We start from the raw sequence: 110,812 nt of genomic DNA, 5'->3' as shown, positions 1-110,812 counted from the left end.
CCCAACGACGCGGGGCAGGCGCGGAGCGAGCTGGCCCCAACGACGCGGGGCAGGCGCGGAGCGAGCTGGCCCCAACGACACTGTGTAGTTGATGGGGAACTACGATCGTTGGCGTGGTGAATCGTGTGTATGCCGGATTTTTACGCTTGGTGGATCGACTACCTCTCCCCTCGCTGAAAACGCAGAAAATCATCGCGTTCATCGTGATCCTGACGCAGGGCGGCATCGCTGTCACCGGCGCGGTGGTGCGCGTGACGGACTCGGGACTCGGTTGCCCGACGTGGCCGCAGTGCTTCCCCGGTAGCTTCGTCCCGGTCGGCCACGGACAGGTCGCGGTGATTCACCAAGCCGTCGAGTTCGGCAACCGCCTGCTGACCTTCCTGGTCGTCATCGTCGCCGCTGCGATCGTGCTTGCGGTGACTCGCGCTCGCCGACGCAAAGAGGTGCTTGTCTACGCCTGGATGATGCCGCTCGGCACTGTCGTTCAGGCAGTGATCGGCGGTATCACCGTCCTCACAGGCTTGCTGTGGTGGACGGTCGCCATTCACCTGGTTGCGTCGATGCTGATGGTCTGGGTTGCCACGGTGATGTACGCGAAGATCGCGGAACCCGACGAAGCAACAACTCTGGTCGTGATGCCGAAGCCGCTGCGCTGGCTTACCGCGCTGTCAGGTGTCGCGCTCGCCGGCGTTTTGGTCGCTGGAACTCTCGTAACGGGCGCAGGCCCGCACGCCGGCGACAAGGGGCTGGACCGGACGGTGCCTCGCCTGGAGATCGAGATCGTGACGCTAGTCCATCTGCACTCACAGCTTCTGGTCGGATATCTCGCGCTGGTCGTGGGTCTGACCTTCGGCCTGTATGCGGTCGGGACATCCGCAGCCGTGAAGATCCGTCTGAAGGTCCTGCTGGGACTGATCCTCGCGCAGTCGCTCATCGGTGTCGTGCAGTACTTCACCGATGTGCCGGAAGTTCTGGTGATCATGCACGTCGCCGGTGCGGGACTGTGCACGGCTGCGACCGCAGCAGTTTGGGCTGCGGGTAAGACCCGCCAGTACACGCCGACCAATTCGCCCATACCAGCTGTCTGACGCTTCAAGACACGTGTGGGGCGTAGGAACACCAAAAGGTGTTCCTACGCCCCACACGTCATTTCAGGATTCGTTGCGAGCTTTCGGGAACCGAGTCTGGTTGGCGACCCAACCGGCCATCTTCTTGAAATGGCCTTCCTGCGGGGTGACGATGCTCGTCAGTTCGCGCTCCCACTCGGCGACGGTGACGTTGTCGAAGGACGCGACGACCGCGTTTGCCGTGGCGAGGTCCTCGACGACCTGATCACCGAGGATGCCGTCGGCACCTACGAGGGTGATGCGAACGCCGGCCAGGCCGACCGGCTGGATGACGGCGCTGGCGGAGCCGCCGTGCTCGGCGACGAACTTGGTGATGGCGTTCACCGTGGACTTCGGCAGTTCCGGCGCGGACGGGGTGGCGTCCGACTTCTCGGTATCGGTGCTCATGACTCGACAATACTGGTCGGTAGCCCGGAAGCGACACCAGGCATGGACTGAGCGTCGGCCGCCTCGGGTGTAGAACAGAAACCATGCGAGCCATCTACGTGACCGAGACCGGCGGACCAGACGTTCTGACTCTGACCGAACAACCCGAACCGACACCCGGCCCAGGCGATCTACTCGTCAAGACCGAAGCGATCGGCATCAATTTCATCGACACGTACTTCCGAATGGGCCAGTACAAGCGTCCGCTCCCCTACATTCCCGGCGACGAGGGCAGCGGTGTTGTCGAAGCTGTCGGCTCCGACGTCAACGAATTCTCCGTGGGCGACCGGGTCGCGTGGGCCGCTGCCACTGGCAGCTATGCCGAGAAGGTGGCTGTTCCCGCCGCAGTCGCCGTGAAAGTGCCTGACGGTGTCCCTGCATCGGCCGCAGCGTCGGCGCTCCTGCAGGGGATGACGGCGCACTACCTCGCGAAGTCGACGTATCCGATCCAGAGCGGCGACACCGTGCTCGTGCACGCAGGCGCGGGCGGCGTCGGGTTGATCCTGACGCAGATAGCCGTCAGCCTCGGGGCGAAGGTCATCACGACTGTGTCATCGGATGCAAAGGAAGAACTCTCGCGCGGCGCGGGTGCCTCGGAGGTTCTGCGGTACGACGAGGACATCGCAGCGCGAGTCCGGGAGTTGACCGGCGGCGAAGGAGTAGCGGCGGCATACGACGGGGTCGGCGCGACAACTTTTGATTCGAGCTTGGCTTCCGTGCGCATCCGCGGCACGGTCGCTTTGTTCGGTGCGGCCAGTGGACCGGTTCCGCCGGTTGATCCGCAGCGGCTCAATTCGTCGGGTTCGCTGTTCCTGACGCGTCCGACGCTCGCGCATCACATTCGCACTCGAGAGGAACTGACCTGGCGTGCCGGCGATGTCTTCGACGCCATTGCGGCCGGGAAACTCGATATTCGCGTCGGCGCCGAGTATCCCCTCGCCGATGCGGCAACAGCGCATCGGGATCTGGAAGGTCGAGCAACGACCGGGTCGATCGTTCTGATCCCCTAGCGAAGTGCTGTGCGCCTTTATTACCCGCCCGCGTTTAATAATGGCGCACAGCAGAATCAGCTGAGCATGTCGCTGATCGTCTGGAGTCCGAGAACCGAGTCGACGGCGAGGCCGACGAACACGATCGCAAGATAGTTGTTGGACTGCAGGAACAAGCGTAGCGGTTTGACCTGAGCACCACCGCGAACGCTGCGGTACAGCTGATGTGCCATGAGCAGGAACCACGCACCGGCAACGATGGTGATGGCGGCGTAGATGACTCCCGATGCGGGCACGAGGACAAGCGTCGTGACGACCATTGCCCAGCTGTAGAACAGAATCTGCTTGGTGACGTGCTCTTCGGTGGCGATCACCGGAAGCATGGGAACACCGGCAGCTTTGTAGTCCTCTTTGTATCGCATCGCCAGCGCCCAGGTGTGCGGCGGCGTCCAGAAGAAGATGATCAGGAACAGCACGACGGGCTGCCAGCTCAGCGACCCGGTGACAGCGGCCCAGCCCACGAGGACGGGCATACATCCGGCTGCGCCACCCCAGATGACGTTCTGCCAGGTACGACGCTTGAGAACCATCGTGTAGATGAGGACGTAGAACGCGATCGTGATCACGACGAGGATGCCGGCTAGGAGGTTGGCTCGCCACCACAGCCAAAGGAACGACGCGAGTCCGAGAAGGAGCCCGAAGACGAGCGCGTTGCGCGTCGGCACCGCCTCGCGGGCCAGCGGACGCTTCGCCGTGCGCTTCATGACCTTGTCGATGTCGGCGTCGACGACGCAGTTGAGCGAGTTCGCACTCGCCGCGCCCATCCAGCCACCGAAGAGGGTGCTGAGGATCAGAACGATGTCGACCGTTCCGCGATCGGCCAGCAGCATTGCCGGAATGGTTGCCACCAACAGCAATTCGATCACTCGCGGCTTCGTGAGCGCGATATAAGCCAGAACCTTGCCCGTTGCGCGACCCCACACCGTATCGGTATTGGTCGCCCGCGGGGCGGCACCTGGGCTGCCGAAGCCATGTCCGCTCGGCTGTTGCCCTGTCCGCACGTTCTCTCCTTGCACCACGCGTTACCGCACTAACTCTTCACGACACACTGCTGACACTGTTCTCTACTACGAACGATGGTAGACCGCAGCCATTGAGGAACCGAATCGACCCGGACAGCCAGGACCATTAGGCTGGGTTACGCAGTGGAGGGACACCCCACCCTCGCAATCCACGTACACCATGTCAGGAGACATCTGCCAGTGTCGATCACAGACGAGATCCACGTCCTCACGCAACCCGTCCACCCCTCGGACTGGACCGACCTGGACACCAAGGCTGTCGATACCGCCCGCGTGCTCGCCGCCGACGCGGTTCAGAAGGTCGGCAACGGCCATCCCGGAACTGCAATGAGCTTGGCGCCGTTGGCATACACCCTCTTCCAGCGCGTCATGCGCCACGATCCTTCGGATGCAGAATGGGTCGGCCGTGACCGCTTCGTTCTCTCCTGTGGCCATTCATCCTTGACGCTGTACACCCAGCTCTACCTGTCGGGCTACGGCCTCGAGCTCGCTGACCTCGAAGCTCTCCGCACGTGGGGCGCACTGACCCCCGGCCACCCCGAGGTCGGCCACACCGTCGGCGTTGAGATGACCACCGGTCCGCTGGGCCAGGGCCTTGCGTCCGCAGTCGGTATGGCGATGGCTGCGCGTCGTGAGCGCGGACTGTTCGATCCGGAGACCCCGGTCGGCTCCTCCCCCTTCGACCATCACATCTACGTGATCGCGTCCGACGGTGACATCGAAGAAGGCGTCACGTCCGAGGCCTCGTCCCTCGCCGGGGTCCAGGAACTGGGCAACCTCATCGTCTTCTACGACGACAACAAGATCTCCATCGAGCACGACACCACCATCGCTCTCGGCGAAGACGTCGGAAAGCGATACGAGGCGTACGGCTGGCACGTTCAGCACGTCGAAGGTGGCGAGAACGTCTCCGGCATCCTCGACGCGGTTGCCGCGGCCAAGGCCGTCGTCGATCGTCCGTCCATCATCTTGCTCCGCACCATCATCGGTTTCCCGGCTCCGAAGAAGATGAACACCGGCGACGTCCACGGCTCCGCTCTCGGTGCCGACGAAGTTGCAGCGGTCAAGGAAGCCCTCGGCTTCGATCCGGCCAAGTCCTTCGACGTCGACGCCGACGCTCTGGCTCACGCCCGTGAGGTCGTCTCCCGCGGCGCCGACGCACGCAAGGCATGGCAGGTCGAGTTCGACGCGTGGGCTGCACGTGAGACCGAGCGCAAGGAACTCTTCGACCGCCTGTTCGCCGGTGAGTTCCCCGCCGGCTGGGCCGACGCTCTCCCGACCTACGAGGCCGACGCCAAGGGCGTTGCGACTCGCAAGGCCTCCGGTTCGGCGCTCAACGCGCTCGGACCGATCCTGCCCGAGCTGTGGGGCGGCTCCGCCGACCTCGCCGGTAGCAACAACACCACCATCAAGGGCGCAGATTCGTTCGGCCCGTTCTCCATCTCCACAAACGACTGGAATGCGCAGCCTTACGGCCGCACGCTCCACTTCGGCATCCGCGAGCACGCGATGGGCTCGATCCTCAACGGCATCGCGCTTCACGGACCCACCCGCCCGTACGGCGGAACCTTCATGGTCTTCTCCGACTACATGCGTCCGGCGGTTCGCCTGGCCGCACTGATGAAGACTGCCGTCACCTACGTCTGGACCCACGACTCCATCGGTCTCGGCGAAGACGGCCCGACCCACCAGCCGGTCGAGCACCTCGCTGCTCTTCGTGCGATCCCGAACCTCGCCGTCGTCCGCCCGGGTGACGCCAACGAGACCTCTTTCGCATGGCAGGCAGCACTCGAGAACAAGACGGGCCCGACGGCTCTGGCACTCACGCGCCAGGACATCCCGGTTCTCGAAGGCACCAAGGAGAAGGCTGCCGAGGGTGTCAAGCGCGGCGCTTACGTCCTCGTCGACGCAGCCAACGGTTCGCCGGAGGTCATCTTGCTGGCGACCGGTTCCGAACTGCATCTGGCCACCGAGGCTCGCGAAACCCTCGAAGCTCAGGGCGTCGCAACCCGCGTTGTTTCCGTGCCGTGCCTCGATTGGTTCCTCGAGCAGGATCAGGCGTACCGCGACGAGGTCATTCCGCCCGCCGTGCGCGCGCGTGTGTCCGTCGAAGCCGGCATCGCGATGCCGTGGTGGCGCATCCTCGGCGACGCCGGTCAGGCCGTCTCGCTCGAGCACTACGGCGCTTCCGCCGATTACAAGACCTTGTTCCGGGAGTTCGGCATCACTGCCGACGCGACTGTCGAAGCCGCGCAGCGCTCCCTCGCAGCTGTGAAGGGATGATCTCGATGACACAGAACGTGAATACCGAAAAGCTCTCCGCTGCAGGCGTTTCCATCTGGCTCGACGACCTCTCGCGGGATCGCATCCAGTCCGGCAACCTGCAGAACCTCATCGACACGAAGTCGATCGTGGGTGTCACGACCAACCCGTCGATCTTCCAGGCGGCACTGTCCAAGGGATCGGCGTACGACGCTCAGGTCCGTGAGCTCGCACAGCGCGGCGCCGATGTCGACGCCACCATCACCGCGGTGACCACCGACGACGTGCGTGCTGCGTGCGACATCCTGGCTCCGCAGTTCGAGGCGTCGAACGGCGTCGACGGCCGCGTGTCCATCGAAGTCGATCCTCGCCTGGCACACGACACCGACGCCACCGTCGCGCAGGCGATCGAGCTGCACAAGATCGTCGATCGCCCGAACGTCCTGATCAAGATTCCCGCGACGCTGGCAGGCATTCCCGCCATCGCCAAGGTGATCGGTGAGGGCATCAGCGTCAACGTCACCTTGATCTTCTCGGTCGAGCGCTACGAGGCAGTCATGGGCGCATACCTGGAAGGTCTGGACACCGCCAAGGCTGCCGGCCGCGACATCTCGTCCATCGAGTCGGTCGCCTCGTTCTTCGTCTCCCGCGTGGATTCCGAGATCGACAACCGCCTCACGGCAATCGGCACGCCGGAAGCCCTCGAGCTTCGTGGCAAGGCTGCACTCGCAAACGCACGTCTGGCGTACAACGCGTACCAGCAGATCTTCGAGGTGCAGCCGCGCTTCCAGGCTCTTCTGGCCGACGGCGCCAAGGCTCAGCGTCCGCTGTGGGCGTCGACCGGCGTGAAGAACCCGGATTACCCCGACACTCTCTACGTCACCGAGTTGGTTGCGCCGAACACGGTCAACACCATGCCGGAGAAGACGCTCGACGCTCTCGCCGACCATGGCGAGATCACCGGCGACACGATCTCGGGCACAGCTCAGGAGTCACAGGCGGTCTTCGATCAGCTCGCTGCAGTCGGCATCGATCTTGCGGACGTGTTCAAGGTCCTCGAGACAGAGGGCGTCGACAAGTTCGAGGTGTCCTGGAACGAGTTGCTCGACGCAACCGCCGAGCAGCTCCGCGCAGCAACCCAGAAGAGCTGAGCCTGTGAGCGATTCCGCGGCGGCATCAGATTGGGTGAATCCCCTTCGGGACAGCACCGACAAACGGCTTCCGCACATTGCGGGGCCCTGCGCCCTGGTGATTTTCGGTGTTACCGGCGACCTTGCCAGGCGCAAGCTCATGCCCGCCATCTACGACCTCGCCAACCGTGGACTGTTGCCGCCCGGATTCGCTTTGGTCGGGTTCGCCCGGCGTGACTGGACGGACGAGGACTTCACGAACGTCGTCCTCGAAGCAGTCAAGGACGGCGCTCGCACCAAGTTCCGTCAGGACGTCTGGGAGAGGCTCGCCGAAGGTATCCGGTTCGTGGAGGGCAGTTTCGACGAGGCCGAGGCCTTCCAGAACCTGTCCGACACGTTGGCCACGCTCGACAACGAACGTGGTATCGGCGGCAATCACGGTTTCTACCTTGCGATTCCGCCCAACGCGTTTCCTCAGGTGCTCGAGCAACTGTCGGCGTCGGGCCTCGCGCAGGCCGAGGACGGTCAGTGGCGACGAGTCGTCATCGAGAAGCCGTTCGGCCACGACCTCGAGAGCGCTCGCGAACTGAACGCCGTCGTCAACAAGGTGTTCCCCGAGGACACGGTCTTCCGTATCGACCACTACCTCGGTAAGGAAACCGTCCAGAACATTCTGGCTCTGCGCTTCGCGAACCAGTTGTTCGATCCGATCTGGAACGCGCACTACGTCGACCACGTTCAGATCACGATGGCCGAGGACATCGGCCTCGGTGGACGCGCGGGGTACTACGACGGCATCGGCGCGGCCCGTGACGTGATCCAGAACCACCTGCTGCAGTTGCTCGCGTTCACGGCGATGGAAGAACCCATCAGCTTCGAGCCGCTCAATCTGCAGGCGGAGAAGATCAAGGTCCTCTCGGCTACTCGCCTTGCCGAGCCCCTCGACGAGACCACCGCCCGCGGCCAGTACGCGGGCGGCTGGCAGGGTGGGCTGCCGGTGGTCGGGCTCCTCGAAGAAGACGGCTTCGCAGCGGACTCCATCACGGAGACCTTTGCCGCCATCACCCTCGAGGTCGACACCCGCCGCTGGGCGGGTGTGCCGTTCTACCTGCGCACGGGCAAACGACTCGGACGCCGTGTCACCGAGATCGCGGTGGTGTTCAAACGTGCACCGCACCTACCGTTCGACAAGACGATGACCGAAGACCTCGGCCAGAACGCTCTGGTCATCCGCGTGCAGCCCGACGAGGGCGTCACCATGCGGTTCGGCTCGAAGGTTCCCGGATCGAGCATGGAAGTCCGTGACGTCAACATGGACTTCTCGTACGGCCAGGCTTTCACCGAGTCGTCTCCGGAGGCGTACGAGCGGCTCATTCTCGACGTGTTGCTCGGCGAGCCGTCTCTGTTCCCGGTGAATGCCGAAGTCGAATTGTCTTGGGAGATCCTCGATCCCGTCCTCGAGCACTGGGCTGCCGGCGGTAAGCCGGAACCCTACGAGGCCGGAACGTGGGGACCACCGTCTGCGGACGAAATGATGCAACGCACCGGACGCGAATGGAGGCGACCCTAGTGATTCTCGATTTGCCGTCCACCACCACGGTCCAGGTCAGCAAGAAACTGGTCGAGGTACGTAAGACCGGCGGCGCTGTCACCTTGGGACGAGTGTTGACGCTCGTCGTCTGCACCAGGGACACCGGGAATGCCGAGGAAGCCATCGAGGCCGCCAACGAAGCAAGCCGCGAGCACCCTTGCCGCGTCATCGTGCTTCTGCGTGGCGACGAGCAGAGTGAGCCCAGGCTCGATGCTCAGATCCGTGTCGGCGGGGACGCCGGCGCCTCGGAGGTTGTCGTGTTGCGTCTCTACGGTCCGCTTGCGGATCACGAGAGCAGCGTCGTCATCCCGTTCCTGCTCCCCGATACACCGGTAGTCGCGTGGTGGCCCCTCGAGGCACCCGAGATTCCGGCCAAGGATCCCGTCGGGAAGCTCGCGATACGGCGCATCACCGATGCCACCGGCGCCCCCGATCCGACCGCCACCATCAAGGGGCGACTCGCGTCGTACACCGCCGGCGATACCGATCTCGCCTGGAGTCGCGTCACCTACTGGCGCGCGCTCCTCGCGTCGGCTCTCGATCAGCCGCCGCACGAGAAGATCACCTCAGCGGTGGTCTCCGGTCTCAAAACCGAACCGGCACTGGATATTCTCGCCGGTTGGTTGGCGGCCAAGATCGACGGTCCGGTCATTCGGCGTACGGGTGAGCTGACGGTCGAGTTGAAGCTCGAGACCCGCAGTATCTCCATCAGTCGTCCGCAGGAGGGCACGACCGCTACGTTGATCCGCACCGGTCAGCCTGACGCGCTGGTTTCTCTGGGTCGTCGAGAGACACGCGATTGCCTCGCCGAGGAATTGCGTCGGCTCGATCCGGACGAGATCTACGAAGAAGCTCTGGCCGGATTGGAGAAGGTGACCTATGAGTGATGTTGTCGTGGAGAAGTTCTCCGACGCCGGCCAACTTGTCGACGCTGCCGCCGCACGCCTGGTCACGACCATCGTCGATGCCCAGAAGGCTCGCGGGTTTGCGTCCATCGTGCTGACTGGCGGTGGAACCGGCATCGCACTTCTCGAGAAGTTGCGTGAAGCTACCGGCGACATCGACTGGTCGCAGATCGATCTGTACTGGGGCGACGAACGGTTCCTGCCGTCCGGCGATCCCGAGCGGAACGAAGTGCAAGCACGTGAGGCGCTTCTCGATCATGTGCCGGTCGATCCCGACAGGGTACATGCGATGGCCGCATCCGACGGTATCTACGACGGTGATCCACACGGGGCGGCGACGGCGTACGAACAACTGCTGGGCGCTCAGGCACACGGGAATCAGGTTCCGACGTTCGACGTGCACCTGCTCGGTATGGGCGGCGAAGGACACGTCAACTCGTTGTTCCCGCACACCGACGCTGTTCGCGAAGAAGCGCGTTTCGTAGTCGCGGTGACGGACTCCCCCAAGCCGCCACCGGTGCGGATCACCCTCACGTTGCCTGCTGTTCGGCGAGCCAAAGAGGTCTGGCTGCTCGTCTCGGGTGCTGCAAAGGCCGAGGCTGTTGCCAAAGCCGTCGGAGGTGCTTCGGCCGACGACTGGCCGTCCGCCGGCGCCACCGGTTTGGTTGCGACACGTTGGTTCCTCGATACGGACGCTGCCTCACAGCTTCCCTGATCTGATTTCACAGATCTGATTCACACAGGTCGGGAATCGTCTTCCGGCGATTCCCGGCTTGGTGGTACGTCGACGACTTTCTCACCGTGGCGACTTTCGACTACCCGCCGAGTCCGGATCCGATGCGAATTTCCTTTTGACGGAACGGAACTCAATCCCGAGATCCCGTTTCTCCAACCGGCACTGCGCCCCACACAACGATTCATCTCTCCCCCTGCCTCCTTCATCCGAATGATTACTACCTTGGACGCCGCGAAGTAAGGTTCGGTTCCGCAGATCGCGTTCACTCTTGAACGAAGCAATCCAGGCGAGAACAATCGAACAATGTCGTGGACACCGAATCCGGACGCACTTCGCGGGCGAGTGGCTGTAGTTGCCGGGGCGACGAGGGGCGCCGGACGCGGAATCGCCGCGGCCTTGGGCGAGGCCGGTGCAACCGTCATCTGCACTGGCCGGAGCACATCTGCCGGAATTCTTCAGTCGGACTATCCGCGCGGAGAGACCATCGAAGAGACGGCAGAGTTGGTCACCGAACTGGGCGGCGTCGGCGTGCCGATTGCCGTCGATCATCTCAAGAGCAAACAAGTGGCTGATCTCGCCGAACGCTTGCGAATCGACTATCACCATATCGACATCTTGGTCAACGATATCTGGGGCGCGGAATTACTCAAGGGTGGGCCGGCGGAGTGGAACACGCCGGTATGGGAACACGATCTGGACAAGGGGTTTCACATCTTGCGTCTGGCGATCGACACCCACATCACCACGTCGCACCACCTCCTGCCGCTCATGACCGATCGGCCAGGCGGACTGGTCGCCGAAATAACCGATGGCACTACCGAATACAACGCATCGAACTATCGAATCTCGGTGTTCTACGACTTGGCCAAGCTGTCCGTGAACAGGCTCGCATTTTCGCAAGGCCACGAACTTGCCCCGTTCGGCTGTACTGCCGTCGCCATCACTCCCGGGTTCCTGCGATCGGAGATGATGCTCGACAATTTTGGTGTCGGCGAATCGAATTGGCGTGACGCTTTGTTGCCGGAGCGGGATGGTCCGACTGCGCCCGCGGGTTTCGCACGCTCCGAGTCACCGAGATTCATCGGACGTGCGATCGCGGCCATCGCTGCCGATCCGAATCGACAGCGATGGAATCAGCGACGGTCAGTTCAGGCGAACTCGGAACGGAATACGGGTTCACCGACGCGGACGGCAGCCGCCCCGATTTCTGGCGGACCAAATGAATCCGGCTGCGATTATGATCCGCGCATGGCCGAATTCGCGACGATCGACGAATACATCGCTTCGTTTCCCACCGACGTGCAACCAGCCCTCGAGAGTATCCGCGAGACGATTCACAACACGGTTCCAGGCCTCGATGAGACCATCAGCTATCAGATGCCGACCATGACGGTGAACGGAAAGAACCTGATTCACTTCGCAGGCTGGAAAAACCACATCTCGATGTACCCGCTCCCGGCGGGTGACGCCGAGTTCGAGAAGTCCGTCGACCCTTACCGGGCTGCGAAATCAACCGTGAAGTTCCCGCTGAACAAACCGATCCCTCTCGATCTCGTGGCTCGGATCGTCGAATTGCTCGCGCAGCGCCACTAACGTCCGTTCTCGTCGGAGCCTTGTGAGAACGTATGGCCGTGCAGAGACAACCCATCCGGCGCATCAAGGCCGGGCCATCGTCGGGCGCCGACGTAGGCAGCTGGCCGATGACGGTGCCTGCAGTCGCGCAGATCGTTCAGGACGGTCTCGAGCTACCACCGGGTGTCACCATTCTGGTCGGCGAAAACGGAGCGGGAAAGTCGACCGTCATCGAAATTATTGCCGCCGTTCTCGGTCTCAACGCCGAAGGCGGGTCGACCAATACGCGGCATCAGACTCGATCGAGTGAACCGGGCGGCCTCGACCTTGTGATCGAGCGGAGTCCCGGAGCATCGAAGTGGGCGTACTACCTCCGAGACGAAACCCTGCACGGTTTGTACACGTACTTGGAGGACAACCCCAATCCCAAGCGACCTGAACCGCTTTACCATCACCTCTCCCACGGTGAGGCGCTGCTCGAGATCCTGTCGTCGAGGACCGCCGACGGCGGCTTCTATCTCGTCGACGAACCCGATGCCGCACTCTCCTTCCAGGGGACCCTGACACTGGCCGCGCTGCTCGGCGAGTTGGTGGAATCCGGCGCGCAGGCGGTGATCGCGACGCACTCGCCGATCATCGCGGCGCTGCCGAACGCCAACCTGCTCGAGATCGGCGAATGGGGAATCCGAGCCTCGAGCTGGGAGGACCTCGATCTGGTCTCGAACTGGCAGCGGTTCCTTCACGACCCGCACACGTACCTGCGCCATCTGATCTAACCTGGAACTCCACCCCAGGAGGCCTCCATGGCATACGACAAAGCGCTGGCTGAGCGTATCCGCGATGCGCTCTCGGGCGAGGACGACGTCGAGGAAGTAAAGATGTTCGGTGGGCTGAGCTTCATGGTGAACGGGAAGCTGGCCGCCAGTGCGAACTCACACGGCAACATCATGGTTCGGTGTGACCCCGATCGAGTCGACGAGCTTCTGACGCACAAGGGTGCAAGCTGGCCCGAGATGCGGGGTAAGCCGATGAGCAAGGGATGGATCGTCGTCGACCGAACCGGGACGAGTTCGAACGTCGAATTCAACGCGTGGATCAAGGAAGCTCTGGACTTCGTTCACTGACAGCTGGGGTGCGTTGCCGAAGATATCTCACGAGACTGGTGTGGCCGCGGGCTCTCGCGTCGATGAGAGACTGAACCGTGCCCGATCGACCTGAGATTGTCTGTATCTGCGGCTCTGCGCGATTCGCTGAAGAGATGCGGGAGGCGAACCGCGACCTGACGTTCGCGGGCGTGATCGTCGTCGCGCCGGTTGAAGCAGACGAGGCGGTCTCTGTCGAGCAGAAGAACCTGCTCGACGCGCTCCATCTGCGCAAGATCGACCTCGCCGATCGGGTTCTGGTCGTCAACCCTCGCGGATACATCGGTGAGTCCACGCGCCGAGAGATCGCGTACGCGCGCGCCGCCGGCAAACCAGTGTCGTTCACGACGCCGTTTGAACAGTAAGCGCCTCGTCGGTGCGGGCCGCAACGAATATTCTCACGCCGAGTTGCTCGAGCCCTAGCGCCGGTTCGATCAATTTCGCTCGATTCGGCAAAAGTGAACTGGGCGGCCCTTAGACTCCGGAAAAGCATTGGATTGGGCGGCTCGACGCCGCGGAGGAAAGGTGGTCCGTCCCGTGACGTTCACACCCAATCAGCCGGATCACCAACGCGCCTTCGGGTTTCAGACGCCGTCGACCCGCGCAATTCCCTCCCTCATGCCCGACCGTTTCGGACCTAGCCTCATCGGATCGCTCTGGGCGTGCGCCGGGATCGTCGCCGGAAGCCTCGGCCCGTGGACGTCATCCTCTGCGCTGGACCACAGTGGTGTCGACGAATGCGGAGCGATCACTCTCGTCCTCGCTCTGTGCGCGGTGACCGCGTTGATCACCCTCATGGTTCGAGACGTCACGCCCGAGATCAAGAATCACTGCACCGGCCCTTTGGTCGGAATCGCGGTATTGATCGTTGCCGTCGGAAACGCCGCGTCCATCGTGCGACGTAGTACCGAGTTCGCAGGGCACACTGCCGGACCGTCCATCGGGTGGGGACTGTGGGTGGTCATCGCGTCCGCAGTGATCCTGTGCATCACGTCGTCGACCGTCGCGCACATGATCAGGTTTCAGGCAGCAATGATCACAAGGTCTTGATCAGACCGCCGTCGATCACGAAATCCGCGCCTGTCACGTTCCCCGCACGATCGCTGGCGAGGAACAACACCAGGTCGGCAACCTCTTCGGGGAAGGTGAACCGCCCAGTCTCGGCTCCGGCCGCGGCGCTTTCGACGATGTCGTCGGCGGCTGATCCACTCGCCTTCGCCAGAGTCGAGGCCACTCCGTGCTTGCCGAGCCACAACTCCGTTTGCACCGGGCCAGGGCTGACGGTATTGACGCGGATCCCCTGCCCGCCCAGTTCTTTCGACAACGACTTCGAGAAGTTGGTCAATGCCGCTTTGGCGGCGCTGTAGTCGATCACCGTGGGGTCAGGTAAGAATGCGTTGACCGAACTGATCGTCACGATGCTCCCTCCACCTCGGCGGATCAACTCCGGCAGCGCAGCGCGAACAGTGCGTACAGCAGACAAGAACGTCAGATTGAACGACGCCGCCCACTCTTCGTCCGTGATGGCCGCGAAACCGCTGGTTCTCGGGGTGACGGCGCCGACGTTGTTGACCAGGATGTCGACGCCGCCCCTCGCTGCTGCAACCTCGAGCAGTCGGGTTGATCCTTCGACACTCGCGAGGTCGACGCCGACAAAGGTGACGGCGCCGCCGGACTGCAGCGATTCGAGTTCCGGCGAGAGCGTCCGCGAGCCCGCGACTACGTGGACTCCCTCGGCCACCAGGGCCCGAGTGATCGCCAACCCGATACCTTTTCCCGCGCCGGTAACGACGGCAGTTCGTCCGTCCAATTGCAGATCCACTGCGGTCCCCGTTCGGTCCGGTGCGCAGCGTTGGGTGTGCGTGCGACAGCTCTAGAGTCGCCGCACGCACACCCTGGTAAACCTGCAGAACCAGCCGCTGTTACCTAGCCACTGTTACGAAGCGCAGTGGCCAGGCCGTTCATCGTCAGCTGGATACCCCGACGCACCTGATCGCTCTCGTCGCCGGAACGGTACCGACGGATCAGCTCGACCTGTAGATGGTTGAGAGGTTCGAGGTACGGGAACCGGTTGTGGACCGAACGCTCGAGGCCCGAGTTGTCGGCAAAGAGGTTCTCGTTGCCCGTGATTGCCTTGTACATGCGAATTGTGCGTTCGTGCTCGTCGGTGATCATTCCGAAGACTCGATCGCGCAGTTCGGCGTCGGGCACGAGGTCCGCGTACCGGGCCGCCAAACCGAGATCCGACTTCGACATCACCATGGCCATATTCGAGAGCACGGTTCGGAAGAACGGCCACTTCTCGTACAGGGCCGTCAACGTGGCAAGCCGAGTATCGTCTCCGTCTATCCATCTTTCGAACGCGGCGCCGGTTCCGTACCAACCCGGAAGCATCACGCGAGACTGACTCCACGAGAGCACCCAGGGAATCGCTCGCAGGTCGGAGATCGCCTTGGTCTGCTTGCGCGAGGCCGGACGAGAGCCGATGTTGAGTGCCCCGATCTCGGCGACCGGTGTCGACGCTTCGAAGTACTGCACGAATCCTGGTGTGTCGTGCACCAATTCGCTGTACGCGGTGCGGGCGAGGGCCGCGAGCTCGTCCAGTACCGCGTAGGCAGCGTCGGCATCGCTGCCGAGTCCTTCGACGTCGAGCAACGTCGACTCGATAGTCGCGGCGATGAGTGTTTCGAGGTTGCGATGTGCCAGACGCGGTTCGGCGTACTTGGCCGCAATCACCTCACCCTGCTCGGTGATTCGCAGAGAACCAGCGACTGCACCGGGAGGCTGAGCCAGAATCGCTTCGTAACTCGGTCCGCCGCCACGTCCGACGGTTCCGCCGCGGCCGTGGAAGAGCCTCAACCTGATTCCGCTCTTACGCGCGGCATCGACGAGGTCGAGCTCGGCACGGTACAGCGCCCAGTTGGCTGCCAGGTACCCGCCGTCCTTGTTCGAGTCGGAGTACCCGAGCATCACTTCTTGACTGTCACCACGGGAACGGACGATCGCACGATAGATCGGGATGTCGAGCGTCGCCAGCAATGTGTCGGCGCCGCCCTGCAGATCCTCGATCGTCTCGAACAACGGCACGATGCCGATCGGGCACGAGGGCTCGCTACCGACGCCCGGATCGAGCACCCCGACCTCTTTGAGCAGCACTGCAGCCTCGAGCATGTCACTGACCGAGGTACACATGCTGATGATGTAGTTGGGTACCGCACCCGCTCCGAGAACCCGCACTGCCTTGGCACCGGCCGCCATGATGGCCAGTTCCTTGGTGGTCAATTCGCTGAACTCGGCGTCCGGCGAAGTCAGTGGTCGCCGCGTCGTCAACTCGGCCGACAGCAATTCGACTCGATCGGCTTCCGGCAAGGACGCGTAGTCCGGGTGAACTCCGGCCCACGCCAGAAGTTCTGCGACGACGCTTTCGTGTACCTCGGAGTTCTGCCGCATGTCCAGACCGGACAGGTGAAAGCCGAACACCTCCACCGCTTCTCGGAGCCGATCGAGTCGATCGTCGGCGATGGTCTCGTCACCGAAACGACGCAACGAGGTGTCGATGATTCCGAGATCCCGCTGCAACTGTGCCGGGTCGGTGTACGCCTCGAGTCCGTCGTCGGACCCGTGGGCGGGCAACTCCCCCAGTACCGTCAGTGCTGTGGCGCTCAAGCGCCCGCGGATACCGCGAATCGCGCGACGGTACGGCTCGTCGGCCCTGAAGGCAGAGTCGTCGCCGGAGGTAGACGCCAGCAGATCGAGTTCGGGCGTGACGGAAACCAGCCGCGCCGACATCGACAGTTCACGCTCGAGATGTTCGAGTTCCTCGAGGTGATGCTCGAGAGCAGTCGCCGCAGCGCGCGACGTGGCGCGCTGGACGATTTCGCCGGTCACGTACGGATTGCCGTCTCGGTCACCGCCGATCCACGAACCCGGCCTCAGGATCGGTTCCGGCAGGAGCCCGGCGTCCGGCCAACGAGTGCGCAGAGCTTTGCGAACCTCGGCGTTGATCTTCGGAATCACCTCGAACAACGCTGCGTCGTAGTAGCGCAGGCCTACCTCGATTTCATCTTGGATGCGGAGGCGGCTGAGCCGGATCAGAGCCGTCTGCCACAGGGTCAGGATCTGACGGCGCAATTGCAGATCGACATCAGCGGTTTCTGCGACGCTCAGCGCCGTGCGCTCGCGGTATCGCATCAACTCGGTGATCCGACTCTGCGTCTCGAACACCGTACGACGTCGAGTCTCCGTCGGGTGAGCGGTGATGACGGGTGAGACCAGGGCGCCCCGCAGCGCTTCTTCGACGGTGGCCGAATCGATATCGGCTGCATCAAGTTTGGTGTACGTGGCCGCGAGAGTGCTGTCGCGGGGCGGTTCCCCCGCATTGACGTGGATGGCCCGTCGACGCTCGCGATGGATGTCCTCGGCCAGGTTGGCGAGCAGTGCGAAGTGACTGAACGCCCGGATGACGGGAATGGCGTCGTCCGTACTGATTTCGGCGAACAGCGACACCAGTTCGGCGCGATCGATCTCCGAACGACGGACTCGGAACGACTCGACACGGGCTCGCTCGACCAGATCGAACACATTGTCGCCGGCTTGCTCTCGCACTATTTGTCCGAGTATTCCGCCGAGAAGCCGGATGTCTTCGCGCAGCGGCTCGGTGGCCTCTCGCGGTGTTTCTCGATGCGACGCGGTTTCAGTCATCACACAATTATCGACCGAAACAAAGAACCCCGCTCGATAGGCGGGGTTCCGTGTATGAAATTCGTGTGTGAAATACTACCGGCTGTAAGTCATGAGGCGAGAATCAGGCGAACTTGATCTCCAGGCCGATGCCGACGATCGAAATGAGCCAGATCAACGCGGTGAAGACCGTCAACCGGTCGAGGTTCTTCTCGACAACAGTCGATCCGGACAGGCTGGACTGGACACCGCCACCGAACAGACTCGACAAACCGCCGCCCTTACCGCGATGCAGGAGCACCAAGGCGATGAGGAGCAAGCTGGTGATGACCAGCAGGATATCCAGGAACAGTTTCATGTCTGTCTACGTCCACCAATCCAATAGGGACAACTACAACCGATAACACCATACAGGCGCGCACAGATAGCCTGACCACATACCCGCCTCGCACATGACTTTGCACCCGGCCAGGCACGACTCTTGGTCAGTGGCATCAATCACACTGTCGAGATACCGATTCAGTAGTTTTTCAGTTGACGCGACTCTACCTCCGAAAGGCCGGCTCCATGCTTTCCGACACTGCCCTGCCCGACACACCACGTCTGGCTTCGATTCACAACTTCCGCGACGTGGCCGGCCCCGGGTACGTCACGACCAGCGGACAGGCGATGAGCCGCGGAGTCTTCTACCGTGCAAACGTACTGACGCCCTCGCCCGAGGATCTTGCAATCGTGGAATCGCTGGGGCTGACCGCCGTCTATGACGTGCGCTCCGAAACCGAGGCGAACGAAACTCCCGACATCGTGCCGGCGCCGGCGATGTACGCCCACATTCCCATCCTGTCCGGAAACATCCACGCCGAAGCGATGGCTCTCCGAACAGCGGACGCTGCAACAGCTTTCATGCAGAACATCAATCGCAGCTTTGTCGCAGACCCCGTCACTCGGAACGGATTTTCGCAGTTGTTCGCCGCCCTGGCGACCACCGAGGGGCCGCAACTCTTCCACTGCACGGCGGGCAAGGACCGAACAGGTTGGGCGGCAGCACTACTGCAGACACTCGCTGGTGTACCGCGCGAAACGATCACGGCGGACTACCTGCTCACGAACACGTACTCGGCCGAGTACATCGAGGCAACAGTCGCGAAGATCGCCGCTGCCACAGATGCAGACAAGGGCGAGGTGATCCGGTTGCTGCTTTCCGTCGACGCGAGTTACCTGGGCGCTGCCTTCGAGCAGGTCGAGCACCACTACGGAACCGTTGAGAACTATCTGACCGCCGGGTTGGAGCTTGCTCCCGAACTCGTCGGCGCTCTGGAAACCAAACTCCTGAGCTGACTCGCGAACAAAAAACTGCGGGCGTGTGACCTAGTCGGTCACACACCCGCAGTCTTAGTCTCGAGCAGTTTCAGCTCACTACCCGATCATCACGGGAGTGGACCGCCTGCAGCGATCGCAGACAGTGTCGCGAACTCGTCAGCCTTGAGTGACGCGCCGCCGACAAGAGCGCCGTCGACGTCGGTCTGGCCGACGATCTCTCCGACGTTCTTCGAGCTGACGCTACCGCCGTACAGAACGCGAACGCCGGCCGCGACCTCGGCGTCGGCAAGTTCGGCCACTGTTGCTCGTACCGCAGCACACACTTCCTGTGCATCGGCGGCAGAAGCGACACGGCCGGTGCCGATGGCCCAGACAGGTTCGTACGCGATGACGATCTTGGAGATCTCCTCCGCGCTCAGGCCCGCCAACGAACCCTTGAGCTGGTCGACGTTGTAGGCGACATGCTCGCCCGCTTCGCGGATCTCGAGGCCTTCGCCGATGCACACGATCGGCGTGAGGCCGTTCTTGAGAGCAGCCTTCGTCTTCGCGAGGACGGTCTCGTTGGTCTCACCGTGAAGGGTGCGACGCTCGGAGTGACCGACCACGACGAAGGTGCAACCGAGCTTGGCCAGCATGGAGCCGCTGATCTCGCCCGTGAACGCACCCGAGTCATGAGCCGAGACATCTTGCGCGCCGTACGTGAGGAGGAGCTTGTCGCCCTCGATCAGCGTCTGGACGCTTCGGATGTCGGTGAACGGCGGGATGACCGTGACGTCCACTTTGTCGAAGTACTTCGCAGGCAAAGAGAAAGCGATCTTCTGCACCAGGGCGATAGCCTCGAGGTGGTTCAGATTCATCTTCCAGTTGCCGGCGATCAACGGCTTACGTGCCATGTCGGATCAGCCTTCCAGTACTGCGATGCCAGGCAGCTCTTTGCCCTCGAGGTACTCGAGGGAAGCGCCACCACCGGTGGAAATGTGCGAGAAGCCCTCGTCCGGGATACCGAGCTGACGAACGGCTGCTGCGGAGTCGCCGCCGCCGACGACGCTGAAGGCGCCCTTCTCGGTTGCCTCCACGATTGCCTCGGCGACACCGCGGGTGCCTGCCTCGAACTTCGGGAACTCGAACACGCCCATCGGGCCGTTCCAGAACACCGTCTTGGCGCCGGTCAGGATCGCGGCAAAGCGCTTGACCGACTCCGGTCCGATGTCCAGACCCATCCAGCCGTCGGGAATCTTGTCGAACGGAACGATCTTCGACTCGGCATCGGCCGAGAAGGAGTCCGCGACGACAACATCCTGAGGGATGTGGATGACGTCGGCGTACCGGTCGAGGAGATCCTTGCAGGTCTCGATCATGGACTCTTCGCACAGCGAATTGCCCACGGACACACCCTGAGCCGCGAGGAACGTGTAGAACATTCCGCCGCCGATCACCAGAGTGTCGACCTTCGGCGCCAGTGCCTCGATGACGGCCAGCTTGTCCGAGACCTTGGAGCCACCGAGCACCACCGCGTACGGACGCGCCGCGTCCTGCGTGAGCTTGGCGAGCACCTCGACCTCGGCGCCGACCAGGTATCCGGCGTAATGCGGGAGCAGCTTCGCGACGTCGAAGACCGACGCCTGCTTACGGTGAACAACACCGAATCCGTCGGAGACGAATGCGCCGTCGTCACCGACCAGCTCGACGAGAGCCTTGGCGAGCTTGACCCGCTCGGCTTCGTCCTTGCTGGTCTCGCGAGGGTCGAAACGGATGTTCTCGAGCATCAGGACGTCACCGTCGGTGAGTCCTTCGGAACGAGCCAGCGCGTCCTGTCCCACGACGTCACCGGCGAGTTGCACGTTGCGACCGAGGATTTCGGCCAACTTCGCGGCAACCGGTGCGAGGGAGAACTTGGGATCGGGCTGACCGTCGGGGCGCCCGAGGTGCGCGGTCACGATGACCTTCGCTCCACCCTCGGCAAGTGCCCGCAGGGTGGGAGCGGACGCGACGATGCGACCCGGGTCCGTGATTTCTCCGCCATCCAACGGGACGTTGAGGTCGGAACGCACCAGTACGGTGCGCCCTTCGACCCCAGCGTCCAGCAGATCCTTCAGCGTCTGAACTGCCACTGTTATCGAAACTCCGCTCAGAGAGACTTGGCGACGAGGCCGATGAGGTCGGCGAGGCGGTTGGAGTAGCCCCACTCGTTGTCGTACCAGGAGACGATCTTGACCTGGTCGTCGATGACCTTCGTCAGACCCGAGTCGAAGATCGACGAGTGCGGGTCGGTGACGATGTCCGAGGAGACGATCGGTGCGTCGGTGTACTTCAGGATGCCCTTGAGGGGTCCTTCGGCAGCAGCCTTCATCGCAGCGTTGATCTCGTCGGCGGTGGCCGACTTCTTCAGGTTCGCGGTGAGGTCGGTGACCGAGCCCGTGGGGATCGGCACGCGCAGTGCGTAGCCGTCGAGCTTGCCGAGCAGCTGCGGGAGAACCAGGCCGATTGCCTTGGCTGCACCGGTACCGGTGGGAACGATGTTGAGGGCAGCTGCGCGGGCGCGACGGAGGTCTGCGTGCGGAGCGTCCTGCAGGTTCTGATCCTGGGTGTACGCGTGGATCGTGGTCATCAGACCCTTGACGATGCCGAACTCGTCGTCGAGAACCTTGGCGATGGGGCCGAGGCAGTTGGTGGTGCACGACGCGTTGGAGATGATGTTCTGGCTGCCGTCGTACTTGTCGTCGTTGACGCCCATCACGATGGTGATGTCTTCACCCTTGGCCGGAGCCGAGATGATGACCTTCTTGGCGCCGGCTTCGAGGTGTCCCTTGGCCTTTGCGGCGTCGGTGAAGATGCCGGTGGACTCGACGACGACGTCGACGCCCAGCTCGCCCCAGGGAAGTTCGTTCAACGGGCCACGGTGTGCGAGGGCCTTGATGCGCTGATCGCCGACGACGATCGTGTCGTCACCGTCGAGCGACACGTCGTACGGCAAACGGCCGAGGATGGAGTCGTACTTCAGCAGGTGAGCGAGCGTCGCGTTGTCAGTCAGGTCGTTGACTGCCACGATCTCGATATCGGTGGTTCCGAGCGCCTTCTGCGCATCCACCGCCCTGAAGAAGTTACGTCCGATACGGCCGAAACCGTTTACGCCAACCCGGACAGTCACAATTCGCTCCTTTGACCATGATTCTGGTGTGCAACTTGACCCACGCATACTCCGAATCCGTGTGTGCACGACGCGGACGTGGGGTTCATCGGTCGATGTGACTCATACCCTAATGCGCGTGGCCCGAACGTGCGCAGCCCACCCTGACGGAGGGCAGGTCACCCCTCTTCGAGTAGCTCCACATTCACTGCGGATTCGGTGTCGGGTATGCCCGTTTCCTTGGCCTTGCGATCAGCCATGGACAGCAGGCGACGGATACGTCCGGCAACGGCGTCCTTGGTCATCGGCGGGTCGGCCAACTGGCCGAGTTCTTCGAGGGACGCCTGCCGATGCTCGACGCGCAGTGCACCCGCCGCCGCGAGGTGATCGGGCACGTCCTCACCGAGGATCTCCAACGCACGCTCGACGCGCGCAGCAGCCGCAACGGCAGCGCGAGCAGAGCGTCGCAGGTTTGCGTCGTCGAAATTGGCGAGACGATTGGCGGTGGCGCGGACCTCGCGTCGCATCCGCCTCTCCTCCCACACCAGGCGTGTGTCCTGGGCTCCCATTCGGGTCAGGAGATCGCCGATGGCCTCACCGTCGCGGATCACCACACGATCCGTTCCGCGAACCTCACGTGCCTTCGCCGAGATCCCCAGACGCCGCGCAGCTCCAACCAGAGCAAGTGCAGCTTCCGGGCCGGGGCAGCTCACTTCGAGCGCCGACGAACGGCCGGGTTCGGTCAGGGAACCGTGCGCGAGGAACGCACCGCGCCACGCTGCTTCGGCGTCGCCGACACTTCCGCCGACGACCTGCGCAGGTAAGCCGCGAACCGGGCGCCCGCGAAGATCGAGCAGTCCCGTCTGGCGCGCGAGGGCCTCACCCTCCTTCGCTACACGCACGATGTAGCGAGCGGACTTTCGAAGCCCGCCCGCACTGAGTACGTGCACGTCGGCACTGTAGGTGAACAGGTCGAATATCTCCCGGCGCAGACGTCGCGCCGTGGAGCCCAGATCCACCTCTGCTTCGACGACCACCCGGCCGCCGACGATGTGGAGCCCACCGGCAAAGCGCAGCAACGCGGAGACCTCTGCCTTGCGGCAGCTGACCTGAGTCACCACTAACCGGCTCAGTTCGTCCTTGACCTCCGCTGTCATTGCCACGAAGCGTTCTCCCTCTGTTCTTCGGATTGCTGTTCTTGCAGGGAAGACTGTGTCGAATCCCCTACTGCCGCACTGCTCGACAGTTCAGCCAGTACATCGGCCAGTTTTGCCGGATCGTGTACATGCGCTGCGCCCGGTGAGGTGTCCGCGACATCCGCGTACCTGACTTCGGCTGAAAATTGATCCGCCGCACGCTGCAGATGTTCACGTTCACGCCCGGCCGGTACCGACGCCGAGTCGACCACCACGTAGTCGACCCGGAAATCGGGCACGTGTTGGGAGAGTACGTGCAGGTGACGCTCTGCGGAGAATCCGGCGGTCTCCCCCGGCTCGGGTGCGAGATTGAGCACCAGTACCTTTCGAGCCTTCGTCGACGACAGTGATTCGACGAGTTCGGGTACCAGGACGTGTGGGATCACGCTCGAGAACCACGATCCCGGGCCGAGAACCACGAGATCGGCACGATCGATCGCAGTCACGGCATCGGGGCACGCGGGCGGATTGGACGGGAGCAGTCTCACACGCCGAACCTTGCCCGGGGTCGTCGCGACGGCAACCTGTCCACGAATGCAGCGGCTGACGCGGGGGTCCTCCTCGAGTCCCTGAACGTCGGCTTCGATCTCGAGCGCGATCGGCGACATCGGCAGCACACGACCACGGATTCGCAGCAGTCGCGCCATCTCGTCGAGCGCGGCGACCGGATCGCCGAGCACCTCGGTCAGTCCGGCCAGGATGAGATTGCCCACCGAATGCCCGGCAAGTGCGCCGACACCGCCGAAGCGATGCTGAATGGTCCGAGTCCAGTCGACTATCTCGGGTTCGTCCGACGCGAGAGCAGCCAGCGCCATCCGGAGGTCTCCAGGCGGGATGACGCCGAGTTCGGCGCGCAGCCGGCCCGACGAACCACCGTCGTCGGCGACCGTGACCACGGCGGTGACGTCGACCGTCAAGCGTCTGACGGCCTGGAGCGTGGCGAACAATCCGTGCCCGCCGCCGAGCGCGACGATGGCCGGCCCTTCGGGTGTCTCCCGCGAGCGATGTGTCGGTTCACTCATTCGCGCCCCAGATCCCGGTGCACGATGCTGACCGAGATGTCGTCCTCGGAACCCAAACGCCTCGCGAGAGCTTCGGACATGGCTACGCTTCGGTGCTTACCGCCGGTGCATCCGACCGCAATTGTCATGTAGCGCTTTCCTTCTCGTCGATATCCGGCGATCGTCAAATCCACCAGATGTCGGTAGGTGTCGAGATAGTCTTCCGCGCCCTCGCGGGACAACACGTAGTCGCGGACGTCGGCATCCTGACCGGTGTGCGGGCGAAGTTCAGGGATCCAGTGGGGATTGGGCAGGAAACGAACGTCACAGACGAGATCGGCGTCCATCGGCAGGCCGTACTTGAATCCGAACGACTGGACCGTCACCTTCATCGTGCGGTTGGCATCGTTTCCGAACGCCGTTTCGATCTTCTGACGCAGCTGATGCGCCTTCAGTGCCGACGTGTCGATGACCAGATCGGCGGCCGCCTTCACCACGGCCAACTGCCGACGCTCGGCTGCGATCCCTTCGGACAACGTGCCGTCGATGCCGTCGTTCTGCAACGGATGACTGCGGCGCACCTGTTCGAACCGTCGGATCAACACGTCGTCCGACGCTTCGAGGTACAGCACCCGAGTATGGATCGGTTCCGCCTCGAGTTCGGTGAGCACCCACCCGAGATCGCCGGTGAAGAGTCGACTCCGCACGTCGATCACGACGGCCAGACGATCGACCGGCGGATCGGAGGTCAAGCTCAGACCGACCATTCGGGAAATGAGCTCAGGTGGCAAATTGTCCGCGACATACCAGCCGAGGTCTTCGAGCACCTTGGCAGCGGTACTCAAACCTGCTCCGGACAATCCCGTCACCAGCAGGAAATCCATCGTTCGACTGTCTTTGGCGCTGTCGGTAGTCACTGTGCACTCGGCCCCGTCGTCGGCATGGACAATTCTCGCGACTCGGAGCCCTCGTCACCGCTACCGGATTCGGCGCTGGGCGCGTCAGCAGACGTAACAGACGATTCGGATTCCGTGTCCAGCTCATCATCCCCTACCGCGGCTGGCAGCGCTCGAGCTTCAGCACCCGCGTCGGCTGCAGCCGAATCCGTGCCGAGTGCGGCCAGAACTGCTGTGGCGGTGGTCTCACCGATACCGGGGACCTGCATGATCTCCTCGACCGTTGCCGTTTTCAGCTTCGCCACGGAACCGAAGTGAGCCACCAGAGCGGTTCGACGAGTTTCACCGAGCCCCTTGACCGAATCCAGAGCCGAAGCCGTCATCCGCCTCGAGCGTTTGCTGCGATGGAACGTGATCGCGAAGCGGTGGGCTTCGTCTCGGATGCGCTGCAGTAGGTACAACGACTCGCTCGTCCGAGGGAGGATGACCGGATCTTCTTCCCCCGGCACCCATACCTCTTCGAGTCTTTTGGCCAACCCGACTACCGCGACGTCAGTGACCCCCAGCTCGTCGAGGACCGCCGCTGCCGCCGTGACCTGAGGGGCGCCGCCGTCCACGACGAACAGATTGGGCGGATAGGCGAACCGCCGAGGCCGGCCCGTCGCCGGGTCGATCGCCGCTTCGGGAGCCAGGTCCCCACCGTCCGAGTCCATGGTCGACGCCGACGCCGCGAGGACGCCCAGGTCGCGGTTGTGGCGCAGGAACCGCCGACGCGTGATCTCGGCGATACTCGCGACGTCGTCGGAATGACCGTCGCCGGCAGCTTCCTTGATCGCGTAATGGCGGTAGTCCGACTTACGCGGGAGCCCGTCCTCGAACACGACCAGTGACGCCACGACGTCGGTTCCCTGGACGTGACTGATGTCGATGCATTCGATTCGTAGCGGAGCCGAGTCCAGGTCCAGTGCTTCCTGGATGCCCTGCAGCGCCGCGGAACGCGAAGTGAAATCGCCGGCGCGCTTGAGCTTGTGCTGCGCCAGAGCCTCTTTCGCGTTTCGCTGGACTGTTTCGGCGAGGTCTTTCTTGTCGCCGCGTTGCGGAACCCGCAGTTGCACTTGCGATCCCCGAAGCTTGCTCAGCCACGCCTGGATCTCGGTCGCGTTTGCCGGCAGAACCGGCACCAGAACTTCCTTGGGAACTGCGCTGATCCCGGCCTCGGAACCCGCTCCCGGGTCGAGGGCCGCCTGCTCCCCGTAGAACTGGGTGAGGAACTGCTCGACCAGGATCGGCAGGTCGGACTCGGCGTCGAGTGCGGCCCAGTCGATGGCGTCGCCTGCCTTCTCCACGACCCATCCACGCTGACCCCGCACGCGTCCGCCGCGCACGTGGAACACCTGAACGGCGGCTTCGAGATCATCGGTGGCAAAGGCGACGAGATCGGCGTCGGTGCCGTCACCGAGTACGACGGCCTGCTTCTCGAGCGCCTTGCGCAAAGCCCCGATATCGTCACGCAGACGGGCTGCGGTCTCGAAGTCGAGGTCCTCGGAAGCCTGCTGCATGCGCTTTTCGAGATCTTTGACCAACTTGTCCGTGCGGCCGGCGAGGAAGTCGCAGAAATCTTCGACGATCTGACGATGCTCCTCGGCGCTGACTCGCCCGACGCAGGGCGCCGAGCACTTGTCGATGTAGCCGAGCAGACACGGACGACCGATCTGGTTGTGCCGTTTGAAGACTCCGGACGAGCACGTTCGTGCGGGAAAGACTCGTAGCAGCAGATCGAGAGTTTCGCGGATCGCCCAGGCATGGGAGTAGGGACCGAAGTACCGGACACCCTTGCGCCGCGGACCGCGGTAGACGAACAGTCGCGGGAACTCTTCGTTGAGCGTCACCGCGAGAACCGGATACGTCTTGTCGTCGCGGTACCGGACGTTGAACCGCGGATCGAATTCCTTGATCCAGTTGTACTCGAGCTGAAGCGCTTCGACTTCGGTACTGACGACGGTCCACTCGACGCTGCCGGCGGTGGTCACCATCTGCCGAGTACGGGGATGAAGTGTCGTGACGTCCGCGAAGTACGAGTTCAAACGTGAACGGAGGCTTTTCGCCTTTCCGACGTAAATGACCCGACCATGCGGATCGCGAAATTTGTAGACGCCCGGCGCAGCCGGAATGGTTCCGGTAGCGGGGCGGTAAGTCGAGGGATCCGGCACGGTTTCAGGTTAGTCGCCGCCACCGACCGACTCGGAAACGCGCAGGATGCGGGCACCGAACCGGTCGGAAGACGTCAGTTGCTCTTGTGCGCGACCGGTGCGTAGCGGTCGGCCAGTTCGCGGAACTTACCGACCGTGTCGACGGCGTACTCGCGGTCGTTGGACTGGATCGCCATCACTGCCATGTACTCGTCGTCGGGCAACTCGATGCGTGCCCAGGCGGCACCGTCGGGGAACGAGAGTCCCTCGAACAGATCCCAGTCGACGATCTTCTCGCCCAGGATGTTTCGTACGGCGATACCCTGCTTGCCCACCTTGACCCGGGGCCGCGTCAACATCAGCACACCGAGAGCCAGAATGGTGCCGATGCCTGCCATCGCGATCTGGTCCGCGGCACGGAAGTACACGCCGGTGGACCCCTGGCGGAGCAGGAGTGCAAGTGTGACGTGAACGATCACCAGGAGGACGGCAACTCCGATCGCGTATCGCGTCGACTTACGCGGTGACGCGATCAGTTCCCAGTTCTCGTTGTCGCCGGGTGTACTCATCGAAACGAATCCTCGGTCCATGGTGCTCGGAGATGGCGCAGGGTCACTGCGGTGTCCAGTGCGGCGGCGCAGGCCTGTGCGCCCTTGTCCTCGACGCTACCCGGCAGACCCGAACGGTCAAGAGCCTGCTGCTCGGTGTCGGTGGTCAGGACACCGTTCCCCACGGGGGTGCTTTCGTCGAGCGAGACGCGTGTGAGGCCCGCGGTGACCGCGTCGCACACGTACTCGAAGTGCGGCGTACCGCCGCGGATGACAACACCGAGTGCGACGACGGCGTCGTGCGTGCGCGCCAATGCCTGCGCAACGACCGGCAGTTCGATCGCGCCGGCGACACGGACCAGTGTCACGTCCTTGATCTGTGCCTCCTGCGCGACGCGCTGCGCGCCGGCGATCAGAGCCTCGGAGATCGTCGCGTGCCACTGCCCGGCAACGATCGCCAGCTTCAGATCCTTGGCCTCGGCGATCGCGAGCTGCGGCTGACCTTCCCCGCTCACAGTGCGGTTCCCGGCTGTGCGGTGTTCTGGTTCGCCTCGTACTCGTCCAGTCCGATCAGATCGTGCCCCATCCGATCGCGCTTGGTGCGCAGGTAGGTGAGGTTCTCCGCATTCGCGCGCAACGGCATCGGAACACGATCGGTGATCTGCAGGCCGTAGCCGTCCAGACCCACACGCTTGGCCGGGTTGTTGGTCAGCAGACGCATCGACGAGATCCCCAGATCGACGAGGATCTGGGCACCGATGCCGTAGTCACGGGCGTCCGCCGGTAGGCCGAGTTCGAGATTGGCGTCGACGGTGTCGGAACCGGCGTCCTGGAGCTGGTAGGCCTGCAGCTTGTGCATGAGACCGATGCCACGACCCTCGTGCCCGCGCATGTACAGAACAACGCCGCGGCCCTCCTGGGCGACCATGTCCAGTGCGGCGTCGAGCTGCGGGCCGCAATCGCACCGCAGCGAACCGAAGACGTCGCCGGTGAGGCACTCGGAGTGAACGCGGACGAGCACGTCGCTACCGTCTCCGTCGGGGCCTGCGATGTCGCCACGCACCAGCGCAACGTGCTCGACCTCGTCGTAGATGCTCGTGTAGCCGACAGCGGTGAACTCACCGTGGCGGGTGGGGATGCGGGCCTCGGCGATGCGCAGCACGTGCTTCTCGTGCTTGCGACGCCACGCGATGAGGTCCGCGATCGAGATCAGAGCAAGGTTGTGTTCGTCGGCAAATACTCGCAGCTCGTCGGTCTGAGCCATCGCGCCTTCGTCCTTCTGGCTGACGATTTCGCAGATGACGCCGGCAGGACGCAGGTCCGCCATGCGGGCGAGGTCGACTGCAGCTTCCGTGTGGCCAGGACGACGCAGTACTCCGCCTTCCTTCGCGCGGAGCGGAACGACGTGACCGGGGCGAGTGAAATCGTTGGCACCGGATTCGGGGTTGGCGAGCAGACGCATCGTCGCAGCGCGGTCCGACGCCGAGATGCCGGTACCGATTCCCTCACGGGCGTCGACCGTGACGGTGTACGCCGTGCCGTGCTTGTCCTGGTTGGTGGCGTACATCGGGGGCAGGCCCAGCCGATCGCAATCGTCACCGTCGAGCGGCACGCACAGGTAGCCGGAGGTGTACCGGACCATGAACGCCACCAGTTCCGGGGTGGCTTTCTCGGCGGCGAAGATGAGGTCGCCCTCGTTCTCGCGATCCTCGTCGTCCACGACGACAACAGCTTTACCTGCAGCGATATCTGCTACTGCGCGCTCGATACTGTCGAACCTGGTCACGTGCTCGCACTCCAAAGTCTTGACTTTTCACATCATCGAATACAACAAGTGCATCCGACGGATGCACTGACAACCCTACGACCAATCGGACGGGTCCGATCAGCCTGGTCCTACCGACCGGCAGAGTGAAGCCGCTCGACGTACTTCGCGATCACGTCCACCTCGAGGTTGACCGGCGTACCGACCACAGCGGTTCCGAGCGTCGTCAACTCGAGCGTTGTCGGGATCAGCGAGATCTCGAAGTACTCGAACCCGCGGTCTCCGCCCAGCGCGGAGACCGTCAGCGAGACTCCGTCGACGGTGATCGAACCCTTCTCCACGACGTAACGGGAAATGGAGTCGGGCAGTGCGATCCGCACTACCTCCCAGTTCTCGGACGGCGAGCGGGAAATGACGTGGCCTGTTCCATCGACATGCCCTTGAACCAGGTGGCCGCCGAGTCGGCTGTTCAGCGCCGCGGCACGCTCGAGGTTGACGCGAGAGCCGACATCCAATTTCGCCAGGCTCGAGCGGTTCAGGGTTTCCTGCATGACATCTGCGGTGAACGAACCGTCGGCAAGCACGTCGACCACCGTCAGGCACACTCCGTTGACCGCGATCGAATCACCGTGGCCGGCGTCGGAGGTGACCAGTGGCCCGCGCACCGTGAAACGTGCAGCATCGACCAGTTCTTCCTTGGCGACGATTTCGCCGAGTTCTTCCACAATTCCTGTGAACACGCGCCCTACTCCTCGTTCCCCGGAGCAGAACTCTCCGGAACCAGACTCAACAAAATATCGGGGCCGATCGTTACCGCAGACTCCAAACGGAATCGGTGGGCGTCGGTGATGGTGTGCACTCCGGCATCGACGAGTGCGGAGGCGCCCGCGCCGAGCAGGATCGGAGCGATGTATGCCTCTATGACGTCGACATATCCGGCGGCAAGGAATGCTCCGGCCAGACGGGGCCCACCCTCGAGAAGTACGTCCGTGTACTCCCCCAACGCCTCGACTACTTCGTCGATGTTGTCGGTGTTGAGCACCAGAGTCGGTGCGGTGTCGTCGAGAATGCTTGCCGTCGAGGGTATTTCGCGCTTTCCGACGACGACGCGAACGGGTTGGTGCGCCGCGAGCTCACCGGTGGGCTGACGTGCGGTCAGCCACGGATCGTCGGCGAACACGGTGCCGGTACCGACCACGATCGCATCGATCTGCGCTCGCTGCGCATGCACGCGCGCCCTCGCCTGCGGACCGGTGATCCACTGACTCGTTCCGTCCTCGGCGGCGCTGCGTCCGTCCAGACTGGCCGCGTACTTCCACGTGATGTGCGGGCGACCGGTGCGCTGTTTGTGCAGCCAGGCCCGCAGTGGACCAGCTTCCACCTCGGGTGCTCTCAGTCCGGCCGTGACGCTGATTCCAGCGCGCATGAGCGTCGCTGCGCCGCCGGAAGCCTCGGGATTGGGATCACCGACGGCGTAGACAACCGCCGAGACTCCGGCATCGATCAATGCCTGTGAGCAAGGGCCGGTTCGCCCCTGGTGATTGCACGGTTCCAGTGTCACCACTGCCGTACCGCCACGCGCTGCATCGCCGGCCTCGTCGAGAGCCACGACCTCCGCGTGCGGTCCACCGGGCGGTTGCGTCATACCGACGCCCGCGATGGTTCCGTCGGCAGCGAGGATGACCGCGCCGACCGGTGGGTTGGGGCTGGTGAATCCGCGCGCGGAATCAGCTGCGGCCAGCGCGATCTGCATCGCGGCGTCGAGATCAGCCGTCGACGCCTGTCCACCCTTTGCCATCGAGCGGCTCAGACCGACAGCGTCAGGTGCGGCGACGCCGAGGCGGCCTGCGCGCGCAGCTTGCGCACCGCCTCACCGGGATCACTCGCTCCGTACACCGCCGAACCGGCGACGAAGCAGTCGATCCCTGCTTCAGCGGCCTGCTCGATCGTGGAAGCGTTGATGCCGCCGTCGATTTCGACAAGGAGCGTCAGCTCACCCGAGTCGACGAGCTTTCGAACTGCGCGTGCCTTGTCGAGCACCTGAGGCATGAAGGACTGACCACCGAATCCGGGTTCGACGCTCATGATCAAGAGGGTGTCGAAGTCCTTGAGGATTTCCAGGTAGTCGTCGATCGGGGTTCCAGGCTTGATGCTCAGCCCCGCCTTGGCACCAGCTGCACGAATATCGCGGGCAACCGAACGCGGATCGTCGGTGGCCTCGGCGTGAAACGTGACGTTGTACGCACCGGCCTCGGCGTACGGCGGCGCCCAGCGCTCCGGATTCTCGATCATGAGATGGCAGTCGAGCGGAATATCCGTCGCCTTCAGCAGACTCTCGACCACCGGCAGACCCAGCGTGAGATTGGGAACGAAATGCGCGTCCATCACGTCGACGTGAAGCCAGTCGGAGCCGGACACGGCAGTCGCTTCATCAGCGAGTCGAGCAAAATCTGCGGACAGAATGGACGGTGCAATCATCGGGGAAGCCACGACGCCGAGTTTAGCTGTGTCTCATTGCCGACCGTGCATGCACATCGGAGCCGGTGCAATCAGATCAGTTCTTGACGACGGTGTGGAGCTTTCGCACCTTGGCCGGTGCCTTGATCCGCCACGCGTCTTCGAGCATCTCACCCAACTGCACCTCGTCGATCAGTTCGAGGTGCACGAGGATCGAGCCGTGCCCGTGATAGTGATCGGTGGTGAAGAAAGCCGCCTCGCCACTGGCGAGTAGCGCCTCCTTCTCGTCCAGACCGCACATCACGACCAAAGCGCCCTCCGCTTCGGTGCGGAGCCGCGCAAAAGTCTTACCTGCCACCTTGAGTGCCGGGGTGTTGTACGAGGTCGACTCTTCCACGGAGGGAAGAGCCGAACCGAGTACTACAACCTGTTCCCACGTAACCATGTAGGCACCATACGACTACCGATGCCCAGAAGTCATCCGATCAGGCCAGCGGCTTGCGCAAAGCGGCCATGAACATCGCATCGGTCCCGTGTCGGTGCGGCCACAACTGAACCGACGATCCGTCGCCGACGTCTGGGACACCTGGCACCAATTCCTTGGTGTCGAGTTCCACGACGCCGTGACGTCGCACTGCATCGGCGACCACTGCCAGCGTTTCCGACAAGTGCGGCGAGCACGTGGAGTACAGCACCACTCCGCCGGGGCGAACCAGTTCGATTGCGGCAGCAAGCAATTCACGCTGCAACTTCACGAGCGGGGCCACATCGGACGGCTGCCGACGCCAACGTGCCTCTGGGCGCCGACGCAGCGCACCCAACCCGGTGCAGGGAGCGTCGACGAGGATGCGGTCGTATCCGGGTTCGAGCCCGGATTCGCGGCCGTCCGCCACGTGTACGTCCACGGGAAGCTCGCGAGTGGTCTTGCGGATCAGTTCGGCGCGATGTTCGACGGGCTCGACGGCGTCGAGTCGCCCGCCTTCGATACCGGCGAGAGCGCCGAGAAGCGCTGCCTTACCGCCCGGACCTGCGCAGAGATCGAGCCAGCGTCCGGAGTCTTCACCTTCGAGAGGAGCAATGCTGAGGGCGCGGGCCACCAGCTGACTGCCCTCGTCCTGCACGCCCGCCAAGCCTTGGCGGACCGCCTCGAGCTGTCCGGGGTCACCGCCGTCGAGATGCACGGCGTACGGCGAGTACGGCCCGATCTCGCCGCCGGTCACCAGTGCAAGCTCCTCGGCGGAGATCTCGCCGGGGCGGGCGACGAGGTGTACGGCAGGGCGGGCGTCGTCGGCGATCAGGACGTCTTCGAGTTCACCGGCAGCAGCGCCGAGCGAGTCGGCAAATACCTGCGCGATCCACAGGGGGTGAGCGTGCTCGAAGGCGAGCCGGCCGACCGGGTCCTTCGGGGCCAGCAGCTCGACCCACTCCTCCTGGGTGCGTTCGGAAACACGGCGCAGGACCGCATTGACGAATCCTGCTCGGCCCTGGCCGTTTTCGGCGCGGACCAGATCGACCGAAGTTGCGACGGCAGCGTGCGGTGCGACACGAGTGCGCAGCAATTGGTACGAGCCGAGTCGGAGAACATCGAGCAGCGTTCCGTCGATCTCTTCGATCGGCCGACCCGCTGCATGCGCGATCACCGCATCCAGCAGCCCCTGAGCACGTGCCGCGCCGTACGCCAGTTCGGTTGCCAGCGCAGCGTCGCGTGCGTCGAGTTTGCGGTCACGCAGGAGCCCTGGCAGAACCAGGTTCGCGTACGCGTCACGCTCACGGACCGCGCGCAGGACGTCACGCGCCGCCAGACGCGGTTGATCGAGCCCGGCGGTTGCCGGATCAGGCCGCTTGGCCTGCTTCGGCTTGGTGTTCTTGCCGCCGCCGCCGGTCTTGGCTCCGGGACCCTGTGTCCGCCGTGCCGGTCGTCGTGATTCGGTCACTGTGCTCGTACCTCCGCGTCGAGTCGGGCACCGCGTGCCCAGTCCCCTGCCGACATCAATTTCTTGCCCGGGGGCTGAATCTGCCCGAGTCGCACCGCGGTGGTCGCGGTACCGATGTACAGACCATCCTTGCGTACCGAGATCTCACCGACTGCCAGGGTCTCGTCCGTGACGGTGATCGGGCCGACCTTGACTCGAAGATCACCGATCATCGTCCATGCCCCGGGCGCGGGTGTGACGGCCCGGATATGCCGGTCCACTGTGGGAGCGGGCAGTTCCCACCGCACGCGGGCCGCGTCCACCGTCACCTTGGGGGCATACGAGACGCCGTCGGCAGACTGCGGAACCGCGTTGATCTCGCCGGCCTCGAGTCCGTCGAGTACCGATTCGAGCAGGGCAGCGCCGTTTTCCGCGAGACGTCCGAGCAGGTCGCCCGCCGTATCGGTGTCGCGAATCCGCTCGGTCATCACTCCGTACACGGGGCCGGTATCCATGCCGGCTTCCAAACGGAACGCGCTGGCGCCCGTCACCTCGTCGCCGGCACTGATCGCGGCCTGCACCGGCGCGGCGCCGCGCCACGCGGGAAGCAACGAGAAATGCAGATTGACCCAACCGTATTTCGGAATGTCGAGGACGTTCTGCGGCAACAGGTTTCCGTAGGCGACGACGGGTGCACAGTCCGGTTCGAGGCGGGCGAGTTCGGCCGCGAAGTCGGGATCGGACGCCTTGGCCGGCGTCAGCACCGGGATGCCGTGCTCGTCGGCAAGCAGACCGATCGGCGATCGGGTGACTTTTCGACCGCGGCCCGCCACAGCGTCCGGACGCGTGACGACGGCTACCACTTCGTGGTTGGCGGATTCGATGAGCCGACGCAGTGAAGGAACCGCGGGTTCGGGTGTTCCGGCGAACACGACGCGCATGTCAGCTCTCCCGTTTCGTTGGGCTCTTCGGACTCTGATCAGCCGATCGGCCTGTCGAACGCGGTGGACTGCAACTCACGAAAATGCTCCCGGATGTGTCGGTGGGTGGAACTGTCAGTCTAAGGACTGCGAGAGCTACGACCTACCTCGCGCCACACCGAACCACTTTCTCAGCAATTTCTTTGATCAGAACCCTGCACATTCACCGGTCCTCGGTATTGACTGTTTCTGTCGTCGCCACTCGGCGGAGGCTGATACGGGATACACCGATCACACGGAGGAACTTAGATGGCAGGCATCGACAGTAAGTTCGACAAGGCCTACGCAGGAAAGTCCGTCGAAGAATTGGCGGACGCCCCGGTCGCGGCACTCAACGGCGTAAGCGATTCGGACGCAGAACATTTGAAGGCAGCGTTCAACATCAAGACCGTCCGCGACCTCGGAACGAACAAGTTCTTCCTGTGGGCGCAGGCCACTGCCAAGCTCGCCGAGTAAACATCCCGACCCACGTGATCTCGGTGCTCACGAGTTAGCAGCTCACGAATTTGCAGCTCACGAATTTGCGTCGATGACCACTTGCGGAATATCCGTGCCGAGCGGCACCACGCTGCACGAAGCGTGCCGCTCGGCATCGGGGTCGAGGACCGTCCGGATGACGTCGATCACGTAGGGGTCGTACGGCATGCGGAAGTGGCCGGTCAGGTTAGACGGGCACAGATCCTGGAGGACGATGTTTTCTGCACCGGCACCGCGGAGCGCGATGTTCGAGGACGGCTGGATCATCTCGTCGACAGTGGACCCGATGGTCGTGTAGCGCACTCCGGGTACGGTGTCACCGCCGGCGTTGAGGGCGTTCAACATATCCGACCCCTGCATCTGCTCACGGACAGCTCGAGAAAAGACGTCTTCGACAAAGTCTTCTCCGCCGGGGATCGCACGCACAATGGGAACCAACCCGAACATCACCCCGCCGTAGGTCGGCGAAGCCAAACCGACCCAATGATCGACGTAGGCGTCGCCGCCCATCTTGTTGACGTAGTACCGCGTCACCGTCGCGCCTTGCGAATAGCCGATGACGTCGACCTTGTCCGCGCCGGTCGCGGTCAGCACCTGATCGACGAAAGAACCGAACGCGGTGGCACTACCGACTATGTCGCCGACGCCGTAGGTCTCGTGTGCGACGTCCCCGTCTTCTTCTTTGATCGCACCGCCGTAATTGAGGGCGAAGACGCAGTAGCCGTCAGCTGCCAGTGCCGGCGACATGGCCGCCCAATCCGCGTACGCCTCGGTGTCGGTTCCGTGGGCGAGTACAACCGGTCGGGGATGCGTGGCGGAAGGCTCACAGCCGAAATCGTTCGATCCGGCAGGTGCGGATCCTGGATGAGCATGAGCGAATGCGGTGGCTACCGAACGCGACACCTGGCCTGGGCCGATGACGAGGGGAACATCCATCGCGTCGGCACTCGCAGACGGGAGCGTCGGTGCTGCAGCCGATATCGCCGGCGGTGCTCCGATCAGCAGCGCCACTGCTACCGAAAATGTCAGTCCCACAGACCGTTTGACGCCAGACATTGTTCCTGCTCCTGCTCTGATCCTACGAGGGAGCTGACCGTAACACCAGAAACTTCGAGGCGCATACCCTACCGAACAGTAGGTATCCGACGTCTCAATTGCCACCTTCATCGGCGTCATCACCGGCAAGCACTCGGTAGAGCGATTTGCGCGCCTCGACAAGCACGTCGGCTGCGGCCTTGACCTGCGCTGGTGTGCCTACAGCAGCCACTTGACCGGCCGCGCCCATCAGCTGGCCGATCAGTTCTCGAAGGTCCTGCTCCGGCTCCCCTACGCTGAGACGAACGTCATCCCACGGCGCCCCGAGATCGGCGCGATGTTCCTCGACGTACGCGACGCCTTCTTCTGTCAGCTTGGCGGTTTTGCGGCCGGCAACCTTTTCGATGATCACCAGTCCTTCGTCCTCGAGTTGGGACAGCGCGGGATAAATGGAGCCCGGACTCGGCTTCCAGACGCCGCCGCTGCGCTCGACGATCTGCTGAATCAATTCGTAGCCGTGCATCGGCTCTTCCGCGATCAACAGCAGAATCGCAGCGCGCACATCTCCTCGACGACCTCGTCCGCCACGTCCTCGCCCGCGACCGAACTGAGCGCCCGGACCGAAGCCGGGGCCGGGTCCGCCGTCTGGACCGAAACGCCCCCGCCGATGGCCTCTGCGTGGCATGTCACCGAAGCCCGGCCGCTCGTGCGGTCGACCGCGTCGTCCACCGTCTCGATCGCCGGGACCATCGCCCGACGCGCCGTCGTCCGTCGGCACCCACATCACAAATGGTGGCCGTTGCTCACGGCCGAAACCGCCGAAGAAACCGCGCCGGCCGAACATCCCCTCGTTCGGGAAACTTGCATCCATCGTCGAACCTCCATCACTATCGTTGATAGTTCGACGATATATCGTCATATCGGGTAGCGCAAGGATTCCTCCGACAACTCGAAACTTAGCCGATGCGGCGTGGGTCGATCTGAATGCGGACCGGACCCGAAGACTTCCGCGCACTGCGCGCGGCCCTCGCATGTGCCAGAGCGTCCGCAAGGCCGCGACCGTCCTTGCGTGGAACGCGGACCAGCATTCGCTCCGGCGCGACACCGCTCTCGTCCTCACCGGAATACGGAAGCCTCTCCCCCGCAGGCAGTTCCACTGGTCCGAGCAGTACAGCACTTGCCGGCAGATCAGCCGAGTCCACCAACTCCGCAATTGCTGCGGATCCACCGTCGATCGCAGCCATGTGAACGGCCGGAGGAAAGCCGACCTCGTCCCGTTCCTCGAATTGAGACTGTGCGTGCCCCACTGGATCCCATCGGACCAACGCCTGCACCGTCGGGATACCTGAGTCTGCGACAACCACAACTTCACCGCCTTCGGACAGCGGAATCACCATGGCAGCAGCCGACATCCAGCGTCTGAGCGTTTCCTCGGCGGCGCGAAGATCGGGCCGGCCGAGCAGTGCCCAACCGTCGAGCAAGAGCGCGGCGCCGTAGCCGCCGGTCATCACCGGCTCCGCACCCACTGTCGAGACCACCAACGCGGGCCCGTGTGGCAGTTCCTTGACCACATCACTGCCCCCGGACAGAACAACTTTCACACCGGGAAACGCCCGCCCGAGTTCTTCGGCGGTCCGGCCGGCACCGACCACCACCGCGCGCAACGCTTTCGCCCCGCACGCGTGACATCGGTAGGCGGCATCGGCAACCCCGCACCAGCGGCACGCCGGTGTCCCGGCGCCGTCGGGACCTGCCGCAGCGGGAAGAGCCAGTGGGCCGTTGCACCGACGGCACCGTGCCGGGGCACGGCACTTTCCGCAGGCCAGGGTCGGTACGTACCCCCGCCGAGGCACCTGCACCAGGACTCCGTTGCCCTCACCCAGAGCGCGCCGGGCGGCCGCGAATGCAATAGCGGGCAAACGAGCCGCTCTGGCTCCCGGATCGCGGGCCAAGGCTTGATCGCTGTCGGCGAGCGCGGTGATCTTGGGTGCGTGGGCACGAACGACGTCCCGCGTAGCGACCAGATCGTGCGCCCATCCCGAGTCGACGAGTACCTGCGCTTCTGCCGTACGGGAGAACCCACCGATCACGACGGCGCACCCGGCGACGTAGCCACGCAGGACGGCAACTTCGCGGGCATGTGGATACGGCGACCGCGGCTCGGACAAGTTGTCGTCGCCGTCGTCCCAGACGACGACAAGACCGGTCTCGGCCGTCGGCGCAAAAACAGCACTCCGCGTGCCGACGACGATCCGGGCGGTCCCGCGCAGTGCAGCGAGCCACCTTCGGTATCGCATGGCCGGCCCCAGGCCCGCGGACAGACCTACCACCGCATCCGCTCCGGAGAGTTCGGTACAAGCGGCGACGACGCGGTCCAGGTCGCGTTGATCGGGCACAACCAGGATCGCGGATTTACCACTTGCCGCTACGGCCCCGGCCAGTTCGGCCAGGCGCAGTGGCCAGTTTTCACCAGGCAACGCCTGCCAGACCGCACGTGGGCTTTTCGACTCGCGAATGGCGGACAGGAAGGCGTCACCGAATCTGTAGAGATGCCAACCATTTTCGATCGGTTCAGGAGCGGACGGCGGCTCGGCGGGCCCCCACGGTTCCGCCTCGACCTTCGCGTGCCGCGGCGGTACCGCCAAACGGAGAACATCGGCACGGGTTCCGGCATAACGCTCCGCCACACGATCGACGACTTGCGCGATTTCGGCCGTCAAGACCCGCTCGGACGAGATGACGCGTTCGAGCCAGCCGAACTTCCCCTGATGGTCACTGGTCGCCTCGCGCGAGACGATGAAACCGTCCACCAGACGACCAGCGAAGCGGATGCGCACCCGGACTCCGGGCTGCGCATCCGCTTCGAGTTCACGAGGAACGAGGTAGTCGAATTCACGGTCGAGGTGAGCGAGCGGGAGCATCGGCAGCACCCGGGCGACCGGATCGACTTCTGCCGCTACTCTTTCCGCGCCCACCCGCGCCCCGTCTGTACGTCAGTGATCAGAGACCAGCTGCGCTACGCAGCTTGTCGGCGCGATCGGTGCTCTCCCACGGGAGGTCGATATCGGTGCGACCGAAGTGACCGTATGCCGCCGTCTGCGCGTAGATCGGGCGCAGCAGGTCGAGGTCGCGGATGATCGCTCCCGGACGCAGGTCGAAGATCTCGGTGATCGCCTTCTGGATCCGTGCCGGATCGGTCTTCTCGGTGCCGAAGGTTTCGACGAAGAGTCCGACCGGAGCTGCCTTGCCGATGGCGTAGGCGACCTGAACCTCGATGCGGTCGGCCAGACCTGCGGCAACAGCGTTCTTGGCCACCCAGCGCATGGCGTAGGCAGCGCTGCGGTCGACCTTTGACGGGTCCTTGCCGGAGAACGCGCCGCCACCGTGGCGAGCCATTCCGCCGTAGGTGTCGACGATGATCTTGCGCCCGGTCAAACCGGCGTCACCCATCGGGCCACCGAGGACGAACTTGCCCGTCGGGTTCACCAGCAGACGAACATCGGAGGTGTCGAGATCGGTGAGGTTGACGTCGGTCAGCACCGAGTGAAGCACCTTCTCACGAAGATCGGGCGTCAACAGGTTGTCGAGGTCGATGTCAGCGGCATGCTGGGTGGAGATGACCACGGTGTCGAGACGGACAGCCTTGTCACCGTCGTACTCGATGGTGACCTGGGTCTTGCCGTCCGGGCGCAGGTACGGCAGCACGCCGGACTTACGGACCTCGGTCAACCGGCGAGAGAGACGATGAGCCAGCGCGATGGGCAGCGGCATCAGTTCCGGCGTGTCGGTGGTGGCGTAGCCGAACATCAGGCCCTGGTCGCCCGCACCCTGACGGTCGATCTCGTCGTCGCTGATTCCGTCGACGCGAGCCTCGTGCGAGTGATCGACACCCTGCGCGATCTCGGGCGACTGGGCGCCGATCGCGACGTTGACGCCGCACGAATTTCCGTCGAAGCCCTTTGCGGAGCTGTCGTAGCCGATTTCGAGGACTGTGTCGCGCACGATCTTCGGAATGTCCGCGTACGCAGTGGTCGTGACCTCACCGGCTACGTGAACCTGGCCGGTGGTGACCAGTGTCTCGACGGCCACGCGGGCGCGCGGGTCCTGGGTGAGCAGCGCGTCGAGGATCGAGTCGCTGATCGCGTCACAGATCTTGTCCGGGTGCCCCTCGGTGACGGACTCGCTGGTGAATAGCCGACTGCCGGACTTGCTCACAGATCTCCCTCTCGACGACTGAGTTCTTGACTACAGCTTATTGAAGTATCCGAATCACCGTTCGGTGACCGTTTTGTCATGCTTTGTTAGCTGGGGGCTGAGCCGACGATAACGGTTGGACCGCCTGCGCAACACCCTTGTACTCACCCGATTATCGTGGGGTAACTCTCACCACCGGGCGCGTGTCGCTACTCGGGAAAGAGCTTGACCAGGGCGTCGAGTACTCGACTGGCCATCAAAGCCTTGGATCCGTGTTCGAGAGCGGACTCCGAGCCGTCGGAACCGAGCAACCAACCGTCGTTGTGATCGACCTCGAACGCCTTGCCCTCGCCGACCGCATTGACCACGAGGAGATCGCAACCTTTGCGGGCAAGCTTGGAGCGGGCATAGGTGAGAACGTCACCATGGGCGTCACCGGTCTCAGCGGCGAATCCGACGATCACCGTTCGAGCATCCAAGTCGCCGTCACGACGCGCTTCGACGAGACCGGCGAGGATGTCGGCATTTCTGGTGAGGCTGATCGAGTCGGGTTCGTTTGCGCCCTTCTTGATCTTGCTGCCTTCGACGGTGGTGGGGCGGAAGTCCGCGACAGCCGCAGCCATGACGACTCCGTCGTGTCCCGGTGCGTGCTTTTCCACTGCCAACCGGAGATCTTCGGCCGTCTTGATGTGCACGACGTCGACAGCGGCGGGGTCGGCGAGATCAGCCGTGTACCCGGCGATCAGTGTCACGTGCGCGCCGCGTTGCGCGGCAAGACGGGCGAGCGCGTAGCCCTGCTTGCCCGAGCTGCGATTACCGAGAAAGCGCACGGGATCGAGCGGCTCGCGAGTACCGCCGGCGGTGACCAGAATGCGGCGACCCTCCAGGTCGCGCGGCAACGCGTCCGAGCGCTCGAGGAGCAACGATGCCAACCCGACGATCTCGTCGGGTTCGGGAAGTCGACCGGCTCCGGTGTCTTTCCCGGTCAAACGCCCGGAGGCAGGTTCGATCACGTGGACGCCGCGCGAACGCAGTGTCGCCACGTTCGAGACCGTTGCGGGGTGCTCCCACATCTCGGTGTGCATTGCTGGGGCGAAGACGACCGGACAGCGCGCGGTCAACAAAGTGGCCGTCAACAGGTCGTCTGCGCGACCCATGACCGCTCGCGCCATCAGATCAGCGGTTGCCGGCGCGATGACGACCAGATCGGCTTCCTGTCCGAGACGGACATGCGGAACCTGCGGGACGTCGTTGAAGACGCCGGTGTGAACCGGGTTGCCGGAGAGTGCTTCGAACGTCGCGCGCCCGACGAACTCCAGAGCGGATTCAGTCGGAATCACGCGGACGTGATGACCGCTCTCGGTGAAGCTGCGGATGATCGAGCACGCCTTGTACGCGGCGATACCCCCACCGACACCGACGACAATGCGCTTACGTATCGATGTGGGCGCGTCGGACACTCCCCCGACACCCGAACGAGGTTCGGGTGCGGCAGATGTGGTGCTCACTCGCCTTCGGTGTGCTCGAGGAGATCAGCGTGGATTTCACGCAACGCGATGGACAGCGGCTTTTCCTGCAGACCGGGCTCGACCAGAGGTCCGACGTATTCGAGGATGCCGTCACCGAGCTGGTTGTAGTAGTCGTTGATCTGGCGCGCGCGCTTGGCCGAGTAGATGACCAGGGCGTACTTGGAAGAGGTGCGTTCGAGCAACTCGTCGATCGGCGGGTTGGTGATGCCGAGCGGGGTGTCGTAGGCAGGCAGAGCGCCCTGACCTGCTGCGGACGCGGCTGAAGTGCTGCTCACTCTTGTGTCTCCTGAATTAGATCTTCATTGAAGAACTAGTTTTATCGATCCGGATATCTGAGAAACGGGGTGGAAATCGGTTCCCGAAGGGTGCGGAATCAGTTCCCAACCAACAAGGATACCAACTCATCGCAAGCACGGCTTACATCCTCGTTCACGATGACCGTGTCGAACTCGTCCTGTGCGGCCAATTCCACTCGGGCCGTCTCGAGTCGGCGCGCCACGACGTCTTCCGTTTCGGTTCCACGTCCGGTCAGCCGTTGCACCAGAACGTCCCAGCTCGGTGGAGCCATGAACACCAACAGAGCCTCGGGCATCGCCTTGCGGACAGCTCGTGCTCCGGCGAGATCGACCTCGACGAGAACGGGCTTTCCAGCTTCGAGCGCTTCTTCGACCGGAGCTGCGGGGGTGCCGGAGCGCTGCAGGCCGCCGTGGATTTCCGCCCATTCGAGAAGTTCACCGGAGTCGATCATCCGTTGAAATTCTTCACGGGAGGTGAATCGGTAGTCCTTGCCGTCCACTTCACCTGGACGGGGATCGCGAGTGGTCGCCGAAACACTGAAAACGAGTTCAGGCAACCGAGTTCTCAGCTCGCGAACGACGCTGGACTTACCGACAGCCGAAGGGCCGGCCAGTACAACCAGCCGACCCCTCCGCACTGCGGTCTTACTCTCTGACACTGTTGCGTCAGCAATCATCAGACACTGCCGCGTCAGCAATCATCACTTGTCGGCTCAGGCCTCGAAGTCAAACTTGGTGAGCAGAGCCTTGCGCTGCCGATCACCGAGGCCACGAAGGCGACGGGTCGGTGCAATCTCCAGCTCGGTCATGATCTCCTGAGCCTTGACCTTGCCCACCTTGGGCAGCGCCTCGAGCAGTGCCGAAACCTTCATCTTGCCCAAGATTTCGTTGTCTTCGGCGTCCTTGAGGACCTGCTTGAGGTCGGTGCCGCCACGCTTCAGGCGCTCCTTGAGCTCAGCCCTGGCCTTGCGGGCAGCAGCTGCCTTCTCCAAAGCAGCAGCGCGCTGCTCATCAGTCAACTGGGGAAGGGCCACGGTTCCTCCGTCTCGTCGTGTGCAAATTTTGTCTATTCCGCTGATAACCAGCAGCGATAGCGACCGTACTCACGCCTGGCGCGAATTGCTAACCCACCCCCCGCGGTCCGATGCAGATCGCGGTGGGTTATGCGCGTCGAATCGATGTCACGGATCGTCACCGTTTTCGGCTGGATCGAGACGAATTCGACGCCACACGAACGTGCGTACAGTACCGAAATAGACTGTAACACAATGTATTTCGACCCATAGCGTGCGACACCCCCGTGCGAGTGTGCGAAATCGTTACCTGCGGGAATGAACGTGGTCGCCGACACATCCAAAATTTTCGAGCATTTTCGGCGCCTATGCGCGTGTCGCGGCCCGTTTTCAGGTCTGCAGCGACGATTTCGGATCGCCGGCGTCGACCGTCTCGGGTTCGATGCGACTCACGCCGGGGGCGGCCAGAGCGAGCACTACCGCGAGGCTCGCCCAGAGCAATGAATTCTCCAGCACGAAGCCGACTACCGGGATATCCATGTCCGCGCCGACTCGAGGAAGCCGAAACAGCACTACGACAGCGGTGAGACCGATCGCGATCCAGGACCACACAGGGACCGATCGAGTGCCCTCCCCCACGCCAGACTTGATCGGAACGAGGAGTACACCGACCGCCGGCACCAACCACACGAAATGGTGCGTCCAGGCAATGGGAGTCACGATTGCCGCCAGCAGAGCCACCACCGTGAAACCGGCGAGATCGCCCCGCAGGCGCTGAGCGCGCCGCGTCGCGACAATTCCGAGGACACCCAACACCGCACAGGCGACGAGCCATGCCGGACCCACCAGGCCCTCGGGAAGTAGCCGCAAGGCCATTCCACGCACGGACTGGTTACCGAACACGGACGGGTCACCGACGGCGACGCGCCCCGAGAGTGAGGCGATGTCGCCGAAGTAGTCGATCGTCTGGCGTGGGAGAACCGCAAAGCCCAGAGCCGTGGCGCCGAGGAAGCCGGCGAGGCCGCCCGCAACTGCTTTCCAGCGCCCGGTGATCACGTAGTAACCGATGTAGACGAGTGGCACCAGTTTGACCGCGCCGGCGATCCCCACCAGCACGCCCTCGGGAATCCACCGTGGTCGAGCCAGCACGTCGATCAAGCACAGGAGAGTCAGAAACAACCCGACCTGGCCGTACCCGAGGTGATCGGAGATCGGCGATGCCGCCGTCCACAGGACCAGGAAACCCACGTAGACGACGACTGGCCGCTTACGTGTGAACGGGACTTCGCGATAGCTGAGCACGATGATCGCGGCCAGCATCAGGAGGCTGACGAAACTCCATCCCCACTGGACCGCACCCCAGGAACCCAGGGCGACTGGAACGGCGACGAGCGCAGCGAAGGGCGGATACGTGAACGGCAGTCTCGCGTTGAACGACTCGTCGTACAGGTTCGAGCCGTCGAGGACGGCCTGACCCGCTGTCCGGTACACGGCGAGATCGTCGCCGTGTACGCCGGTGACGGATTGGAACCCGGTGGCCAGCAGCGCGCACGCCGCGACGAGAAGTCCGATCTGCCACCAACGATTCACCGACGGACGGTACCACCGGGTTCCACCGCTCGAACGAGCCTCGAGGTCACTCACGGATCAGTTCGCCAATGCGGCTTCGATCTCGTCTCGGTCACGCATTGCTGCCTCCCGAAGTGCCGATACCGAAGGACCATGCTTGAGCACCCCACGGGAAGTGTTCGGCAGCAGGAGCTCGGTCGATCCCGCGAAGATGTCTGCGAGATCCGCTGCCGTCGCACCCTGAGCGCCGAGTCCCGGAGCGAGAATCGGGCCGTTGAACTGCGACAGGTCCAGACCGTGGTCCCGAGTTGCACCGACCACCAGTCCGACGGTGTCACGGCCGTCGCCGTTCGCATCGACCGCAGCGTCGACGATCGACTGAGCCACGCTCACACCGTCAGTCGACGACTGTTGAAGTACGCCGCCTTCCGGATTGGAGGTTCGTGCCAGGACGAAGATCCCGCGGGCGTTCTGCCGTGCCAGTTCGAGTGTCGGAGTCAGCGCCCCGAATCCCAGGTACGGCGAAACGGTGACCGAGTCGGAGGCCAACGGCGAATCACCCAACCAGGCTTGCGCGTACGCGTCCATCGTCGAACCGATGTCACCGCGCTTGGCATCCGCGACGACCAGAGTTCCCGCATCGCGAAGAACCGAGATGGTCCGCTCCAACACGGCGAAGCCGGCGCTGCCGTAAGCCTCGAAGAACGCGACCTGAGGTTTGACCAGTCCGACCTCACCGGTGAAGGCCTCGACGCAGATCTCGGCGAAAGTCTCGAGACCTTCGGCCGTACGCGGCAGTCCCCACGCGTCGAGAAGCGCGGGATGCGGGTCGATACCGACGCACAGCCGCCCCCGGTCCGCGATCGCGGACCGGAGACGCTGCCCCCAACTGTGACTCACGACTGCTGTGCCGGCTGACGAAGACCTGCGTGCAATTCCTGCAGGGAGTGAACTCCGATGTCGCCGCGAATGGCTGCTTCGATGCCCTGCACGGCAGCCGAGGCGCCCTGCACCGTCGTGATGCACGGGATGTTCGACGCAACCGCTGCGCTTCGGATCTCGTAGCCGTCGACACGCGGGCCGTTGTTGCCGTACGGCGTGTTGATGACCATGGCGACCTCGCCGCTGCGGATCTGGTCGACGATGGTCTCGGCACCGGCCGGAACATCTTCACCCGACTGCTTGTACACCTGCTTGCACTCGATACCGTTGCGCCGCAAAACATCTGCGGTTCCTTCGGTGGCAAGAATGGTGAATCCGAGGTCTGCCAGGCGCTTGACCGGGAAGATCAGCGAACGCTTGTCCTTGTTGGCGACCGAGACGAACACCGCGCCCGTGGTGGGCAACGAACCGTAGGCGGCAGTCTGCGACTTGGCAAAAGCCGTACCGAAGTCGAAGTCGATTCCCATGACTTCACCGGTGGACTTCATTTCCGGGCTGAGCAAGGTATCCACGCCGGTACCGTCGGCGCGGCGGAAGCGGTTGAACGGCAACACAGCTTCCTTGACCGCGATCGGTGCACCGGCCGGGGTGTTTCCGCCGTCGCCCTTCGCCGGCAGAATGCCGCTCGCACGCAGTTCCGCGATGGATTCGCCGAGCATGACGCGGGCGCATGCCTTGGCCAGCTGGACGGCCGTCGCCTTGGACACGAACGGAACCGTGCGGCTGGCGCGGGGATTTGCTTCCAGCACGTAGAGGATGTCGTCCTTGAGGGCGTACTGGACGTTGAGCAGGCCCTTGACGCCGATGCCCTTCGCGAGAGCCTCGGTGGAGCGGCGGACGTTCTCGAGATCCGCCCGGCCCAGAGTGATGGGCGGGAGCGCACACGCCGAGTCACCGGAGTGAATGCCGGCTTCCTCGATGTGCTCCATGACGCCGCCGAGGTACACCTCGGTGCCGTCACACAGAGCGTCGACGTCGATCTCGACCGCGTCTTCGAGGAAGCGGTCGACCAGGACCGGACGATCGTCGGAGATCTCCGTGGCGCGCGAGATGTAGTCGGCGAGGGAAGCCTCGTCGTAGACGATCTCCATGCCGCGTCCACCGAGCACGTACGACGGACGCACCAGCACCGGGTAGCCGATGCCTGCTGCGATCTCGCGGGCGCCGTCGAACGTGGTGGCGGTACCGAACTTCGGTGCGGGCAGACCGGCTTCGGTCAGTACGCGACCGAATTCGCCGCGGTCCTCCGCCAGGTCGATGGCTGCGGGGCTGGTTCCCACGATGGGGACGCCGGCAGCTTCGAGACGCTTCGCCAGTCCGAGCGGGGTCTGGCCGCCGAGCTGGACGATGACGCCGGCAACGGTGCCCGACTGCGCCTCCGCGCGGTAGACCTCGAAGACGTCCTCGAACGTCAGCGGCTCGAAGTACAGGCGATCAGCGGTGTCGTAGTCCGTGGAGACGGTCTCGGGGTTGCAGTTGACCATGACGGTCTCGTACCCGGCCTCGGACAGCGTCTGCGCCGCGTGGACACACGAGTAGTCGAACTCGATGCCCTGACCGATGCGGTTGGGGCCGGATCCGAGGATCAGAACCTTGGGTCGCTCGGTCTGCGGAGCAACTTCGGACTCGGCCTCGGGATCGAGCTCGTAGGTCGAGTAGTGGTACGGCGTCTTGGCCTCGAACTCTGCGGCGCAGGTGTCGACGGTCTTGTAGACGGGGCGCACGCCCAGCTGATCACGCAGAGCGCGAACGGCGTCCTCACCTGCGTGCGTGTCACCACCGAGTTCGGGGCGCAGAGCCGCGATCTGGCGGTCCGAGATGCCGTGGTACTTGGCCTGACGCAGGGAAGCCTCGTCGAAAGACTCTGCAGCGCGCAGCTTTTCACCGAGCTCGTGAATCTGCTGGAACTGGTCGAGGAACCACGGATCGATCTTGGTGGCGTCGAAGAGCTGCTCGACAGTTGCGCCGAGCGCGAATGCCTTCTCGATGCCGTACATGCGGCCGTCCTGCGGAACGCTCAGATCGGCGAGCAGTGCATCCAGGCTCTCCGTCTCGATGTCGGCGCCGGTCCAGTAACCCGCACGCTTGGTCTCGAGCGAACGCATGACCTTGCCGAAAGCCTCGGTGAAGTTGCGGCCGATGCTCATGGCCTCGCCCACCGACTTCATCGTGGTGGTCAGAGTTCCGTCGGCACCGGGGAACTTCTCGAAAGCGAACCGCGGAGCCTTGACGACGACGTAGTCGAGCGTCGGCTCGAAGCAAGCCGGGGTTTCCTTGGTGATGTCGTTGACGATCTCGTCGAGCGTGTAGCCGATGGCAAGCTTGGCCGCCATCTTCGCGATCGGGTAACCGGTCGCCTTCGACGCCAGAGCCGACGAGCGGGAGACACGCGGGTTCATCTCGATGACGACCAGGCGGCCGTCCTTCGGGTCCATCGCGAACTGGATGTTGCAGCCGCCGGTGTCGACGCCCACCTCACGCAGAATGTCGATGGAAAGGTCGCGCATCGCCTGGTACTCGCGGTCGGTCAGCGTCATCGCCGGGGCGACGGTGACCGAGTCTCCGGTGTGGACACCGACCGGGTCGACGTTCTCGATGGAGCAGACGATCACGACGTTGTCGCGACTGTCGCGCATGAGCTCGAGTTCGTATTCCTTCCAGCCGAGGATGGATTCCTCGATCAGGACGTTCGCCGTCGGCGACGCGGCCAGACCGCCACCGGCGATGCGGTTGAGATCGTCGACGTCGTACGCCATGCCGGAACCGAGGCCGCCCATGGTGAAGGACGGACGCACGACAACCGGGTAGCCGAGTTCGGCGACCGTGGCGTGTACTTCGTCCATCGTGTAGCAAACTGCGGACTTCGCGGATTCGCCACCGACCTTGGCGACGATGTCCTTGAACTTCTGGCGATCCTCGCCGCGCTGGATGGCATCGAAGTCGGCGCCGATCAGTTCGACGTCGTACTTCTCGAGGATGCCCTGCTCGTGCAGCGCCACTGCGGCGTTGAGCGCAGTCTGACCGCCGAGCGTCGCGAGGACGGCGTCGATCTTGTTGCCCTGCAAGGCTTCCTTGGCGATGACCTTCTCGAGGAACTCGGCCGTGATCGGCTCGACGTACGTGGCGTCGGCGAACTCGGGGTCCGTCATGATGGTGGCCGGGTTGGAGTTGACCAGGCTGACGCGCAGGCCCTCCTCCTGGAGGACGCGGCAGGCCTGGGTGCCCGAGTAGTCGAACTCGCAGGCCTGACCGATGACGATCGGACCGGAGCCGATTACCAGGATGTGCTTGAGATCTGTACGGCGTGGCATTAGTTCTTGACTCCGGTTTCTTTCCGTGCGGAGAGCAGGCTGGTGAAGCGGTCGAAGAGGTACGCGGCGTCGTGCGGGCCGGCTGCCGCCTCGGGGTGGTACTGCACCGAGAAGGCCGAATCGTCCAGCAGGCGAACACCTTCGACGGCTCCGTCGTTGGCGCAGGTGTGGCTGACCACCGCGCGGCCGAACGGGGTGTCGAATTCCTGACCGGCTTCGCCTTCGAGCGCGAAGCCGTGGTTCTGAGCGGTGATCGCGATGCGACCGGTCTGATGCTCGATCACCGGGATGTTGATGCCGCGGTGGCCGAACTTCATCTTGTAGGTGCTCAGGCCCAGGGCGCGGCCCAGGATCTGGTTGCCGAAGCAGATACCGAACAGCGGCAAGCCCTGTCCGATGACCTCTTTCGTGAGGTGGACTGCGCCGTCGGCGGTGGCCGGGTCACCGGGACCGTTGGAGAGGAACACTCCGTCGGCCTTCAGGTCGAGGATCTGTTCGAGACTCGCGTTGGACGGCAACACGTGGACGCGGATACCGCGCTCGGCGAACATGCGCGGGGTGTTGGTCTTGATACCGAGGTCGATGGCGGCAACCGTGTACAGCGCCTCCCCGCCCTTCGGCTCGACGACGTAGCCGCTGGTGGTGCTGACCTCACCGGCAAGATCGGCGCCGAGCATGGTCGGCTGATCCTGAACCCGTCGGACCAGTTCGTCATCGGCGGCGATGGCTTCACCGGAAAAAATTCCGGCCTTCATCGAACCGCGAGTACGCAGGTGGCGAACCAGGGCACGAGTGTCGATCCCGGCGATTCCGACGATGCCCTGCTCTTCGAGCTTGGCCTGCAGCGAACCGGTTGCACGCCAGCTCGAGGTGACGCGCGAGGGGTCACGAACGACGTACCCGGCAACCCAGATCTTGGCGCCGGCACGCTCGCCGGTCGGTCCGACCGACTCGTCGTCTTCGTCGTTCCAGCCGGTGTTGCCGATCTGCGGTGCGGTGGAGACGACGATCTGGCGGTGGTAGCTGGGATCGGTGAGCGTTTCCTGGTAGCCGGTCATTCCGGTGCTGAACACCGCTTCGCCCAGGGTCTGTCCAACCGCACCGAAGGTGGTTCCGCGGAACACCCGTCCGTCTTCGAGGACCAGTACTGCGGGGCTGTTGTCAAAGCCGCTCATGCGTTCTTTCCGTTCTGCTCGATGTCGCCAGAGCTTGCGTCTTCGTTGTCATTCGTCTTGTTCGAAGCGGTCTTGTTCGAAGCAGTCACCGGCTTGACCCAGTCCGGATAAACCGTCTTGTCGTCACCGCGCACGCCCGTGTCGATCTCAGTTCCGCTCGGCAATTCCCAGCGAATCACCAGGACGCCGTCCTTGCTCATGACCTTGCCGGCAAGACCGTTCTCCGTGCGGATCGCGCGGATCGACTTCTCCGGAATCCAGATGGCCGACGCGCCGTCACGCTCGACCAGAATTCCGCCGCTGTAGCGGCTGATCTCGCAGGTGGCGCGGAAACCGAGGTCGCCGACGGCGATTCGGTCCTGCCAACTGGGTGCGATGGTGCTGCCGACGTACAGGCCGGTGGTCGGCAGGACGAGCAGTTCACCCAGGGTTGCCGGTACCGTCGGCAGTTCGCCGATCTTGTCTTTCTGGCGTCGAGCGCGTCCACGCCAGCCGACGTACATCAGGCCGATCATCGCGACCCAGAAGATCGCCAGACCGATGATCCACAGTGCTCTGTCCATGACGCGCTACTCCTCGCTACTCCGCAGCCGCACATTCCCGTCGTGTGCGGTGATGCGGCCACGTAACAGTGTGGTCGTGACCCGAGCGGGCAATGTCATCGACTCGTACGGAGTGTTATGCGCGACACTCGCCAGGTCGGGACCGTGGACCGTCCACTCGGCCGACGGATCGACCAATGTCAGGTTCGCGGGCTCCCCCACCTCGATGGGACGGCCCTGATCGTCGAGGCCCACGATTGCCGCGGGGCGCTCGCTCATGACCCGGGCAACACCGCGCCAGTCCAGCAGGCCGGGCTGGACCATCGTCTGCACGATGATCGAGAGTGCGGTCTCGAGGCCGAGCATTCCAGGGCGAGCGGCTGCGAACTCGCAGCACTTGTCCTGCTCGGCGTGCGGAGCATGGTCGGTCGCGACGCAGTCGATGATTCCCTCGGCCAGACCCTTGCGCAGCGCGGCAACATCACTGGCCTCACGTAAGGGCGGGTTGACCTTGTTGATCGCGTCGTACGTCTCGAGCCGTGAATCGTCGAGGAGCAGGTGATGCGGGGTGACCTCGGCGGTGATCGAAATCCCTTGGCTGCGAGCCCACTTCACGAGTTCGACGGTTCCGGCGGTGGAGGCGTGGCAGATGTGAACGCGGGCGCCGGCGTCACGCGCGAGCAGTGCGTCGCGGGCCACGATCGATTCTTCGGCTGCTCGCGGCCACCCGGCCAGGCCGAGACGCGCGGCCGTGGGGCCCTCGTGGGCGACCGCACCGACGGTCAAACGCGGCTCTTCCGCGTGCTGGGCGATCAGGACGCCCAGTGAGCTGGAGTATTCGAGCGCGCGACGCATGATCAGTGGGTCGTAGACGCAGTGGCCGTCGTCGGAGAACATCTTGACCTTGCCGACGCCTGCGGCCATGGTCGCCATCTCGGCGAGTTGCTTGCCTTCCAGGCCCGCTGTGACTGCGCCGACGGGGTGGACGTCGACGAGGCCGACTTCCTGCCCGCGTCGCCAGACGTGATCGGTGATGACCACCGAATCGGCGACGGGACTCGTGTTGGCCATCGCGAAGACCGCGGTGTATCCACCCAGAGCCGCTGCCGAGCTTCCGGTTTCGATGGTCTCGGTGTCTTCGCGGCCGGGCTCACGCAGATGTGTGTGCAGGTCCACGAAGCCGGGAAGCAGGATCTGCCCGCCGGCATCGATCACCTCGGATGCCGTGGCCGGATCGAGGTCCACGCCGATCTCGAGGATCGTGCCGTCGCCGACGAGTACGTCGGTGGGCTCACCTTCTCCGTAGATCAGGACTCCGCGGAGCAGGACACTCACGGGTGATTCTCCGTTCTCGTTTCTGGTCACAGCGCACCGTCCTCCGACCCGACCAGCAGTCGGAACAAGACAGCCATGCGCATGTGTACGCCGTTGGTAACCTGTTGCAGTACAGCAGTTTTGGAGGAATCGGCAACGGCGGATGCAATCTCCATGCCGCGCAGCATCGGGCCGGGGTGCAGGACCACCGCGTGATCGGCCAGCATCGCCAGCCGCTTCTCGGACAGGCCGTAGTTGATCGAGTACTCGCGCTGCGACGGGAAGAAGCCACCGTTCATGCGTTCGACCTGAACCCGCAGCATCAGCACCGCGTCGAGTCCGGGCAGTTCGGCGTCGAGCGAATGCGAGACCGTGACCGGCCACGTGTGCGCACCGACCGGCAGCAGTGTCGGCGGCGCAACAAGAACAACCTCAGCACCGAGCATCGAGAGCAGCAGTGCGTTGGAGCGGGCGACACGGCTGTGCAGGATGTCGCCGACGATGGCGATCCGCTTGCCCTCGATGTCGCCGAGACGCTGGCGAAGGGTCAAAGCGTCGAGAAGCGCCTGAGTGGGGTGCTCGTGCGTGCCGTCACCTGCGTTGATGACTGCCGGGCCACCGTCGTCGACCGCTCCGGTCCACTTTGCGATCTGGTGGGCGGCGCCCGAAGCCGGGTGGCGCACGATGAGTGCGTCGGCACCGGCCGCGCGCAGGGTCATCGCGGTATCGCGCAGGGATTCACCTTTGGACACCGAGGAACTGGATGCGCTGACATTGATGACGTCGGCACTCATCCATTTGCCTGCCACCTCGAAAGACACCCGGGTGCGCGTCGAGTTCTCGAAGAACACCGTCATGACCGTGCGTCCGCGCAGCGTCGGGAGCTTGCGTACCTCTCGTCCCAGAAGTGCCTGCTCGAACCGTTCTGCCTCGTCGAGAAGTTCTACCGCGGACTCACGATCGAGGTCCGCGATGGAAAGTAGGTGCTTCACGCGTTCTTACCCCCGGAGATGACTACCGCTTCCCTGCCGTCGTGCTCCTGGAGGAGAACCTTGACGTCCTCGGACCTCGCGGTCGGGACGTTCTTGCCGACGTAGTCGGCGCGCAGCGGGAGTTCGCGGTGACCACGATCCACGAGCACTGCGAGTTGGACCGCGCGGGGGCGGCCCAGATCGCGCAACGCGTCAAGTGCCGAGCGCACGGTGCGACCGGAGAAGAGGACGTCGTCCACGAGAACGACCAGCGCATTGTCGACGCCACCCTCGGGGACGGACGTGCGCTCGAGCGGGCGGTGCGGCTTGTTCCGGAGATCGTCGCGGTAGAGGGTGATGTCGAGAGATCCGATGGGAAGACGCACACCGGAGAATTCTTCGATCTTGGCGCGCAGTCGCGTGGCTAGGGTGGTTCCACGCGTCGGGATACCGATCAGGACCACACGAGGGGCAGTTCCCTCGGGTCCGTCGAGTGCGGTCTTCTCGATGATCTCGTGAGCGATCCGCGCGATGGTCCTGCCCACATCCTGGGCGGACAACAATTCGCGGGTTTCGCTGCCTGCCTCGGCACCGACCGGCGCCTTCGAGTTACCTGGACCTGCAAGATCGGATGGGCGAGACCCTTCGGGCACGCTCATGCAGCGACCTCCTTCTCCGCCTCACTGGACGGATCGTTAAAGGATGTCTGACGGTCCCCACCCTATCAGCCGACAGACCTGATCCCGCCGTGCGAGCAGCGACTCCGACCGGTTGTGTGCAGACACACAACGCGCTCGGTGACACTCGCACGGCGGTGGTGGAACAAAACTTGCTACTCGGTACCCGAATCCGATTCCTGCGCGCGCTGGGAGGTCGCGGCCGCAGCCGATCGAACCTGCGGCGCAACGAGAACGACCTGGCCGAGGATTCCGTTGACGAATCCCGGAGAGTCGTCCGTCGAGAGCTGCTTCGCGAGTTCGACGGCCTCGTCCACGGCGACAACCGGCGGAACGTCCGTCGCGTGGAAGAGCTCCCACACGGCGATCCGCAGAATCGCACGGTCGACGGCGGGCAGACGCTCGAGCGTCCAGTCCTGCAGATGCGAGGAGATGACCTGATCGATCCGGTCCAGATTCTCCGCAACGCCGGACACCAACGTGACGGTGTAGGCCGCGACGGGTGCTACCGCGTCGTCCTTGACGGACAGATCGGAACGCTCCGACGCCAGTGCGACCGGATCGAGGTCACGTGCCTCGGCTTCGAAGAGGAAGTCGACGGCACGCTTGCGCGCCTTGTGGCGTGCACCGAGTTTCTTATGTGTGCCGGACACTCAGGAATTCACACGCCCGAGGTAGTTGCCGTCACGAGAATCGACCTTGAGCTTGTCACCGGTGTTGATGAAGAGCGGGACGTTGATCTCGGCACCGGTCTCGAGGGTCGCAGGCTTGGTGCCGCCGGTGGAGCGGTCGCCCTGCAGGCCCGGATCGGTGTGCTTGACGACGAGCTCGACGGTGACCGGAAGCTCGACGAAGAGGGGAACGTCTTCGTGGGTCGCGACCTGGACTGCCATGTTCTCGAGCAGGAAACGCGACTGGTCGCCGACGGTGGATTCGCTGATCGACACCTGGTCGTAGGTGTCGCCGTCCATGAAGATGTAGTCGCTGCCGTCGTGGTACAGGTACGTCATGTCACGACGGTCGACCGTGGCGGTCTCGACCTTCACACCGGCGTTGAACGTCTTGTCCACTACCTTGCCCGAGAGCACGTTCTTGAGCTTGGTGCGCACGAAGGCAGGGCCCTTGCCGGGCTTGACGTGCTGGAACTCGATGATCGTCCACAGCTGGCCTTCGATCTGCAGAACCAGACCATTCTTGAAATCACTGGTGGAAGCCACTTGCTTCGCGTCTCCTAGGGGTCGGGAAACCGTCTCAGACGACGGTAAGGTCTTTTGCGGTCAGTGTGAGCAGCTCTGGCCCCTGCTCACGAACAACGAGCGTGTCCTCGATCCGTACACCTCCGCGCCCGGAGAAGTACACGCCCGGCTCGACGGTCACCGCCGCGCCGGAAAGAAGTGTACCGGTGCCGAGCTTGCCGATCCCCGGTGCTTCGTGGATTTCGAGCCCCACACCGTGGCCGAGGCCGTGCAGGAACAACTCGCCGTAGCCTGCATCGTCGATCACCGCACGGGCGACGGCGTCGACTGCCGCACATTCGACACCCGGCGCGAGCGCGTCGCAACCGGCAGCTTGCGAACGCGCGACGAGCTCGTAGATCTCCCGTTGCCAATCGGAAACGGACTCGAGCACGTAGGTCCGTGTCATGTCCGAGTGGTACCCACCGACCTGGGCGCCGAAGTCGAGTTTGACGAAGTCACCCGACGCCAGGATCGCATCGGTCGGTCGGTGATGCGGAATCGCCGAGTTGGCGCCGGCCGCCACGATCGTCTCGAAGGAAATACCGTCCGCCCCGTTGTCGAGCATCAGATTTTCCAGCTCGCGGCCGACCTCTCGTTCCGTTCGGCCAGGTCGCAGACCACCGCGAGCGATCAACTGCGCCAACGCGACATCGGCTGCGGTGCACGCGGCTCGCAACAACTCCACCTCGTACTCGTCCTTGACCATGCGCAATTGTTCGACGAGTCCGCTCACCGGTTCGAACCGGATCTTCGGCGCTGCTTCGGTCCAAGCCCGATGTTCGGCGAACGTCGCCACATGTGACTCGAACGCGAGAACGGGCGCCGTGGACTTCTCGATCAAGTGCGCAGCACTCGAACGGGCGATTTCGGCCCGAAGGTCCGGCACCTGCTCTGACACCTGCGTGACGTAGCGGCCGTCGGTGCAAATCACCGTCTCACGCTCGTCGGACGCTGAATCGGATGCACTGACGACGAGCGCCGCATTGGAACCGGTGAAACCGGTGAGGTATCTGATGTTGAGGAGATCTGTGACGAGAATCGCGTCGAGTTCGCGCTCCGAGAGGAGGCGTCTGAGGGATTCACGGCGTGTTCTGAAGTCGACCGGCATCCCTCGAACCTACCGCCCGCGCAGACCTGCCGATCAACTCGAAACTCGCGGTTACAGCAATAAGTGTGGGTTAGGCCACAAGGTGTAATGGGTTCTAGTTAGGCTGTACCCATGAATGCGTGGTTGGTACGTGGCCTCGGCATGGCCCTGATACATGTTGTGTTTCGTGCGTTGCTCGGTGCAGCGATCGCACAGTGGCCACTTCAGGGGTCCACCCTGCGCTGGCTGTCCCTGTTGATCGTCATCGTCTTCGCCGCGATCTGGGGTGGTATCGACGGCATTCGTGACCGCCGGAATTTCCCCGAACCCGAGGACGGCGCCGATCTGACCATGCTGTGGCTCAAGGCCGCATTGGTCGGCGGGTTCGTCGCAGGCGCTGCCAGCTGGGCACTCAGCCTGGTCCCCTCCCTCGAACTCACCCAGCAGGGCTTGTTCTTCGAGGTGACCTCCGGTGCGGCGTTCACGATCCTTCTCATCTTCGTCCCCGCCATGATCGCCATCACCGTCGGACGCTTCTTCGTCAGCCGTGAACAGCGCAAGAACGGAACAGCTCCGCAGACCCCGTCCCACGAGCGTCACCACGAACCGGTGCCCGTCAGCGAGGGCTACGACTCCCCCACCGAGCAGCACGCATACAGCGGAGCCGCGATGTCCGTCGAGGAATCCGACGCCGATACCGCGGTCTTCCCGGCGATCGATCTGGGCAAGCGCGAGCAGTAACGCCCACCGTCCACACAACCGAATGCGGCCCCGAGGATATTTTCCTCGGGGCCGCATTCGTGTGGCTGTTTTTTCGACTTCCCTCGTTCAGCCTCGCTCGGCGAGGAACCTGATCGCCAGCGGATACGCGGCGACGCCGAGTCCGACGATCACTCCGGTCGCAATCGGACTCAGGTAGGAGTGGTGCCGAAACTCTTCTCGCGCATGAACGTTCGAGATGTGTACCTCGACGAGACCTGCGGTCAGTTCGGCGCATGCATCTCGCAGGACCACCGACGTGTGCGTCAAGCCACCGGCATTGAGGATCACCGGTTCCCCCGCGTCCGCCGCGTCGTGGATCCAACCGAGCAGATCGCCTTCGTGATCGCTCTGACGGACGATCACCTCGACGCCGAGCTCCTTGCCTGCCGCGACGCACAATTCGATCAGATCGTCGTGTGTGGTCGCGCCGTAGACCTCGGGCTGACGCTTACCCAGACGCCCCAGATTGGGTCCGTTGACGACGTTGATCCTCACAACAGGACCGTTCCGCCGGCCGGCCGCGCATCGCGGGCAATCGCGGAGTACGCCGCAACCAGCAGACTCGGATCCGGCCCCTCGAGGCGACCCGGCTTGGCCAGTCCGTCGAGGACCACGAAACGCAGCAGCCCGGCACGGTTCTTCTTGTCGGTCTGCATTCCCTTCATCAGATCGCCGAACGCATCACCGTCGTACGACGTCGGCAGCCCGACGAGATCGAGGATCGACTTGTGACGATCCGCGGTGGCGTCGTCGAGTCGGCCCGCGAGCCGTCCGAGTTCGGCAGCGAAGACCAGGCCGACGGAGACAGCGGCACCGTGGCGCCACTTGTAGCGCTCACGACGTTCGATCGCGTGGCCGAGGGTGTGGCCGTAGTTGAGGATTTCGCGCAGATCCGACTCGCGCAGATCCGCGGCCACGACCTTGGCCTTGACCTCTACGGAGCGCCGAATCAACTCGGGCAGAACAGTTCCCGACGGATCGAGAGCTGCCTTGGGATCGGCTTCGATGAGATCCAGGATCACCGGGTCGGCGATGAATCCGGTCTTGATGACCTCGGCCATGCCTGCAACGATCTCGTTGTGCGGCACAGTCTCGAGCGTCGCGAGATCGATGAACACCGCTCCCGGTTCGTGGAACGAACCGACGAGGTTCTTGCCCGCTTCGGTGTTGATACCGGTCTTGCCGCCCACTGCTGCGTCGACCATCGCGAGCAAGGTGGTGGGGACGTGAACTACCTTGACACCGCGCATCCACGTAGCCGCGACGAAGCCGGTGAGGTCGGTCGCCGCTCCCCCGCCCAAGCTCATGATCGCGTCGCTGCGAGTCAGGCCGATCCGGCCGAGCACGTCCCAGCAGAAGCCCGCGACAGCAAGATCCTTGCCGTCCTCGGCATCGGGGATCTCGATACGGTGGGCGTCGATTCCCTTCTCCGCCAACGCAGCCCGTACGGCCTCCGCGGTCTCTGCCAGCGGCGGCTGATGGAAGATCGCGACAGTGCGCGCGCCGTCGAACTCGGCAACGAGATCACCGAGCAGGCCGCGGCCGATCACGACCGGGTAAGGACTTGCGGTCTTCACCTCTACACGTACGGGTTCGGTCACTGCTCCACTACTCCGCTCCGGTTGTTCATTTGTCTTGAAGTTTCGACACCAGTTGCCCGACGACACGCGCCGGACTTCGGCCGTCGGTCCGAATCCGAATCGTGGCCGAACGCCGGTACAGCGGACGACGACGCCTCATCAACTCCTGGTACTTGACCTTGGGATCTCCGCCGGCCAGCAGCGGGCGATGATTGTTCGCCCCCGTGCGGCGAAGCCCTTCGGCGACACTGATCTCGAGGTAGATGACCGTGTGCCCCTGGAGCAGTTCGCGCGTGCGATCGGAGAGGATCGCACCACCGCCGAGCGAGACGATTCCGTCGGTGGCCTGCAACGCTTCGCGAACCACCGATTCCTCGATTTCACGAAACCGAGGCTCTCCGTCATGGGTGAAGATCTCCGGGATCGTCCTACCCGTGGTCCGTTCGATCTCGGCGTCGGTATCGACCAATTCGAGTTCGAGTGCCTGCGCGAGACGTCGACCGATGGTCGATTTGCCGGCACCGGGCGGACCGATGAGTACAGCCTTCGGCTTCATCGATACGTGAGTCCTATCGAGGCGGTCGGGCTGCGATGCCCTCGGCGTAACGACGGTAGTTGGCAGTGGTTTCAGCAATGGAATCACCACCGAACTTTTCGAGTGCAGCCTGAGCCACGACGAGCGCGACCATCGACTCGGCGACGACGCCGGCGGCCGGAACCGCGCACACGTCGCTGCGCTGGTGGATGGCAACCGCTTCCTCGCCGCTCTCCATGTCGACCGTCGCCAGAGCGCGCGGAACCGTCGAGATCGGCTTCATCGCGGCGCGAACTCGAAGAGCCTCACCATTGGTCATGCCACCTTCGATTCCGCCTGCGCGGTTCGTGGAGCGCACGATGCCGTCCGGGCCCGGGCGGATTTCGTCGTGAGCTTCGCTGCCACGACGTCGCGCGGTCTCGAAGCCGTCACCGACCTCAACGCCCTTGATGGCCTGAATTCCCATGAGAGCAGCAGCAAGTCGTGAATCGAGACGCTCGGCGCCGCTGACGAAGGTGCCGAGTCCGACCGGCAGGCCGTGGATGACGACCTCCACGACGCCACCGAGGGTGTCGCCGTCCTTCTTCGCCGATTCGATCTCGGCGATCATCGACTCTTCTGCAGCCTTGTCGAATGCGCGGACCGGGCTCGCGTCGATCGCGTCGAGATCCTTGCCCTCCGGCACGGGTCCGACGTACGGCTCGGAAGCACCGATGGAAATAACGTGTGAAACGACCTCGGCACCGAATACCTGACGCAGGAAGGACCGTGCGACGGTTCCAGCGGCCACGCGGGCTGCGGTCTCGCGAGCGCTGGCGCGCTCGAGGACGGGACGCGCGTCGTTGAAGCCGTACTTGAGCATTCCGCTGTAATCGGCGTGTCCGGGACGCGGGCGCGTCAACGGGGCATTGCGAGCCTGATCGGCGAGCAGGTCCGGGTCGACCGGGTCGGCGGACATGATGGTTTCCCACTTGGGCCACTCGGTGTTGCCGATCTCGATGGCCACGGGGCCACCGAGCGTAAATCCGTGGCGGACACCGCCGATGATGGTGACCTTATCGGCCTCGAACTTCATCCGTGCGCCACGGCCGTAACCGAGTCGACGACGGGCAAGTTCGGACGAGATGGCCTCAGAGGTCACTTCGACCCCCGCGACCATGCCCTCGAGCATCGCGACGAGGGCGGGACCATGGGATTCTCCGGCAGTTATCCAACGCAGCACGCCGACCATCTTTCCACGTCGCAGACCTCAGTTGTCACAGTGGTCCTCCCGGTGAACACAGATGGCCCACACGCACGAGGCGTGTGGGCCATCTCAGAGGTACCTGTGGGTCTAGAACAGGCGGAATCCTCCACCGTTTGCGTTGATGTCAGCCAAACCGATGTTGATGTCCGCCGAGTTGTCGGGAGCGTGGAACGGCGGCGGAAGCGGCTCGAAGCAGTACGGCGGGTAGCCGTTGCTGATCAAGCCCACCAGGCGGTCACCGACGACGAGCGGTCCACCGGAATCACCGGGAATCGAGCACGTGTGCTCGACGATCTCACCGTAGACGGAGTCGTAGCCCCAGGTGATACCGCACGTGTTGCCGGTCGAACGGCCTTCCTTGCACACGATCGTGCCCGGTGCCGGCGGGGCGCCGATTCCGTTGATCGTCGTGCCGCCGACGGTACGCAGCGGAGCTACCTTGGCGTCGTCGAGATCGATCACGGCGATGTCCGAGACCGGGCTCGAGTAAGAGAACCGACCGATGGGTCCGGCCTCGGGCAGGTACTCGGCGAACACCCGGTCCCCGACAACTCCGCAGTGTCCGGCGGTGAGTGCCACGAGAGAACCGGCGTTGTCGTAGCCGACCGCGGTCAACGTGCATGCTGCAACTCGGTCAGGATCGGAGTGATCCACGTCCGGCAGCAGGATTCCTGAGCCCCCGCCCAGTGCCACCGATGAAGGTGCAGGCGCGGCGCCGGCGACGCCCGCTCCTGCAGCCACAGCCGCCAAACAGGCTGCCGCAGCGACGAAAAGCCTTGTGCGCATAGGTTCCCCCGATAATCGAGTGCGAAACGAGATTCGTTTTGTCCCATTTCCGAAACCTCAGTGAACGTCAGGGTGTGGACATTCGGCAAGTCCGACTCGCCGCATACTGGGACCGCGCGCTGGCAATACCCGCATGTATGAAACCGACGGTTACGTCTTTCCTGCAGTTCACCGTCCGTCGTTGAACGGTCAATAACGCCAGACTTCTCGCGGATGTTGCACTCGTCACGTCAGCCAGGCAAACGCAATCGAACCGCAGGCTGCCAGGCACATCGAGGGTCCGTGCGCAATGGGCGAATTGTGGGCTACCAGCCCTCGTCTTCGCAGTTCCAGCGCGGTGCCGAGCGTTGCGGTGAGCACCGACGCAGACACCAACGACCACAGCCAGGCGTCCGCTCCCACCAATCCGGTCACGGCGCCCAGAGGAAGCGAGAGCTTCACATCGCCGACACCCATGGAACCAGGCGACATCACGTGCGCCAGGAGGTGGATTCCGGCGAGCAGTGCCGACCCCACCACCGCCACCCACACCGTTCCCGACACCGTCGCGTAGACCATCACGACGGCGTAGCCCGGCAGCGTGAAACTGTTGGGCAGCCGACGCACAGCCAGGTCGACAGTCGAGATCGCGACGCACCACCACACCACGGCGAGACCGGAAAGTAACTGCACCACCGAGGTATTCAGCGCACCGACGACAACCCAGCCTGTTGCGACGGCGCACTGCGGCACACAACAGAAAGTCACGACTGGTCGATAACCGTGTCGCCGCAACCAATTGTCGACGATCGCCCGAGCACCGAAACCAGCGATTACCCCAGCGCCTGCCAAGACCACCAACGTCCACATGGTTTCGAGCTTGGCGTCTGGCGTTCACCAGCGGCAGACTACGAATTGTCTTGTGGACTACCTCGACACTGTGAACAGAGCTAGGCGATAGCGGCTGCCATCGCCTCTCGCGGAGCGGGCTTGCCCGTGAACTGCTCTACCTGCCCGAAGGCCTGATTGAGCAACATCTCGAGGCCACCGATCACCGTGCCACCGGCCGCCTCGACAACCAAAGCAAGTGGCGTCGGCCAGGGGTTGTAGATCGCGTCGAGGACAAATCGCGCCTTCCCCAATTGCTGGGCAAAGGGCGCTGCCGCTTCCGCGGGAACGGTACTGACCAAGACCGAGGATTCGGCACAGATCCCGCCTAGCCGTGCGTCGTCGAAGGCGACCAGATCTATGTCCAACCCGACCGCGCCGCCGCATTCGATGGCACCGGATGCGCGCCCCGGATCACGCGCGACCACGGTGACTGTCCGAACTCCCATGTCGGCCAACGCGACCAATGCCGGCCGCGCGGTGCCGCCCGCGCCGACAACTACCGCCGAAGTGCCGCTGAGATCGCCGACACCGCCGGCGATCAACGCACCGCTGACTCCGTCGACGTCCGTGCAGTCGGCACGCCAACCGCCGTCGATGCGAACCAGGGTGTTGGCCGAGCCGATGGTCACCGCTCGCGGTGTGCGTTCGGTGGCATATTCGAGTGCTGCGATCTTGCCCGGCATCGTCACCGAGAGGCCGATCCATTCGGGGCCGAGTGAGTCGACGAGGGCAGGCAACTGCTCGCCGGTGCATTCGATCCGCTCGTAGGTCCAATCGCTCAGCCCCAAAGCCGCGTACGCCGCAAGATGCAGCAACGGGGACTTCGAGTGAGCGATCGGGCTTCCGAGAACTGCCGCCTTACGGGGCGTCGCGAGCGAAGTCGCGGTACTACCGTCCACTGTCGAGAATCCCACTTTGCTGTGCCAGTTCGATGTTGGCCAAATGCTCCTCGTAGCTCTTGGTGAAGAGCGTCTGGCCTTCCTTGTTGATCGTGACGAAGTACAACCAGTCACCGGCCGCCGGCGATTCCACGGCCTTCAGCGCGTCGATGCTCGGCGAAGCGATGGGCGTTGCAGGCAGACCCGGCATTGCGTACGTGTTCCAGGGCGTGACGCGCTCACGGTCGGCATCCGTGGTTGCGACCTCGGTGGTGTCGAGTGAGTAGTTGACCGTGGAGTCGAACTGCAGAGGCTGATCGACTGCGAGTCGGTTGACGATCACCCGCGCGACCTTGGCCATGTCAGCGGGCAACGCCTCACGCTCGACCAGCGACGCTGCCACCAACAACTGGTACGGAGACATTCCGACCCCGCTGCCGGCTGTCAGAATTCCCGTGGCCTCGTACTTGGCGGCGCTACCCTCGACCAACGACCGCAGGATCTCGGTGGGCGTCGCAGTGGGATCGAAATCCCAACTGCTGGCGGCGATCAGGCCTTCGAGCTGACGGTCCTTGTCCGGCACGCTCTTGACCGACGACATCGCCCATTCGGGCACGCCGAGCGAAGCCAGATCGGAAGATGCTCCCGCAGTGTTCAATTCGTCTGTCGAGACACATTTCTGAGCGGAAACCGGGCCGACACAACTCGCCTCGGAAATGAGGTTGTAGATGCCCTTCTTGAGCGAGCCGGTCTGCGCGTCCGAACTGTCGTGCAGCTGACGCCCTTCGGCGATGACAACACTGCCGACTCGGGAGTCCGGGGCAACCAAGGTGTCGAGTGCGCTCGCGGCGCTACTCTGCACCGGCACCTGGTAGAAGCCGGGTTGCACCTTCTGGATCTCAGACGGATTGGCGATCGCCGCGTTGTAGAAAGCAGCGGAACTCGCGACGACGTTCTTCGCCTCGAGCGTCGCACCGATCTCCGATGCGGTTTCTCCACTGTTGATCTGGATGACCACGGGTGCGCCGCCGGGGCCGGCAAAATCCTCCGCGGTCTTGTTGCGATCCATGTACCAGAGAGCGCCGTATGCACCGACACCGAGGACTGCGATCACCAACACCAGCAGGGCGAGAACGCCGACCTTCTTGCCACGCTTGGCGCGCTTGTTGCGCGCTTCGCGTTGCTTGCGTGCCTCGGCTCGCGACATGTGCGGCGGATCGATGTTCTGCGGCAGTGCACGCATGACCATGGTCTCGTCGTTGTCGAAGTCGAACGAACTGGTGGGCCGGCTTCCGCCGCCCTCATCCCACCGCGCGTTCACAGATCGCCCTCCAGTGCAGCGTCCTTCGACGACTCCCCTGGTTTCACAGCTCTACTCCGCTCGTCCAGCCAGCCTTGCAGGATTTCCACCGCCGCAGCCTGATCGATCATCGGTCGCTGGCCGCGTGCCTTGACTCCACTTTCGCGGAGATTGCGCGCAGCCGTGACGGTCGTCAGTCGTTCGTCGGACAGTCTCACCGGGATCGGTTCGACGGCCCGCTGCAGTCGTTTGGCGAATGCAGTCGCGATACCGGCGGCTTTACCTTGCTCACCGCGCAGCGTCTGTGGCAGTCCGACGATAACCTCAACGGCCTCGTATTCGGACACGATGGCGATAATGCGCCGGATATCCGGCGCGTCGGGCCCACGCTCCTTCGAGCGTGGAACCGTTTCCACCGGTGTCGCGAGGATGCCGTCGGGGTCGCTGGACGCGACGCCGATGCGAACACTGCCCACGTCGATGGCGATGCGCCGCCCGCGACCAGGGTCGTCGATGCCGGGGCGATCGGGACCCTGCTGCGTAGCCACCACCGTCAGCTGCCGCCCGCCAGCTCTCCGACTCTGTCCCGGATCGCATCGAGCGCCGCCGGGATTCCGGCGGAGTCCGAACCCGAACCCTGGGCCATGTCGGGCTTTCCGCCGCCGCGGCCGCCGATCTTGGGACCGAACGACGCGACCAGCTCACCGGCCTTCACACCGAGACCTTGAGCTGCCTTGCTCGAGGCGACCACGAACGGAACCTTGCCGTCGACGTCACCGAGCAGAGCTACGACGGCAGGTTCGGAGCCGAGGCGACCCTTGATGTCCGTGACTAGGCTGCGCAGGTCGTTTCCGCCGACTCCGGCGGGAGCAGGCTCGGCGATGACGAGGACACTGCCGATGCGCTTGGCCTTGGCGACGTACTCGCCTGCCGACGCCAGCACTGCCTTGGCCTTTGTCTGTTCGAGTTCCTTCTCGGCCACCTTGAGTCGCTCGACGAGCGCCTCGACGCGGGCGGGCACCTCTTCCGAAGGAACCTTCAGCGAGGAGGAGAGTCCGGCCAGGAGCGCGCGTTCCTTGGCGAGGTAGCGGTAGGAGTCCAAACCGACGTACGCCTCGACGCGTCGGATTCCGGAGCCGACCGACTGTTCACCGAGCAGCGTTACCTGACCGATCTGTGCGGAGCTTCCGACGTGAGTGCCACCGCACAGTTCCATCGAGAACGGGCCGCCGATTTCGACGACACGAACCTCGTCGCCGTAGTTCTCACCGAAGAGTGCCATCGCACCCATCGCCTTGGCCTTGTCGAGATCCGTGACAAATGTGTTGACCGCGTAGTTCGACGCCACGGCTTCGTTGGTGAGTGCCTCGATGTCCTGCTTCTGGGAGTCGGACAGCGCGCCCTGCCAGGAGAAGTCGAAGCGGAGGTAACCCGGCTTGTTGAGCGAGCCCGCCTGAACGGCGTTGGGGCCGAGCACCTGACGCAGCGCCGCGTGCACCATGTGGGTACCGGAGTGCCCCTGGGTTGCACCCTTGCGCCACTCGGCGTCGACGTGCGCGAGCACGACGTCGCCCTCGGTGATCTCACCCTTCTGCACCGTCACCTTGTGCGTCCAGACTTTCTTGGCGATCTTCTGCACATCGTTGACCTTGGCTTCGAGGCCCGGAGCGGTGAGCGAACCGATGTCGGCGATCTGTCCACCGGACTCTGCGTAGAGAGGGCTTCGGTCGAGGATGACCTCGACGTTCTGACCGGCCTTCGCGACCGGGACACGGACGCCGTCGACGATCAGTGCGAGGACGTGAGCCTCGGAGACGAGCTCGTCGAAACCGGTGAACTCGGTGGCTCCTCGGTCGAGCAGTTCCTTGTAGACCGTGAGGTCGGCATGGGCGTGCTTGCGCGCTTGAGCGTCGTCCTTGGCGCGCTTGCGCTGCTCGGCCATGAGCGTGCGGAAGCCGTCCTCGTCCACGGTGAGACCGGCCTCGGACGCCATCTCGAGCGTGAGGTCGATCGGGAAGCCGTAGGTGTCGTGCAGTGCAAATGCCTGATCGCCGGCGATGACCGACTTTCCGGACGACTTGACCGTCTCGGCAGCATTCTCGAACAGAGCAGAACCCGAAGCCAGCGTCTTGAGGAACGCGGTCTCCTCGCCGACGGCAACGTTCTCGATGCGCGTGAAGTCGGTTTCCAGAACCGGGTACGACGGCGCCATCGTGTCGCGGACGACGATCATGAACTCGCGCATGGTGGGCTGCTCGCTGCCGAGCAGTTTGGCCGAACGCACGATGCGACGCAGCAACCGGCGCAGGACGTAGCCGCGGCCGTAGTTGCCGGGGTTCACACCGTCGGCGATCAACATCGCTGCGGTGCGTGCGTGGTCGGCGATGACGCGGAAACGGACGTCTGAAGTGTGGTCGGTCCCGTAGACACTGCCGGTCAGTTCGGCGGCCTTGTCGATGACGGGGCGGAGAAGATCTGTCTCGTAGACGTTTTCGACGCCCTGCAGGAGGAACGCAACGCGCTCGACGCCCATGCCGGTGTCGATGTTCTTCTTCGGCAACGGTCCGAGGATCGGGTAGTCGCCCTTGTTGGTGCCCTCGCCGCGCTCGTTCTGCATGAACACGAGGTTCCAGATCTCGATGTAGCGATCCTCGTCGGCTTCGGGGCCACCCTCGACGCCGTATTCGGCGCCGCGGTCGTAGAAGATCTCCGAGCAGGGGCCGCACGGCCCGGGAATGCCCATGGACCAGTAGTTGTCCTTCATGCCGCGGCGCTGGATGCGCTCTTCGGGCACTCCTACCTCGTCGCGCCAGATCGAGAACGCTTCGTCGTCGTCGAGGTAGACGGTGGCCCACAGGCGCGTGGGATCGATGCCGTATCCGCCGTCCTCGACCGAACCTGTCAGCAACTGCCAGGCGTGGGAGATGGCTTCCTTCTTGAAGTAGTCACCGAAGGAGAAGTTGCCCGCCATCTGGAAGAAGGTGTTGTGGCGGGTGGTGATGCCGACCTCTTCGATGTCCAGGGTGCGGACGCACTTCTGCACGGACGTCGCCCGTGAGTAGGACGGCGTCTGCTGCCCGAGGAAGAACGGCACGAACGGAACCATGCCCGCGTTGACGAACAGAAGGTTCGGGTCGTCGAGAATCAGCGAGGCGCTGGGCACCTCGGTGTGGCCGGCCTTGACGAAGTGGTCGAGGAATCGCCTGCGGATCTCGTGGGTTTGCACTAACCGGTCCTTACCTTCAAGAGCGTCGAGCTATGGGTGTCCAGACTAACGCGTCGGCCGGTGGAACCTGGCAGGCGTCAGCCACGAACTATTCGGCGAAGTTTGCTCACCCGATCGGCGATCTCCCGCTCGTTGCCGTGCGCGGTGGGCTGGTAATAGTCGACACCCACCAGATCGTCCGGTGGATACTGTTGCCGCAGAACACCATCACGTGTGTCGTGCGGGTACTTGTATCCGACTGCGTTGCCCAATTGCTCGGCGCCCTTGTAGTGCCCGTCACGCAGGTGCGGCGGTACCAGTCCGGATTTTCCGGCGGCCACGTCGGCCATGGCCGCGCCGAGTGCGGCGATGACCGCACCCGATTTGGGAGCCGTCGCCAGATGAATGGTGGCCTGTGCCAGCGCCAGACGAGCCTCCGGCATACCGATCAGCTGCACTGCCTGCGCCGCCGCGGTGGCAGTCTGCAGCGCCATCGGATCAGCCATGCCGATGTCTTCGCTGGCGTGAACCACCAGACGCCGTGCGATGAAGCGAGGGTCTTCGCCCGCGGTCAGCATCCGTGCGAGGTAGTGCAGGGCGGCGTCGACGTCTGATCCACGAATGCTCTTGATGAATGCACTGATGACGTCGTAGTGCTGATCTCCGGCACGGTCGTACCGAACCGCGGCCTTGTCGACACTGGCCTCGACGGTCGCGAGGTCGAGCACCACCGGGCCCGAAGCGTCACCCGCGGTGTCCAGTGCAGCCCCGGCGGCAGCCTCGAGTGCCGTCAGGGCTCGGCGGGCGTCGCCGGCCGCCAGACGAACGAGGTGTTCCATCGCGTCGTCGTCGATCGTGATCGCTCCGCCGAACCCGCGTTCGTCGGCGACAGCGCGCTCGAGCAGTTCCTGGACATCCGCAGCGGTGAGCGATTGCAGTTGCAGGACCAACGAGCGCGACAACAGAGCGGAGACGACCGAGAACGACGGGTTCTCGGTGGTCGCGCCGACCAAGAGCACGATGCGGTTCTCGACCGCGGCGAGCAAGGCGTCCTGCTGGGTCTTGGAGAAGCGATGAACCTCGTCGATGAACAAGACGGTTTGTTCGCCGTTCAGCAGGCGGCGGCGCGCGAGTTCGATGACACCGCGGACTTCTTTGACTCCGGCGGACAGAGCCGACAGAGCCTCGAACCGGCGGCCGGTAGCACCCGAGATCAACGATGCGAGCGTGGTCTTGCCGGTGCCGGGAGGTCCGTACAGAAGTACCGATGCGGCGCCGGACCCCTCGACCATTCTGCGGAGTGGCGCGCCGGGCCCGAGTAAGTGCTGTTGACCGACAACTTCACCAAGAGTGAGCGGACGCATGCGGACAGCCAGAGGAGCACCGGGCGGCACCGAGGACAGGGCGCGCTCGGCTACAGACACGACATCTGGTTCGTCGACGATCGCGGATTCCTCCGGAGTTGCCTCGAACAGGCCGTCTTCCGCCACCACGCCGTCTTTCGCCCCCACACTGTCTTCCGCTTGCCAATCGCTCACGAATCGACGCTACTAGAGACCACCGACGCCCGACACAATCCGCTGTTCCGCCAGCCCTCACCCAGTCGTGAATCCGCATTGGATAGCGTTGTCGCCATGAGCACCTCCGAGATCGCCACCGTCCTCGCGTGGCACGATGCACTCAACTCCCAAGACGTCGACACTCTGCTGCAGTTGTCGAGTGACGACATCGAGGTAGGCGGCCCCAAGGGCGCGAGCCAGGGACTCGCTGCCCTGCGCGAGTGGGCCACCAACGCCGGCATCACGCTCGTCCCCGGAAAGATGTACGTCCACCACGGCGTGGTCGTCGTCGAACAGACCGCAACGTGGGCGGCCGAACCGGACAAGTCCGCGACCCTGGCCTCTGCTTTCCGAGTCGTGGCCGACCAGGTGACTTCGACGTTCCGGCATCCCGATCTGGCGACGGCGCTCGCGGCGACGGACCTGTCCGAGAACGATCTGGTCTCCGACAACTGAGCGGACTCGACCGAGAATGGGCGCTCGTGCTTCGTGCACGGGCGCCCTTCTGTGTGTGATCGGTCAGGGCCTCAGCTGAACTCGGTCCGCAGCGCCGCCACGACGTCGCGGGCGTGTGCCTCGACGGCGTCGTTGCCGGCGAGCTGAGCCGAGCGTGCGAGCCTGGCCCAGCGTCCGACCAGTGCGTCGGCGCGTGGAATCGAGAGATAATGTTCGCGGACGGCGGCGATACGCGAATGATCCTCGGGCAGGTACAGATAGGTACTGAGCCAGACCCAGATGAGTTGGGCCTCGACGATCCGGCGCCCCAATTCGGCCTCGTCGGCCAGGGCGGGCCACATCCCCACGACCTCGGCCCGCCAGGCATCGACCATCGCCGACGCCCGCTCTTCGGTCAGGTCGATGTTGCACAGGCAACCGGGGAAAGACACCAACGCGTAGGTGATGTCGAGGAGGGCATCGCGGTAGCCACCCCACTCGTAGTCGAGGAACTGCACGCCGTCGTCGTTGACAATTATGTTGTCGGGGCACAGGTCCGACGGACTGAAGGCACGGAACCGGCCACCGCTGAACAGTGTCTGCGCATGCTGAACCTGCTCGAGAATGTCCGAACTCACATCGATGCCGAGACTTTCCACCAGCATCGCGGGAACACCGGCCACGGCACGTCCCACCTGATCCGCAACTTCATCGGAGCAATGGGCAACCTCGGCTCGACGCAGCAGTGCGGTGAAGTCGTCCTCCCGGCCGACGGTCGCGGCGTGCATGCGTCCCATTGCCTGAGCCATGGCCATCAACGTGTAAGTGACGGTGTCCGGGTCGGAGTCTTCGAGTCGGACGCTGATTGCGGTGGCGTCGCCGAGATCACTCAGGATCAGGAGGCGAGCATCGAGGTCGGACGCCAACAGTTCGGCGCCGGGGCGTGCGTCCTTGGCAAGCGCGTTGGCGAACTGATACGACACCGCTTCACGAAGGAATGCGGTCTCGACGTCGAAGTCACCTTCGGACGCGGACGGGAGCGCAATCGCTGTTTTGGTAGCTCCCTGGAAGTTGTCGCGGACCTGCTTGATCACCAAAGTTCGGGGCAGGGAGAAAGGGTTCTCGGCGACGCGAACGCGCAGCACGACGGTGCGGCCACTCCCCCCGAGATCTACGGGATCCACCAGGGTTACGGGTGCCCCTGTGCGGCGTGTCAGCAACTGCTCAGCAGCTGCGACGACTTCGGAAACGGGGTCTGCCAGTAATGCGGTCATCACCGACCAACTTACCCGTTAGTGACTCCGATCATGCCCAGCTCGTCCGCTCGCAGCGGAGAATTCAAGGCCTCACAGCAACAGAAATTGCCGACTACCTGCGGTGATGACAAAAGTCCCCAATCGCCACACCGGCACACAGTTCTCTCGAGAATTTTGCTGTCGGTGAGCAGAACTCCGAACCGGCGACGTCATGGAGTTGTGTCCTCGTCGACAAATCGAGAAATGCCTTTCAACGCTGCTTCGAATTCCTCGTCGGCCCGGGTTCTGAGCCAGAGAACAAGCACGCAGGCAGTGACGATCCCAAGCAGGTTGACAGCCAGTTGCAGAGACGACAACCCGGCGATCCGCCATTCTCCGTTTGCTGCCGCAACCACCGCGAAACCGGCGGCAGGAACCGTGGTGACAGAGATGAACACCCCGACCAAGGCAGCGGACTTCGACGAGACGAGTGCCAGCATCCCAGCCGCACCGGCAAGAAGCGCGACGACAAACGAAATGGGCCCGACCTTGTATACGAAATCGACCTCGTGGAGTGACTCGAGACTGACGACGTCCATCCATCCGAAGAACTTCACCACGAACGTTGCGGCAAGCGTCACGCCCATCGCGATGGGGAATCCGACGGCAAGCGCGAGAATCGAACGTCGACGCAACCGTCGATCTCGCCGTACGAGTGCGACTGCCAAAGCAGCCAGCGGACCGAACTCCGGACCGACGACCATGGCGCCGACGATCGTGATCTGAGAGTCGGTGACGACGCCGATCGCGGCCAGCAGACACGCAATGGTCAGGAACGCGACGAACAATCCGTTGAGAGTCGACTCTTCGCGAGTGCGGGACAGCAATTCCTCCCACACGACGGAATCCGCGGGATCACCAGGCACGTCACGCTCGGCTTTGCGCGCCGACGCCGACAACACCGTCTCGACCGGTACGAGCGTCATTCCGCCGTCCTCGGCGACGCCGAGTTCGTTCAGGGCATCGACGACGTCGTTTGCCGCCTCACGGGCGACGTCGGCCTCCACCATGTCGCCGGCAGGATGAACCGCGACATCGCGCATCACGACGATGTGTGTCGCGCCCCGCTGCGACGCGAGCGCACCGAGAACTTGCTCGGTGCGCTCGGTCGGGCAGATCACCCGCAAATGCAGCATGGCGATCCGGTGTCGGCTCTACTTGGCTTCGCCGGTGTCGCCTTCGGACTTCTTGTCCTCTGACTTCTTCTCGGGCTTCGCGTCGATACCCGATTCCTTGCGCTGCTGAGCCGAGATCGGTGCCGGAGCATCCGTCAGCGGGTCGACGCCGCCGCCGGATTTCGGGAACGCGATGACCTCACGGATGGAATCCATGCCGGCGAGGAGCGCGGTGATGCGGTCCCAGCCGAATGCGATTCCGCCGTGCGGCGGCGCACCGAAGGCGAAGGCGTCGAGGAGGAAGCCGAACTGCTCCTGCGCCTCTTCCTCGGAGATACCCATCACCTTGAACACTCGTTCCTGAATGTCCTTGCGGTGGATACGAATACTGCCGCCGCCGATCTCGTTGCCGTTGCAGACGATGTCGTAGGCGTAGGCGAGAGCGGAATCCGGATCGGTGTCGAACGTGTCGAAGAACTCCGGCTTCGGCGACGTGAACGCGTGGTGCACGGCGGTCCACGCGGAGTGGCCGAGAGCGACGTCACCGGATGCAGTGGCGTCGGCGGTCGGCTCGAACATCGGAGCGTCGACGATCCACACGAACGCCCACGCGTCAGGATCGATGAGGTCCTTCTTGCGGGCGATCTCACCACGGGCAGCGCCGAGGAGGGCGCGCATCGGCTTCGTTGCACCAGCTGCGAAGAAGACGCAGTCTCCCGGCTGAGCTCCGACGTGAGCCGCCAGGCCCTCACGCTCGGCGTCGGTCAGGTTCTTGGCAACAGGTCCACCGAGAGTGCCGTCTTCACCGACCAACACGTACGCCAGACCCTTGGCCCCACGCTGCTTGGCCCATTCCTGCCAGGCGTCGAGTTGCTTGCGCGGCTGGCTTGCACCACCGGGCATCACTACGGCGCCGACGTACTCCGCTTGGAACACGCGGAACGTCGTGTCCTTGAAGAAGTCCATGCACTCGACGAGTTCGATGTCGAAACGCAGGTCCGGCTTGTCGCTGCCGTAACGACGCATTGCCTCGGTGTAGGTCATGCGGTCGATCGGCGTCTTGATCTCGTGGCCGACGAGCTTCCAGAGCGCCGTCAGGATTTCCTCGGCGAGCAGGATGATGTCGTCCTGGTTGACGAAAGCCATCTCGATGTCGAGCTGAGTGAACTCGGGCTGGCGATCGGCGCGGAAATCCTCGTCGCGGTAGCAACGTGCGATCTGGTAGTAGCGCTCGATGCCGCCGACCATGAGGAGCTGCTTGAACAGCTGCGGGCTCTGCGGCAGTGCGTAGAAGCTACCGGGCTGAAGGCGCGACGGCACCAGGAAGTCACGGGCACCCTCGGGCGTCGAGCGCGTGAGCGTCGGAGTCTCGACCTCGACGAACTCGTGATGCGCGAGAACGCCGCGCGCTGCAGCACTTACCTTGGAGCGCAAGCGAATTGCGGAGCCGGGGCCTTCACGACGCAGGTCGAGGTAACGGTACTTGAGGCGCGCTTCTTCGCCGACCTGATCGTCGAGCTGGAACGGCAGCGGTGCGCTTTCGTTGAGAACCTCGAGTTCTGTGGCGTTGACCTCGATCGCTCCGGTGGGGATCTCGAAGTTCTGGTTGCCCTCTGGGCGAACCTCGACCGTTCCGGTCACGCGAACGCAGTATTCCGCGCGCAGACGGTGCGCCTGCTCGGCCACGTCACCTGCCCGGAAAACTACCTGCGCAACTCCGGATGCATCACGGAGATCGATGAAGATCACTCCGCCGTGATCACGACGCCTGGCTACCCAACCGGTGAGCGTTACGGTCTGCTCTGCCTGCTCGGGTCGCAATGAACCGGCGAGATGTGTGCGCAGCACGGGATTCCTTTCGAACTACTTCCAATAACCGACGACCGACTACTTTGCCTGCGATCCTACGGAGCGAACTGCACAGAGCGGAAACGCGGACCCGCATCGCATGCGAAGCTATCTCCAGAAGTGACGGCAAGCACTTGTTCACGACAGCAGAAAGCGGACATAGATGACCTTCAACGAGGGGGCCCGCGGCGAAGCGGGACGCGTTCAGGTTCAAGGCGGCGGGGGTGGCGGTGGCCGCGGCGGCAAAATCGCGATCGGCGGTGGCGCGGGCGGCATCATCGTTCTGATCCTGGCGCTGTTGTTCGGCGGCGATCCCGGCTCATTACTGGGCACGTCCACCGAGACTTCGAGTTCGTCGACCGGACTGTCGTCGGTCGACGAGTGCACCGGCGCTCAGGCCAACGCCGATGTGAACTGCCGAGTAACGCTGACCGTCGGAAGCCTCGACGACGTTTGGGAACAGCAGTTGGTGAAGCAGACCGGCACGGCGTACGTGCGTCCCGAAGTTGTCTTGTTCAGCGGTTCGGTCAACACCGGTTGCGGCCAGGCGTCGAGTGACGTCGGTCCGTTCTACTGCCCGGCGGACCAAACGGCGTACTTCGACACGAGTTTCTTCCAACTACTCGTCGACCGTTTCGGTTCCAGCGCCGGACCGCTCGCACAGGAGTACGTGGTCGCGCACGAGTTCGGACATCACATCCAGAATCAGCTCGGCGACATCGGCCGCGCGCAGGCCGACCCGCAGGGTGAGCAGTCGGGTGCGGTTCGCACCGAACTCCAGGCCGATTGCTACGCCGGCGTCTGGGCACATTTTGCGGACACGATTCCCGACGAAGCGACCGGTCAACCATTCCTGAAGCCCTTGTCCGAGAGCGATATTCGAGACGCCCTCTCGGCGGCGTCATCGGTGGGCGACGACCGCATCCAGAAGTCCACGACCGGTCGGGTCAACCCCGAAGGCTGGACACACGGCTCCTCCGCACAGCGTCAGGCGTGGTTCATGACCGGATACCAGACCGGCCAGATTTCGTCGTGTGACACGTACTCGGCGCGGGATCTGAACAACCCGCCCGACCTCAAGCGATAGCGAATCTCCGAAACCATCCCACCGACAATTTTTTCTGTCTTGACAGATTTGGTTGTCGGTGGGATGGTTTTCTCATGTTGGACGTAGCAGTCATCGATCGCCCCGGAGCTGCCGAGGCGTCGCTCGATCCGATTCGGCAACGGATTCTGGCCGAATTGGCGGTGCCGGGATCGGCATCCTCGCTGGCGCCCCGGATCGGGCTGACACGCCAGAAGGTGAACTACCACCTGCGCACTCTCGAAGACCACGGACTTGTCGAGCTCGTCGAGGAACGCAAGCGAGGCAACATGACCGAGCGAATCATGCAGGCCAGCGCCGCGTCGTACGTCATATCCCCTGCCGCCATGTCGGCGCTCGCCCCAGACCCGGGCCGGTTCCCCGATCAGCTCTCGGCGCGCTGGCTCGTCAGTCTCGCAGCGCGGATCGTCCGAGAGGTCGGCGAGCTGATCGCCGGCGCAACTGCAGCCGGAAAACCGTTGGCGTCCTTTGCCATCGACAGCGACATCACCTTTGCCACGGCGGCCGACCGTGCCGCGTTCGCCGGCGAACTCGGCGAGTCGATCAACTCACTCGTCGCCAAGTATCACAACGGCAATTCCGAAGGCGGACGCAAACACCGCCTCGTTGTCGCCTTGCATCCCAGCCTCACCACACCCCAAACCATCACAACCCAAGCCATCGACGCGCCCGAAACGGAGAAGTAGCAATGTCCGAGAAATTCGAAATCCGCCGCGAGGTGGTCGTCCCAGGAACCCCCGAGCAGATCTGGGCCGCCATCTCGGCCGAAACGGCCGGATGGATGTTCCCCTCCCCTCTCGAGATCCCCGCCGACGGCAGCCGCCCGGACAGCCCGATCATCGCGACCTGGGAGCCGCCCCGCGAACTCGCCATCCACATGCAAGGCCCCGACGGCTGGTTCAACAACCTCGAATACGTCGTCGAAGCACGCGACGAGAGCACCGCCGTTGTCCGCTACGTCCACGCCGGAGTGTTTGCCGAGGACTGGGACAACCAGTACGACGGCGCGAGCAAGCACACGGACTTCTACCTGCACAGTCTCGGCCAGTACGTGCGGTACTTCGCCGGCAGGCCCACCGCCTATGTCTCGGCTGAAGGCCCGGAATCCTCTTCCGCGCCGCAAGCGATGGGAACGCTTCGCAGCGCCCTCGGAATCACCTCGGGCGCCGCTGTCGGTGACTCCGCGTCGGTGGAAGTCCCCGGAATCGGAACCGTCGACGCGATTGTCGACTACATCAACGACTGGTTCATCGGCTTGCGCACCGAGGACGCATTGCTGCGGTTCTACGGCCGAAATGCTTTCGGCGGCACCGTCGACGCGGCCCATCACCTCTTCGCAGAGGGTGCTGACGGTGCATCAGCAACGGCAGCGTGGCAGGGCTGGCTCGACGGCGCGTTCGCCTGAGTCGTCACACTCCCCGCTCTGCTGACACGCGACCGTCGTCGATCGCGGTCAGCAGAGCGGCGTGATCGCGAGCATTGCGCTTGGCGTAGGCAGCCGCGAACTCCCCGATCGCGAAATCGAATTCGGTTCCGTCACCGAGATATTCGGCGATCGCTATCCGATCGGACGAGCGAGCGTGTGCGTAGGCAAGGACCCTGGCGCACAGGCGCCCGTAGAGTTCCAGCCCCTGCGGCACCATCTCTTCGATGACTGCCGACCCTTTACCGTCACGCAGTTGACGAATGTAGAAATCGTGCTCACCCTCGTCGAGCCCCGGCCCTCGTTCCCAGCCGAGAAAGATGTCGCTTGTCGCTTGCATCAAGCGTTGCCCGTTGACGACGCGTTCCCCTTCGTTCTTGAAGGTCGGACCATCGACGTAGCCGGACAATACCGAGGGTTGCGCTTCCTTGACCTGCAGGATCAACGGATCGTCGTCGTCGACTCCTTTCATGAGGATCATCCATGCGCGTGTTCCGACGCTCCCGACACCGACAACCTTCCGCGCAATGTGCGTCATCTCGAAGCTTTCGAGCAACACCCGACGGTCCCACTGCAGCGTGCTCCGATACGACCGAACGCGCTGACGTAGCAACTCCTCGATCTGCGTGAGATCGGTCCCTGCGAACAACTCGTTTGCGGGCACGATCAGCGGCGGATCACTGATGAATTGCCGCCGGCCGTCGACGATTTCGGTGAACTTGCCTGCCGCCTGCACACTGTCGCGGCGACGAGCCTTGTCCAGCGTCGCTTGTGTGCGAGCAAGCATGCGCTTCTTCAGGTCGATCTGGAGAGCCTCGAGCCCGTCCTCGGGTGCGATGTGCGAGTACCAGACTGCAAGATTTCCCAATCCTGCCTGGGTGATCATGGTTTCCCGATACTCGGCCGCGCATCCGCGAACGATCTTCTTCCGCTCCTTGCCCGAAAATCCGTTGTCCTTTGCGGCGATCACCAAACTTGCGGCCAGTCGTTTCACGTCCCATTCGAACGGTCCCGGGTACGTTTCGTCGAAGTCGTTGATGTCGAACGCGAGCTTTCGCTCGGGCGTCGCATAGATACCGAAGTTGCTCAGGTGCGCGTCGCCGCAGAGTTGGCTGGCAAGACCCGAATCCGGACTGCGTGACAAATCGTCGGCCATCACCAGAGCAGCGCCGCGGAAGAACGAGAACCGCGATGCCGACATCCGCCCGTATCGGATGGGCACCAGGTCCTGTACCCGCGACTTCGCCTGCAATTCGAGCAGTGATATCGGATCACGGTCACTCTCTGCCAGATCCGCGAGCGCGGCCAATGGCGTATCTCTACGCGCCTGGCGCCCGCGCGCCCGCCTTTCGTCGACCGTGAGATGCTCGGTACGCACTGCTGTCATCTGCCCGACCTTTCACTCGCAACGGCTATCGCTACGAACTCGACGCGTCGGGCGTCGTGCGGCCTCCTGATCCGCGCGCTGCGCGTACCAGGAGTTCCGGACTTGACACCAACGCCTTGCGCCACGGAAGTACCCCGTCGATCTCGATCTGAATCGACAGGCTCAGCACGGTCCTAATAAGAACGATCATGCCCAGAACTGCGGCGTCTGTCAGCGACGGCGACGACGTCACCGTCTTCACCAGATCAGCGGCGACAAGGATCTCGAGGCCGAGAAGGATGACCGCGCCCATGGTCTCGCGCAGAGTACGAAACGCCGAACTACCGTCCCGCGTTCGACTCCATGCGCGCCCCGCGATCACGAATGCGAACACGAACCCGAGAACCATGGCGACAACACCGAGTACCTCGAACCATTCGGTGACCAGCTCGAAGAACCTGATTTTGTCCATGGTCATGATTCTCGAGGTAATGCACCGATAAGTCGAGGTGACACGACGGCGTCAGCTGAAGATCCGCTCGATGTCGTCGAGTCGCAGCTCGGTCGCGCGGGGAGAATAGCCCGAGCCCCACAGGCTGTCGTCGACGTAATGGACGTTCCCCGAGCGGACAGCGGGAAGACGCTCCCAGAGCGGGTTCATCGCCAACTGCGCGCGGACGTCCTGCTGGTCCTGGAATGCGCCCACGATGATCACGTCGCTGGTCACCTGATCGAGTTGCTCCGCTGTGAGTGTGCGCGTGAACTCCTCCGATGTAGCTCGATCGCCGGGGAAACCGAGGGCGTCGAGAAGAGCGTCGACCTGGTTGTAGACGACACCGTTCTCGCCGGTGCGGAGGAGGGTCACCGACGGCAACGAACCGAGGGCGGAGAGTCGATCCTTGATTGTGAGGAGGCGCTCTTCCGTTCTCGCGTTCAATTCCGCAGCAGCGTCTTCGCGTCGGACCGCGACGCCCATCGAGGTGACCAACTTCTTCATCTCGGCCCACGTGAGGTACCCGTTGAAGCCGGCGAATACTGGAACACCGGTCGCGGAGAGTTCGTCGTAGGACTTTGCCGCATAAGCATTTCCGGCCGTCAGGAGCATGACGATCAGATCCGGCGACACGCCGATGATTGCTTCCTTGTTCCACGTTCCCGCCGTGCCGAGGTTCGGGATGTTCGCAGCCTCCGGCATCGTGCGCAACACCGCGTCACCGCTCACACCCTCGAGACCGAAGAAGCCGCCGACGATCTTCTCCGGCGGCACACCGAGGTCGAGCACCGTCGCCATGGCGCTGACATGGGCGATGACCATTCGCTGCGGGTCCGACGGAATCTCGACACTGCCCGTCTCATCCTGCACTGTGACGAGACCGCCTGACTCCAAGCCGTTTTCGTCGCTGCTGCACGCTGCCAGCAAGGTCGCGGCCGCGGCACCGAGCCCGGCGCCGAGGAAACCCCTGCGCGTCAGCGCATCGACGATGCGTTTCCACTGCTCGTCTGTATCGAGTGCGGTGTTATCGAGTGCGGGCACCAGGCAGATCGAGTTCGGCACAGTTCGGTCCATTCGTTCGAGCGGTCGAGAATCACCTCGATTGTGGCTATCGAACCGTCGAAACTGAACAGGATTTCGAGCCGACAACTATCGCTGTCCGGTCACACCTTCTTGACGACGCTCGACTTCAATTGCATCGGTCCGATGCCGTCGACCTTGCAGTCGATGTCGTGGTCACCAACACCCTGAACAAGGCGGATGTTGCGAACTTTCGTACCTGACTTGATGCCGGTCGGACTGCCCTTCACCTTGAGCGTCTTGACGACCGTCACCGTGTCGCCGTCCGCAAGAATGTTGCCTACGGCATCTTTCACCACACCCAGGTCCTCGCCGGCACTATCGGTCGGCGCCCACTCGTGCGCGCAGGACGGGCAGACCATCAACGCGCCCATCTCGTAGGTGTATTCGCCGGCGCATTCAGGGCAAGGGGGCAAGGTGTCTTCCACGCGGTTCATCCTATCCACCAGGCACCCGATCCCCATTTTTGCATTTCATGAGGCATTCTTGGGCGAAATATTGCATTCGATGAAACTTTGCACTCTGTGCAATTATGGATGAAATGGGAACCGAAACTCTCGGATTGCGCGAACGAAAACGAATTGCGACGAGGCAGCTGATCGAGCACACCGCCGTCGAACTCGTTCTCGACCTGGGCTATGACGAAGTGACCGTCGAGAAAATCTGCGAAGCCTGCAATCTGTCGACCCGCACGTTCTTCAACTACTTCCCCACCAAGGACGCAGCGATCGGTGGGCTCATGCTCGTCGTGCCAAATGAGACGACCATGCTCACGCTCATCGGCGAGCACCCGGACGATCCGCTGCGCGGCGCCCTCGCGGTATTCGAGGCGGCGATGCAAATCGTCGACGAGCGACCCGATCTGCTCGCGCATCGACGCGAATTGTTCGAGCGTCATCCCACGCTGTTGCAACAACATCTGGCCACCTTCCACGATCTTGAAGACACGCTCACCCGGATCCTCACGCGGGAGTTGTCGAACAGAACCGAGTATCGCCGCCTGCACTCGGACACAGCCGCTGCCGACGAAGCCACAGCAACGGTCATCACCGCAGGCGCCGCGATGCGTTACGTCTTCCGAAAATGGCAGAACAGTGAACGGGCAAGCCCCAGAACAGATTTGCTCGATCCGGCACTACTCCTGATGGCTCGAATACTGAGGTCCGAGAGCTGATCCACACTCTCGCACCCGCCGTCACTCAACTAAGGAACTACATGTCCACTCGAGAAGCTGCGACCGTCGAGCCCGACGGCACGCATACCGACACCGAGGCCTCGCCGGACAAACGGTCGATCATCCTCGTTTTTGTCGGGCTGATGATCACGATGCTTCTGGCTTCGCTCGACCAGATGATCTTCAGTACCGCGTTGCCCACCATCGTGGGCGAATTGAACGGCGTCAACCACATGGTCTGGGTGACGACGGCATACATCCTCGCCTCGACCGTCATGATGCCGGTGTACGGAAAACTCGGTGACCTGATCGGCCGCAAGGGCCTCTTCATCGGCGCCATCAGCATTTTCATCGTCGGTTCGGTGATCGGCGGTCTGTCCCACGACATGACCACACTCATCGCTGGTCGAGCCGTGCAGGGACTCGGCGGCGGCGGATTGATCCTGCTTTCCCAGGCGATCATCGCCGACGTCGTCCCCGCCAGGCAACGCGGCCGGTACATGGGTGCCATGGGCGGGGTGTTCGCACTGGCTTCGGTTGCCGGTCCCCTACTCGGCGGCTGGTTCACCGAGGGCATCGGTTGGCGTTGGGCCTTCTGGATCAACATCCCCCTAGGCCTACTCGCCATCGCGAGCGCGATGGCATTTCTGCACCTGCGGAAGCCGAACCTCGGCAAGCCTCGCATCGACTATCTGGGCATGGTTCTCGTCGCGACGGCAGCGACGTGTCTGATCCTGTTCACGACCTGGGGCGGAAACACCTACGCCTGGGGATCGGCCGTCATCATCGGGTTGATCGTCGGCTGCGTCGTGACGGCAGTGGCTTTTGTCTTCGTCGAAAAGCGTGCCGACGAACCGGTGATTCCGATGCACCTGTTCGCTCAGCGCAACTTCGTGTTGACCACCGTCGCCGGCCTGATCATCGGAATCGCCATGTTCGGTGCGCTCGCCTACCTGCCGACCTACATCCAAATGGTGACAGGCAAGAACGCCACCGAAGCTGGATTGATGATGATTCCCATGATGGCGGGCCTGCTCGTCGCCTCCATCGGGTCCGGCCAGCTGGTCAGCAAGACCGGCCGCTACAAGATCTTCCCCATCGTCGGAACATCCATCGTCGCTGTTGCTCTGGTCCTGCTCTCACGTCTGACGCCGTCGACCTCACTGCTGGTCTTCGGTTGCTACATCGCACTCATGGGTATCGGACTCGGCCTCGTCATGCAGATCTTGATCTTGATCGTGCAGAACACCTTCCCCGCGGCCGAAGTGGGAACGGCCACCGCGTCGAACAACTTCTTCCGCCAGATCGGTGCGTCGTTGGGCAGCGCGATCGTGGGCAGCCTGTTCGCCTCGCGTCTGACCAATCTCCTGGCCGAGCGACTCCCGGCGAATGGCGGCGCGGTCGGTGGTGACGAGAACTCCTTGACCCCGGGAATCCTCTGGAAGTTGCCGAGCCAGGTTCGCGAGATCATCGTCGGCGCGTACAACGACGCGCTCGCGCCGATCTTCCTCTACCTCGTCCCCTTGGTCATCGCAGCGGTCGTGTTGTTGCTCTTCGTCAAGGAGAAGCCACTCGCGACGACGATCGATCGCTCTGCACCCCCGCTCGAGTAATTGACTATCGTGGCGTGATGTCGCACGCACCGAATACGCCCAGACGCACTCTCGCTGTTCTGGGCGTATTCGGCGTTGCGGTGGTCGTAGTTGTCGCCGGCGCACTGTGGTGGTTCGCGCGCGGCGACGACGCTCTTGCCGGCGAGAATCTTGATTCGTTCCCGGCCGTCGACCACAGCATTCTCAGCGCTCAGCAGAGTGCGCTACTGGGCGTCCTCGAGCAGGAATGGGAGTCAGGGAGTCCCGGCACCAAGTACGCCGAGGGTGTCGAAGAATCGTGGTGTGCCGATTTCGTGAGCTGGTCGATGAACCGGATCGGCACGCCGTTCTCGAACCCCAACTCAGGGTCGTGGCGCATCCCCGGGGTGTACACGCTGCAGGAGCATTACGAGTCCATCGACGCGTTTGTCCCCTACGGTCGGGACTACCAACCCAAGGTCGGCGACACGATCCTGTACGGCGACTCGAGCCCCTTCGGCCAACACGTCAACGTCGTTCTGGTCAACGACGCCGGCACTCTGACGACCGTCGGCGGCAACGAGAACAACAAGGTCATGCTCCATCGCATCGTCCCGTCGGAAGTCCCGGGGATCGTCGGGTTCGGCGTCATCTGAGCCCGAGCCCCACCGTCGTTGCTTGATGGTTCTTGCGATGTGTAGAGGTGAGGCTACAGATTCGGGGTTGCCGTTGGATGGCACTTGCTATCAACCAATATTCGGAAAATTCCGTGTTTCCGTCATTGACAGATATTAGACATCTGTGAAGAAGTTTCCCTGCCAACTAGATTCGTATCCAGCTGTCCCCCACCCAGAACAGGAATTCGATGCGCCCTGGTGAGCTCACCACTCTCGAGCAGATACAACTCATGGCCCGCGCGGCTGCTGCGCAGGCCATGAGTGCTCCGTCGATGCTCCGACTGCGGCTCGGCCGCTACCCCACTCGCACACCCGAGCTGCGCAAACGCCCACTCCCCGACACCAAGCTGTGCAGCGAAGCGCTCGATCACGCCAGAGGAACCCTGTCCCCCGCGGTCTTGAACCACAGCCTGCGCTGCTGGATCTGGGCCGACGCCTTCGCGCAGATCGATGCGATCGAGTACGACCCCGAAGATCTCTTCACTGCGTGCGCCCTTCACGATGTCGGACTGGGCGCAGAAGGATCGGCCGAGCACGGGTGTTTCACCTACATCAGTGCCGCAGACGCAGAAGAACTCGCGACCAGAGTGGGAACTTCGGAGAGGTCGGTACAGCGAATCGGCGAAGCGATCCGTCTGCACATGGATCTGACCGTCGACCGCGGCGCGGGCGCTGACGCCTACCTACTGCATGCCGCAGCGCATTTCGACGTTGCCGGTCGGCGTGCGCCCGAAATTCCGCGAGCAACTGTTGATGCAACAATCGCGGAGTACCCGCGAACAGGGTTCACCGACGAGTTCGCGCAGTCGATGCGGCGCGAGGTCGAGCTTCGTCCTCACTCTCGCGCGGCGACGCTCTGGAGATCGGGAATGGCCTTGCCGTTGCGTACCAATCCCCTGGATTGGAAGAGCCGGTAACTACGAAAAGTCCTCGAGCACTGCGGTTCGCGCCCCTCCGACGTTCCCGGTATTCACCACGCCAACGGGTTCGATCAACATCACCTCCGCTTCGTCCTCGGCGATCGGGCAATGTTCGACTCCGCGCGGTACCACGAACAGTTCACCGGGCCCCAGTGGAACATCTCCGTTTCGGAGTTGGATTCGAATCTGCCCCTTCGTCACCAGGAACATTTCGTCGGTGTCGGTGTGGGAGTGCCAGACGAATTCACCTTTGATCTTGACGATCTTGATCTCGTAATCATTGAGGGCCGCAATCTTCTTGGGCGACCAGTGCTCGGTGAACTGACCGAACTTCTCGCGGAGCGATACCGCTGTTGCCGAACTGTTCATGTTGTTCCTCCCTCGGGCGCGCCACCATCGCGATGACGACCCCGCCACTCTTCGTCACCCGAGGCAGCTGCGTCTTGTACGTTTCTGACATGGATCCCCGCGGCGCACAGATCACCGCGTGGGCACCGGGCCTCGCGGGAATCACCGAGGTCTTCCATGCCGATTTCGTCGGACACGCCTATCCCAAACACACGCACGATCAGTGGTCTCTGATGCTCGTCGACCGCGGCACGATTGCATACGACCTCGATCATCGCGCTCATGGCGCGGCACCCGAGATCGTGACTCTGTTGCCGCCAGGCATCGCACACGACGGAGTTCCGGTCACCGAGGCCGGATTTCGTCAACGAATCCTCTACCTCGACACGTCAGTTCTCGGCGAGGTCCTCATAGGCCCGGCGGTGGACAGCCCCGAGATTCGAGACCCTCTGCTGCGCCATCGCATCGATCAACTGCACTCTGCACTCGGCCCGGACGGCGAATCACTCGAGGCCGAAAGTCGCCTGGGATTCCTCGCTGAAAGATTGAACGAGATCCTCACACCGGCCACAGGTCGATCCCGTCACACGCGGACCGTTGACGAACGCGTTGCCGATCAACTTCGGGACCTGCTCGATGCGCGACTCACAACGGGAATCACGATGCGGGAAGCGTCGAACATCCTGCAGCGGAACCCCACGTATCTGATCAAGAACTTCGCGAAGCATTTCGGGCTTCCGCCTCACAAGTACGTGACGGGACGACGAATCGATCTGGCGCGACGCGCAATCCTCGCCGGGCGCGAATTGGCGGACGTGGCCGTCGACGTCGGATTCCACGATCAATCCCACCTGTCGCGGCACTTCGTCAAGCATGTCGGGGCGCCGCCCGGCAAATACTCACTGAACGTGGCCAGTGGAGCGCGCTAGTCGCAGCACCTGGCACCGGTTTCGTCGAGCAGACACTGGTTCCGGTCAGCTGGAGTCTGTGTCCACTGAATGAAAACGGTGTCAGGTCCCAACGATCAAGCAGCCGTCTCGAGGTCGACCAGGAGGAAGTCCTCGCGCCGCGGCCCGTATTCACGATCGGTCAGCTGATACGAGCGCAACGCGCGAGGTGCACGGGCCAACTCGTAGAAGCGCTCGGAGCCAGGCACGAGTTGCCTCGTAGCCCAACCCCAGTTCGGGCCGTGCGGAAACTTCGGGTCGGGCAGCATGTCGGACTCCATCGACATGAGCCGCAGGCGCCGAACTACCCCGGTCGTGGCGGCACTCTCGTCGAAATCGATCCATGCCTGACGGGCATTTGTGTCGTCACGAGGAGTTCCGGCGCGTAGTTGCAAAGCGCCCGCGGCTTCGATCCGAGAAGGCAACGGTGGTTCGGCGTCGAACATGAATTGCAGTGCAGCGACGCGAGCGATCGCCGGCTGGACCGGCTCCCGAATGCCTGACCCGTCGCGAGGCAGTCTCCACATCAATGGTTTCGAACTCGTGCGCACTTCCGCCGTCAAGACCCACGCCGGCTCGACTACCGCCCACCTGCTCGGGCTGTCGACATTCCAGGAGAGTCCCCACCGGACGGTCTCCCCCAATTCGGGAGGGACAAACCACCGAAGACGCAGACCGTCGATGACTACCGGCGTGATCATCGCGTCGAAGTTCGCCGACGCACCGACCACTCGACCGGCTCCACCGCATCGTCCAGCCCGAGAACCACGCGAGCTGCATTGCGCCCTTGATCGAACAGGGACTGGCGAACCGTCGTCAGGCCGGCGTCCGATGCGGCTGTTGTGTCGTCCCATCCGACGACTGCGACATCGTCGGGCAGCGCGAGGCCGAGTTCACGGATCGCGTCCAGAACCCCCAGAGCCAGTTCGTCACTCATCGCCAAGATGACATCGGGCCTTCGGCTCTCGGGAACGTCGAGCAGGGACCGAGCCATCCGCGCACCCTCGCTCCGCTCGTTGACAGTGACGACCCCTACCCGCACCGAGGGCCAATCGAGGCCCGCGTCGCGGACGGCGCGCTCGTAGCCCTCGAGCCGATGGCGGGACACCGGAAAGAACGCTTCACCTGGATCCACGTCCATCCGAATCTCGGACCGACGCTCACGATCCCACGGAAGGCTGATCACCGCGGGCCGCTGCGCCCCCGACAACCCGACTGCCGCGATCGCAACGGCGCCGGCAACATCGTCCATCCCGACGAGATCCACACCCTCGTGCAACGGACCACCCTGGATGCATGCGGGTTTTCCGGTGCCGACAATCGCGTCGAGGATGGGATCGTCGAAGACGGTGGTCCAGACGACAAAACCGTCTACTGCCGCGTCGCGAACTCTGTCGACGTCTCCCGGTTTCCCCGAGTTCGGCAGCATCATCAGCCCGGCGTTCGCATCCAGGCACGCTTCGGCGACTCCCGAGAGGAATCGCCGAGCTACTGCGTCTTCGAAGGCGTACGTCAGCTTCTCGCTGAAGACGACCGCGATGTTGTTGAATTTCCCGCTCCGCAAGGACTGCGCCGCCCGGTTCGGGCCCGCGTACTCGAGCTCTTCGGCGGCGGCGAACACCTTGGCCCGCGTTGATTCAGACACGCGCTCGGGCTGCGCGAAGGAGTACGACACCGACATCACCGACACGCCTGCGGCCTTGGCGACGTCGGCCATCGTCGGACGACTCGAACGCTGCGCACGTATGGCCATGAACATCAGCATAGCGAGTGAAAAATATCCATTGCGCAGGTGTGTATCGATACATGTATCGTTACACAACATGACTGCTCGACTGCCGAAGGCAACCACGCTACGGCTGATGACACTGGCCGGAGCAGCCTTCGCCTACGTGACGGCCGAAATGCTCCCCGTCGGACTGCTCAGCGAAGTCTCAACGGACCTCGAAGTCACCGAAGGGCGTGTCGGCCTACTGCTGACCTTCTACGCATACGGTGTCGCGGTCTTGACGCTTCCGCTGATCGGAGCGGTCAAAACCTGGCCGCGACGACGCGTCGTCGTTCTGACGGTGGCCACCCTCGCGGTGTCGCAACTGGTCGCAGCATTGGCCGTCAACTATCCGATGCTCGTGATCGGACGATTGCTCTGCGCTGCGACGCACGGAGTGTTCTGGGCTGTCGTTGCACCGGTCGCTGCCACCCTGGTTCCGCGCGGACAACAGGGCAAGGCCATCGCGATGGTGTATGCCGGTACGTCTCTCGCTTTTGTTCTCGGAGGACCCCTGTCTTCGGCGATCGGCCAGTCCTGGGGTTGGCGGACCACGTCGGCGGCAATCGGTGTGGTGGCAGTGGGCATTGCTTTCTCACTGCATCGTGCGTTGCCCGAAATGCCGGTCGATCAACACCATCGGAGCAAGCGAGACAAACCGAAGCCGACACCGGCGATGAAACGGGCACTCGCCGTCATCTGCGCGGCAACGCTGTTTGCCGCCCTGGGGCAATTCGCTTCGTACACGTTCTTCACACTTCTGGTGGAGGAAAGCCTCGGCTCGTCCGGTGGCATCCGTACCGCGATGCTTCTGGTCTACGGCGCCGCCGGCGCCGTCGGAGTGTGGGTCGCCGGCAAGTACTACGACCGCCGACCGCGCCTCTTCACGCTCATCGCGATCGCGACGGTGGCAGGCGCGCTGGCCATCTTCTGGCTCTTGGCGCCGTCGATGGGAGCGTTCGCTGTCGTCGCCACGATCTTGTGGGGTGCGGCGTTCACCACCGTTCCGATCTGCCTCCAGTCCTCGGTTCTGCGCGCCGTCCCGATCGGGACCGACCGTGCCTCGGCCATCTACGTCGTCGTGTTCCAGATCGCGATTGCAACGGGCGCTCTGCTCGGTGCGGCCGTCGTCGACAGTGGCGGGCTCTCACATCTGGCGGGCATCGGGGCCGCTCTGATGATCGCTTCGTTGGCGATAGTCGGGTTCGGCCGACGCGCGTTTCCCCAGGAACCGGAACGGTCTACTCACTCCCCCACCGACGCGCCGGCCGGACTCTCGTCGTAGATCAGGGTGTATCGCCAGAACAGTCGTCTCCTGATCCGGCTACCTGGCAAATACAACGCGGCCGCGCGTCGGACGTCAGCCATCGACTCACCCGGTTCCGCGGTGGGAGCTGTCATCGCCTTCAGTGGCTCGGAGGCAACCCGTCGATGCTTGACGACGCCGACGACGGGATTGCACACGGTCGCCAACACCGACAGGAGTGCGTCGGTGGCTGTGGTCGATCGATAACACCCGACCACGACGAGCCGCCCGCCCGGTTCGAGCAGGCTACTCAGCTGCTTCATCGACTCGTCGAGTGGAAGATGATGCAACGCTGCGACGACTGTGATCGCGTCGTACTTCGCCTCGGATGCAAAGTCCTCGATCCGCTGCGCGTCGATGATCACGTTCCCGTCGTCGACAAACCTTGCGCGCACGGCGGCCGAGGTTGTCAGGTCGGGTTCCACACCGACCACCACGTCGAACCGCCGACGCAAGAGGTCGATCAGATTGCCAGTCCCGCTCCCCACGTCGAGAGCGCGACCGGACCTGACCCCGCGCAGATTACGTAGAACCCACCGGCCGTAGTGATCGTTGTGACTCCACGGATGGCGTCGATTGAAACCGTCCAAGCGAGCAATCACACCCATACCCGACGGTATCAATCCGAGCCCGCGCACCGGCCGTCACAACCGCGGGTCGACCGGCTCCGATTCGAGAGCCAGCACCGCGAACACGGCCTGGTGCGCTCGCCACAAAGGTTCACGGTCGACGAGCCTGGATACCGCCTCCATGCCGAGCGCGTACTCGCGCAGCGCCATCGACTGCTTGTGTCCGAGGTTGCGGTTACGCAATCTCGCAAGCGTCGACGGTTCGAGGTAGTCGGCACCGTAGATCAATCGCAGGTACTCCCGGCCGCGGACCTTGATCCCCGGCTGAACCTTCGCGTTGTACCCCCGCGGTCCGTGAATCTGATTCGCCAGCGGTTTGACGACCATCCCCTCACCACCGTCGCCGGTGAGCGACTCCCACCACTTCGTCGCTTCGAACACCGAGTCCTCGGAACCGAGATCGACCACCAGGCGACGTGTAGTGGTAAATCGACTCGGGTCGGCCGCGGCCAGGCGGTCCGAAATACCGAGGTGCCATTCGTGATCCCGTTCCCCGTACGACTGGCCCTCGGCCGCCAGAATCTGGAACGGCGCGATGGTGACGCCGTCCAGTCCGTTCGTCGGCCACACGTACCGTCGGTACGCCTCGCCGAAGCGCTCGATACTGGCGGCCCGAACAGTTGTCTGTTCGAACATCTCCGCCACGTCCAGGCCCCGCGACCCGGCCCGCGCCAGCACGGCCTCGCGAGCTGTGAGGTCTGATCGCCCGGCCGCCGCGACCGACGCGTACTGCGAGCGCAGCAGACCTTCCGCTTTGACGTTCCACGGCAACAGTTCGCAGTCGAGGAGCAGCCAGTCGGTGCCCAGCTCTTCCCACAACCCAGCGGAGGTGACTGCGGCGGCGATGTCGTCGATCAACTGCTGAGTCAGGTCGTCGTCGAAGAACTGGCGGCCGGTGCGGGTGTGCACCATCCCGGTGAGCGCATCCGGAGCGTCGAAGCGGGACTGAGCAACCGATCGATCACGGCACACGAGCACCACTGCCCGCGAACCCATGTGCTTCTCTTCGCAGATCACTGTTCCGATTCCGCCGGCCCGGTATGCGTCGAACGCGGTCGACGGGTGTTCCAGATAGTTCTCGGATTGGGCGCTCGCGCAGGGCGCCATGGTCGGCGGTAGGTACCGCAGCCATTGCGGCGCGACCGCGAATCGGCTCATCACTTCCAAGGCGCCGGCAGCGTTGTCGGTGCGAACGGACACTCGACCGCGCAGTTCGGTGTCGACGCCGGTCGTTTCGAGGACGTCGGCGAGATCGAGCACGTCCGGATCACGAGTCGGCGGTGCCAGCGGTACCACCGGCTCGTACCAAACCTGCTCCGCCGGAACCGACACGATCTCTCGTTCCGGGTATCGAAGAGCCGTGAGGGATCCACCGAACACACAGCCGGTGTCGAGGCACGCGGTGTTGTTGATCCATTCCACCTCGTGCACCGGCGTGTGACCGTAGAGGACCATCGCTGATCCTCGGTAGTCCTGCGCCCACGGGTATCGAACGGGTAAGCCGAATTCGTCCGTCTCACCGGTAGTTTCACCGTAGAGCGCAAAGCTCCGGACTCGACCGGATGCCCTGTTGTGGTAATCCTCCTTGAGACCGGCGTGCGCGACAACGAGTTTGCCGTCGTCCAGGACGAGGTGCGCGACGAGGCCGTCACAGAAGTCGACGACGCTTTCGCGGAACTCCGCCGACTCGGTGGCCATCTGCTCGAGGGTCTCGGCGAGTCCGTGACTCGGCGTGACCTTCTTACCGCGCAAGGCCTTGACGAGTTTGTTCTCGTGGTTACCCGGAACCGCTATCGCATGTCCCGCCGCGACCATCCCCATGACCAGACGCAGCACACCGACCGAATCCGGTCCTCGATCCACGTAGTCACCGAGGAAGACGGCAGTTCGCCCTTCCGGCGGCACCGCATCGACAGCTCTGCCGTCCGTCCCGTAGTCGACGGTGTAGCCGAGTTTCACGAGGAGCGTCTCGAGCTCGCTTCGACATCCGTGGATGTCACCGATGACGTCGAACGGACCACGCTCGACACGCAGATCGCTGCGGAGCGGGTGGCGCAAGAATGTGGCTTCGGAAACCGCGTCCTCACCTCTGAGGATGTGAACCGAACGGAAACCTTCCTTACCCAGCCCGCGGAGCGAGCGAGTCAGCTGTTGGTGCTGGCGGCGTATCACGTCGCGTCCGAACGTCCGGTCAGAGCGTGCGTCGTTTCGTGCAGAACAGACCGATTCCGGAACATCGAGCACGACTGCCACCGGCAGTATGTCGTGCTCGCGAGCCAACGCGACGAGTCGCTTGCGCGCGGCGGGCTGGACGTTGGTCGCGTCGACCACCGTGAGGCGTCCGCGTCGCAAACGCTTGGCCGCGACGAACTCCAGCACTTCGAAAGCATCGGACGTCGACTCCTGTGAGTTCGGATCATCACTGACCCACCCTCTGAATGTGTCACTCGAGAGAGTTTCGAACTCACTGAAGTGACGCGCCGCAAAGGTCGACTTTCCCGAGCCACTGACGCCGATGAGTACTACCAGGGCGAGATCTGGAATCTCGTACACCGTCATGACGTTCGTGCCTCCTTCGTGAAGATTGCCATCTGTGTCGGCCCGCCAAGGACCGGATCAATTGCTCCGACAAATTCGAACTCCACGCAATAGCCGTGGACTCGGGCCGTTTCGGTTGCCCAGTCGCGGAATTGGGTTCGGGAGAACTCGAACCTGTGATCGGGGTGCCTGAACTCTCCCGCGGCCAATGCCGGATACAGCACGTTGTAGTCGGCATTCGGAGTAGTCAGCAGCACATACTGCGGTGCTGCGTCCACGAAGACCGATCTGACCAGCGCCGGCAGGCGCGCCGTGTCGACGTGCTCGACCACCTCCATCAGCACGGCTGCGTCGAAGCCTTTCAAGCGTGCGTCGCGGTACGTCGCGGACGACTGCATCAAAGACACACGTTCACGTTGGGCGTCGGACATTTCGGTGAACTTCAATCTGCGTTGCGCCCGTGTCAGTTCGCGCGCGCTCACATCGACGCCGACAAGTTTGTCGAATTGAGCGTGCGGCATCAGCACCTCGATCAGTTTGCCTTCGCCGCAACCGATGTCGACAATCGTTCTGACGTGCAGTCGCTGAAGCGTCGCCAAAACTGCGTCGACGCGAAGCCGTGCCAGCGGCGGATCCGGTCGCGGTAGTTCGATCTGCGCCTCGGCTTGTTCGGGAATCAGTCGATCGACCACCGATTCGACCAGGTCGCGTCGACGCGCCAGGTAGCGGGACATGATCAGCGCGGAATCCGGATGCGACGCCAACCACTCTCCAGCGACGCGGATCAACTTGTCTGCCTCGTCGGGTCCCACCCAGTAGTGCTTCACGTCGTCGAGGACCGGCAACAGCACGTAGAGGTGCCGAAGGGCACTCTGCACCGTGTGTTCCCCGGTGAGCGTCAACGACACGAAGTCGGAGTTTCCCCACGTCGGCAGGTGCGGATCAAGCTGCACCGGTATCGCGGTCACATCCCAGCCCAGCGGCTCGAACAACCGACGAGGCAATTCCGCATCGCCGCCGCACGGAACCACCGGAATCGAGACGGTCAACGCGAGTTCGGTTCCGACGAGTTCCGGGTGCGACTTGCACGTTCCCGTCAACGCGGTGCGAAACAGCTTCGACAGAGCAACCGAGAGTATGGACGACGCCGCATACGGCCGATCGTTGACATACTCACCCAGCGAAAAGTTGTCGCCACTCTTGCCGCGTCGATACCTACTCTGCACAAGTTCGATGGGGTCGACGTCCACAATCACTGCCACCGTGGTCTTTTCGGCCGAGGCCTCCGGGTACAGAACCGTGGCGGTGCCGATCGCCAAGTCGAAGCTTTGCACGCGGTCGGGATGTTTGTGCAGCAGGTAGCTCAACGCGGTCGCATCAGGAGTCTGCGGGGTCGGGGTGGACGTCAGTGTGAGTAGCACCAGGCGAATGTAGCCCGGCAAACGTCCGGGGCGCCTCCGATTTACGCGCCCGCGGCCGTCAGAACAAAGTGAGAGCTGCTCCCGCACCCACCAGTTCCCGGGGCGCCTCACGCGGCTCACTGCCAGCTGCACTGACGTCTCGATGCTCCGAACGACCACCCAACCCATGGCGCTCGACCAATGGCTCGACACGGCTTGCGAGCCAACGCTTGTATTCGGGAGTGACATACGCGCCCCGCCCGTACAGCTCGCGGTAGCGACGGATGAGCGCCGGATGTTCCTGAGCAAGCCAATTCATGAACCAACCCCGAGTACTCCCCCGCAGGTGCATCGGGAAGACCGTCACACTCGTCGCACCGGCTTCGGACAGTGCCTCGAACAGCCCGTCGAGATGACTGGTGGAATCGGTGAGGAACGGAATGACCGGCGCCACCATGACATTGCACGAGAATCCCGCGTCGGTGATGGCGCGGATCATCTCGAGACGCGCCCGCGGCGACGGGGTACCAGGCTCGATCTGCTTCTGAAGTGCAGCGTCGTTGATCGCCAACGACACTCCGATTCCGACGTCGACCTGCGCCGCCGCCATTTTCAACAGCGGCAGGTCCCGTCGGAGCAAAGTTCCCTTCGTCAAGATCGAGAAGGGAGTTCCGGATTCGGTCAACGCGCGAATAATGCCGGGCATCAAGCGGTATCGGCCCTCCGCTCGCTGATAGGGATCGGTGTTGGTACCCAGTGCCACCGCCTCCCGCTTCCAGGACTTTCGCGCCAACTCTTTGCGGAGCACCGCGGCAATGTTCGTCTTCACGACCACTTGGGAATCGAAATCCGCGCCGGCGTCGAGGTCGAGATACTCGTGACTCGGTCTCGCGAAACAATATCGGCATGCGTGCGAGCAACCACGAAAAGCGTTGACGGTGAAGCTGAACGGCAACGTCGACTCTTCGGGCATCTTGTTGAGCGCGCTCTTGCAGAGCACCTCGTGAAACGTGATTCCCTCGAACTCGGGAGTCTGCACGGAGCGAACCAACCCGGCTCGTTCGAGTCCGGGTAGCGCTCCGTCATCTGCATCCAATGCCTGACCCGACCACCTCATGGCCCCAAGTCGAACACTTGTTCTAAGGTATGTCAAGATGGAGCGAATCCCCGACCGTGCCTCACCACGGCCGGGAAGTTGTTGGCAGAATTCGGTGCATGTCGAACAGAATCAATATTTCGTCCGGTTCCGAATGGGAACCCAAGATCGGTTACTCCCGTGCCGTGCGCATCGGTAACCAGATCGCAGTCTCCGGCACCACCGCTCCTGGTGAGACCCTCACAGATCAGACCCGCGCGGCGCTCGAAACTATCAAGGCAGCACTTGCCGAGGCCGGCGCCTCGCTCGACGACGTCATCCGCACTCGCATGTACCTGCGCGACATGACGCAGTGGGAGCAGGCCGCTCTCGCGCACGGTGAAGTGTTCGGCGAGATTCGTCCCGCCACGACGATCCTCGAGGTCAGCTCGCTGATCGACCCCGCTCTGCTCATCGAGATCGAGGCCGACGCGGTTCTCAGCTGATCGCCAATCCGGACATTTGTGAAATGGGCGCCTAGTCTGAGCCGATGAAACCGATGCGGCTGTATCCGTTGACGCTCGCGCTCGGCATCACCGCCGCTTTCCTCTCGCCCGGTTCTGCACTCGCAGAACCGGGCGAGAGTCTTTCGACGGCTTGCGGCAGCCAGTTGAGCAATGCCGAGGTGGGCCGGATTGCCGAACTCAGCGACGTCACGACCCTGAACGGTGCCGGACTGCCTCGGCTCGAGACCGCTGTCGAACGTCATCGTGAGATCACGTCGATCCTCGTCTCACACCAGGATTGGCGAGGCTTGTTCTCCATCGGCCTGGACGCTGTCGAACACGAGGCGGTGATGCCGCTGCAGCGAGACCCTGCGGCCTTCGCCGATGACGAGTGGGCCCATTCCGTCAGCTTCGAATTGCTGCGCAGGTACCTGGTGAACGTCCATGCAGAGTTCACCGGTACTCCCACCGATCCGGCGTGGAGCAACTACTTCGCCCTGACACGTCAGTGCGACGCCAGTCCAGCACGGGTCGCCATGGCCGGCTACAACGCGCATCTCACCGTCGACCTCGCTCACGCCGTCGCCACGTCCGGAACCACTGCGGAGGATGTCCCCGATTTTTACAAGATCGTCGATTCCATTGCCGTCAAGGGTGGTTCGATCGTGACCCTCACCAAGGCCGAGTACGACGCCGATCTGGGGCCGCTCTGGCGGTTCTACTTCGTCGGCGAAGGACTCGACCGATTGGCCGGAAACTCGCAGCCCTCGGAACTGCTGCTCCGCGCCGCCGACAGCGGATACAACACCATCACGCTGGCCAACGGATTCGCCCTCCAGAATCCGCAGACACGTCCTGGCGCAGAACAGGAGATCGACGCACTCTGGCGTACTACAGATTCCGCTCTCGACGTACTCTCGCGACTCGGTGGTCTCTGACATCTCACCCTCCGCTGCCTGAACCGGACACACCTGCGACAATGACCCCATGACGGGGCACTCGACGGGGCAAGGCATGCAGAGTCCCGCCATGCGCCGGGTGCGAGACCTGTTGCGCGGGCCCGCAATTGTCTGCGACGGCCGGGCAACCATCCGCGAGGCCGCGAAGTTGATGACCGATGCGGGCCGCCGCGCTGTTGTGATCCCGACGGAGACAACCGGTTTCGGAATCTTCACCGAAGGTGACCTACGTGCTCGTGTGGTAGTCGGTGGTATCGACAGCAATCAGCCGGTATCAACGGTGATGACGCCGTCAGCAGTGACAGTCGATCCGGATCGATTGGGCGCCGACGCCGTGACCGACATGCTCGAGTACGGATTGCGCCATCTCCCGGTCGTGACTGAGGCAGGCGCACTGATGGGCGTGCTCGAACTCAGCGACCTCCTGACTTCGGCCACCAATCAGGGTTTCGAACTGCGCGCAGCGCTCGCCACAGCACAGGATGACGCCCACCTCGTCGAAACAGCCCGCGCGGTCCCTGTTCTGGTGACGGAATTGGTGGCGTCACGGGTCTCACCGCTCGACATCGGTGCGACGCTGGCGGTGCTGATCGACGTGACGGTCAGGCGCGCCATCGAATTGGTGGTGGACGGAGACGAGCGACCGGATTTCGCGTGGCTGTCGCTCGGCAGCGTCGCCAGACGTGAAGCGCTCCCCTCTTCGGATATCGACAGTGCGCTGGTGTGGGGCGGCGAATCTCATCACGAGGGAGCCGACGCCGCGAAGACCATCCACGACATCCTCGATCTGTGCGGGTTCCCTCGCGACACCAAGAACGCCGTCGCGACCCAGGCCAGGTTCGCTCGGACGCTCCCACAATGGCGCACTGCGCTGCGGAAATGGGTATCCAATCCGTACCAGGACCAGGCCCTGGTCATGTTGTCGATGCTGGCGGATGCCCGCGTCGTCGCGGGCGATCCGGCGTTGGATCCTCGCCCTGCGGCGTTGGATCAACTGCGACTGCACCCGGCCGTCATGCGACTGCTCCTTCGCGAAGCCGTCGGAGACAAGGCAAAGCTCCATTCGTTCAAGGACGTGATGACGCGTCGGACCGGAACCGTCGACCTCAAAGCCAGCGCCGTCCAACCGATCGTGAACATCGCTCGTTGGGCGGGGATTTCCGTGGGCGCCCGCACGAGTTCGACACTCGAACGCCTCAAGGCTGCAGCGGGAAGCGGTTTCCTACTCGACGACGACGCCCAGGTACTGATCGAATCTTTCGAGGTGTTGCAGCAGATTCGTGTCCGCCACCAGACCGATCAGTTCGCGGCAGGTCGGCCACCGACCGACGAAGTCGTGATCTCCGAACTCACTCCGCTCTCGCGGAGCTTGCTGAGCAATGCAGTGCGCGAGGTCGCAGGTGTGCAACGACGACTCGAATATGCCGCGTCCGCGTCGGCGCTACCCGACATCGACCCGTGAATCACACTGCGCTCGAACAGGTTCTAGCGGCGGAGCGCCTCGAAGGCTGGGATCCGAGTAACGAGCAGATCGCGGAACTCGACGCCGTCATGATCGGGATGCTCTCTCGGCGTGAGTATTTCGAGCAGGAATTGGCGCGAGCCGTCGGCCTCTCGTCTGCGATTCCCCCGCGGATCCGCTGGCGACGATCAGCGCCGTACGTCTATCGCGGTACATCGGTTCTCGAGAACAATTTCGACGTACGAGATCCCGCCGCACTGCAATCACTCGAGTTCGCGGCGACCGCGCTTCGTCTGGGTGAGGCGCATCTCGGCAGCGACCTCGTACCGCACACGCGAGACACAGCCGAACTTCTCCTACTTCACCAGCACGTTTTCCAAGATCTGTACCAGTGGGCCGGACACATCAGAACCGTCGACATCAGGAAAGGTGCGGCAACGTTTGCTCCGGTCTCGGCGATTCGGAACTACCTGTCCGAGGTCGAAGAGATCATCGCCGCCGTCGATTGGGTAGCACTCGATCACGGCGCTGCGTCGTTCGCGCTCGCATCGGTGTACTCGACGCTCAATCATGCCCACCCGTTTCGGGAAGGAAACGGGCGAACCGGAACCCTCTTCCTGCACCGACTCGCCGCGGACACCCGGTATCAGCTCGACTTGTCGCGGGTGAGCAGAACCGAGTGGGTATCCGCGTCGAGGGATTCTGCGCCTTTCCGGCCCACCGGAACCCCGTCGCCTCGCCCGTTCATCGATCTGTTCAATCGCGCGCTGACTCGCTGACGCAAACATCTGCTGCCCGTTCCAGGCGGACTGAACACCGTTACTGCTGAGTGAGCACCGCTTCCGACACTCTGGAAGCGGTGCTCACTCGAGGAAAAGGGTGCTCACTCGACCATCAACCGGGCAGCGCGAACTCCCCTGCGTCGGACCAGCGCTGACGCTCGGCCCCGAACGCGACGGACTGCATCGCACGGAACTCCTCGATCGAGCGCGAGTTCGACGCGAGGAACTCCTGATGCTCGGCCAGCGAGAAGCTGCCGTCCTCGATCTCGACGCCCCCGCCGCGGCCGGCGGCGGTGTCCGCGCGCAGATCCATCAACTCTTCCGGCTCGACGGGGTACCAGGAGATCCGGTCGAAGAATCGCAGCAACCACGGAGTGCCCTCCTCGAACGGCCCGGACTTCGCGGGGTGGCGGTGATTCCACACCTGCGTCGTACGTCCGACGAACTGGTACCCGCCCGGGCCTTCCATGCCGTAGATGCAGAGGTACGCCCCACCGATCCCGACGGCGTTTTCGGGGGTCCAGGTGCGGGCGGGGTTGTACTTGGTCGTGACCAGACGATGACGCGGATCGAGCGGCGTCGCGACCGGCGCTCCGAGGTAGACGTCACCGAGTCCGAGCACCATGTATTCGGCGCCGAAGACGGTGCCGAACACGTCGTTCACGGATTCGAGACCGTTCATCCGGCGGATGAACTCGATGTTCCACGGGCACCACGGCGCGTCGGCGCGAACCCCGTGCATGTACCGCTGGATCGCTTCGCGCGTTGCCGGGTCGTCCCACGACAGTGGCATCCGCACAGTGCGACTTGGCACAACGAGTTCGTTGGCCGCCGGCAAGGTGTCCTCCGCCTCGGCGAGCATTCCCATCAGCTTGCGGACGGGCAGCACGTCCGGGTCGACGCGGACCTGCAGGCTGCGGATTCCCGGGGTGAGATCGAGTAGTCCGGTCGGCTTCTCGGCTTCGAGTCGCTGGTGCAGTGCATGAGCACGCGCACGTAACGCCAGGTCGAGATTCATGTCGCCGTATTCGACCAACACGTTGTCGTCGCCTGAGCGCCGGTACGTGACCGCGGTGTCGCCGTCACGACGGGCTATGACGCCGTCGTCGCCGTCACCACCGGAGGAATGAACAACCGAATTGGAGGCTCGACGCGATACTCCGAGGTCACGCCGGGAGGCTGCCCGTTCGGCGCGGACCGGCACGAAGCGAATCTTGTTCCCGGGAGCCAACTGTCCGAGCTTCCAGCGATCAGCGGACACCACTGTGATCGGGCAGACGAAGCCGCCGAGGCTCGGTCCGTCGGGTCCGAGGAGGATGGGCGTGTCGCCGGTGAAGTCGAGTGCACCGATCGAATACGCGTTGTCGTGGATGTTCGAAGGGTGAAGTCCGGCTTCGCCGCCGGTGGTTCTGGCCCAGTCTGGTTTCGGACCTATCAACCGGACACCGGTGCGGTCGGAGTTGAAGTGGACCTCGTACTCGGTCGCGTACAGCGTGTCGATGTCGGAGCGGGTGAAGAACTCCGGCGCCCCGTGCGGGCCCTCGGTCACCGCAAGTTCCCAGCACGTGTGTATCGCCGGAACATGCTCGGCGGGAACAGCTCCCGCGACCCCGGTCGCCTGTCCGAGTTTGAGAACGTCTCCTGCCCGCAGAGTCCTACCTTCGTGTCCCCCGAACCTGCCCAGGGTGAAGGTCGACGCACTGCCGAGATAGTCGTCGGTCTCGATTCCGCCCTGTACGAGTACGTAGATGCGCAGTCCCGGGCCGCTGACCGTTCCGACGTCGAGCACCGATCCAGCGGGGACGAAAACTGGTCGCCACTGACCGTGTACGACGCCGTCGACGGTCACCGACACCGGGGCACCTGTGATGCAGACCGTGGTGTCTTCGTCGAACGTCATGGCAGGTCCGGCCATCGCGCATTCGATGCCGGGGGCGCCTTCGGGGTTTCCGAGTGCGGTGTTTCCCAACCGAAACGACAGGTCGTCCATCGGGCCCGATGGTGGGACTCCGATCTGCCAGTATCCGACGCGTCCTGGATAGTCCTGAACCGTCGTCAGCATTCCGGGACGCACGATGGTCAGTTTTGCGTTCATTCGTCTGCTCCCGGCCGTGTGACGATCATGCGGACGGCCGTGGGATCGAAGCCGTTGCACGGGTTGTTGATCTGCGGGCAGTTGGACACGAGGACGAGCACGTCACGTTCGGCACGCAACGCGAGCCGCTTGCCTGGTGCCGACAGTCCGTCGACGATTCCGAGTGTGCCGTCGGGGTCGACCGGGACGTTCATGAAGAAGTTGATGTTGGACACCAGGTCCCGCTTACCGAGCCCCCATTTTGCGCCCTCGACGAGGAAGTTCTCGACGCACGCGTGCTGATGCTTGGTGTGGTGGCCGTATCGCAGGGTGTTCGATTCCTGTGAGCACGCGCCGCCGACGGTGTCGTGGTTTCCGACCTCGTCTGCGACCAGGGTCATGAGTGGAGTTCCGTCGTCACTGCGGAGCACGGAGCCTGTGGACAGAAACAGGTTCTTCTGAGCTGTGACCGTCGCTGCTGCCGAGTACCGAACGCTGTGATCGTCACCGGCGTAAACGAGGGTGTCGACGGCTTGATTTCCGTGTAGATCGACGATGGTCAGGACGTCACCGGCGCGGACAACTGCGGACCACGGCCCGAATGCGTCCGCGATCTCGTCGAGGATCACCGTTCCGGGAAGGAGGGCGGGGACATCCAAGGTGGTGGTCATGCGGTCTCCTCCAGGTTCGAAGCCGTCCAGGCATCTTCGGTATTGAGCACTGCGCGTTGGTATTCCGGACCGAGATCGTCAAGGCCGCCGAGTTCGTCGGCCGCGTTCCACGCGAGCACTTCGAGGGACGTGGTGGGAAACTGCGGCGCCGGATCGAGTGGGTGCGCGGTGTTGGCGATCATCACGATGACGGGCAGGTGGATCAGAAGGTCGACCGTTGCGCCTGAGCCGGCGGACCCCGTACTGGTGAGAGCGCCGTCCGCCTCGACGCGGACACCATGGAAGAAGGACAACGGCGGCGCAATGTCCTGCGGCCCGAGCCCGTTTTTCGCGGCAGCGACGGTGAACAGTTCACGACCGGCGGGCGAGGCACTGTGCAGCGAACCCTGCCCGTACTTCGCCTCGTTGGTGGCGCGTGACGTCGTTCCGCAGAACGCGTCGTGGTGACCCGACGTGTCTGCGACCACGGTCGCAAGTACTCGCCCCTGATCGGAGAGCAACGGGTGCCCGACGCCGAGATAGGCCTGCCATGGCACCTTGACGGTATCGGCGACGTTGAGACGCTCCCAGGGGGCGTCGGCGCGATAGAGCAAGATGTTTGCGCAGGCGCTGCCAGCGATGTCGCGAAGTCGCAATCGGGTTCCACGTGCGAGAACCTTGGTCGTGTACCGCCCACCCGGCACGGTCTCAGCCCAGGTCAGACGTTCGGGCGCGACGTCTTCGGGTGGGTTCGGCCAACGCGTTGCCGGCAATACGGGCATGGAATCGGTGATCGTTCCAGCTTGAGACCGGGCATGCTCGCGCGCTCCGGCGGTGGTCTGAGTACTCATGGTCAGGCTCCGATCGTGACGGGATTCGGGGTGGCGCGGCCACGTGGGAAGCAAGCGACTCCCAGCCCCACGACCAGCGCTACCGTGATGGGCGCGGCCCACTGCAGAATGGGGTACTCCCCGGTGGGGTTGAAGATCTCGGCTCGTGGCCAGGACAGGTTGATCACCATCAGCGCGCCGTACACAACCGCGGCGATGTTGACCGGAACTCCCCAGATGCCCAGGGAGAAAAGCTTTTTGCCTTCGGCGTCGAACTTGGGGCCGACTGCCGTGCGAGGCCATCCCTTGAGACGCTGAACCAGCAGCGGCACGGTCACCATGAGGTAGGCCAAGTAGATCAAGATGATGCATACGCTGGACAGGGTTGCAAAAATTGCCGAGTTGCCCACGTTGACGGCCAGGACGGCAATGCAGACCAGACCGATGAGGACGGACGGCGCGATAGGTGTTCCGGTGCGGGGGTTGACCTTTGCCAGTACCTGCGAGGCAGGAAGCCGCCCGTCGCGGGCCATCGAGAACATCAGCCGTGAAGCAGCAGTCTGAATGGCCAAGGTGCACACGAACACTGCGATCGAGACGTCGATCAACAAGACCGTGCCCCACGGGGAACTGAGAATCGATGTCAGTACGTACGGCAAACCTTCCGTGGCCAGGCGTCCGTCGGTGAGTGAGGGCGCTGCCATCAACGCGCCGAGGATCATCAAGCCGCCGCCGAGCGCGGAAGCGGACAGTGCAAGCCGGATCGTACGAGGTGCGACGCGTCGGGGGTTGCGGGTCTCCTCGGCCAGTTCGCCTGCCGAACCGAAGCCGACCATGACGTAAGCAGCCATCAGTCCGGACATGATCCACGCCCAGGCGTATCCGGGCTGACCACCGGCACTGCCGGTGTCGAAGACGACGTCCGGTCCGCGCTGAGCGTGGGTGAAGAACATCCCGATCACTGCGATGACACCGACGATTTCGCAGGTCACGCCGATGTTGTTGATACGCGACATCCAGTTGACGCCGATGCAGTTGATGAAGGTGGTCAGAACCAGAAGTACCGATCCGAGCAGCACGGCGTTGGCGGCACCACTCGATGAGGTGAGTGCGCTGTCCTCGCCGATGATCTGGAACCCGCTCCACACATTGGGGAGCACGACCTGCAAGGCGATCGCGGCGGCCGATGCAGTGACGATCTGAGCGAGAATCATGAACCAACCGGCGAACCAGCCGACGATCTCACCACCCATCCGCCGCGACCACTGGTAGATGGCACCCGAAATCGGATATCTGGCAGCAAGTTCCGCGAAGTTGAGAGCGACCATGAACTGACCGATGAAGACGACCGGCCACGTCCAGAAGAATGCCGGACCCGCGAAACCGAAACCGAGGCCGAACAATTGGAAGATCGTGGTGAGGATGGAGACGAAGGAGAAGCCCGCGGCGAAAGACGCGAACTTTCCCAGCGATCGATGCAGCTGCTGCTCGTAGCCGAACTCCGCGAGGTCACCGTCGTCGTGAGGCGAAGAGGCGAGTGCGGAAGCGGTGGTGGGCTGCGCAGCCGGGGTTGTTGCACTCAACGGCGTACTCCTTCGGCGAAGCGATTCAGAGGCGAATAACTGTCGATTGATAGTTTTCGCGAAATCCACTCGCCGCAGGTGACGCCCGCGTATACGATTCGCCTGATTCTGTAACAGGCTCGTTGAGTACGTTTCGAGCACGTGACCGAATGCTCACAGCGGCGGCCATCCCGCACGTAAGGCCGCAGCCTGCCACTATGGAAGGCGTGACCAACGCCGGCCCCGGACGACCCCGCCTGACCGCTCGCCGACGCCCGGGTGGCACTGCCCGGGCGGAGATCTTGGATGCAGCCGCTGAACTGTTCACCACCCGAGGCTTCGCCGCGACGTCCACACGCCACATCGCCGAAGCAGTCGGAATGCGTCAGGCGTCGCTGTACAACCATTTCGCCACCAAGGACGACATTCTGGTTGCACTGCTCGCCGACACCGTGACGCCGGCGCTCGACTTCGCGGAGAATCTCAGGCCACTCGACACCGCACCCGAGGTCAAGCTGTACGCACTTTCGTACATCGACGCGGCACAACTGATCACCGGACGGTGGAACCTCGGCGTCCTTTATCTCTTACCGGAACTGAGAAGTGACAGGTTCATGTCGTTCCGAGCCGATCGCGATCGGCTTCGCGAGCAATACCGGGCACTCGCCCAGGATGTGCTCGACGCGATTGACGATCCATCATCAACGCACCTGGCCGAGCTTCCGTTTCGCCTGGTAGAAAGTGTGATCAGCGCGCGAGCCGACGCGCTCGAAGGCACCCCGATTCCCGACGCCGCCGTCATCGCCGGGTCGGCGCTGCACATTCTTGGGTGGCGCCAGGATCTTGACCCCATCCATACGGAAGCGGCAACGATCATTGCGAACGCAGAAACGCCGAAACTGTCCGGGGCTGCATCAGCTCCGGACAATTTCGACGCATTGAGGACCTAAACGGCCACGAGACTAGACCGAGAGGGACTGTCCCGGGAAGATCAGGTTGATGTTCGGAACCTGGCTGGCGAGGTTCTCGAGCGAGATGCCGTGTGCAGCAGCTATCTTCGACAGGGTGTCGCCTGCCTTGACCACGTAGTTGCCGCTTCCGGTGCTTGCTGCCGGAGCCGACTCGACGGAAGCCTCAGCGGTGACGGGGGCGGCTGCGGCCTCGTAGTTGCCTGCGGTGGTGCCGGTGGTCAGGTACTGACCGCAGACGGGCCATGCGCCGACGCCCTGGCCTGCGAGAACGTTCTCGGCGACACGGATCTGCTCGGCCTGGCTGGCGTTGGCAGCGTTGCCCGATCCACCGAATGCGTTCCAGGTGCTCTGCGTGAACTGCAGACCACCGTAGAAGCCGTTTCCGGTGTTGGCGGCCCAGTTACCGGAGGACTCGCAGTTTGCGACTCCGGACCAGTCGTGGCCGGCTGCCGAAGCGGTGCCGGTGCTCATGGCGAGCGGGATCGCGACGACTGCGCCTGCGGTTGCAACTGCGCCGAGGGCGCGCTTGAAGGTGATGCTGGTCATTGGGTAAATCCTCTCCGCTACCGCGGACGAGGTCGGCCCGGACGCTTTCACGTCTCGTCGATCGACTCGTCTGTTTCACTCCTGCCCCGCGAAGGTTTCGGGAGTACCGGACCCGCGGGGCAGAAGCACGCAGTTGCGGGTCGGCGTTTGCCCGGTGGTTTCGGGCTGTCAACGACCGTAGGCGATGGTCACGGATTGGTCACGGGGCGGTTTTCCGGCACTGCCGTACCAGATCCAGTCGAGATTCAAAAGATAACCACAGGTCAACTAGTTGATTCGAGCTTCAACCATACCGATCGTTATCCGTCCGCTATGTGGTAACCGTCACTGCAATTTTGTGACCCACCGCACCGAAACAGACCGTGTCGGAACGCAAAACAGCCCCATTCAAATGTTAAGAGAGTCCTGGCAACGAGCAAAAACCAACCGCCCCAATCATTATGGAGAATGAACTGGTGATCATCGCAGTAGAAGGACCCAGCGCCGCCGGCAAGACCACTTGGTGCCGAGCCCAGATGACGAATGAATCGGTCGTCGAGGAATTCGTGGCCGAATATCAGCCCACCGGGTTCGAACCGGATGGAACCAACCTCGAAGTGCAGGCAAGTTACTGGACAACGGTCAATTCGAAGCGATGGTCGCAAGCGGAAGATCTCGAATCGAGAACCGGTATCGCGCTCTGCGACAGCGACCCGCTGAAACTGCACTACAGCTGGTGTCTCGCTGCGGTGGGCGCAGCACCTCGGGAGCGATTCGAGTACGAGCTCGCGGCAGTCGAGACAGCTTTCGAGCACCTCGAACTGGGTTTCGCGGATCTGACCGTCATCTCGATACCGTCACCGGAGCAGCTTCTACTTCAGCGCGAAGGTGACCCCAGCCGCCGCCGACGGCATTTCGAGCTTCACGCGGCGCTCGCCGAGCCCCTCACCCACTGGTACTCGGCGGTGAACAGGGTAGATCCAGGTCGCGTTGTGTGGCGCTTTCCGACACAGCTCGATCTTTCGCGCTGTCCCCCACCTCGATCGGATCGCAGCGATCTGGGCCTTCTTCGCGCCGTGATCGACGAATTGCCGCCTCTCCCCAGGTAGCGGCTGCTCGATCTCAGCGCGCTCGTTCGACCCTGGCCTCGTCCCACACCGGAGACTCGCTCTCGTACACGTTCCCGTCCGATCCGAATACCAGGAACCTGTCGAACGCGCGCGCGAACCAGCGATCGTGCGTGACCGAGATGACCGTGCCGGCAAACTGAGCAATGCCCTGCTCGAGCGCATCCGCCGAATGAAGGTCGAGGTTGTCGGTCGGTTCGTCGAGCAACAACATCGTGGCGCCGGAGAGCTCGAGGAGCAGAATCTGCAATCGTGCCTGCTGACCGCCGGACAGGTCGTCGTACTTCTGTTCCGCAGCTTGGGACAATCCGTAACGGTCCAGCGCGCGGCTCGCCGCTTCGCGTCCCATTCCGCTGCGGTGTTCGTCGCCCATGTGCAGGATCTCGAGCAGCGTGTTTCCGGTCAGATCGGGCCTGGAGTGTGTCTGCGCAAACAATCCGGGACGTACCCGGGCACCCAGCGTCGCAGTACCCCCGTGCTCGACCGGCGCGATGTCGAGCGCCTCGACGGGCAGATGCTCGCTCCCCGGATCGGTCCCCCCACCCGCCAAGAGCCGAAGGAAATGCGACTTTCCGGATCCATTGGAGCCCAGCACGGCAACCCGATCTCCGTACCAGATCTCGGTGTCGAAAGGCTTCATCAATCCGGTCAGCTCGAGATCTTGACATACCAACGCGCGCTTGGCGGTTCGCCCGCCCGCCAGCCGAACCGTCACCTTCTGCTGAAGTGGAATCGCTTCGGGTGGCCCTGCCTCCTCGAACTTCGCCAACCTGGTTTGCGAGGCGTGATACCGCGCAGCGACGCCGTCGTTGAACTTGGCCTTTTCACGCAATCGCAGAACCAGGGCACGTAATTTCGCGTGCTCCTCGTCCCAGCGTCGACGCAGTTCTTCGAATCGAGCGTTGCGATCCTCGCGGGCCTGGTGGTAGCTGACCAGCCCAGCGCCGTGCGTCCACGACGTTGCGCCGCTGATTCCGGGCTCGAGCGTCACGATGTGGGTGGCCGCGTTGGCGATCAGTTCGCGGTCGTGGCTGACGAACAAAAACCACTTTCGACGATTCCGAGATCGTCTTTTCCAGCCATCGCTTGCCCGGAACATCGAGGTAGTTGTCCGGCTCGTCCAGCAGGAGTGCGTCGTCGGGCCCAGCGAACAGTGCTTCGAGAACCAACCGTTTCTGCTCGCCACCACTGAGGGAGTTGGCCGCGCGCCACTTCGCACGGTCATAGGGAACACCGAGAGCCGCGGTAGTGACCTTGTCCCAGAAGTCTTCGGTCTCGTAGCCGCCCACGTCGGCCCAATCGGCCAGCGCATGCGAATACTTCATTTGAGTTGATTCCTCGTCGCGCTCGATCATCGCGTTTTCTGCCGTATCGAGCGCCAGTGCTGCGTCCCGGATCCGTGCCGGCGAGACGGACAACAGAAGATCGCGCACGGTGGACTCGTCGCGAACCTGGCCGACGAATTGCCGCATCACGCCCAGTGTTCCGGATCGAGTGACAGCGCCCTCGTCGGCGACGACGTCTCCGGCGACAATGCGGAGCAACGTCGTCTTACCAGTCCCGTTGGGGCCTATCAGTGCAGTTTTTGCACCGTTGCCGACCCGAAAGCTGACACCGCTGAGCAGTTGCCGACCATCAGGGAGAAAGTAGTCGACGTCGGCGATGTTGAGGTGGGTCACGCTGTCAAGAGAACCCTACCCACGGCGATCTGCCAAACCATTATTCCTGCCTTCGGTCTCGAGCTCACTACCGTCGCGGGATCGTCCGACCGCATCGAGCGCCGCCAGATATCCGAAAACCATTGCGGGACCGATAGTTGCACCTGGACCGGCATAGGTATGACCCATCACCGGTGAGCTGGTGTTACCTGCTGCATAGAGCCCGTCGATGACCGAACCGTCGGCGCGCAACGCTCGCGCGCGAGCGTCCGTGTTGATGCCGCCTTTGGTCCCCAGGTCTCCAGGCACCATCTTCGCGGCATAGAACGGACCCTTCGTGAGTTCTCCGAGGCTGGGGTTGGGCTTGTTGGTGCAGTCGCCGTAGTAGTGGTCGTATCTGCTTGTCCCACGGCCGAAGTCGCGATCGACTCCGTCGCGCGCGTGACTGTTGAATCGTGTGATGGTCGCGGACAGCGCATCGCCCGGCACTCCGATCTCGGCAGCGAGTTCGGCAATCGATCCAGCTCGCACGATCGCACCCGATTCGATCCACGACCGAGGTATCGGCCTGCGCGCCGGAACCCCCGCGAACAGATAACGGTCACGGTACGTCTGATCGAAGATCAGCCAAGCCGGGATGTTCTCAGCGGGTCCTTCACCTCGGCCGTACTTTCCGCCGAACATGGCGTGTGCCGCTTCGACATAGGGAAGTGCCTCGTTCATGAAGCGCTGACCGCTGGCGTTGACGATGAGGCTGCGAGGCAACGAGCGTTCCGCCAAGGCGAACCACGGGCCTTTGGGCAGTGGAATCGACGGGGCCCACCACGCGTCGTCCATGTACGAAATTGCGGCGTCGACGCGTAGAGCTGCACGGATGCCATCCCCGGTATTGGTCGGTGCCCCGAGAGTCCACTGCGCGCTACTCGGCCGTCGCTGGTACTCGCCTCGCATGTCGTCGTTGTTGTCGAACCCGCCACACGCGAGGATGACACCGCATCGAGCGTGCATGGTGGTCTGCACTCCCCCGGACTCGAGTCGCACACCCACGACACGATCACAGTCGGTCACCAAATCCACAAGCCTCGTCCCGAGCTCCACCGTCACTCCGGCGTCCCGAACTCCGAGCATCAGTTCGGCCATGAGCGCCGGCCCGAGCCCGATCAGCTTCTTCCTCCGAGCTCTTGCGGCCAGGGATCTCATTCCTACCCGAAGCATCCGCACCGGACCCCGCCAATGCCGGATCCCCGTGCTCAGCCAACGGTAATCAGATTGTTGGACAACCATGTTGAGCGGAACCTTCATGTACGGCGGATGAAGTGTCGCAAGATCGTCGCCCAGAGCTCGCGCGTCGAACGGGCGCGGCTCGCACGAGCGGCCGCTTGCACGTCCGCCAGGTGCCTCGGGAAAGTAGTCGGAGTACCCCTTCACCCATTCGAGCTCCAACGCAGAGTGACGAATCAGGAAATCGAGGGCTTCCGGACCCCGATCGATATACGTGTCGATTCGGTCGGCGTCTGCATCCTCTCCGACAATGCTCTTCAGATATGTTCGCGCAGAGTCGATATCATCTGTCGGTGCCTCGCGGCGAAGTATCGAGTTTCCCGGAATCCACACGCCGCCCCCGGACCGGGACGACGAACCGCCCCAGTATTCGGACTTCTCCACGAGTATCGTCGAGAGTCCGTTGCGGGCTGCGGTGATGGCTGCAGACATGCCGGCAGCCCCCGATCCGACAACAACGACATCCACTACGGGCACATCTACTACGGGCGGCACGGCGTCCTGAGGGTTCTCGTCCATCACTGGTCACGACCTTTCGTGTCATCTTCGTCCTGCGTGTGCCACCGGGATCCTCGAACAGCGTCGAGCGCCCCCTCGACGCACACGGGAAGTGATGCCCCGCGCTTGTGAGGGTTACGTATCCATTGCCGATAACCGAACTCCGCCGCCGCCAACATCAAATGAACGAGAAGTCCTGGGCGGCTGTCGTTTTCCGGATCGAGTTGCATACGTTGCGCCACCAACTCGACCAACCGATCACGATGCTCGGGCGCGATCAGAGCGACACGATCCATCAGGTGCGGCGCGGTACGGAACGCCGATCGCCACTGATCGATCTCCGCGGACTCGAAAGCATTGGAACGCTCGAGGATTGCCCGTGATATCGCAAGATCAGCCGACTCGGTCGGTGGGCGATCCTCGAGCAACGTCACGATTCCGGCACCGCCCTGCCTGACCGGATCCAACAGCAGATCCTCCTTGTTACGAACGTGCCGAAAGTACGTACTCGCCGACACCCCCGCTGCCGCCGCAATCTGCTCGGTGGTCACGTCCTCGAAACCGTCACGCGCGAACAGATCGAATGCCGCACGTTGAATGTCTGCTCGCACCTGCAACCGCTGTCTCTCCCGTAGTGACATCAGCAACGTCCTCCCGCCTCGGCCGAGATCCGGCCGTTCTCGATAATGCGAGTCTCACCTATTGTGACAGTCACTGTCAATATCCAATTCTCTGTCAGATATCAGCAGACCCGGGCATTTCGTTGACAGGGCATTCGATGCCACGACAAGCTTCGAAGATGAAACGATGGGGACCGAATCGAGACGTTTCTCCAAGAATTTGTCGATGCGGGGCTTCAAAGCGCGGTCACCGAAGGGTATTTCGGTGGTCTACTCTGGCGCATGACCCTGCTCGCCCGTTTCGACGACCGAGCCCTCGGCCCCGACGGCGCCGTCATCTATCGAAATCGAACAGTGCTTCTCGTTCGGACCAAGTGGGAAAGATCATCGAGCAAGAGGTCTACTACGAGGACACCGCCAGAATCGGTGACTTCGACAGGCGGCTCCGCGAAATCGAAGCCGGACGAGTCTGTGGCACAGTCGTGGAATGACAGACGTCAGGATTGACCGCCACCGAAAGCTGTCGGCGTTCCTGTCTTCCCAGAACGATGTCGAACTGGCCCGACTGGTCGACACCGTTCGAATCTCGAGTGTCGGCGTAGGTGGCGCCGCAGGAGTGATCAGGGTCTATGACAACAGGCTCAACGGCGTTCCGGTATTCACCAAACGCATCCCACTGAGCGTGCGGGAAATCGCCGAGGTGGGCTCTACTTCCAACCATTTCGATCTGCCGACGTTCTGCCAGTACGGCATTGGTGGCCCAAGCTTCAACGCCTGGCGAGAACTGGCCGCGAACATCGTGGTCACCGATGCCGTTCTGGCCGGCGAAACACAGTCGTTCCCAATGCTTTACCACTGGCGGATACTTCCCGGACGTTCGCCCGTTGCGGCCGAACACGCCGACATCGATTCCGTTCACACCGCCGGCGCCAGCCGTGAAGTGCGAACCCGTCTCGAAGCGCTTGCCGCTGCGCCGTGCAGCCTCGTACTGTTCTGCGAGTACATCGAACACCCGATCTCGAATTGGCTGGAAGACAACCCGTCCGCCAAAGCTGCCGAAGTCGAGCGACAGTTTTCGGAGATCGTGGCATTCTTGCGCGATCGACAGTTGCTGCACATGGACGGACATTTCGGCAACATGCGCACCGACATGGAGCGGATCTATCTCACCGACTTCGGACTGGCCACATCCCCACACTTCGACCTGTCGACTGCCGAGCACGACTTCGCCCGGCGCCACGCCACTCATGACGCCGACTACGCCGCCATGCTTCTGGTCAACTGGCTGGTGACCGAGGTCTGCGGGGTACCGAGGCCGACGAGCGGCGGACCAGTCGCCCGCAACCAGTACGTACGACGATGCGCCACAGGTCATATTCCAGGTGATGTGACACCAGAGGTGGCCGCGATCGTGACACGGCACGCGCCCGTCGCTGCGAGGATGAACGACTTCTACTGGCGATTGTTCGACGGCGACTTCGATGCGCCCTACCCGCATGCCGCGCCAGTTCCGACTTCCGGTCGAGCACAGGGTTTTCCCTGAACTGCCGTATTCACATCTCAGGGTTCATGTCATCCTCGGGACCGATGTGCTGGTCAGTGCCGGTAGGGCACAGTTCTCCTCATGATTGAACTGAGGGGATTGACCAAGGTTTACGGACCGACGAAA

104 protein-coding genes and 2 pseudogenes are annotated in these 110,812 nt (G+C 63.4%); 33 read left to right on the top strand and 73 right to left on the bottom strand.

The window, feature by feature from the left end:
• Positions 1-113 precede the first annotated feature (113 nt).
• Positions 114-1,088, top strand: a complete 975-nt coding sequence (locus M1L53_RS24525) for a heme A synthase (RefSeq protein WP_021332987.1) — start codon at positions 114-116, stop codon at positions 1,086-1,088.
• Positions 1,089-1,151: 63 nt separating this feature from the next.
• Here the strand turns inward: M1L53_RS24525 and M1L53_RS24520 are convergent, their stop codons facing one another.
• Positions 1,152-1,514 carry a hypothetical protein gene (locus M1L53_RS24520; protein ID WP_003945032.1) on the bottom strand — a complete coding sequence of 121 codons (363 nt, stop codon included), beginning with the start codon at positions 1,512-1,514 and terminating at the stop codon, positions 1,152-1,154.
• Positions 1,515-1,597: 83 nt separating this feature from the next.
• Between M1L53_RS24520 and M1L53_RS24515 the strand changes: the two genes are divergently transcribed.
• Positions 1,598-2,563: a quinone oxidoreductase gene (locus tag M1L53_RS24515; protein ID WP_054188221.1), complete on the top strand. Its 966-nt coding sequence runs from the start codon at positions 1,598-1,600 to the stop codon at positions 2,561-2,563.
• Positions 2,564-2,619: 56 nt separating this feature from the next.
• Here M1L53_RS24515 and M1L53_RS24510 read toward each other — a convergent pair whose 3' ends face one another.
• Positions 2,620-3,603 carry a heme o synthase gene (locus M1L53_RS24510; protein ID WP_003944994.1) on the bottom strand — a complete coding sequence of 328 codons (984 nt, stop codon included), beginning with the start codon at positions 3,601-3,603 and terminating at the stop codon, positions 2,620-2,622.
• A gap of 201 nt (positions 3,604-3,804) precedes the next feature.
• Between M1L53_RS24510 and tkt the strand changes: the two genes are divergently transcribed.
• The 11 genes and pseudogenes from tkt (at position 3,805) to M1L53_RS24455 (ending at position 14,012) form a co-directional block, all read left to right on the top strand.
• Positions 3,805-5,907, top strand: coding sequence for a transketolase (gene tkt / locus M1L53_RS24505; RefSeq protein WP_003944976.1), 2,103 nt, complete (start codon positions 3,805-3,807; stop codon positions 5,905-5,907).
• Positions 5,908-5,912: 5 nt separating this feature from the next.
• A complete protein-coding gene (gene tal, locus M1L53_RS24500; RefSeq protein ID WP_039972890.1) occupies positions 5,913-7,037 on the top strand; it encodes a transaldolase in 1,125 nt (374 codons plus the stop codon).
• 4 nt (positions 7,038-7,041) lie between these two features.
• On the top strand, positions 7,042-8,586 hold the full coding sequence (gene zwf / locus M1L53_RS24495) for a glucose-6-phosphate dehydrogenase (RefSeq protein WP_030536404.1): 1,545 nt from the start codon (positions 7,042-7,044) through the stop codon (positions 8,584-8,586).
• Positions 8,586-9,494 carry a glucose-6-phosphate dehydrogenase assembly protein OpcA gene (opcA, locus tag M1L53_RS24490; protein WP_003944921.1) on the top strand — a complete coding sequence of 303 codons (909 nt, stop codon included), beginning with the start codon at positions 8,586-8,588 and terminating at the stop codon, positions 9,492-9,494. Before zwf ends, opcA begins: the two co-directional genes overlap by 1 nt.
• Positions 9,487-10,227 carry a 6-phosphogluconolactonase gene (pgl, locus tag M1L53_RS24485; protein WP_054188220.1) on the top strand — a complete coding sequence of 247 codons (741 nt, stop codon included), beginning with the start codon at positions 9,487-9,489 and terminating at the stop codon, positions 10,225-10,227. The genes opcA and pgl overlap by 8 nt, the downstream gene beginning before the upstream one ends.
• Before the next feature lie 324 nt (positions 10,228-10,551).
• Positions 10,552-11,471, top strand: a pseudogene (locus M1L53_RS24480) (SDR family oxidoreductase).
• A 25-nt stretch (positions 11,472-11,496) separates the two neighbouring features.
• Complete coding sequence (locus M1L53_RS24475) at positions 11,497-11,841, top strand: iron chaperone (protein ID WP_054188219.1); 345 nt, start codon at positions 11,497-11,499, stop codon at positions 11,839-11,841.
• A 32-nt stretch (positions 11,842-11,873) separates the two neighbouring features.
• Positions 11,874-12,596, top strand: coding sequence for an AAA family ATPase (locus M1L53_RS24470; RefSeq protein WP_054188218.1), 723 nt, complete (start codon positions 11,874-11,876; stop codon positions 12,594-12,596).
• A 27-nt stretch (positions 12,597-12,623) separates the two neighbouring features.
• Entirely contained in the window at positions 12,624-12,944 is a 321-nt protein-coding gene (locus M1L53_RS24465; RefSeq protein ID WP_003944891.1) for a TfoX/Sxy family protein, read from the top strand.
• A 134-nt stretch (positions 12,945-13,078) separates the two neighbouring features.
• The gene (locus M1L53_RS24460) at positions 13,079-13,327 is read left to right on the top strand and encodes a hypothetical protein (RefSeq protein WP_230359854.1); all 249 of its coding nucleotides are present in this window, start codon (positions 13,079-13,081) and stop codon (positions 13,325-13,327) included.
• 172 nt (positions 13,328-13,499) lie between these two features.
• Positions 13,500-14,012, top strand: a complete 513-nt coding sequence (locus tag M1L53_RS24455) for a hypothetical protein (protein ID WP_230587563.1) — start codon at positions 13,500-13,502, stop codon at positions 14,010-14,012.
• On the opposite strand, the gene M1L53_RS24450 is transcribed toward M1L53_RS24455, so the two are convergent.
• The 3 genes from M1L53_RS24450 to secG all read right to left on the bottom strand — a co-directional run bounded on the left by M1L53_RS24450 (position 13,999) and on the right by secG (position 18,000).
• The gene (locus M1L53_RS24450) at positions 13,999-14,784 is read right to left on the bottom strand and encodes an oxidoreductase (protein ID WP_042919818.1); all 786 of its coding nucleotides are present in this window, start codon (positions 14,782-14,784) and stop codon (positions 13,999-14,001) included. The two genes, M1L53_RS24455 and M1L53_RS24450, sit on opposite strands and share 14 nt — an antisense overlap.
• Before the next feature lie 104 nt (positions 14,785-14,888).
• Positions 14,889-17,663 carry a phosphoenolpyruvate carboxylase gene (ppc, locus tag M1L53_RS24445; RefSeq protein ID WP_030536411.1) on the bottom strand — a complete coding sequence of 925 codons (2,775 nt, stop codon included), beginning with the start codon at positions 17,661-17,663 and terminating at the stop codon, positions 14,889-14,891.
• Between the two features lie 103 nt (positions 17,664-17,766).
• Entirely contained in the window at positions 17,767-18,000 is a 234-nt protein-coding gene (gene secG / locus M1L53_RS24440; protein ID WP_003944946.1) for a preprotein translocase subunit SecG, read from the bottom strand.
• Positions 18,001-18,209: 209 nt separating this feature from the next.
• Between secG and M1L53_RS24435 the strand changes: the two genes are divergently transcribed.
• Positions 18,210-18,980: a tyrosine-protein phosphatase gene (locus tag M1L53_RS24435; protein ID WP_050656344.1), complete on the top strand. Its 771-nt coding sequence runs from the start codon at positions 18,210-18,212 to the stop codon at positions 18,978-18,980.
• Between the two features lie 89 nt (positions 18,981-19,069).
• Here the strand turns inward: M1L53_RS24435 and tpiA are convergent, their stop codons facing one another.
• From tpiA to fmt, 16 genes are all read right to left on the bottom strand, one after another.
• On the bottom strand, positions 19,070-19,855 hold the full coding sequence (gene tpiA, locus M1L53_RS24430; protein ID WP_042445664.1) for a triose-phosphate isomerase: 786 nt from the start codon (positions 19,853-19,855) through the stop codon (positions 19,070-19,072).
• 6 nt (positions 19,856-19,861) lie between these two features.
• Positions 19,862-21,073 carry a phosphoglycerate kinase gene (locus M1L53_RS24425; protein ID WP_003944901.1) on the bottom strand — a complete coding sequence of 404 codons (1,212 nt, stop codon included), beginning with the start codon at positions 21,071-21,073 and terminating at the stop codon, positions 19,862-19,864.
• Between the two features lie 17 nt (positions 21,074-21,090).
• Positions 21,091-22,110, bottom strand: coding sequence for a type I glyceraldehyde-3-phosphate dehydrogenase (gap, locus tag M1L53_RS24420; RefSeq protein ID WP_003944851.1), 1,020 nt, complete (start codon positions 22,108-22,110; stop codon positions 21,091-21,093).
• 158 nt (positions 22,111-22,268) lie between these two features.
• Positions 22,269-23,246 (bottom strand): DNA-binding protein WhiA, encoded by a 978-nt coding sequence (gene whiA, locus M1L53_RS24415; RefSeq protein ID WP_021344225.1) that lies wholly within the window; start codon positions 23,244-23,246, stop codon positions 22,269-22,271.
• Positions 23,243-24,307: a uridine diphosphate-N-acetylglucosamine-binding protein YvcK gene (gene yvcK, locus M1L53_RS24410; RefSeq protein WP_054188215.1), complete on the bottom strand. Its 1,065-nt coding sequence runs from the start codon at positions 24,305-24,307 to the stop codon at positions 23,243-23,245. The genes whiA and yvcK overlap by 4 nt, the downstream gene beginning before the upstream one ends.
• Positions 24,304-25,203: an RNase adapter RapZ gene (rapZ, locus tag M1L53_RS24405; protein WP_003944872.1), complete on the bottom strand. Its 900-nt coding sequence runs from the start codon at positions 25,201-25,203 to the stop codon at positions 24,304-24,306. Before rapZ ends, yvcK begins: the two co-directional genes overlap by 4 nt.
• Positions 25,200-27,392 carry an excinuclease ABC subunit UvrC gene (gene uvrC / locus M1L53_RS24400; protein ID WP_003944805.1) on the bottom strand — a complete coding sequence of 731 codons (2,193 nt, stop codon included), beginning with the start codon at positions 27,390-27,392 and terminating at the stop codon, positions 25,200-25,202. The genes rapZ and uvrC overlap by 4 nt, the downstream gene beginning before the upstream one ends.
• Positions 27,393-27,466: 74 nt before the next feature.
• Positions 27,467-27,940: a PH domain-containing protein gene (locus M1L53_RS24395; protein ID WP_003944987.1), complete on the bottom strand. Its 474-nt coding sequence runs from the start codon at positions 27,938-27,940 to the stop codon at positions 27,467-27,469.
• Positions 27,937-28,434 (bottom strand): 6,7-dimethyl-8-ribityllumazine synthase, encoded by a 498-nt coding sequence (gene ribH, locus M1L53_RS24390; protein WP_003944999.1) that lies wholly within the window; start codon positions 28,432-28,434, stop codon positions 27,937-27,939. Before ribH ends, M1L53_RS24395 begins: the two co-directional genes overlap by 4 nt.
• Positions 28,431-29,705, bottom strand: a complete 1,275-nt coding sequence (locus M1L53_RS24385; protein ID WP_003944833.1) for a bifunctional 3,4-dihydroxy-2-butanone-4-phosphate synthase/GTP cyclohydrolase II — start codon at positions 29,703-29,705, stop codon at positions 28,431-28,433. The genes ribH and M1L53_RS24385 overlap by 4 nt, the downstream gene beginning before the upstream one ends.
• Positions 29,706-29,815: 110 nt before the next feature.
• Positions 29,816-30,424, bottom strand: a complete 609-nt coding sequence (locus M1L53_RS24380; RefSeq protein ID WP_003944892.1) for a riboflavin synthase — start codon at positions 30,422-30,424, stop codon at positions 29,816-29,818.
• Positions 30,425-30,429: 5 nt separating this feature from the next.
• On the bottom strand, positions 30,430-31,482 hold the full coding sequence (gene ribD / locus M1L53_RS24375) for a bifunctional diaminohydroxyphosphoribosylaminopyrimidine deaminase/5-amino-6-(5-phosphoribosylamino)uracil reductase RibD (protein WP_030536416.1): 1,053 nt from the start codon (positions 31,480-31,482) through the stop codon (positions 30,430-30,432).
• 8 nt (positions 31,483-31,490) lie between these two features.
• Positions 31,491-32,174, bottom strand: coding sequence for a ribulose-phosphate 3-epimerase (gene rpe / locus M1L53_RS24370; protein WP_019748384.1), 684 nt, complete (start codon positions 32,172-32,174; stop codon positions 31,491-31,493).
• A gap of 64 nt (positions 32,175-32,238) precedes the next feature.
• Positions 32,239-32,586 (bottom strand): MmcQ/YjbR family DNA-binding protein, encoded by a 348-nt coding sequence (locus M1L53_RS24365; protein WP_003944924.1) that lies wholly within the window; start codon positions 32,584-32,586, stop codon positions 32,239-32,241.
• Positions 32,587-32,626: 40 nt separating this feature from the next.
• On the bottom strand, positions 32,627-34,075 hold the full coding sequence (locus tag M1L53_RS24360) for an RsmB/NOP family class I SAM-dependent RNA methyltransferase (protein ID WP_047270385.1): 1,449 nt from the start codon (positions 34,073-34,075) through the stop codon (positions 32,627-32,629).
• On the bottom strand, positions 34,072-34,995 hold the full coding sequence (gene fmt / locus M1L53_RS24355; protein WP_003944846.1) for a methionyl-tRNA formyltransferase: 924 nt from the start codon (positions 34,993-34,995) through the stop codon (positions 34,072-34,074). The genes M1L53_RS24360 and fmt overlap by 4 nt, the downstream gene beginning before the upstream one ends.
• Positions 34,996-35,283: 288 nt before the next feature.
• Here fmt and M1L53_RS24350 point away from each other — a divergent pair, with 288 nt between their 5' ends.
• Positions 35,284-35,490, top strand: coding sequence for a hypothetical protein (locus M1L53_RS24350; protein WP_003944900.1), 207 nt, complete (start codon positions 35,284-35,286; stop codon positions 35,488-35,490).
• A 57-nt stretch (positions 35,491-35,547) separates the two neighbouring features.
• Here the strand turns inward: M1L53_RS24350 and M1L53_RS24345 are convergent, their stop codons facing one another.
• From M1L53_RS24345 to M1L53_RS24255, 19 genes are all read right to left on the bottom strand, one after another.
• Positions 35,548-36,567 carry a triacylglycerol lipase gene (locus M1L53_RS24345; RefSeq protein ID WP_050656340.1) on the bottom strand — a complete coding sequence of 340 codons (1,020 nt, stop codon included), beginning with the start codon at positions 36,565-36,567 and terminating at the stop codon, positions 35,548-35,550.
• 94 nt (positions 36,568-36,661) lie between these two features.
• Entirely contained in the window at positions 36,662-37,330 is a 669-nt protein-coding gene (locus M1L53_RS24340) for a PadR family transcriptional regulator (protein WP_370852745.1), read from the bottom strand.
• A 172-nt stretch (positions 37,331-37,502) separates the two neighbouring features.
• Complete coding sequence (locus M1L53_RS24335; RefSeq protein WP_082239108.1) at positions 37,503-39,521, bottom strand: primosomal protein N'; 2,019 nt, start codon at positions 39,519-39,521, stop codon at positions 37,503-37,505.
• Positions 39,522-39,546: 25 nt separating this feature from the next.
• A complete protein-coding gene (metK, locus tag M1L53_RS24330) occupies positions 39,547-40,761 on the bottom strand; it encodes a methionine adenosyltransferase (RefSeq protein ID WP_003944827.1) in 1,215 nt (404 codons plus the stop codon).
• Positions 40,762-40,949: 188 nt separating this feature from the next.
• Complete coding sequence (gene coaBC, locus M1L53_RS24325) at positions 40,950-42,248, bottom strand: bifunctional phosphopantothenoylcysteine decarboxylase/phosphopantothenate--cysteine ligase CoaBC (RefSeq protein ID WP_003944888.1); 1,299 nt, start codon at positions 42,246-42,248, stop codon at positions 40,950-40,952.
• Positions 42,245-42,544, bottom strand: a complete 300-nt coding sequence (gene rpoZ, locus M1L53_RS24320; RefSeq protein ID WP_003944996.1) for a DNA-directed RNA polymerase subunit omega — start codon at positions 42,542-42,544, stop codon at positions 42,245-42,247. The genes coaBC and rpoZ overlap by 4 nt, the downstream gene beginning before the upstream one ends.
• A 98-nt stretch (positions 42,545-42,642) precedes the next feature.
• Positions 42,643-43,242 carry a guanylate kinase gene (gene gmk / locus M1L53_RS24315; protein WP_003944801.1) on the bottom strand — a complete coding sequence of 200 codons (600 nt, stop codon included), beginning with the start codon at positions 43,240-43,242 and terminating at the stop codon, positions 42,643-42,645.
• Positions 43,243-43,278: 36 nt separating this feature from the next.
• Positions 43,279-43,599: an integration host factor, actinobacterial type gene (gene mihF / locus M1L53_RS24310; RefSeq protein ID WP_003944825.1), complete on the bottom strand. Its 321-nt coding sequence runs from the start codon at positions 43,597-43,599 to the stop codon at positions 43,279-43,281.
• A 369-nt stretch (positions 43,600-43,968) separates the two neighbouring features.
• Positions 43,969-45,168: a glycosyltransferase 87 family protein gene (locus M1L53_RS24305; RefSeq protein ID WP_225320370.1), complete on the bottom strand. Its 1,200-nt coding sequence runs from the start codon at positions 45,166-45,168 to the stop codon at positions 43,969-43,971.
• Between the two features lie 57 nt (positions 45,169-45,225).
• Entirely contained in the window at positions 45,226-46,047 is an 822-nt protein-coding gene (gene pyrF / locus M1L53_RS24300; RefSeq protein WP_007728008.1) for an orotidine-5'-phosphate decarboxylase, read from the bottom strand.
• On the bottom strand, positions 46,044-49,400 hold the full coding sequence (gene carB, locus M1L53_RS24295; RefSeq protein WP_003945010.1) for a carbamoyl-phosphate synthase large subunit: 3,357 nt from the start codon (positions 49,398-49,400) through the stop codon (positions 46,044-46,046). Before carB ends, pyrF begins: the two co-directional genes overlap by 4 nt.
• Positions 49,400-50,575, bottom strand: coding sequence for a glutamine-hydrolyzing carbamoyl-phosphate synthase small subunit (gene carA, locus M1L53_RS24290; RefSeq protein ID WP_007728009.1), 1,176 nt, complete (start codon positions 50,573-50,575; stop codon positions 49,400-49,402). Before carA ends, carB begins: the two co-directional genes overlap by 1 nt.
• Positions 50,572-51,138 (bottom strand): transporter, encoded by a 567-nt coding sequence (locus M1L53_RS24285; RefSeq protein WP_003944773.1) that lies wholly within the window; start codon positions 51,136-51,138, stop codon positions 50,572-50,574. The genes carA and M1L53_RS24285 overlap by 4 nt, the downstream gene beginning before the upstream one ends.
• 6 nt (positions 51,139-51,144) lie before the next feature.
• Complete coding sequence (locus M1L53_RS24280) at positions 51,145-52,482, bottom strand: dihydroorotase (protein WP_007728012.1); 1,338 nt, start codon at positions 52,480-52,482, stop codon at positions 51,145-51,147.
• Positions 52,479-53,423 (bottom strand): aspartate carbamoyltransferase catalytic subunit, encoded by a 945-nt coding sequence (locus M1L53_RS24275; RefSeq protein WP_054188214.1) that lies wholly within the window; start codon positions 53,421-53,423, stop codon positions 52,479-52,481. The genes M1L53_RS24280 and M1L53_RS24275 overlap by 4 nt, the downstream gene beginning before the upstream one ends.
• Positions 53,420-54,061 (bottom strand): bifunctional pyr operon transcriptional regulator/uracil phosphoribosyltransferase PyrR, encoded by a 642-nt coding sequence (gene pyrR / locus M1L53_RS24270; RefSeq protein ID WP_054188213.1) that lies wholly within the window; start codon positions 54,059-54,061, stop codon positions 53,420-53,422. Before pyrR ends, M1L53_RS24275 begins: the two co-directional genes overlap by 4 nt.
• A gap of 173 nt (positions 54,062-54,234) precedes the next feature.
• The gene (gene nusB / locus M1L53_RS24265; protein ID WP_007728014.1) at positions 54,235-54,732 is read right to left on the bottom strand and encodes a transcription antitermination factor NusB; all 498 of its coding nucleotides are present in this window, start codon (positions 54,730-54,732) and stop codon (positions 54,235-54,237) included.
• Positions 54,733-55,296, bottom strand: a complete 564-nt coding sequence (gene efp, locus M1L53_RS24260; protein ID WP_003944958.1) for an elongation factor P — start codon at positions 55,294-55,296, stop codon at positions 54,733-54,735.
• A gap of 34 nt (positions 55,297-55,330) precedes the next feature.
• Positions 55,331-56,425, bottom strand: a complete 1,095-nt coding sequence (locus M1L53_RS24255; RefSeq protein WP_003944812.1) for a Xaa-Pro peptidase family protein — start codon at positions 56,423-56,425, stop codon at positions 55,331-55,333.
• Positions 56,426-56,536: 111 nt separating this feature from the next.
• Between M1L53_RS24255 and M1L53_RS24250 the strand changes: the two genes are divergently transcribed.
• Positions 56,537-57,145 (top strand): B-4DMT family transporter, encoded by a 609-nt coding sequence (locus tag M1L53_RS24250; RefSeq protein WP_019748369.1) that lies wholly within the window; start codon positions 56,537-56,539, stop codon positions 57,143-57,145.
• Between the two features lie 87 nt (positions 57,146-57,232).
• Here the strand turns inward: M1L53_RS24250 and aroQ are convergent, their stop codons facing one another.
• From aroQ to M1L53_RS24195, 11 genes are all read right to left on the bottom strand, one after another.
• A complete protein-coding gene (gene aroQ / locus M1L53_RS24245; protein ID WP_003944916.1) occupies positions 57,233-57,661 on the bottom strand; it encodes a type II 3-dehydroquinate dehydratase in 429 nt (142 codons plus the stop codon).
• Positions 57,658-58,767 (bottom strand): 3-dehydroquinate synthase, encoded by a 1,110-nt coding sequence (gene aroB, locus M1L53_RS24240; protein ID WP_003944873.1) that lies wholly within the window; start codon positions 58,765-58,767, stop codon positions 57,658-57,660. Before aroB ends, aroQ begins: the two co-directional genes overlap by 4 nt.
• A gap of 25 nt (positions 58,768-58,792) precedes the next feature.
• A complete protein-coding gene (locus M1L53_RS24235; RefSeq protein WP_030536425.1) occupies positions 58,793-59,302 on the bottom strand; it encodes a shikimate kinase in 510 nt (169 codons plus the stop codon).
• A gap of 13 nt (positions 59,303-59,315) precedes the next feature.
• Positions 59,316-60,503 carry a chorismate synthase gene (gene aroC, locus M1L53_RS24230; protein WP_003944974.1) on the bottom strand — a complete coding sequence of 396 codons (1,188 nt, stop codon included), beginning with the start codon at positions 60,501-60,503 and terminating at the stop codon, positions 59,316-59,318.
• 111 nt (positions 60,504-60,614) lie between these two features.
• Positions 60,615-61,313 carry a S1 family peptidase gene (locus M1L53_RS24225; RefSeq protein WP_007728030.1) on the bottom strand — a complete coding sequence of 233 codons (699 nt, stop codon included), beginning with the start codon at positions 61,311-61,313 and terminating at the stop codon, positions 60,615-60,617.
• A 225-nt stretch (positions 61,314-61,538) separates the two neighbouring features.
• A complete protein-coding gene (locus tag M1L53_RS24220) occupies positions 61,539-62,162 on the bottom strand; it encodes an A24 family peptidase (protein WP_054188212.1) in 624 nt (207 codons plus the stop codon).
• Positions 62,163-62,242: 80 nt separating this feature from the next.
• The gene (locus tag M1L53_RS24215; RefSeq protein WP_007728034.1) at positions 62,243-63,082 is read right to left on the bottom strand and encodes a shikimate dehydrogenase; all 840 of its coding nucleotides are present in this window, start codon (positions 63,080-63,082) and stop codon (positions 62,243-62,245) included.
• Entirely contained in the window at positions 63,072-64,382 is a 1,311-nt protein-coding gene (gene mltG / locus M1L53_RS24210; RefSeq protein WP_042445689.1) for an endolytic transglycosylase MltG, read from the bottom strand. Before mltG ends, M1L53_RS24215 begins: the two co-directional genes overlap by 11 nt.
• Entirely contained in the window at positions 64,379-64,912 is a 534-nt protein-coding gene (gene ruvX / locus M1L53_RS24205; protein WP_003944838.1) for a Holliday junction resolvase RuvX, read from the bottom strand. Before ruvX ends, mltG begins: the two co-directional genes overlap by 4 nt.
• A 2-nt stretch (positions 64,913-64,914) precedes the next feature.
• A complete protein-coding gene (alaS, locus tag M1L53_RS24200; RefSeq protein WP_054188211.1) occupies positions 64,915-67,587 on the bottom strand; it encodes an alanine--tRNA ligase in 2,673 nt (890 codons plus the stop codon).
• A 77-nt stretch (positions 67,588-67,664) separates the two neighbouring features.
• The gene (locus M1L53_RS24195; protein WP_370852743.1) at positions 67,665-69,104 is read right to left on the bottom strand and encodes a replication-associated recombination protein A; all 1,440 of its coding nucleotides are present in this window, start codon (positions 69,102-69,104) and stop codon (positions 67,665-67,667) included.
• Positions 69,105-69,200: 96 nt separating this feature from the next.
• Here M1L53_RS24195 and M1L53_RS24190 point away from each other — a divergent pair, with 96 nt between their 5' ends.
• Positions 69,201-69,581, top strand: a complete 381-nt coding sequence (locus M1L53_RS24190) for a nuclear transport factor 2 family protein (RefSeq protein WP_003944973.1) — start codon at positions 69,201-69,203, stop codon at positions 69,579-69,581.
• Between the two features lie 71 nt (positions 69,582-69,652).
• Here the strand turns inward: M1L53_RS24190 and M1L53_RS24185 are convergent, their stop codons facing one another.
• From M1L53_RS24185 to aspS, 3 genes are all read right to left on the bottom strand, one after another.
• Complete coding sequence (locus tag M1L53_RS24185) at positions 69,653-70,834, bottom strand: kinase (RefSeq protein WP_054188210.1); 1,182 nt, start codon at positions 70,832-70,834, stop codon at positions 69,653-69,655.
• A 191-nt stretch (positions 70,835-71,025) separates the two neighbouring features.
• Positions 71,026-71,991 (bottom strand): DUF389 domain-containing protein, encoded by a 966-nt coding sequence (locus tag M1L53_RS24180; protein ID WP_054188209.1) that lies wholly within the window; start codon positions 71,989-71,991, stop codon positions 71,026-71,028.
• An 18-nt stretch (positions 71,992-72,009) separates the two neighbouring features.
• Positions 72,010-73,818 carry an aspartate--tRNA ligase gene (gene aspS, locus M1L53_RS24175; protein WP_003944808.1) on the bottom strand — a complete coding sequence of 603 codons (1,809 nt, stop codon included), beginning with the start codon at positions 73,816-73,818 and terminating at the stop codon, positions 72,010-72,012.
• A 163-nt stretch (positions 73,819-73,981) separates the two neighbouring features.
• On the opposite strand from aspS, the gene M1L53_RS24170 reads away from it, so the two are divergent.
• From M1L53_RS24170 to M1L53_RS24160, 3 genes are all read left to right on the top strand, one after another.
• Positions 73,982-74,905 (top strand): neutral zinc metallopeptidase, encoded by a 924-nt coding sequence (locus M1L53_RS24170; RefSeq protein WP_047270377.1) that lies wholly within the window; start codon positions 73,982-73,984, stop codon positions 74,903-74,905.
• Positions 74,906-74,979: 74 nt separating this feature from the next.
• Positions 74,980-75,609 (top strand): helix-turn-helix domain-containing protein, encoded by a 630-nt coding sequence (locus M1L53_RS24165; RefSeq protein ID WP_042448756.1) that lies wholly within the window; start codon positions 74,980-74,982, stop codon positions 75,607-75,609.
• Positions 75,610-75,611: 2 nt separating this feature from the next.
• The gene (locus M1L53_RS24160) at positions 75,612-76,328 is read left to right on the top strand and encodes an ATPase (protein WP_054188208.1); all 717 of its coding nucleotides are present in this window, start codon (positions 75,612-75,614) and stop codon (positions 76,326-76,328) included.
• 4 nt (positions 76,329-76,332) lie between these two features.
• On the opposite strand, the gene M1L53_RS24155 is transcribed toward M1L53_RS24160, so the two are convergent.
• The 4 genes from M1L53_RS24155 to M1L53_RS24140 all read right to left on the bottom strand — a co-directional run bounded on the left by M1L53_RS24155 (position 76,333) and on the right by M1L53_RS24140 (position 79,722).
• Positions 76,333-77,733 (bottom strand): DUF2252 domain-containing protein, encoded by a 1,401-nt coding sequence (locus tag M1L53_RS24155; RefSeq protein WP_007728051.1) that lies wholly within the window; start codon positions 77,731-77,733, stop codon positions 76,333-76,335.
• 31 nt (positions 77,734-77,764) lie between these two features.
• Positions 77,765-78,184: a DUF1622 domain-containing protein gene (locus M1L53_RS24150; protein ID WP_007728052.1), complete on the bottom strand. Its 420-nt coding sequence runs from the start codon at positions 78,182-78,184 to the stop codon at positions 77,765-77,767.
• Between the two features lie 51 nt (positions 78,185-78,235).
• The gene (locus M1L53_RS24145) at positions 78,236-79,267 is read right to left on the bottom strand and encodes an ABC transporter substrate-binding protein (protein WP_232319073.1); all 1,032 of its coding nucleotides are present in this window, start codon (positions 79,265-79,267) and stop codon (positions 78,236-78,238) included.
• A gap of 101 nt (positions 79,268-79,368) precedes the next feature.
• Positions 79,369-79,722, bottom strand: a complete 354-nt coding sequence (locus tag M1L53_RS24140) for a zinc ribbon domain-containing protein YjdM (RefSeq protein ID WP_164490578.1) — start codon at positions 79,720-79,722, stop codon at positions 79,369-79,371.
• A gap of 104 nt (positions 79,723-79,826) precedes the next feature.
• On the opposite strand from M1L53_RS24140, the gene M1L53_RS24135 reads away from it, so the two are divergent.
• From M1L53_RS24135 to M1L53_RS24120, 4 genes are all read left to right on the top strand, one after another.
• Entirely contained in the window at positions 79,827-80,459 is a 633-nt protein-coding gene (locus M1L53_RS24135; RefSeq protein ID WP_047270417.1) for a TetR/AcrR family transcriptional regulator, read from the top strand.
• Between the two features lie 41 nt (positions 80,460-80,500).
• Positions 80,501-82,072, top strand: a complete 1,572-nt coding sequence (locus M1L53_RS24130) for an MDR family MFS transporter (protein WP_003944867.1) — start codon at positions 80,501-80,503, stop codon at positions 82,070-82,072.
• A 17-nt stretch (positions 82,073-82,089) separates the two neighbouring features.
• The gene (locus tag M1L53_RS24125) at positions 82,090-82,686 is read left to right on the top strand and encodes a CHAP domain-containing protein (RefSeq protein WP_185744457.1); all 597 of its coding nucleotides are present in this window, start codon (positions 82,090-82,092) and stop codon (positions 82,684-82,686) included.
• Between the two features lie 209 nt (positions 82,687-82,895).
• Positions 82,896-83,624: an HD domain-containing protein gene (locus tag M1L53_RS24120; protein ID WP_054188205.1), complete on the top strand. Its 729-nt coding sequence runs from the start codon at positions 82,896-82,898 to the stop codon at positions 83,622-83,624.
• Here the strand turns inward: M1L53_RS24120 and M1L53_RS24115 are convergent, their stop codons facing one another.
• On the bottom strand, positions 83,625-83,996 hold the full coding sequence (locus tag M1L53_RS24115) for a cupin domain-containing protein (RefSeq protein WP_003945018.1): 372 nt from the start codon (positions 83,994-83,996) through the stop codon (positions 83,625-83,627).
• An 89-nt stretch (positions 83,997-84,085) separates the two neighbouring features.
• Between M1L53_RS24115 and M1L53_RS24110 the strand changes: the two genes are divergently transcribed.
• A complete protein-coding gene (locus M1L53_RS24110; protein WP_054188204.1) occupies positions 84,086-84,904 on the top strand; it encodes an AraC family transcriptional regulator in 819 nt (272 codons plus the stop codon).
• A 95-nt stretch (positions 84,905-84,999) separates the two neighbouring features.
• On the opposite strand, the gene M1L53_RS24105 is transcribed toward M1L53_RS24110, so the two are convergent.
• Both M1L53_RS24105 and M1L53_RS24100 read right to left on the bottom strand, forming a co-directional pair.
• Positions 85,000-85,653: a hypothetical protein gene (locus tag M1L53_RS24105; RefSeq protein WP_054188203.1), complete on the bottom strand. Its 654-nt coding sequence runs from the start codon at positions 85,651-85,653 to the stop codon at positions 85,000-85,002.
• The gene (locus tag M1L53_RS24100) at positions 85,620-86,675 is read right to left on the bottom strand and encodes a LacI family DNA-binding transcriptional regulator (protein WP_228232709.1); all 1,056 of its coding nucleotides are present in this window, start codon (positions 86,673-86,675) and stop codon (positions 85,620-85,622) included. Before M1L53_RS24100 ends, M1L53_RS24105 begins: the two co-directional genes overlap by 34 nt.
• Positions 86,676-86,745: 70 nt before the next feature.
• On the opposite strand from M1L53_RS24100, the gene M1L53_RS24095 reads away from it, so the two are divergent.
• Entirely contained in the window at positions 86,746-87,975 is a 1,230-nt protein-coding gene (locus M1L53_RS24095) for an MFS transporter (RefSeq protein ID WP_054188201.1), read from the top strand.
• Here M1L53_RS24095 and M1L53_RS24090 read toward each other — a convergent pair.
• Genes M1L53_RS24090 through M1L53_RS24075 form a run of 4 tightly spaced genes read right to left on the bottom strand, consistent with a single transcriptional unit; the run spans position 87,936 to position 93,680 of the window.
• Positions 87,936-88,604: a bifunctional 2-polyprenyl-6-hydroxyphenol methylase/3-demethylubiquinol 3-O-methyltransferase UbiG gene (locus tag M1L53_RS24090; RefSeq protein ID WP_054188257.1), complete on the bottom strand. Its 669-nt coding sequence runs from the start codon at positions 88,602-88,604 to the stop codon at positions 87,936-87,938. The genes M1L53_RS24095 and M1L53_RS24090 overlap by 40 nt on opposite strands.
• A gap of 36 nt (positions 88,605-88,640) precedes the next feature.
• Positions 88,641-91,184 (bottom strand): polynucleotide kinase-phosphatase, encoded by a 2,544-nt coding sequence (locus M1L53_RS24085; protein WP_054188200.1) that lies wholly within the window; start codon positions 91,182-91,184, stop codon positions 88,641-88,643.
• Positions 91,181-92,584: a 3' terminal RNA ribose 2'-O-methyltransferase Hen1 gene (locus M1L53_RS24080; RefSeq protein ID WP_397517564.1), complete on the bottom strand. Its 1,404-nt coding sequence runs from the start codon at positions 92,582-92,584 to the stop codon at positions 91,181-91,183. Before M1L53_RS24080 ends, M1L53_RS24085 begins: the two co-directional genes overlap by 4 nt.
• A 58-nt stretch (positions 92,585-92,642) precedes the next feature.
• Positions 92,643-93,680, bottom strand: a complete 1,038-nt coding sequence (locus M1L53_RS24075; RefSeq protein WP_003944842.1) for an Rv2578c family radical SAM protein — start codon at positions 93,678-93,680, stop codon at positions 92,643-92,645.
• 98 nt (positions 93,681-93,778) lie between these two features.
• Here M1L53_RS24075 and M1L53_RS24070 point away from each other — a divergent pair, with 98 nt between their 5' ends.
• From M1L53_RS24070 to M1L53_RS24055, 4 genes are read left to right on the top strand one after another with little or no spacing between them, the layout of a single operon-like run.
• On the top strand, positions 93,779-94,144 hold the full coding sequence (locus tag M1L53_RS24070) for a RidA family protein (protein WP_019748335.1): 366 nt from the start codon (positions 93,779-93,781) through the stop codon (positions 94,142-94,144).
• 53 nt (positions 94,145-94,197) lie between these two features.
• The gene (locus tag M1L53_RS24065) at positions 94,198-95,082 is read left to right on the top strand and encodes a DUF5995 family protein (protein WP_080961165.1); all 885 of its coding nucleotides are present in this window, start codon (positions 94,198-94,200) and stop codon (positions 95,080-95,082) included.
• A gap of 49 nt (positions 95,083-95,131) precedes the next feature.
• On the top strand, positions 95,132-96,565 hold the full coding sequence (locus M1L53_RS24060; RefSeq protein ID WP_231915016.1) for a putative nucleotidyltransferase substrate binding domain-containing protein: 1,434 nt from the start codon (positions 95,132-95,134) through the stop codon (positions 96,563-96,565).
• On the top strand, positions 96,562-97,344 hold the full coding sequence (locus M1L53_RS24055) for a Fic family protein (protein ID WP_054188197.1): 783 nt from the start codon (positions 96,562-96,564) through the stop codon (positions 97,342-97,344). Before M1L53_RS24060 ends, M1L53_RS24055 begins: the two co-directional genes overlap by 4 nt.
• A 115-nt stretch (positions 97,345-97,459) precedes the next feature.
• On the opposite strand, the gene M1L53_RS24050 is transcribed toward M1L53_RS24055, so the two are convergent.
• The 4 genes from M1L53_RS24050 to M1L53_RS24035 are packed head-to-tail and all read right to left on the bottom strand — an operon-like array spanning position 97,460 to position 102,484.
• On the bottom strand, positions 97,460-99,442 hold the full coding sequence (locus M1L53_RS24050; RefSeq protein WP_054188196.1) for a 5-oxoprolinase/urea amidolyase family protein: 1,983 nt from the start codon (positions 99,440-99,442) through the stop codon (positions 97,460-97,462).
• Positions 99,439-100,092 (bottom strand): urea amidolyase associated protein UAAP2, encoded by a 654-nt coding sequence (locus tag M1L53_RS24045; protein WP_054188195.1) that lies wholly within the window; start codon positions 100,090-100,092, stop codon positions 99,439-99,441. Before M1L53_RS24045 ends, M1L53_RS24050 begins: the two co-directional genes overlap by 4 nt.
• Positions 100,089-100,922 (bottom strand): urea amidolyase associated protein UAAP1, encoded by an 834-nt coding sequence (locus M1L53_RS24040; RefSeq protein WP_054188194.1) that lies wholly within the window; start codon positions 100,920-100,922, stop codon positions 100,089-100,091. Before M1L53_RS24040 ends, M1L53_RS24045 begins: the two co-directional genes overlap by 4 nt.
• 2 nt (positions 100,923-100,924) lie before the next feature.
• The gene (locus tag M1L53_RS24035; RefSeq protein ID WP_042951823.1) at positions 100,925-102,484 is read right to left on the bottom strand and encodes an amino acid permease; all 1,560 of its coding nucleotides are present in this window, start codon (positions 102,482-102,484) and stop codon (positions 100,925-100,927) included.
• A 197-nt stretch (positions 102,485-102,681) separates the two neighbouring features.
• On the opposite strand from M1L53_RS24035, the gene M1L53_RS24030 reads away from it, so the two are divergent.
• Complete coding sequence (locus tag M1L53_RS24030; RefSeq protein WP_054188193.1) at positions 102,682-103,413, top strand: TetR/AcrR family transcriptional regulator; 732 nt, start codon at positions 102,682-102,684, stop codon at positions 103,411-103,413.
• Between the two features lie 12 nt (positions 103,414-103,425).
• On the opposite strand, the gene M1L53_RS24025 is transcribed toward M1L53_RS24030, so the two are convergent.
• Complete coding sequence (locus M1L53_RS24025; RefSeq protein WP_003944949.1) at positions 103,426-103,980, bottom strand: transglycosylase family protein; 555 nt, start codon at positions 103,978-103,980, stop codon at positions 103,426-103,428.
• 440 nt (positions 103,981-104,420) lie between these two features.
• Here M1L53_RS24025 and M1L53_RS24020 point away from each other — a divergent pair, with 440 nt between their 5' ends.
• Complete coding sequence (locus M1L53_RS24020) at positions 104,421-105,068, top strand: hypothetical protein (protein ID WP_054188192.1); 648 nt, start codon at positions 104,421-104,423, stop codon at positions 105,066-105,068.
• A gap of 13 nt (positions 105,069-105,081) precedes the next feature.
• Here the strand turns inward: M1L53_RS24020 and M1L53_RS24015 are convergent.
• From M1L53_RS24015 to M1L53_RS24005, 3 genes and pseudogenes are all read right to left on the bottom strand, one after another.
• Positions 105,082-106,765, bottom strand: a pseudogene (locus M1L53_RS24015) (ATP-binding cassette domain-containing protein).
• 15 nt (positions 106,766-106,780) lie between these two features.
• A complete protein-coding gene (gene kstD / locus M1L53_RS24010) occupies positions 106,781-108,544 on the bottom strand; it encodes a 3-oxosteroid 1-dehydrogenase (protein ID WP_054188191.1) in 1,764 nt (587 codons plus the stop codon).
• Positions 108,544-109,164: a TetR/AcrR family transcriptional regulator gene (locus M1L53_RS24005; RefSeq protein ID WP_039972893.1), complete on the bottom strand. Its 621-nt coding sequence runs from the start codon at positions 109,162-109,164 to the stop codon at positions 108,544-108,546. Before M1L53_RS24005 ends, kstD begins: the two co-directional genes overlap by 1 nt.
• Positions 109,165-109,630: 466 nt before the next feature.
• Between M1L53_RS24005 and M1L53_RS24000 the strand changes: the two genes are divergently transcribed.
• Entirely contained in the window at positions 109,631-110,686 is a 1,056-nt protein-coding gene (locus tag M1L53_RS24000; protein WP_054188190.1) for a serine/threonine protein phosphatase, read from the top strand.
• Positions 110,687-110,812 lie beyond the last annotated feature (126 nt).

The sequence above is a fragment of the Rhodococcus sp. T9N genome (assembly GCF_024436645.1).
GTDB classification, from domain to species: Bacteria; Actinomycetota; Actinomycetes; order Mycobacteriales; family Mycobacteriaceae; genus Rhodococcus_F; species Rhodococcus_F qingshengii.
Note: the sequence above shows the minus strand (reverse complement) of the source record. Positions and strands in the feature narration are given on the sequence as shown.

Excerpts from the sequence above, each read along its gene's own strand:
- whiA (WP_021344225.1), bottom strand. The coding sequence starts at position 23,246 with ATGACAGCGGAGGTCAAGGACGAACTGAGCCGGTTAGTGGTGACTCAG.
- M1L53_RS24070 (WP_019748335.1), top strand. The coding sequence starts at position 93,779 with ATGTCGAACAGAATCAATATTTCGTCCGGTTCCGAATGGGAACCCAAG.
- M1L53_RS24140 (WP_164490578.1), bottom strand. The coding sequence starts at position 79,722 with ATGAACCGCGTGGAAGACACCTTGCCCCCTTGCCCTGAATGCGCCGGC.
- M1L53_RS24150 (WP_007728052.1), bottom strand. The coding sequence starts at position 78,184 with ATGGACAAAATCAGGTTCTTCGAGCTGGTCACCGAATGGTTCGAGGTA.
- M1L53_RS24100 (WP_228232709.1), bottom strand. The coding sequence starts at position 86,675 with ATGGCCATACGTGCGCAGCGTTCGAGTCGTCCGACGATGGCCGACGTC.
- M1L53_RS24000 (WP_054188190.1), top strand. The coding sequence starts at position 109,631 with ATGACAGACGTCAGGATTGACCGCCACCGAAAGCTGTCGGCGTTCCTG.
- M1L53_RS24005 (WP_039972893.1), bottom strand. The coding sequence starts at position 109,164 with ATGTCACTACGGGAGAGACAGCGGTTGCAGGTGCGAGCAGACATTCAA.
- M1L53_RS24520 (WP_003945032.1), bottom strand. The coding sequence starts at position 1,514 with ATGAGCACCGATACCGAGAAGTCGGACGCCACCCCGTCCGCGCCGGAA.
- secG (WP_003944946.1), bottom strand. The coding sequence starts at position 18,000 with ATGAAACTGTTCCTGGATATCCTGCTGGTCATCACCAGCTTGCTCCTC.
- M1L53_RS24110 (WP_054188204.1), top strand. The coding sequence starts at position 84,086 with ATGGATCCCCGCGGCGCACAGATCACCGCGTGGGCACCGGGCCTCGCG.
- ppc (WP_030536411.1), bottom strand. The coding sequence starts at position 17,663 with ATGACTGAAACCGCGTCGCATCGAGAAACACCGCGAGAGGCCACCGAG.
- M1L53_RS24165 (WP_042448756.1), top strand. The coding sequence starts at position 74,980 with ATGTTGGACGTAGCAGTCATCGATCGCCCCGGAGCTGCCGAGGCGTCG.
- M1L53_RS24225 (WP_007728030.1), bottom strand. The coding sequence starts at position 61,313 with ATGCGCACAAGGCTTTTCGTCGCTGCGGCAGCCTGTTTGGCGGCTGTG.
- M1L53_RS24190 (WP_003944973.1), top strand. The coding sequence starts at position 69,201 with ATGAGCACCTCCGAGATCGCCACCGTCCTCGCGTGGCACGATGCACTC.
- M1L53_RS24170 (WP_047270377.1), top strand. The coding sequence starts at position 73,982 with ATGACCTTCAACGAGGGGGCCCGCGGCGAAGCGGGACGCGTTCAGGTT.
- M1L53_RS24285 (WP_003944773.1), bottom strand. The coding sequence starts at position 51,138 with ATGGACAGAGCACTGTGGATCATCGGTCTGGCGATCTTCTGGGTCGCG.
- M1L53_RS24515 (WP_054188221.1), top strand. The coding sequence starts at position 1,598 with ATGCGAGCCATCTACGTGACCGAGACCGGCGGACCAGACGTTCTGACT.
- M1L53_RS24180 (WP_054188209.1), bottom strand. The coding sequence starts at position 71,991 with ATGCTGCATTTGCGGGTGATCTGCCCGACCGAGCGCACCGAGCAAGTT.
- carB (WP_003945010.1), bottom strand. The coding sequence starts at position 49,400 with ATGCCACGCCGTACAGATCTCAAGCACATCCTGGTAATCGGCTCCGGT.
- M1L53_RS24135 (WP_047270417.1), top strand. The coding sequence starts at position 79,827 with ATGGGAACCGAAACTCTCGGATTGCGCGAACGAAAACGAATTGCGACG.
- pgl (WP_054188220.1), top strand. The coding sequence starts at position 9,487 with ATGAGTGATGTTGTCGTGGAGAAGTTCTCCGACGCCGGCCAACTTGTC.
- M1L53_RS24160 (WP_054188208.1), top strand. The coding sequence starts at position 75,612 with ATGTCCGAGAAATTCGAAATCCGCCGCGAGGTGGTCGTCCCAGGAACC.
- M1L53_RS24045 (WP_054188195.1), bottom strand. The coding sequence starts at position 100,092 with ATGACCACCACCTTGGATGTCCCCGCCCTCCTTCCCGGAACGGTGATC.
- M1L53_RS24095 (WP_054188201.1), top strand. The coding sequence starts at position 86,746 with ATGACTGCTCGACTGCCGAAGGCAACCACGCTACGGCTGATGACACTG.
- yvcK (WP_054188215.1), bottom strand. The coding sequence starts at position 24,307 with ATGAGTGAACCGACACATCGCTCGCGGGAGACACCCGAAGGGCCGGCC.
- M1L53_RS24340 (WP_370852745.1), bottom strand. The coding sequence starts at position 37,330 with ATGTGGGTGCCGACGGACGACGGCGCGTCGGGCGATGGTCCCGGCGAT.
- M1L53_RS24085 (WP_054188200.1), bottom strand. The coding sequence starts at position 91,184 with ATGACGGTGTACGAGATTCCAGATCTCGCCCTGGTAGTACTCATCGGC.
- M1L53_RS24120 (WP_054188205.1), top strand. The coding sequence starts at position 82,896 with ATGCGCCCTGGTGAGCTCACCACTCTCGAGCAGATACAACTCATGGCC.
- pyrR (WP_054188213.1), bottom strand. The coding sequence starts at position 54,061 with ATGAGCGTGCCCGAAGGGTCTCGCCCATCCGATCTTGCAGGTCCAGGT.
- M1L53_RS24475 (WP_054188219.1), top strand. The coding sequence starts at position 11,497 with ATGGCCGAATTCGCGACGATCGACGAATACATCGCTTCGTTTCCCACC.
- gmk (WP_003944801.1), bottom strand. The coding sequence starts at position 43,242 with ATGATTGCTGACGCAACAGTGTCAGAGAGTAAGACCGCAGTGCGGAGG.
- M1L53_RS24435 (WP_050656344.1), top strand. The coding sequence starts at position 18,210 with ATGCTTTCCGACACTGCCCTGCCCGACACACCACGTCTGGCTTCGATT.
- M1L53_RS24395 (WP_003944987.1), bottom strand. The coding sequence starts at position 27,940 with ATGAGTACACCCGGCGACAACGAGAACTGGGAACTGATCGCGTCACCG.
- M1L53_RS24155 (WP_007728051.1), bottom strand. The coding sequence starts at position 77,733 with ATGACAGCAGTGCGTACCGAGCATCTCACGGTCGACGAAAGGCGGGCG.
- tpiA (WP_042445664.1), bottom strand. The coding sequence starts at position 19,855 with ATGGCACGTAAGCCGTTGATCGCCGGCAACTGGAAGATGAATCTGAAC.
- M1L53_RS24460 (WP_230359854.1), top strand. The coding sequence starts at position 13,079 with ATGCGGGAGGCGAACCGCGACCTGACGTTCGCGGGCGTGATCGTCGTC.
- M1L53_RS24235 (WP_030536425.1), bottom strand. The coding sequence starts at position 59,302 with ATGAAGCCGAAGGCTGTACTCATCGGTCCGCCCGGTGCCGGCAAATCG.
- M1L53_RS24020 (WP_054188192.1), top strand. The coding sequence starts at position 104,421 with ATGGAGAATGAACTGGTGATCATCGCAGTAGAAGGACCCAGCGCCGCC.
- M1L53_RS24465 (WP_003944891.1), top strand. The coding sequence starts at position 12,624 with ATGGCATACGACAAAGCGCTGGCTGAGCGTATCCGCGATGCGCTCTCG.
- M1L53_RS24050 (WP_054188196.1), bottom strand. The coding sequence starts at position 99,442 with ATGAACGCAAAACTGACCATCGTGCGTCCCGGAATGCTGACGACGGTT.
- M1L53_RS24125 (WP_185744457.1), top strand. The coding sequence starts at position 82,090 with ATGTCGCACGCACCGAATACGCCCAGACGCACTCTCGCTGTTCTGGGC.
- M1L53_RS24220 (WP_054188212.1), bottom strand. The coding sequence starts at position 62,162 with ATGTGGACGTTGGTGGTCTTGGCAGGCGCTGGGGTAATCGCTGGTTTC.
- M1L53_RS24185 (WP_054188210.1), bottom strand. The coding sequence starts at position 70,834 with ATGACCGCATTACTGGCAGACCCCGTTTCCGAAGTCGTCGCAGCTGCT.
- M1L53_RS24060 (WP_231915016.1), top strand. The coding sequence starts at position 95,132 with ATGACGGGGCACTCGACGGGGCAAGGCATGCAGAGTCCCGCCATGCGC.
- M1L53_RS24365 (WP_003944924.1), bottom strand. The coding sequence starts at position 32,586 with ATGGTTACGTGGGAACAGGTTGTAGTACTCGGTTCGGCTCTTCCCTCC.
- M1L53_RS24115 (WP_003945018.1), bottom strand. The coding sequence starts at position 83,996 with ATGAACAGTTCGGCAACAGCGGTATCGCTCCGCGAGAAGTTCGGTCAG.
- M1L53_RS24255 (WP_003944812.1), bottom strand. The coding sequence starts at position 56,425 with ATGCCGGTCGACTTCAGAACACGCCGTGAATCCCTCAGACGCCTCCTC.
- M1L53_RS24030 (WP_054188193.1), top strand. The coding sequence starts at position 102,682 with ATGGAAGGCGTGACCAACGCCGGCCCCGGACGACCCCGCCTGACCGCT.
- M1L53_RS24345 (WP_050656340.1), bottom strand. The coding sequence starts at position 36,567 with ATGTCTGGCGTCAAACGGTCTGTGGGACTGACATTTTCGGTAGCAGTG.
- M1L53_RS24090 (WP_054188257.1), bottom strand. The coding sequence starts at position 88,604 with ATGGGTGTGATTGCTCGCTTGGACGGTTTCAATCGACGCCATCCGTGG.
- fmt (WP_003944846.1), bottom strand. The coding sequence starts at position 34,995 with ATGCGCGTCGTGTTCGCCGGAACACCCGAACCCGCGGTTCCTTCACTG.
- M1L53_RS24350 (WP_003944900.1), top strand. The coding sequence starts at position 35,284 with ATGGCAGGCATCGACAGTAAGTTCGACAAGGCCTACGCAGGAAAGTCC.
- kstD (WP_054188191.1), bottom strand. The coding sequence starts at position 108,544 with ATGGACGAGAACCCTCAGGACGCCGTGCCGCCCGTAGTAGATGTGCCC.
- M1L53_RS24250 (WP_019748369.1), top strand. The coding sequence starts at position 56,537 with ATGAATGCGTGGTTGGTACGTGGCCTCGGCATGGCCCTGATACATGTT.
- tal (WP_039972890.1), top strand. The coding sequence starts at position 5,913 with ATGACACAGAACGTGAATACCGAAAAGCTCTCCGCTGCAGGCGTTTCC.
- M1L53_RS24075 (WP_003944842.1), bottom strand. The coding sequence starts at position 93,680 with ATGAGGTGGTCGGGTCAGGCATTGGATGCAGATGACGGAGCGCTACCC.
- M1L53_RS24040 (WP_054188194.1), bottom strand. The coding sequence starts at position 100,922 with ATGAGTACTCAGACCACCGCCGGAGCGCGCGAGCATGCCCGGTCTCAA.
- M1L53_RS24130 (WP_003944867.1), top strand. The coding sequence starts at position 80,501 with ATGTCCACTCGAGAAGCTGCGACCGTCGAGCCCGACGGCACGCATACC.
- M1L53_RS24025 (WP_003944949.1), bottom strand. The coding sequence starts at position 103,980 with ATGACCAGCATCACCTTCAAGCGCGCCCTCGGCGCAGTTGCAACCGCA.
- carA (WP_007728009.1), bottom strand. The coding sequence starts at position 50,575 with ATGAGCGGCTTTGACAACAGCCCCGCAGTACTGGTCCTCGAAGACGGA.
- M1L53_RS24065 (WP_080961165.1), top strand. The coding sequence starts at position 94,198 with ATGCGGCTGTATCCGTTGACGCTCGCGCTCGGCATCACCGCCGCTTTC.
- ribD (WP_030536416.1), bottom strand. The coding sequence starts at position 31,482 with ATGGCAAAGGGTGGACAGGCGTCGACGGCTGATCTCGACGCCGCGATG.
- M1L53_RS24470 (WP_054188218.1), top strand. The coding sequence starts at position 11,874 with ATGGCCGTGCAGAGACAACCCATCCGGCGCATCAAGGCCGGGCCATCG.